The sequence below is a fragment of the Burkholderia cepacia ATCC 25416 genome (assembly GCF_001411495.1).
Lineage (GTDB): Bacteria > Pseudomonadota > Gammaproteobacteria > Burkholderiales > Burkholderiaceae > Burkholderia > Burkholderia cepacia.
This window is the reverse complement of sequence record NZ_CP012982.1, coordinates 1,707,205-1,822,547: the sequence shown is the minus strand read 5'-3', so window position 1 is coordinate 1,822,547 and position 115,343 is coordinate 1,707,205. Positions and strand designations below refer to the sequence as shown.

The following is a 115,343-nucleotide window of genomic DNA, read 5'->3' as shown; positions in this document are numbered from 1 at the left end:
TCGGCGACGAGGAACGATCCCGCAATCCCGCCGAAGCGGCCGACGCCGAGCATCCACGCGACACCCGTGCCGCGCCCCTCGGTCGGATAGAACGCGGCGGCGAGCGCCGGCATCGACGATTGCGCGGTGTTCATCAGCACGCCGGCCACGAACACGACCAGCACGAGCAGCCCGACGTTACCGGCCGCCTGCCCGATCGCATACACGCTGACGGCCGTCAGCGCGTAGCACACGGCGATCACGCGGTTCGCGTTGAAGCGGTCCATCAGCACGCCGCACAGCACGGCACCCACACCGCCGAGCGGGAACAGCGCGGAGATCAGCGTCGCGCTCTTCGGCGTCAGCCCAGCATCCTTCAGCAGGATCGGCATCCAGTTGATCGACGCGTAGAAGATCACGAGCCCCATGAAGTACGCGAGCCACAGCATCACCGAGCCGACGATGTACGAGCGCGACAGCACGACGCCGAGGCCCTTGCTGCCGGTCTGCGGCGCGGCTTCGGTCATCGCGAACGAACCGGCGTTCAGCGCTTCGCGCGAGATGCGCGCAAGCGTTGCGCGGATCTTGTCGACATGCTGGCCGCTCGCGACCATGAAGCGCACCGATTCCGGCATCTTCAGCAGCAACAGCACGCCGAGCAGCAGCGGCGTCACGCCGCCGAGGATCAGCACGCTGCGCCAGCCGAAATGCGGAATCATCCACGCGGCCAGGAAACCGCCGAACGCGGCGCCGAGCGGGAAGCCGCAGAACATCAGGTTGATCACGGTCGCGCGGCGCTTGTCCGGGCAGAACTCGCCCATCATCGTGACCGCGTTCGGCATCGCCGCGCCCAGCCCGACGCCGGTGATGAAACGCAGGATCGTCAGGTGCCCGATGGTCGTCGAGAATGCGGACATCAGGCATGCGACGCCGAACAGGAATACCGAGCCGAGCAGCAGCGAACGGCGGCCGAGCCGGTCGGACAGCGGGCCCGACACGAGCGCGCCGCACGCGAGGCCGAACAGCGCGGCGCTGAGTACCGGTGCGAGATCGGGCTTGGTGAGGTTCCATTCGCCGAGCAGCGACGGCGCGATGAAGCCGATCGCGGCCGTATCGAAGCCGTCGAGCAGCACGATCACGAAACACATGAGGAACACGAGCCATTGAAAGCCGCCGAACGGCTGCTCGTTGATGAAGGTCTGGACATCGACCACGGGTGCGCGATTCATCGCTAGTCTCCTGTGTCGATCCAAGCTGACGCCTCAGCGCCTACGTGGATCCCATGCGTCGTGGTCGACCGGCGTTGGCGCGTCAGCGCTTACTCCGGTCCCATGCAACGCTAATAATGTATGAGCAATACGGCATGGCAGCCGCGCCCTTCCTTTGTTCGTCCACCAATCATCCGGTGTGCCGTGCGCCGATGCTCTGCCGGCGCGTTCATCGATTCCGTCGTCGACGGCCCGCTTGCGACAGCGGGCCACGCGATCGGTTGCGGCCGCCCTCAACCGGCCGCGCCTGACCGACCGTCTTACGCGGCCGCGTCCTGTTCCTTGAAGATCTTGTCCGCGAGATGGAACGCGGAATTCGCGGCCGGCACGCCGCAATAGATCGCGGTCTGCAGCAGCACTTCCTTGATCTCGTCGCGGGTCACGCCGTTGTTGCGCGCGGCGCGCAGATGGAGCGCAAGCTCCTCGCCGCGATTGAGCGCCACCATCATCGCGATGGTCAGCAGGCTGCGCGTATGGCGCGGCAGGCCGTCGCGCGTCCAGATCTCGCCCCATGCATAACGCGTGATCAGGTTCTGGAATTCGTCGGTCACCTCGGTACGGTTCTCGATCGAACGATCGACGTGCGCGTCGCCGAGCACCGCGCGACGCACCGTCATCCCTGCTTCGTAACGTTCCTGGTCGTTCATCGCCGGTGCCTCACGCGGTCAGGAAATCGAGCAGCGCGCGGTTGAAGCCGTCGGTGCACTCGATGTTCGAAATATGCGCGGCGTCGAATTCGACGTGCTGCGCACCCGGAATCGCGGCGGCGAGCGCGCGGCCCTGGTCGGGCGGCGTCGACATATCCTTCGCGCCGGTCACGACGAGCACCGGCAGCGCGATGCCTTTCACCTCTTCGCGCAGGTCGGCGGCATTCAGCGCGTCGCAGTTCGCCGCATAACCGTCCTTGTCGGTATGGACGAAGGTGTCGCGGATCGCATCGAACAGGCGCGGCTCACGCTCGACGAATGCGTCGGTGAACCAGCGCGGCAGCACGGCGTCGGCGAGCGCGGCCATCCCTTCGGCGCGCGCCTTCTGCGCGCGCGGCGCCCACACTTCCGGCGAACCGATCTTTGCCGCGGTGTTCGACAGCACCGCGCGCACAATGCGCGACGGGAAGCGCGCGGCCAGCGCCGCGCCCGTCAGCCCGCCCATCGAGATTCCGCAGAAATGCGCGCGATCGATGCCGACGTGGTCGAGCAGGCCGATCACGTCGCCGGCGAGCTGCTCGATCGTGTACGAACCGGCCGGTGCATCGGAATGGCCGTGGCCGCGCGTGTCGTAGCGCAGGATGTTGAAGTGCTGCGTGAGCGGACGGATCTGCGGTGCCCACATCTGCAGGTCGGCGCCGAGCGAGTTCGAGAAGACGAGCCACGGCGCGTCGTCACGCGCGGCACGGTCGATCCGGTAATGCAGTTTCACGCCGTTGACAGTGGCGAAAGGCATCGAGGTTCTCCTGGTTATTGCGTGCCCGCGTGCAGCGCGAGCACGGCGTCGACGCAGGCCTGCGCCTCGCCGACGTAATGAGCGGGATCAAGCAGCCGCGCGAGCGCGTCGCGCGACAGGTGCGCCGACACGGTCGCATCGGCGGCGAGCACATCGAACAGCGTCGAGCCCGTGCGCACGGCTTCCTTCGACGCATGCTCGACGACGTGATGCGCGTCGAGCCGGCCGATCTTGTCGCCGAGCGCGAGCATCACCGCTTCGCCGAGAATCAGCCCGCGCGTCAGTTCGAGATTCGCGGCAAGGCGCTCGGTGTTCACGTCGAGGCCCGCGACGATCTGCGCGATCTGCGCAAGCGCGCCGCCGGTCAGGCGCGCGAGATCGGGCAGCGCTTCCCATTCGGCCTGCCAGCCGCCGAGCGCACGTTCATGTTCCTGGACCATGCCCGCGAACACCGTCGCGACGAGGTTCGGTGCGCGCACCGCGGCGGTGAGCACCGCCGCGCAACCGACCGGGTTGCGCTTGTGCGGCATCGTCGACGAGCCGCCCTTGCCGGCGGCGGCCGGTTCGCCAAGCTCGCCGACTTCGGTCTGCATCTGCAGCGACACGTCGCGCGCGATCTTGCCGAGCGTACCCGTCAGCATCCCGAAGCAGGACGCGGCTTCCGCGATGCGGTCGCGCTGCGTGTGCCACGGCACGGCCGGTGCGGCGAGCTTCAGGTCCGCCGCCAGCGCGGCCGTGACGCCGGCCGCGTGCTCGCGCAGGCTCGCGAGCGTGCCGGCCGCGCCGCCGAACTGCAGCACCAGCGCGCGTTCGCGCAATTCGGCGAAACGCGCGCGATGGCGCAGCAGCGCGTCGAGCCATTGCGCGAATTTCAGGCCGAGCGTGATCGGCAGCGCCTGCTGCAGCCACGTGCGGCCGATCATCGGCGTCGCGCGATGCGTGCGCGCGAGCGCCGCGAGCGACGCACACGCTTCGTCGAGCATCGGCTCGAGCACGTCGAGCGTGTCGCGTAGCTGCAGGACGGTCGCGGTATCGATGATGTCCTGGCTCGTCGCCCCCCAGTGCACGAACTTCGCGGCCTCGGGGTCGTCGGCCTTCACCTGCGCGGTGAGCTGCTTGACGAGCGGAATCGCGAGATTGCCGCCGAGCGCCGCGCCGTGCGCGAGCGCGTCGGCGTCGAGCCGGCTTGCGTCGCACGCGCGCTCGATCGGCGCGACCGCGGCGGCGGGAATCACCTGCTGCGCGGCGAGCGCACGCGCGAGCGCGGCCTCGACGTCGAGCATCCGCTGGATCGTCGCGCGGGGCGACCAGATCCGGTTGAGCGGCTCGGTGCCGCAGATGAGGGAGGTCAGGCGGGCGCTGTCTTCGAGCATGGCATCAGATTGGGGAAACGGCGTGCGCCTATTGTCCACCCAAGCGTGCCGGCATGCGCGCAAACGGACGCGCCGGCACGCCTGCGGTTCAGGCAGCCGCCTTTTGCGTCGCGTCGATCAGCGGCACGCCGGTCAGCTTCTGCAGTTCGTCGAACGACAGGTCGGTGAAGATCTCGCTCACGGCCAGCCCGTCGGCCGTCACGTCGAGCACGGCGAGATCCGTATAGATACGGCTCACGCATTGCACGCCGGTGACCGGATACGAGCACTGCGCGACGATCTTGCTTTCGCCCTGCTTCGTCAGGTGCTCCATCATCACGAACACCTGCTTCGCGCCGATCGCGAGGTCCATCGCGCCGCCGACCGCCGGAATCGCATCGGGCGCGCCCGTATGCCAGTTCGCGAGGTCGCCGTTCGCCGATACCTGGAACGCGCCGAGCACGCAGTAATCGAGGTGGCCGCCGCGCATCATCGCGAACGAATCCGAATGGTGGAAATATGCGCCGCCGGTGAGCAGCGTCACATGCTGCTTGCCGGCGTTGATCAGTTCGTCGTCTTCCTCGCCGGGCGCGGGCGCGGGGCCCATGCCGAGCAGGCCGTTCTCGCTGTGCAGGAAGATCTCCTTGCTCGGATCGAGGTGGTTCGCCACCAGCGTCGGCACGCCGATGCCGAGGTTCACGTACGCGCCTTCGGGGATGTCCTGGGCGACGCGCTTGGCCATTTCATCGCGGGTCAGTCGTTTCATCTGAATATCTCCCTCAAGCGGCTTGCGATGCAGCATGTTCGGCAGCCAGCTCGGCCGCATGCGCGGCCTGCGGCACCTCGACGACGCGCTGGACGAAAATGCCCGGCGTCACGATGTGTTCCGGGTTCAGCGCGCCGAGCGGCACGACTTCCGACACCTGCACGATCGCGACCTTCGCGGCGCTGGCCATGATCGGCCCGAAGTTGCGCGCGGTCTTGCGATACACGAGATTGCCCCAGCGATCGCCCTTGTACGCCTTCACGAGCGCGAAATCGGCGTGGATCGGCGTCTCGAACACATACGGCTTGCCGTCGATCACGCGCGTTTCCTTGCCTTCCGCGAGCTTGGTGCCGTAACCCGTCGGCGTGAAGAAGCCGCCGATGCCGGCGCCCGCCGCGCGGATACGCTCCGCGAGGTTGCCCTGCGGCACGAGCTCCAGCTCGATCTCGCCGGCGCGGTACAGCCCGTCGAACACCTGCGAATCGCTCTGGCGTGGGAACGAGCAGATGATCTTGCGCACCTGCTTCGCCTTCAGCAGCGCCGCGAGGCCCGTCTCGCCGTTGCCCGCGTTGTTGTTGACGATCGTCAGGTCGCGCGCGCCCTGTTCGATCAGCGCGTCGATCAGTTCGGACGGCATGCCGGCCGTGCCGAAGCCGCCGATCATGATTGTCGCGCCGTCGTGGATGTCGGCCACCGCCGACTGAAGCGATTCGAAAATCTTGTTGACCATGTCTCTTCCTGATACGAACCCGCGGCTCGATGCGCGGCCTGTCGAGGGGACACGCGCGTGCCGCGTGTCGCGCCGGGGCCGATCTCGATCCCGGTATTTGTTCGCTAATCGAACCTAGATTCGATTAGCGAACGATGGGCCGATCATAGAGTCGCGCACAGCGCGTTGTCAAGGCGGGTTCCCTCGGGGGGCGTCGCGTCGTCGAACGGCAGCCCGACGTAGTTTTCGGCGAGCGACTGCGCGGCGGCCCGCGAGCGCGTCACGTATTTCAGCTCGGCAAACTTCAGGCGATTGACGAACGGCGAATCCTCCGGCGACGAGTGCAGCATGTTCGTCATGAAGTACGAGAAGTGCTCGGCGCGCCACACGCGTTCGAGGCAGGTCGCCGAATACGCGTCGAGCAGCGTCGCGTCGCCGTTGCGGTAGCGCGCGCCGAGCGCGCGGGACAGCGCGCGGACGTCGGCCACCGCGAGGTTCATCCCCTTCGCGCCGGTCGGCGGCACGATGTGCGCGGCGTCGCCGGCGAGGAAGAGGCGCCCGTGCTGCATCGTCTCCGACACGAAGCTGCGCATCGGCGTCACGCTTTTCTGCGTGATCCGGCCCTCGGTCGGCGTCCAGCCCGTGTCGTTCGAGAAGCGCGTGTGCAGTTCGTCCCAGATCCGCGCATCGGACCATTCGGTGAGGTCCTCGTCGGGCTTGCACTGCAGGTACAGGCGCGTGACCGTCGGCGAGCGCATCGAGAAGAGGGCGAAACCGTTGTCGTGATGCGCGTAGACGAGTTCGTCGAGCGACGGCGCCGCGTCGGCGAGGATGCCGAGCCACGCGAACGGATACACGCGCTCGAACGTGTTCAGCCGCTCGGCCGGGATCGTCTGGCGCGCGATGCCGTGGAAGCCGTCGCAGCCGGCGATGTAGTCGCAGTCGATGCGGTCTTCGCGGCCGTCCGCGTGCTTGAACGTGACGAACGGGTGTTCGCCTTCGACGTCGTGCAGCGCGACGTCGCTGACTTCGAAATGCATCTGGTGGCCATGCTCGACGCCCGCCGCGATCAGGTCGCGCACGACTTCATGCTGGCTGTAGACGGTGATCGCGCGCCCGCCGGTCAATTCGGACAGGTCGATGCGATGGCGCTGGCCCGAGAACAGCAGCTCGATGCCGTGATGCTCGAGCCCCTCGCGGCGCATCCGGTCGCCGAGGCCGGCGTCGTTCAGCGTGTCGACCGTGCCCTGTTCCAGCACGCCGGCGCGGATGCGGTTCTCGCAGTATTCGCGCGAACGCGCTTCGACGAGGATGGAATCGACGCCTTGCAGGCGCAGCAGATGGGAAAGCAAAAGGCCGGACGGGCCGGCGCCGATGATGGCGACCTGGGTGCGCATTGTTCGTCTCCTGAACATTAATTCGAATCGTCGAACACATTTGAGCGCTTTCCCGACTATGCGGCAACGCGATTCAGGAGATATGTTGTATACGTTTTCAAGATACTGGCCTGGCGATGGAAGCGCTCGATCTGAACCTCATTCCCTACCTCGTCGCGCTCGACGACACGCGCAACGTGAGCCGTGCCGGCGACCTGCTCGGCGTCAGCCAGCCGCGCGTGAGCACGGCGCTCGGCCGGCTGCGCGAGTACTTCGGCGATCCGCTGTTCGTGCGCACGTCGCGCGGGATGGAACCGACGCCGCGCGCGCTCGCGCTGCTGCCGGCCGCCCGCGACGCGCTCGCGCAGATCGAGCGCGGCCTCGTCGCGCCGCACGACTTCGACCCGGCCGCGAGCACGCGTACGTTCTCGATCGCGCTGTCGGACGTGGGCGAGATCGTGTTCCTGCCGAAGCTGCTGCAGGCGTTCGCGATGCGCGCGCCGCACGCGAACCTGCGCTCGGTCTCGCTCGCGCACGACGAAGTCGGTCGCGGCCTCGAAGCCGGGTCGATCGATCTCGCGGTCGGCTACTTCCCCGATCTCGACGGCAACAACTTCTTCCAGCAGCGGCTGTTCACGCACCGGTTCGTCTGCCTGATGCGGCGCGGCCATCCGTTCGAACAGGCGCCGCCGTTCACGGTCGAACAGTTCCTCACCTGCGGGCACGCGGTGGTGCGTGCCGAAGGGCGCAGCCAGGAGGTGCTCGAGAAATATCTCGCGAAGCAGCGCATGCAGCGCCGCGCGGTGCTCGAGACGCCGCACTTCATGAGTCTGCCGTTCATCCTGAGCCGCACCGACCTGATCGCGACGGTGCCGCATGCGATCGGCTATGCGTATGCGGCCGAGCACGCGTTCATCGTGCCCGTCGAGCCGCCGCTCGCACTGCCGCGCTTCGACCTGAAGCAGCACTGGCATCGCAAGTACCACAACGATCCGCGCACGGCGTGGCTGCGCGGCGTCGTCGCGTCGCTGTTCAACGACGAGCAGGACGAATGGCCGAAGTGAGTGCCGGGCCGCGCACGCGACCTGCGAAAGCATGAAACAATGCCCGGATTCCGCGCCGCCTCGGCGGCGGCATTCGATGGAGCAGATAGATGGCTAAAAAGAAGTCCGCGCGGCCCGAGCCGGCCGCATCCCGTCCGAGCCGCGAAGAAGCGGAAGACGCCGTTCGCGTGCTGTTGCGCTGGGCGGGCGACGATCCCGCACGCGAAGGCCTGATCGACACGCCCGCGCGCGTCGTGCGCGCCTACGAGCAGTTCTTCGCCGGTTACGCGCTGGAGCCGCGCGACATCCTCGCGCGCACGTTCAGCGAAGTCGACGGCTACGACGAAATGATCGTGCTGAAGGACATCCGCTTCGAGAGCTACTGCGAGCACCACATGGTGCCGATTATCGGCCGCGCGCACGTCGCGTATCTGCCGAACCATCGCGTGGTCGGCATCTCGAAACTCGCGCGCCTCGTCGACGCGTTCGCGAAGCGCCTGCAGATCCAGGAAAAGATGACCGTGCAGATCGCCGACACGCTGTTCGACGTGCTGCAGCCGAAGGGCGTCGGCGTGATCCTCGAAGCCGCGCACCAGTGCATCTCGACGCGCGGCGTGCACAAGCCGGGCGTCGAGATGGTGACGTCGCGCATGCTCGGCACGTTCCGCACCGATCCGTCGACGCGGCGCGAATTCCTGTCGATCGTCGCGAATCCTTCTTCAGTCAACCTGACGAATACGTAATGGAGTCGACGAAGCAAACGGCGCACGCGCCCGTCGTGCTCGTGACCGGCGCCGCGCGCCGGGCTGGGCGCGCGTTCGCCGAGTATTTCGCCGCGCACGGCTATCGCACCGCGGTGCACTACGACCGTTCGGCCGATGCGGCGCAGGCCGCGGCCCGCGCGATCGCCGAGCGCGGGCACGATTCGGTTGCGTTGCAGGCCGACCTGTCGGATGCCGAACAGATCACCGCGCTGATCGACCAGGTGTATGCGCGCTTCGGGCAACTCGACGTGCTCGTCAACAACGCGTCGGTATTCTGGCAGGATCATTTCCCGAGCTTCGACCTCGCGGCGTTCGACCAGGCGTGGGCCGTCAACTGCCGCGCGCCGATCCTGCTCACGCGCGCGTTCTACGAACGGGCCCGCGCGGCCGGTACGCAGGGTGTCGTCGTGAACGTGGTCGACCAGAAGATCAAGGAAAACTTTCACCGCGACCATTTCAGCTATACGGTCGCGAAGGCCGCGCTCGGCAACCTTACGCAGATGCTCGCGCTGTCGTCCGCGCCGGTGCTGCGCGTGAACGCGGTGTTCCCCGGGCTGATGCTGCCGAGCGACGACCAGACGCAGGCCGACTTCGAACACGCGAGCCGCGCATCGACGCCGCTCGCGCGAATCGCGGGCCCCGACGACGTCGCGAGCGCGATCCTGATGCTGACGGGCAACGCGTACAACGGCGTGGATTTCGTCGTCGATGCGGGGCAGAACCTGATCCGCGTCGACCAGGACGTGCTGTACAAGCACCGCGCGCCCGACAGCAAGCACTGACCGACGCGCGCGGCGGCCGGCGCCCGCGCGCCGCGTTACGGCTTCTCGGTGCTCCCGCCCTCGCGAACCTTGCCCTGCGCGACGCTCGTGCCGGGCGGCACGCTGTGCGTGAGCCACACATTGCCGCCGATCACCGAACCGCGCCCGATCGTCACGCGGCCGAGAATCGTCGCGCCCGCGTAGATCACCACGTCGTCCTCGACGATCGGGTGCCGTGCGTTGCCCTTGACCAGCGCACCGTCGCCATCGGCCGGAAAGCTTTTCGCGCCGAGCGTGACGGCCTGGTACACGCGCACGCGCTCGCCGATGATCGCCGTCTCGCCGATCACGACACCCGTGCCGTGGTCGATGAAGAAGCTCGGGCCGATCTGCGCACCCGGGTGGATGTCGATGCCGGTGGCCGAGTGCGCTATTTCATTGATGAATCGCGCAAGCAACGGTACGCCAAGCTGATGCAGCGCGTGTGCGAGCCGGTGGTGCATCATCGCCAGCACGCCGGGGTAGCACAGCAGGATCTCGGTGATGTGCTGCGCGGCCGGATCGCCCGCATAGGCGGCCTGGATATCGCTGACGAGCAGCGCGCGAACCGCCGGCAACTGCCGGCCAAATTCGCGCGCGATCTCGAACGCGCGTTCGTCGAGCTCGGCGAACGGCGTATCGGCATGCTCGGGCAGGAACGGCAGCGCGCGGCGGATCTGTTCGGACAGGATGCGCAGCGTGCTTTCGAGCGTGTGGCCGACGTAGAAATCGACGCTTTCGTCGGTCAGATCCGGTGCGCCGTAGTGCGTCGGAAACATCGACGCGCGCAGGCCGGTCACAATCTTGCAGATCGCATCGCGTGACGGCAGTTCGCGGATGCCGCGCGGATGGCGCGTGCGATGGAGTTCCTCGCGCGACTCACGCAAGCCGGCGACGATTTCTTCCAGGCCCCACTGACGGGCGGGTGATGTCGACATATATCAATGCAGGCGGCCGCGCTCGGTCGCACGGCCGCTAATAAAGTGACGGGTTCCGCAAGATTACCGCGTTTTGTGCCCGGCGGCGGCACGCCGGGGATCGGCCGGACGGCCGAGGGCACCGAATCGCGGCGGCGTCAGATCGTGATGCTGCTGGCGTCGATCCATCGCACGGCCCAGTCGCGCGCGTGCGCGATCGCGTCGCCTTCGTCGTTGAACTGGAGCTCGATCGGGAAAAAGCGGTTCGCAACGAGCTCTCCGTCGCTCGATCGGGAGATCACGACGTAGGGCTTGAACGAACCGTCGCTGGCACGCGCGGGTGCACAGTTCAACAGATAACCGCGGTGCGTGAAGGCAGTAGTCGCTTGCATGAATCCGCCACCTCTAGTCCCTTGCTTTGTTGTTCACTGCCCGTCTTTAAGGGTGCTGCAGCGCCCCGGCGCGGGCAGAGGCGGCGCGACTCAATCCCCTGTCGCCGCTTCGCAGGAAAAGAATCATACTCTGTAGAAAACGCGTCTTCTAGCTGAAATAAATCACGACAAATCAGTGCGCGTCGCGCGACCGCGGCGATCGCCCGCGCGCCTTTTCCCGTCATGTCCGGAACGGGATTTGCTTCGATCCGGAACGCTTCGCCGCGAGGAGAGCCGCGATGGAATCATCCGGTCAAACCGAGCGCTTGCGCCCACGCAGCATCGAGCTCGACAACGACGACACGCACGACAGCACGGTCGACACCGACGGCAAGAACCGCGAGGCGTCGCGTCTCGCCGGCGGCGGGCCGATCTCGCCCGACCAGATCACGCGCAGCAACGCGTCGCTCGTCAATGCGATGCCGGAAGCCGGCGACGGCTTCGCCGGGTTCGACAGCCGCCCCGGTGGCAACCATCCGGCGTTCGCGCTGCGTGCCGGATATATGGTGATCGAGAAAGGCTTCGACGCACCGCCGGCGATGAGTGATGCGCCGTTCGGCCCCGTCCACCGGATGTACGGCAGCGCGTACTGGCCCGGCCACCAGCGGCGGCCGGAGCGCGTATTCGAGCTGACGGCCGTCCCGAGATAGCCGGCGCGGCGTTTGAATCGATCGTTCGATTGCCAACCGGTATCGGCCGACAGCCGATGGCCGAGGATCGGCGCACGCGACGGTGCGCCGACCATGGGCCGGCAACCGCGCGATGCAGGAACGAACGATTCCGCGCGACGGCGCCGGCGGTCTCATGCACGCCGTGAATCGCGCCGATGCAGATGCGTTGATCGAAGTCATGTCGAAACGGCGCGATTGCGATTGAATGGCGATGCGGGCGATGCATCCGCGTGACCGTCGCGCGGTGTCGCTTCGATCGGCGCGCGTGGCGATGCACATGCATGCGCATGTGCCGCGCGCGACAACGCTGCCCGCGCATGCGTTTCCACCGACGATGCGGACGACGGCGGCGGCCACGCCGCACGACACGTCCCGCACGTCACTGCATGCACCCTGTGCATGGCGTGCGCCGCAAAATCGGAGGCGGCACCGCCGCGCGGCACGACCGGCACCTCGCTGCAAAGTCCCGGCCATTGGTTTACCCTGCCTCGCAGCATCGCGCATCGCCCAGCCCGATCGGCCATCCGGCCGACTTCGTTTCAACCCGCCACTCGGAGACACTATGTACAAGCGTATTCTGGTTGCCGTCGACGGCAGCGACACGTCCCGCCATGCGTTCGATGCCGCGCTGGCGCTCGCGAAATCGCACGGCGCCGAGCTGCAACCGTTCTACGTCGTCGAGAACGCCGCGATCTACTACAACGTGCCCGGCTACGATCCGTCCGTGCTGCGCGACCAGCTCGTCGCGCAGGGCGACGCGCTCGCGAAGGATTTCGCGACGCTGATGCAGGCAGCGGGCGTGAAGGGCGAGACGCGGCTGAGTGAAGCGACGTCGCTCAACGACGTATCGTCGCTGATCCTGGACGGCGCGAAAGCGTTCGGCGCCGATCTGCTGGTGCTCGGCACGCACGGCCGCCGCGGGTTCCGCCGTCTCGTGCTCGGCAGCATCGCCGAGCAATGCGTGCGCCACGCGACGCTGCCCGTGCTGCTGATCCCGGCGGCCGCCAACGTCGACGAGCCGGCCGCGTGAACGGCGTTCGGCATACGCGGCCGGTCGCGACGTTTTGTCACCCGACAGCGGCAAGTTGCGGTGGGACAATGATTCCGTCGATTCAACGCCGGAGTAAACGATCATGCTGACGCCCGTCGCCACACGTCCCGCCGCCACGCCTCATGCCGGTAGCTGGGCGCCTCGCCAGGCCGCCCACTGCTCGACGTGCGCGATGCGGCACCTGTGCATGCCGCAGGGGCTGGCGCCCGAAGCGCTCAGTCGCCTCGAATCGGTCATCTGCGCGGCGCGTCCCGTCAAGCGCGGCGAAGCGTTGTTCCGCGAAGGCGACGTATTCGACAACCTGTACGCGGTGCGCTCGGGTTCGCTGAAAACCGTCGCGACGCGCCACGACGGCCGCGAGCAGGTCACCGGCCTGCATCTCGCCGGCGAAGCGCTCGGCCTCGACGGCATCTGCGACGACACGCATCCGCGCACCGCGGTCGCGCTGGAAGACAGCTCCGTCTGCGTGATTCCGTACAGCGCGCTCAAGGCATTGTGCTCGGAAGCCGGTTCGATGCAGTTGCGCATGCACAAGCTGATGAGCGAACAGATCGTGCGCGAAACGTCGCAAACGATGCTGCTCGGTTCGCTGAACGCCGAAGAGCGCGTCGCCGCGTTCCTGCTCGACGTATCGTCGCGTTACCTGAAGCGCGGCTACTCGCCGTCGGAATTCAACCTGCGGATGACGCGCGAAGACATCGGCAGCTACCTCGGCATGACGCTCGAAACGGTCAGCCGCACGCTGTCGAAATTCCAGAAGCGCGGTCTGATCGAAATGCAGGGCCGCCACGTCCAGATCGTCGATTTCGACGGCCTGCACCACGTCTGACGTGATCCCGCACGGCGCGCATCTCGCGCGCCGCGCCGCCTGCGTCACGCGACCGGTCAATCGAGGAACAGCGCGGCGCGCGCCTTCAGCGCCGCGCTGAAATCGTCGAGCCAGCCGATCGACAAACGCCAGCTCTGCCAGTAAAGGTCGATATCGATCGTTCGCCCGCGCGACATGTCGACCAGTTCACCCGCCGCCAGCTGGCGATCGACCATCCGGTCCGGACACATCCCCCATCCCAATCCCGTCTCGCATGCGCGCAGATAGCCCGCGACGTGCGGTATCCAGTGCTGCGGCGGATCGAGATCCGCGCGCGTCACGCGCCGGATGAAACGCGCCTGCAGCCCGTCCTTCGGATTGAACATCACACACGGCGCGCGACGCAGCGCATCGCGGGTAATGCCCGCGCCGAAGTAGCGTTCATAAAACGCCGGCGAGCATACCGCGCGATAGCGGATCCGCCCGAGCCGCTCCGATCGGCACCCCTGGATCGGTTCGGCCTGCGCGGTCACGGCGCCCTGCACACTGCCGTCGCGAATACGCGAAGCCGTGTAATCCTGATCGTCGATCACGAGATCGAGCAACGTTTCGCGCTCCGTGCAGAACGGCCCGACCGCGTCGATGAACCACGTCGCGACGCTGTCGTCGTTGACGGCCACGCGCAACATCGGCCATGCGCTCGCGATCTGGCCCGGGAGTGCCGGCATCCGCCCGCCCAGCTCGGCCTCGAGCAGCTGCACGCGCTCGGTGTGACGGCACAGCAGCGCACCCGACGTCGTCGCGACGCACGGCTGCCCGCGCTTGACGAGCACGCTGCCGACCCGCTCCTCCAGCAATTTCACGCGCTGCGACACGGCCGACGGCGTGACATTCAGCTCCTTGGCCGCACGCTCGAACGAACCGTGCCGGATCACCGCCGCGAGGGCATCGAGCAACGCGTAGTCGAGCATTAGATTTCCTTAATCTGCATTAGGTGATTTAGCTTCTCTTATTTTCATGCTGACCGCAGACTAGCGCTACCCGATTCATCCGTCTACTGCTTCTCCTGCTGTCATCCATCATGAACTGGCTCGCTTTTTCCCACGGCGCCGCGCTCTGCGGGTCGCTCATCGTCACCATCGGCGCGCAGAACGCATTCGTGCTGCGGCAAGGCATCATGCGCTCGCATGTCGGCAAGATCGTGCTGCTGTGCGCACTGTCCGACATGATCCTGATCGGCGCAGGCGTCGGCGGCGCATCGGCGCTCGTCGAACGCTATCCGACCTTCGTCCATGCGGTGCTGTATGTGGGCCTCGCCTATCTCGCGTGGTTCGGCATCAACGCGCTGCGCCGCGCGTTCAAGCCGGGCCATGAAACGCTCGACGTGCGCGGCGATGCGGTCGCCCCGCCGCCGCAGAGCGGGCTCGCGATCGTGCTGATGACGCTCGCGTTCACGTGGCTCAACCCGCACGTGTATCTCGACACGTTCCTGCTGATCGGCACGGCCGGCGCGCGTGAACCGGAAGGCGCGCGGCTCGCGTTCGCGATCGGCGCGATGTCGGTCAGCGTCATGTGGTTCCTCGGGCTCGGCTACGGGGCACGATTGCTCGCGCCGTGGTTCCGCAAGGCCGTTGCGTGGCGCGTGCTGGACGGCGCGATCGGCAGCATGGTGCTGTTTCTCGCGGCCGTGCAGTTGCGGTAGGGAGGGGAGCGTCGCGGCAGATGCGGTCTGCCGCGACGTGAGGCCAGCCGGTCGCGATCGGCGTCAGGCCGTCGATGTCGTGTCGGGCAGCGTGCCGCCGATGGGCTGGTTGCTGGCCAGCTGGGGTTCGTCGGCGGCCATCGGATCCTGCTGCTTGGGCGGATCGGCCTTGGCGAGTTGCGTGGCGGCCTGCTCGGCCTTGTCGCCCTCGTAGCGCCAGTACAGGAACTTCTTGCCGCGCTTGCCCATGAAGTACTGGCGGTTGACCGTCCAGCGGCTCAATTCCGCAGCGCCGACGTAGCCGTCTTCCATCTGCTTCTTGAAACCTGCAATCGAATCGTGCACATAGTGGTCGAAGAACTTGTCGAACGCCGCGCGCGTCGCTGGATCGAGGCTACCCAGCCAGTTGCCGGCAACCCGGACGGCCGCGTCGATGGCTTTTTCCTGTTCCGAAACAGAGACAGTCAGGTATCCGCCGTTTGCATGACGCAAGCGATCCGTATCTTCATTCCACTCGCGATCGGTAATGACCATATGATCGTCCACGCCACCGGGTGGCTTCAGACGGCCGTCCTTCAGGCGTCGGCTTCTGCTGGCGCGCCACTGATAATAGCGGTTCATGTGCCAAATGACCTGCGCCTCGAGCCTGTCGCTGTTCGGCGCCACGCCCGCACTTTTGCCGCCCCCCTGACCCATGTAGACATTCCATGCGGCCTCCAGCTCCTTGGAAATCTCGAACTGTTGCCCTGCGTCCGCAAGCAGTTCCTTTGGTGAACGAAACGGGACGCCGGCCTTCCATGCTTCGATATAGAGATTGTTCAGCGCAACGTTGGCCAACTCGTTGGTTCGACCTTCCTGGTAGTTGTGCTCGTAACCACCGCCCACGTCCGAGTGCATGCCAGGGTAGTACACCTCGCGGCAGTTCGCGGGAATCTTCTGGTCTTCCCGCACCGAGTCACCGGGGAATTTTTCCCGCACCTCCTGCGATGCCACATAGTGAACACATTGCCGCACGTAGCCCGGAATGCGAATATCGTTCGCCCATTCCGCGTGACCGCCTTTGTCGATGTAGTAGAGGTAACCGCCGGCGAGCGGTCCGAAAAAAATGGTAGCGATGGCCGGTCCCGCAGCCTCGACGCGGCTGCCGCCGAAGCCCGTTGACGAAACCGTATCAAGAATTCCAAGGAAATAAACGACCACTTCGGGGCGATGCCCCTTCATGTTCTTCTTGTTCCACCAAAGCCTCCCGCCGATATTCTCGGCGAGTTGCTCGGTCAGCATGCGAACGAAGGCACGCGCTTCCGTCGCGCCCCGCGAGAAACCGAATACGGCCAGGTTGATCTGGCTCACAGCAGGCATGTGGCCGGTGACATGCCTGTCGAGTTCGTTGAGCATCCATCGGATGCGCAACTCGCCTTTTCTCGCGGCAGCCATACCGAGTGCGTTGTCGAGACCTTTTCCGGTATCTCCTACTTTGTCGCACGGCGTGCCGACACCTTCGACATAGCGTGCAACGGTCCGGGGGAACGCGTTGTCTTCAGCATGCGCAAACCGCCAGAGCTTCGCGATATTGCTGTACTTGGTCAGCTTGACATCCTTCAAACCACGGCCGTCCAGGTCGAAGTTGTTGCCCGTTCCGTCGAAGAATGCCGTGAACCACACGGGCTTCGGGCACTCCTTGCATTGCTCGATCAGCAGCGGATCGAGAATTTCTCGCTGGGCACTGCGGATGGCGTCCTCGGCGGGGGTGAGATCCGAGATGCGTCTGACAATGGGGGGATTGCTCACGGCAGTTTCGCTCCTGTTTCGGCAATGTGCCCAGCGTCAGTTCCATTGGGCCGGCTTCTTGCGCCCATAGAACGGATTGGGAATTTCCTTCAGGCAGGCACGACCGGTCAGCTTGCGCTGCTCGTCGCGCATTGAAAGCGCCACCTTCGGGACTGGGCCATCGACGTGGAAGTCCATATCACCTTCCACACGGCCATCGGGGAAGAAGTGCAACACGATACCGCCGCTCTTGCCCTTCACGGGCGGGCGCGTGATCGTGATCTCGCCTTCACACCATGCCATCCCGGGTCGGGTTTCTCGATGCGTGTACTCGTCGTAATCGGGGGACGAGGCTTCCAATGCGCGCTTGTCGACCACGCGCTCCCACCACACTTTGAACTTGCGAGGCGTGGTCCATCGCAAATCCCATGCGAGGCTCGGTCTTTGCCCGCCGCCGCCTGTCCAGCGTGTCGCGCTCCGCGGCGTCGCGCTCTTCCCATCGGCGCTCGCCGCATCGTCGAGGCTGTTCTTGTCCGGCGGCAGGAGGTAAACGCCGTAGATATCGTAATCCGTATAGTTGAAAGACCCCGCCGTTATGACGTCGTAATTCGGGTCATTCCACTTGCTCGCGTCGCCGGGGGCCAGGCTTTCCTTTTCAGCATCGCCCGTGGTTTTGCTGCACGCAGCCGTGGAAAAGACCATCACGGACAGCAAGCTGATCCAGCAGCGGTTCATATTGAACTTCCTTCTCTTCCAGTCGATTTCATTCGAGTCGCGTCGCGCACGCGCCATCACGCGGCCGCTTCCTGCATTCGCCGCCAGTCTTCCGCCGGCACCAGCGCCAGTGCCTCCGGAAACGCCTGCCCCTGCGCCACCGCGTCGAACACGGCGGCCATCGCCGGATCCTCGTCGAAGCGCGCGCCGTACCGCAACGCCAGTTCGCAATAGATCAGCAGCGACGCCGCGCTGTCGGCGCCGTGCGCGCGGCAGCGCGCCAGTTGATCGCGCACGAAGCCGTAGTGCTGTGCGGCCGGCAACGACGCGAGCAGCGCGGGCTTTTCGGTACGCAGCCGCTCGAGCATCGTGTACGGATAGCAGGCGGCGAGCAGATCGTCTTCCTGAGCCTGGGTCAACTGCAGCGGAAATTCGGCGGCCTGCCTGACGTTGGCGGGCGCGGCGATGTCCGCCGTCCGGAGCTGCAGCGAGGTATCGCGGTGAATCCAGTGCCGCACGCCCTGCGCCAGATACGCGCGATGCGCGGCGGGCAGCATGTCGAGCCAGAACGGCAGCACGCGCGGATCGAAGAAGCGCATCAGCATCACGCTCTCCATCTGCTCGAGCTGGACGTCCACCATCGGCGCCAGATGCGCGGCCAGTCGCTCGAGCGACAGCGGCGACACGAGCACGCTCGCTGCCGGCCACGGAATGCTGCGCGGCTCGATCGCGTCCGCGGCATCGGCACCGTCGGCGTCGGGCTGCCATTCGAACAGCAGCGGCCCGACGATTCTCGCCTCGTCGTCGGCGGCGTCGTCGAGCAGCGAGGCCGCGACGAACGCGGGCCACGACGCCTTGTCATCGTCCGGCAAGGTATCGAGCAATGCGCCATCGATCAGGACGTAAGCGCGCAGCCCGTCCTGCGACGACAGCGCCGCCTGCAACGCGTCGGCCGCCTGCGCGGCAATCAGGTCATTCGTCATGCGCTGCCCTGCCTCACGCCTTGGCCGCGAACGGCGACGCCATCGATGCCGCGTTGACCATGCACGGCGCGCACGCCGTGCCCGGGAACGCGCGCGCGGGCACCGGCAGGCTGTCCGGCCCGATGAACGTATGCGACGCGGCATGCGCGGTGAATTCGCCCTTGGTCCCGTGGACGATGCCGCTGCCGTTCCAGCGCGTATAGCTGGTGCCGCCGTTGATCAGGACTTCTTCCTTCGCGGTGATGGTGATGCGGTTCGCATCGACCTTCACGTCCAGCTTGGCCAGCACGTTGATGCTGTCCTTCAGCGCCTGGATGTCGATGTCGGCGGCGGCGGCCACGAGCCGGATGCCTTTTTCGAACGCGGCGACGCGCACGGCCTCCTGCGCGCTGACCAGCATGCTCTTGCCCGCGCCGATGCTCGTATGGGCGCCGCTCGTCAACGCGACGTGCTGGTCGCTCGCGACATGGGTCGACCCCGTCGTCGTGGCCAGGATCCCGGCCGGGCTGGCGAGCGCGAGAAACGGCTGCGCGAACTCCGGAAACTCGCCTTGCTGAGGATTGCCGCCGGTGCCTCTCAGGCCGTCGTTCTGCGTGCGGAGCGCCTGATGGACGGCATCCTGGTCGCCGGACTCCTGCGCCTTCACGTCGTGCGCGGAACCCGACAACGATTCGTGCAGGTCGTGCGCCTTGTCGAGGCGCGCGACGGTTTCGTCGATGTCCGTCGCATGGGCGCGCGCGTCGTAGCGCGCTTCGCTGGTCACCAACAGGCCCTTGGCCGCCCGAACCGCACCGTGCGCGTCGGTCCGCAACTCGAACCCGCGCGCGCGCTGATCGGTGCGCCCCTGCGTATTGTCGATGCGGACGTTGTGTCCCAGGGTCAGTTCGCTGGCGTCGGTATCGCTGCGCAGCTTCAACTGGAGCTGCTGCGGCGTGTCGTCGAGCAGCACGTGGTTCGAGCGGCCGCCCGCCGCGTTACCGGCGTCGCCCGACAGCTCGCGGCTGCGCAGCCCCGTCAACACCTGCTGGTCGGGCAGCGCCCATGGCGGCATCCGTTCCGCGTTGTATGTGGTACCCGCCACGATCGGCCGGTCGGGATTGCCGTCGAGGCACATCACGACCACCTCGCTGCCCACGCGGGGATGCGCGATCATGCCCTTCTCGCCGCCGGCCCAGCCGGCAGCCACGCGAATCCGTGCGCTGGTCTGCGCTGCACGATCCCAGTGGTAGACGATGCAGACCCGACCGTATTCGTCGACGTCAACGCTGCCGGCGCCCTTCGCGCCCGCGACGGTCGCGGTTTGCGGCGCCAGCACGCGCACGGGTTCGCTGTTGAAGCCACGGCCCGGGCGCCAGGGCGTATGCCGATGGCCCGCGACGAAGCGGTTGCGATACTCGGGCTTGCCGTCCGCCTGCAGGTAGTTGTTCGCTGCTTCGTGACGGGCTTCGAGAATCAGGTACTCGTGATCCTGCGGGCTGCCCGACGCCGCGCTGAAGTGATCGGACAGCTGGAACCAGCGTCCGGGCAGGATGCCGTGATGGTTGCCGGCCGCGTCGAAACGCGTCGCGGCCGCCTCGATCTCCTCCATCCGCACGCGTGCGAGCGCATCGCCGGCGCGCGTCTGTTTCGCGAAACCGTAGTGCCCCACGTATTCGTGATGCTCGACCTGCGGCGCGACGCCCGGCGGATGCAGCGTCGGAATCTGCGCATTGGCCGCATGCGGCGCCTTGAAATCGAACGCGGTCGCGCTGTAACTGCCGGCGGACAGCAACCGCACCGCGGACCATTGCGAAATGGCGTCGGCGGCCATCGGACCGTCGTGCGTCTGGAAACGGATCACGGGCGAGCGACCGTCGACGGCCGGGCACTGCACCGTGCTGTCGTCGCCGACGATCAGCTTCAGGCCTTTCTCGTCGTGCTCCCACCAGTACAGGCACCCGACGGCTTCCAGATGGCGGACGATGTAGTTCCAGTCGCTTTCGCCGAGCCCACCGCCCTGGACGTTCATCGTGCGCGCGGGATCGTCGCCGCGCACGCGCCACTCCCACGACGGCGCGAGCCCCTGGTAATCGGCGAGCAGCGTGCCGATCTGCTGCTGAAGCGATTGGCCGAGGAACAGGCGGTTGTTCACGCGGGTCCGCAGGAAATGGCTCCACGGGCGCAGCACCGCGCGATATTCCGCAATCGAATCGTCGTTGCGGACCAGCGAAAACTCGGTGCAGTAACCGGTGAAATAACGCAGGCCGCCATCGGGGCGCACCATCGACACCGCGAGCAGCTTGCCCAGCATGTCGTCCAGCGTGACGCCGGCCTCGCCGGACAGCAGCGTCAGTTCGAACGTGAAGTCGATCCCGAGCCCCTCGTGCGCGACGAGCCGCTCGACAACCAGCCGCGCCGGACGATGCCGGCCGTACGAGTCGGTGACCGAAGGCGCGTCGTCGTGGGGGAAAGACAGCGTGAGCAAGCGCTTGTCTTGCAGGAAAAACGGAGGGCGAATAAATGCTGCAAGGTCAGCCATGACCGCCTCAGAATGATCTTTCGTTCGAATGGCAGCGGCGCGCTGCCTCCCTATTTTTGGGATGAAAGGATATCGTAGAGCGCGACCAGCGACAACGCTGACACGACCCGGTAATTTCTTCGCCTCTCGAAAGAAATCGGTAACAAATACAATATCTTGCGGCGTACCGGGCGACGCTCGAACGGATGGCGCATCCATGATGATGCCGCTTGATCCGGCATCCCGACACACGGCCTCCGAACACGTCGGTTTGCGTGCTGCAGGAGGAACCTCGTGCTGCGCTTCGCCGTCTCAACGCGACCGGCTTCATCTCCCGCAGTCCAATCCCCTAATCCCGCAGCACCCGGAGAGAAACATGGCACACCGCCCCCTCGGCACATCGAACATCCAGGTTTCGCCGCTCGCGTTCGGCGGCAACGTCTTCGGCTGGACCGTCGACGAGAACACGTCGTTTGCGCTGCTCGACGCGCTCGCCGACACCGGCATCAACTTCATCGACACGGCCGATGTCTACTCGGCCTGGGCCCCCGGCAACAGCGGCGGCGAGTCGGAAACGATCATCGGCAAGTGGCTCAAGCGTTCCGGCAAGCGCGAACAGGTCGTGATCTCGACCAAGGTCGGCCTGCTGGCCGCGCGCGCGGGGCTGACGAAAGACAACATCCTGAAAGCCGCCGACGATTCGCTGCGCCGCCTGCAGACCGACTACATCGACCTGTATTTCTCGCACAGCGATCTCGCCGACACGGCCCCGCTCGAGGAAACGCTCGGCGCGTATCAAACGCTGATCGAAGCGGGCAAGGTGCGCATCATCGGCGCATCGAACTACAGCGGCGCGCGGCTGCGCGAAGCCGCCGACATCAGCCAGCGCGACGGCCTGCCCGCGTACCAGGTCATCCAGCCCGAATACAACCTGCTCGATCGCGCCGACTACGAACGCGATCTCGAACCGGTCGTGCGCGACCTGAAGCTCGGTGTCGTCAATTACTACGCGCTCGCGAGCGGCTTCCTGTCGGGCAAGTACCGCAGCGAGGCCGACCTGAAGAAGAGCGTGCGCGGCGACCGCGTCGCCGGCTACCTGAATGAACGCGGGCTGCGCATCCTCGCGGCACTCGATGCGGTAGCCGCGAAACACGGCACGCAGCCGGCCGCGATCGCGCTCGCCTGGCAGATCGCGCGGCCGACGATCACCGCACCAATCGCGAGCGCGACATCGCTGGCGCAGCTGGAATCGCTCGGCGACGCGATCCGCGTCACACTCGATCAGGACGACATCCGCCGGATCGACGAGGCCAGCGCGGCCTGAAGTCGTCGGCAGCGGGCCAGTCGATCGGATCGCGCGGCCTGCGCGGTTCCGCGACCGGCGCGTGTCGCGTGCGCGCCCTTGTCACCGCCTGCGCGGAGGCAGGGCATTCGGGTGAGGCGGATGGATACAATGGCGGCGCACGGGCGGCCCGCCGCACGGCTCGACACGGCCGGACCGAAATCCGTGACGCCCGGACCCACACCACGCACAAAAAACGCCCATGCCCCGGAACACCCGTCGCGCCCGCTACGCCTGCCCGTTCGCCGCCATGCTCGCCGTGCCGCTCGCCTGCGCGCCGGCCGCGTCTTATGCAGGCTGGTACGAGGTCGTCAACTACACCGGCACGATCGGCACCGCGCCGGTCCACATATCGCTGCAGACCTACGACGCAATCAACCGCAACGACGCGGGCCGCTGGCGCGTCGACGGCAGCTACTACTACGACATGCATCGCAAGCCGATCCCGTTGCAGGGCCGCCGTGAGCCCGATGGCCGCATGACGCTGTGCGAAGCATCGCCGCCGGCATCGAACGCCGACTCGCCGGTCGTGCCCGCCGCATCGCCGTCGCGGCCGAAGCCCTGCCCGATCGCGCTGAACGTCGCCGGTCAAACGGCAACCGGCACCTGGGACGACGGCCGCAAGACATTACCCGTCACGCTGAATGAAGTCGGGCGACTGAACGACAACGATCAGGATCACGTCCGGCTCGACGGCACCGTCGACATTCCGATGTGGTATCGCACGAAGACGCACATGCTGGTCGGCGTCTATGCGCTGTCTGACAAGTGCGGCCTCGCGATGCAGTCGCTGCGGGCCGTGAACATCGCGACGGGCCGCATCGACCGCACGATCGCGCTCGACTGCGACGCCGGAATGGTGATGACGTCGATCTACGCGAACGTCGCCGACGCGCGGCGGGCCGGCTACGTCAGTGTCGAGTATCGCGGCGGCAAGATGGGCTACGAGCAGGACGTGTCGCTCGGGCTGCCGTCGTCTTCGAAGAAGTAACCCGGCACGACCTAACCCGAAATCGCACACGTGTCTTGACTCACGCGGCCGCTTCCCTTGACTCGGCCGGACATCGATCGCGCCTGCGCCCGCCATGCCCCGCTGCAAGGGCGTCACGGGCGTGTCCCGGGTCTTTCACGGATTGACCACGCGCTCCGACGTACCCGAGACTGCGCCGCTCAGGCGGTCATCGGGAGAACGTCATGCCGGACACCAGCACGGAGATCGCCACGATCTCGACGCGCGCCGTGCGCGGCCACGAACGCGTCGACTTCTGGGTCGACCATGTCGCGCGCACGCTCGTGCGGATCGAATGCAGCGGCAAGTCGTCGGAAGGCATCGACGCGACGCTGCGCAAGCGCGATCTCGGGCTGTTCGGCGCCTGCGACATCGTCGCGAACCGGCACGCGGTCGTGCGCACGCCGCACAACATCCATGCGGACCAGCGCGATGCCGTGTTCATCTGCCTGATGCACGCAGGGCAAGGCTATACGTTCCAGGACGTCGACTGCATGCAGCACGGGCCCGGCGACCTCGTGCTCTACGACACGTCGATGCCGTACGGTCACGGTTTTCCCGCCGACATGGCGATGACCGTGCTCGACGTGCCGCGCGACGTGTTCGAGGCGCGCGTCGGCCCGTGGCGCTACCGCAGCCTCGTCAAGATCGACCGTGACGACGGCGTCGCATCGTGGGCCGTGCGGCAGGTGTATGCGCTGCTCGCCGCGCCGCAGGAGCCGACGCCCGGTGCGCGCGAACGGCGCGCCGCCGCGATCCTCGATCTCGTGCAGTCGATGCTGCGGCTGCGCGACGGCGACGCGTCGCCGACCAAGTCGACCGTCCACACGCTGTCGCGCGCAAAAGCGTTCATCGACAGCCATCTCGCCGACGACGATCTCGACAGCCAGTCGGTGAGCCGCGCGATCAACCTGTCGCCGCGCCAGCTCGCGCGCGTCTTCGAGATCGAAGGAACGCCGCTCACGCGCTACATCCTTGCGCGGCGGCTCGAACGCTGCCGCGCCGACTTGCGCGACCGGTCGCTGAAGCACCTGACGGTCAGCGAAATCGCGTTCCGCTGGGGCTTCAACAACAGCGCGCACTTCAGCCGCAGCTATCGCGCGCGCTTCGGCGAGACGCCGAGCGAGTCGCGCGCGTCGGCACCGGCGCCGGCCGACGCGCGGTAGCCCGCCACCGTCCACCCGCCGCCCTGTCCCTGCGAGGCAAACACCACGTCCGTCCCGGTCAAACGGGGCCGCATGGCGGCCGCTAAGCTGGCTTCCTGCGCGGCGGCACTCGTTTCGCCGCCCGACAGCAAGGAGAAGAAGCGGGATGGAGACGTACGACCATATCGTCGTCGGCGGTGGCTCGGCCGGCTGCACGGTCGCGCACCGGCTGGTGAAGGCCGGCAGGCGCGTGCTGCTGCTCGAGGACGGCCCGAAGGACGACAGCCTGTTCATCCGGATACCGGCGACGTTCATCCGCGTACTCGGCACGTGCCGCACGGTCACGTTCGAGAGCGAGCCGCAAGCCGGTGCGGCGGGCCGCAAGACCTACGTGCCGCAGGGCCGCACGCTCGGGGGCGGCAGTTCGGTCAACGCGATGCTGTACGTGCGCGGCACGCGCGACGACTACGACGACTGGGCCGCGCTCGGCTGCACGGGCTGGAGCTGGGACGACGTGCTGCCCGTGTTCAGGCGCGCCGAATCGCACCTGCGCCTCTCCGAGCCGTTTCACGGCACCGACGGGCCGCTGAAGGTCGGCGACACGCGCTTCAGGCATCCGTTGAGCCTCGCCTTCGTGAAAGCCGCGCAGGAAACCGGCATCGCCTACAACGACGATTTCAACGGCGCCGCGCAACAGGGCGTCGGGTTCTACCACACGACGATCTTCGACGGCCGGCGCGGCAGTACCGCGGCCACCTATCTCGCCGACGCGCTGCGGCATCCGAACCTGCGCGTGCTGACCGGCTGCCGCGTGACGCGCATCCTGTTCGACGGCCGGCGTGCGACCGGCGTCGAATGGCGGACGGCAAGCGGCGCGACGGGTTCGGCCGCCGCGCGCGCCGACGTCGTGCTCGCAGCCGGTGCGCTGAGCACGCCGAAGCTGCTGATGCTGTCGGGCATCGGGCCCGGCGCGCACCTGCACACGCACGGCATCGACGTGCTGCACGACAGCCGCGACGTCGGCGCGAATTACCAGGATCATCTCGAAGTCTCGATCTACGGCCGCAGCCACGCGCCCGTGAGCCTGCTGGGCGAGGATCGCGGGCTGAAGGCATTGCGGCACGGGCTGCAGTGGATGCTGTGCCGCACGGGCCTGCTGACGTCGAACGTCGTCGAATCCGGCGCGTTCGTCGACACGACCGGCAGCGGCCGCGCCGACATCCAGTTCCACGTGCTGCCGACGCTCGTCGGCGACGTCGATCGCGAGCCGCTGCCCGGCCACGGCCTGTCGATCAACCCGTGCCTGCTCAGGCCGCGCTCGCGCGGCTCGGTGCAACTGCGCGGCAACGATCCGGCCGCGCCGATCCTGTTCGACAGCGGCGCGCTGTCCGACCCGGCCGATGTCGACGGTCTCGTGCGCGGCGTCGCGCTCGCGCGGCGGATCATCCGCGCGCCGTCGCTCGCGCGCATCGTGCGCGAAGCCGAGACGCTGGCCGATACGGCACTCGCCGACTACGTGCGGCGCCGCGCGAAAACCGTCTATCACCCGGCCGGCACCTGCCGCATGGGCAACGACGAACACGCGGTCGTGACGCCGCGCCTCTCGGTGCAGGGCGTCGACGGCCTGCGAATCTGCGATGCGTCGGTGATGCCGCGGATCGTGTCCGGCAACACGAACGCGCCGACGATCATGATCGCGGAGCGCTGCGCCGAATTCATGCTGGCGGAATGACGCGACGCGGCGCATCTGCGCCGTCGTTCGCTGCAACCAAAAAAACGGCGCGTGGGACACGCGCCGCCGCTCCATCCACATCGGCTGCCGGTATCAGCGGCCGGCCGCGTGCGCCGCGTCGCGCAACGCCATCGGCGACGCGCCGTAGCGCTCGCGAATCGCCCGGCTGAAGTGCGCCTGGCTCGAGAAACCCCAGCGAAACGCGATCTCGCCGATGCTCGTCTTGCGCAGCCGCGCATCGGTCAGCTCGCGATGCGCGTGCGCCAGCCGCTCCGACCAGATGTGCTGCGTGATCGACTCGCCTTCGGCCGCAAAGAGCCGGCTCAGGTGGCGCAGCGACAGCCCGACCGCGTCGGCAACCGCCTGCGGCCCGAGCTCCGGGTCGCCCAGGTGCGTCGCGACGTACTGCTTCGCGGTCAGCAGGTACGACAGCGACGCGCGCGACGCGCCCGCGCCGTTCACTTCGGCGTCGACGAGTTCCGCGATCAGCGTGCGCGTGTACTCGGCGAATCGCGCGGCATCGCGCTCGACCGGGTCCTTCATGAACCGCTCGACACTCGCGCGCAACGTCGCGCCGAGCATCGCGCCCGCGCCCGGCTTCGGCGCGATCCGCAGCGGCAGCGCCGCCAGTTCCGCATCGAGCCGGTCGTCGAGCGTCGTGACCGGGATATCGATCAGCAACTGCCGCATCGGTGTCAGGAATCCGAACAGATAAGGCACACGCGTGTCGTAGACGACGACATCGCCGGCTTCCGCGAGCAGGCACCGGTCGTGCTGGATGAAATACGCACGCCCGCTCAGGATCTGGCACGCGAACAACGACTCCTTCGGCAACTGGCGCACCAGCGCGGGGCTGCGTTCGATCACGTGATCCTGGCCGCTGATGTCGGCGATGCCGAGGCCCGGCAGCGCGATGTCGGTCTTCTCGACCTCGAGCCCGGCCGGCGACAGCGACGAGCAGCGCAGGCCGACCAGCGTCTCTGCATTGAATGCGTCCCAGTACGCCATCCGGTCGCGCACCGGCACGTCGGCCGTCGAGCCTCGCGTGCGTGAAAAAACGGTCGAATTCGTCACGTCGCCTCCTGCTGGCGCCCGTCGTGCGGAGCGCCATGCAATGCGAAATTGGGGGATGGATCGTTTAAACGTCGTGCGGTGCGATGTCCGGCCCGATCAAGCAATTCGTCCAGCCCAGTCAAGAGCGGCGCGCACCTGCTGGCTAAAGTCGAGCCCACGACATCCAAACACAAGGAGACGAACCGTGGTCGACCAAGCCGTAGCCGAATTCTGGCAAAACATCCCGCCGATTGCCAATCCGTTCAAGCCCGATGCGCTTCCGGAAGCCTACATCGCGAACGCGGCCACCGACGACGAGCGCTATTACGTTCCGTTCACCGAAACGGTTTCGTCGCGGCCGCTGTGGATCTCGCCGTCGCAGAACAAATGGTGCGACATCCTGATGGCGAAGGAAGCCGGGCTCGTGAACCGGCACTATCACCCGCACGAGGTGTTCGCTTACACGCTGTCGGGCAAGTGGGGTTACCTGGAGCACGAATGGACCGCGACGCGCGGCGATTTCGTCTACGAGACGCCGGGCGAGGGCCACACGCTCGTCGCATTCGATCACCCCGAGCCGATGCGCGCGTTCTTCATCGTCAAGGGGCCGCTGATCTGGCTCGACGACGAAGGCCAACCCGACGGCTACTTCGACGTGCACTCGTACATCGCGATGTGCAAGGCGCACTACGAGAAGGTCGGCCTCGGCGCGCAAACGATCGAGAAGCTGTTCCGCTGACGCGCGGCGAGGCTCACCATGACATCCCCTTCCTCCTCCAGGCCCGCCTGGACGTACGAGAACAGGCTGCTGCTGATCCTGTTCATGACGTTCGGCTTCGTGTTCTTCGACCGCCTCGCGCTGTCGTTCCTGTTCCCGTTCATGTCCGCCGAGCTGCACCTGACGAATGCGCAGCTCGGCATGGTGTCGTCCGCGCTCGCGCTCACGTGGGCGCTGTCGGGCGCCGCGACCGGCGCGTGGTCCGACGCGCGCGGCACGCGCAAGCCGCTGCTGATCGCCGCCGTGATCGGCTTTTCCGTGTGCTCGGCACTGTCGGGGCTCGTCGGCGGTTTCGCGAGCCTGATCGCGTTCCGCGCGCTGATGGGCATCGCCGAAGGCCCGGTGCTGCCGCTCTCGCAGTCGCTGATGGTCGAGAGTTCGACGCCGAGCCGCCGCGGGCTGAACATGGGCCTGCTGCAAGGCTCCGCCGCCGGCCTGCTCGGCGCGATGATCGGCCCGCCGGTCGTGATCGGCATCGCGACCGCGCACGGCTGGCGCCACGCGTTCTTCGTATCGTGCATTCCCGGCTTCCTGATCGCGTTCTGCATCTGGCGCTGGGTGCGCGAGGTGCCGCCCGGCGGCGCACGGCATGCGCAGGCCGACACCGTCGGCGCACCGGCCGCGGGCGGCGCGGCGATCAGCCGCTGGGCGCTGCTGAAGGAACGCAACATCCTGCTTTGCGTGCTGATCAGCTGCTTCTTCCTCACGTGGTTCATCGTGATCATCTCGTTCGCGCCGGTGTTCCTCGTCGACAGCCGCCACCTGTCCCCTGCCGACATGGGCGTCGTGATGACCTGCCTCGGCGCCGCGTGGGTGTTCTGGGGTTTCGCGGTGCCCGCGATCTCCGACCGGATCGGCCGCAAGCCGACGATGATCGTGTTCGCGCTGGTCGCCGCCGCGTGCCCCGTCGCGATGATTCACGCGAATTCGCTGTGGGCGCTCTGCGCGCTCGTGCTCGCGACCTACACGGGCCTCGGCTGTTTCACGCTGTTCATGGCGACGATCCCGGCGGAAACGGTGCCGCCGCGCGCGATCGCCAGCGCGCTCGGGCTGATCATGGGCGCCGGCGAGCTGATTGGCGGCTTCGTCGCGCCGACCGTCGCCGGCTTCGCCGCGGACAAGTACGGCCTGCAGTTCGCGATGTGGACGTCGGCCACCGGCGCGATCCTCGCGTGCGTGCTGTCGTTCGGCCTCGTCGAAACCGCGCCCGCCGTGCTGCGCAAGCGCGCGCTCGCCGGCACGGCCGCGAACCGTCTCGATACACAGAACCTCGGAGGACGCTGACATGCGTGCACTTCAATGGCATGGCCCGCGCGACGTCCGTCTCGTGGAAATCGATACGCCGCGCCCCGGGCCGGGCGAGGTGCGCATCGCGGTCGCGTATTGCGGCATCTGCGGCAGCGACCTGCACGAATACGCGGACGGCCCGCACGCGATTCCGGTCGACACGCCGCATCCGCTGTCGCGCCGTACCGCGCCGCTGACGCTCGGCCACGAATTCTGCGGCACCGTCGTCGAAGTCGGCGAAGGCGTGACGACGCTGAATCCGGGCGATTGTGTCGCCGTCGAGCCCGAATATCGCTGCCACCAGTGCGCGTACTGCCGCTCGGGGTCGTACAACCTGTGCGTGTCGATGGGCTTTGCCGGGCTGATGGGCGACGGCGGGATGGCCGACTTCGCGGTCGTGCCCGCCTACATGCTGCACCGGCTGCCCGACGGCGTGAGTCTCGAGCAGGCCGCCGTGATGGAACCCGCGGCCGTCGCGCTGCACGCGCTGCGCCGCGCCGAGCTCCGGCTCGGCGACACGTGCGCGGTATTCGGGCTCGGGCCGATCGGCCTGCTGCTGATCCAGCTCGCGAAGCTGCAGGGTGCGACGACCCTCGTCGCGGTCGACGTGTCGACCGAGCGCCTCGCGGCCGCCGCGCGCTTCGGCGCGACGCACACGTTCAATGCGCGCACGCTCGACGCGTCCGTGCTGCGCGACGCGATCCACGAGGCATCGGGCGGGCTCGGCGTCGACGCGAGCTTCGAGGCGGCCGGCTTGCCGGCCACGTTCGAAGCGGCGATGCAGGCGCTGCGCAAGGGCGGCCGCGTCGTGATGGTCGGCCTGATGCCGCAGGCGGGCTTCGACGCGTTCCGCGCGGTCAACGACGAGCTGACCTTCACGGCGAGCGTCGGCTACCGGCATGCGTACGAGGACCTGCTGCGCATCGTCGCATCGGGCGCGCTCGATCTCACGTCGATCGTCACGCGCACCGTGTCGCTGGAGGACGCCGTCGCCGACGGCTTCGACGCGCTGCTCGCCGATCGCACGCAGATCAAGATCCTGGTTTCCCCCGCGCAGCGGCATGCGCGCTCCACCCACGCCGTCGAGAGTGTCGAACATGAGTCGCCAGTGGTTATTTGAGGGAAGGACCGTCGCGGTAACCGGCGGTACATCGGGCATCGGCGCAAGCACGGCGTGGCGTTTCGCGGAAGCCGGCGCATCGGTCGTTGCGCTCGGGCTCGACGCTACCGGCCCGCACGCGCCGGTGCATCCGCGCGTCCGGTGCATGGAACTGGACGTGACAGACAGCGACGCACTGACGCGCACGATCGCCGCTTTGCCGCGGCTCGACGTGCTCGTCAACGGCGTCGGCATCAGCCGGCACGCCGACGAATACCGGATGGACCAGTTCGAACTCGTGCTGAACGTGAACCTGACGTCGGTGATGCGCGCCTCCGACGCCGCGTTGCCGGCGTTGTCCGTACAAGGCGGCAGTATCGTCAACGTCGCATCGATGTATACGTACTTCGGCAGCAAGGACCGCCCCGCGTACAGCGCGAGCAAGGGCGGCATCGCGCAGCTCACGCGCTCGCTCGCGCAGGCGTGGGCCGATCGCGGCATCCGCGTGAACGCGGTCGCGCCCGGCTGGATCGACACGCCGCTCAGCAGCGGCCTGATGGCCGACACGCAGGCGTCACGACGCATCCTCGAACGCACGCCGCTCGGGCGCTGGGGCACGGCCAACGAAGTCGCGGACGTGATCCTGTTCCTGTGCTCGCCCGCCGCGTCGTTCGTGACAGGTGCGGTCGTGCCGGTCGACGGCGGGTATTCGACGGTCTAGCGCGCGCTCGACAGGCATCGGCCACACACCGGTTCGCTCCGGTTGCCACCGAACCGGGAATCGCCCGGCTCGGGTTTTATTCATATCAATCAGTAGTCCAATTAAAAATATCCGGCCTGACCGGAAACATGTGAGGAGCACATTGGAGATGGCGAAAAAGACCCTTCTGGCGCTCGCGGCATGCGCCCTTCCCGCCGTGTCGTTCGCGCAGAGCAGCGTGACGATGTTCGGGCTGATGGATGCCGGCATCAGCTACGTCAGCAACGAAGGCGGCCACGGCAACGCGAAGTTCGACGACAACATCTTCTTTCCGAACCTGCTCGGTTTCGAAGGCAAGGAGGATCTCGGCGCGGGCACGCGCGCGATCTTCCGGCTCGTGAACCAGTATTCGCTCGGCAACGGCTCGATCATCGGCGGCGGCTTGTTCGCGCGGCAGGCCTACGTCGGGCTGGAGAACGATCATTACGGCAAGCTCACGCTCGGCAACCAGTACGAGTTCATGGTCGATGCGCTCGCCGCCGGCGGCAACGAGATCGCGCAGGATCTCGTCGGCCTGTACGGCTTTCGCAACGGGCCGTTCGACAAGCTCGCCTTGCCGAACAACCCCACCGGCGCGTTCGACTGGGATCGCGTCGCGGGCAGCAATCGCGTCGCGAATTCCGTCAAGTACACGAGCCCGTCGCTGTCGGGCCTGACCTTCGGCGCGCTGTACGGTTTCGGGAACGTCGCGGGGTCGGTCGGTGCGAACAACACGGTCAGCGTCGGCGCGAGCTACGACAACGGCCCGTTCGGCGCGGGCGCGGCCTATACGAACCAGAAATACGGCGCGTCGGCGGGGCTCCCGCCGACCAGCGTGCGCAACTGGGGCGCGGGCGTGCACTACACACTCGGCACGGTCACGGGGAAGGCGCTCGTGACGACCGTACGGAACTCGGCGAACGGCGCGGGCGCGTGGTCGGCGGAAGCCGGCGCGTCGTGGCATCCGTCGCCCGCGTGGGTGGTCGGCGCGAGCTACACCTACATGAAAGGCAACGACACGCTCGACAATGCGCACGCGCACCAGTTCCTGGCGGCCGTCCAGTACTGGCTGTCGAAGCGCACGATGGTGTACGTGGCGGGCGTGCATCAGCGCGCGAACCACGGCAGCAACGCGCAGATCAACGGCGTGATGGACGCGAACGGCGCATCGAGCGGCGCACTGCAGTCGATCGCGCGGGTCGGATTCAGTACGCGGTTCTGACACGCGCGGCGGCCGGCCGCGCAACCCGCGTGGCCGGCCCGAAGCTTTCGTTGCGGCACACGCTCGGCTGCAACGACTTCGGTACGACGACGGTCGGCTTCACGTAGAAACCGTCGCGCGCATCACGGCCGCGCCCCCGGCCTGTCGCCCGACCGGCCGGCAAGCGCATCGAACGTATCGAGGCGCACGCGCCGCAACCGACCATACGCCGCAGAACCGGATCCGGGCATACCGGCTGCAAGCAAATTTGAGCGGGCGCGCCGCAACCGGGCCGGCGGCCGCGCCTTGTCGCGCATCCCGTCAGTCGCCGTCCTTCTCGAGCACGTTCTGCGTGAGCGCGACCGACGGAATCGTCGGCTTGAGCGACGCGCGGTGCGCGCGGCCGCTCAGCCACTTCCAGCCGGCCACGAGCAACAGCGCGACGAGCGGGATCGACGCGATCGTCCACGTGCCGTTCGGATAGTCGAATGCCATCAGGACCAGCACGCCGAGCAGGAACAGCAGCGTCAGCCATGACGTCACGGGCGCGCCGGGCATCCTGAACGACACGTCGTCCACCTCGCCGCGCGCGACCGCCGCGCGGAACTTCATCTGGCACACGACGATGAATGCCCACGTGCTGATGATGCCGAGCGACGCGATGTTCAGCACGATCTCGAACACGCTCGACGGCACCAGGTAGTTGAGCAGCACGCCGACCACGTAGATCGCGACCGTCACGAGAATGCCCGCGTACGGCACGGATTGCCCGCTCATCCTGCCGAGGAACGCCGGGGCCGAGCCGCCCATTGCGAGCGAACGCAGCACGCGCCCGGTCGAATACAGTCCCGAGTTGAGACTCGACAGTGCCGCGGTCAAGACCACCAGGTTCATCACCGAACCGATGCCGGGCACGCCGAGCGCGCCGAAAAACGTGACGAACGGGCTCTGGCCCGCCTTGTACGCACTCCACGGCAGCAGGCAGACCAGCAGGACCACCGACGCGACGTAGAAGATCGCGATGCGCCAGATCACGTTGTTGATCGCGCGCGGCAACACCTTGCGCGCGTCCTTGCATTCGCCGGCGGCGGTGCCGACCAGTTCGACGCCCGCGAACGCGAACACCACGCCCTGCACCAGCACCAGCGCCGGCATCAGCCCGTGCGGGAAGAACCCGCCGTTGTCGGTGATCAGGTGCATGCCCGTGTCATGGCCGGCGACGTGCCCGCCGGTGCCGAGGATCACGCTGCCGATCACGAGAAACAGCACGATCGCGGCGACCTTGATCAACGCAAACCAGAATTCCATCTCGGCGAACCACTTCACGCCGATCAGGTTCATCGTCGCGACGATGCACAGTGCGGCGAGCGCGAAGATCCACTGCGGCACGCCCGAAAACGGCGCCCAGTAATGCATGTAGAGCGCGACCGCGGTGATGTCGACGATGCCGGTCATCGCCCAGTTCAGGAAATACATCCATCCGGCGACGAACGACGCTTTCTCGCCCAGGAATTCGCGCGCATACGACACGAAGCTGCCGCTGCTCGGGCGATGCATCACGAGCTCGCCGAGCGCGCGCAGGATCAGGAAGGAAAACACGCCGCACACCAGATAGACGATCGCGAGCGACGGCCCGGCGGCCTGCAGGCGCGCGCCCGCGCCGAGGAACAGGCCGGTACCGATGGCGCCGCCGATCGCGATCATCTGCACCTGTCGATTGCCGAGGGTCTTGTGATAGCCGGCCTCGTGGGATTCGAGCCAGTTCCGTTTGCTGGTGTCGCCGGTCGGCGCGGGTTCGGGAATCGATGCCATGACTGCATCCTCGTGTGCTTGCGTGATCTCGTTCGGACCGTACCGCGATCCGGGCCCGTCGGCGCCTGCGGCCGTGCGACGCGCCATCACGCCGCGCATCGAGGCCGCTGCGCGCCGGACATGGCGCGCGGCACCGTCAACCGCGAACGTATGCAGCCGTAATTCCGTTCACAAACGCTATGCAAATTTCGACTGTCCCGGCATCGAATCGCGCATGCGACATGGATGGAAAGCATTTTGAAATACGTCAGGATTTCGAAAGACGAAAGCGGGAGCACGAGATGAAACTACACCTCGACCGACGTCGCGCCCGGAACCCGGCTCCGCTGGCGGACGACCGGTCAAGTCACGGAAACAGCCGTGCCGGATTCAACTCGGCTTCGCTGCGTGGCCGGGCGCACCACCCAAGATCCACCGGCACCGGGTAAAGCCGTCGTGCACCAAAACGCGGCCAGAGATGACACAGCGCCCCTCCGCCTCGACATCGAACAACTGATTGATTTCGGTCAGCGCGCGCTGCACCGCGATTCGGCCATCCGGACGGGAGCCGAAGCCGATCGAAAAGCGCCCGTCCTGCGGATTTTCCGCCGGCGCGGCCACCGTCGGCACCTCGAGATCGGTGGTGATGTCGAGCGCCCGCAAACGCCCCCCGCACACCCGCGCGCGCGAAGTGCTCCGCGACGCCAGACGCGTGCGCACCGGCGCCGCGGCCGGCTTACGCCACCCGCGCGCGGCCGACGCGTGCCTGGTTGCCGCGCCGCAGGTCGGGCGGCATCGACGCATACGCCGCATCGCGAATCAACGCATGGCGGAACGAATAGACCACGCGATCGCGCCGATGTTGCGCGTACAGGATCCGTTCCTCGAGCAGCAACTGCAGGTGCGCGTCGAGCGTCGCGCGATCATGCGGCGAAGCCGCGACGAGCAGTTGCGCATCCACCTCGAGCCCGATCGTCGCGGCGAGCTGCGCGGTGTCGCGCGCGTCGTCGATCCGGTCGAACGCTCGACCGAGCATCCCGCCGAGACTGAGCGGAAGCGGACGGGGATCCGTCGTCAGCAGCCCGGCGAGCGTGCCGTCCGCGCCGCCCATCGTCAGCTCGCGCGCGACGGCCTCGATGAACAGCGGAATGCCCGCCGTGCGCCGGGCGAGCGGGTCGAGCCAGAGCGGATCGAGCTCGCCAGGGCCCAGGCATGCCGACATCAGGCGCTGCGCGTCGTCGCGCGGCAGGCGGCGCAACACCAGGCGTTCGGTCGCGCCGCGCCAGCGCGCGAGCTGGTCGGGGCGCGACGTGAGCACGATGCCGAGCGCCGCCGCGCGCGGCGAACGCCGCAGGTACGCAAGAAAATCCTCGGTCGAGCGGTCGATCCACTGGACATCGTCGACGACGAACAACACCGGCGCGCCATTGCCGAGCGACACGATCAGCTGCTCGAGGATGTCGAACAATGCGTGTCGTTCGCGCGCACTCGACCATGGGACCCTCGACCCTTCGCAAGGCACCCCCAGCCAGGTCGCGAGTGCGACACGGGCCGCCGCGTGATCGCATTCGAGCGGCGCGATCATGGTGTCGATCGCCGCGAGCGCGAGATCCGCCGGGTCGTCGGCGTCGATATGCCAATGCGCGGCGATGAATCGCAGGATCGGAAACAGTGCGTGATTCTCCCGCTCGGGCAGGCACCCGCAATACGCGCAGGCAGAACCCTCGCCCCGGACGGCCTCGCACAACTCGTGGACGAGGCGCGATTTGCCGAGCCCCGCGTCGCCGACGACCAGCCGCGGCACACCGTGCGGCGCAGGCTCGCCGCGCATCACGCGACGATGTCGTGCGAGCGTCTCCTGCCACGCGCGCAGGAGCACGTCGAGTTCGCGCGCGCGGCCGATCATCGGTGCCCACATGCCGGCGTCGAGCGAATCGAACGGCGTATCGGCGCGCCGCTCGCCGAGCAATTCGTGAACCGGCTGCGGCACGAGGCCCGCCCGCGCGAGCCGCAACGGGGTCGGCCGACAGTCCGCATGCCGTTCGAGCGCCAGCCGCGCATCGTCACTGATCAGAATCTGTCCGGGCCCGGCAAGCCGCAGCAGCCGCGCAGCCGCGGCAGGCGTCGATACGCCCGACATATGCGACGCATGGGCGAGAACCTGCCCGACGTGAATCGCGGCGGCCACTTCGACGCGCCAGCTTGCACCACCGGCTTCGCCGCCGGCCGCCGCAGGCACCGGCAGCCGTGCGCGCCCGGCCACCCGCACCATGTCGAGTGCCGCGCGCGCCGCGCGGCGCGCCGGCCAATCGATGTCGCCTTGCAGGCCGAAATGGAACAGCAGCGTGTCGCCGAGCCGTGCGTCGACCTGCGCGCCGTAACCGACGGCGATATCCGCGCACTTCGTCTGCCATTGCTCCTCGTAGCCGTCGAGCAAGGCGTCGTGATCGACCCCGGCGTGGCGTCGCCGGCCTTCTCCGGTGATCGTCACACAACAGCACAACGTGGTGATCTGACGGTACCCGCCCGCCGTTGCGATCGGCTCGCCGTACGGCGCGAACGGGCGCGGATGCGTCGGCCCGCTTGCGCGGCCGGCATCGAAACGGCCGACGAGCGCCGCGAAGTTGAGCGTGCGGAACGCTTCCGCGAGTTCGTCGGCCGACGCGGCGCGCTGCTCCGGATTCTTGCTCAGCGCGCGCCGCAATACCGCGCCGAGCGGATGCGATGCGATCGGCGGAGGGAACGCGACATTCGCCGGGCTGAGCTGCTGATAGAGAATGTCGGCCACGCTCGCACCGCGCATGACGACCTCGCCCGTCAGGCATTCGATCACGACCAGGCCCCACGCATACAGGTCGCTTCCTGGCGTCGGCGGCTCGTTGCGCAATTGCTCGGGCGCGCAATAGGACGCCGAGCCAAGCACCTCGGTCGCCAGCGTCAGGGTCTGGCGCCCGATGTCCTCCGCGCCGGGCAGCAACGCACCGATGCCGAAATCGAGGAGCTTCGCGTGCGGCCCGTCATCGGCCATCGCGATCACGATGTTCTGCGGCTTCAGGTCCCGATGCACGATGCCCCTGCGATGCGCGGCCGCGAGCGCGTCGAGCACCTCCGCCATCAGCCGGCCCGTGTCGACGGCCGACAGCGGCCCCTGTGCCGCGAGCCGGTCGCGCAAGGTCCGGCCCTGCACCAGCTCGAATACGGCGAACAGCCGGCCGTCGGGCGCTTCCCCCTTGTCCAGCAAGGCCACGATGTTCGGGTGCCGCAGCGCCTCGCACAGGCTCGTCTCGCGCTGGAAGCGCGCCCGCTGGCGCGCGCGCTCCGTCGCGGTCCGCGCGGCGTGATCCCGCATCAGCTTGATCGCGACGGCTTGTCCCGTTTCGCAGCAGGTCGCGCGAAACACCACGCCATTGCCGCCTTCGCCGAGCAACGAACCGAGCCGGTAACGCCGCTTGCCGGCCAGTTCCGCAAATGGCGCGAGGGGCGCGCGGGGCACGGCCGGCGCCGAGACCGGTTCTCTCGAGTTCATGAGCAATGGACTACCGGAGCAGGCGCCGGACGATGCACGCCGATACGCGGCTGAGCGGGCGGCACCGACTGGCATTCGAGATGCGCGCCGCGCATGACGCGGAACGGGAAATCGCCGAACCTGACGCTGCCGCGCCGGCGCTCGACGAGCTGGCTCGCGCCCAGCCCCGGCAGGGCCGCGAACTGGCTCCGGGCGCGGTGAATCTGCACGTTGACATGGGACGTATCGATGCCGAGCATGCGCGCCAGCCGGTCGAGTTCGATCCAGCCTTGCGTGGCGGCGTCGTAGCCGGCCTGCATGTCGGCCGAGCGCGCGCGGGCAAGCGTGACGAGACTGTAGTGATGCGCGCGCTCGCCGAGGTCGACCACGCCGCCGCGAACATGCAGCAGCATGCGCACATGCTCTTCGTCCCGGCTGACGAGGAATTCGAGCAGTTGTGCCGGCACGGCCGGATCGGCGGGGGCGGCGAGCCTCATCGTCGAACCATTGCGCGCGAGTGCCAGGCGCCACGTGGCGTCGCCGGTCGATACTTCGTCGCCGTCATGGAGCGCGCGCGGCGGCAACGTGTCGTCGCACAGCCATTCGCCGGCCGGCGACCGGACGATCGTGACCGGCTGCGCGGCGCGTGCGGCCAGGATCTGGCGCGGCGCGAGCACGATCGGATGCGCAGCGCCTCGTATCGGCCACAGCGTATCGGCCGGATCGTCGAGCGCATCGACGCGCCACGGCGCGATGCCGGCCCTGCCGAACCGGATCATGTCACCCGGCTGCAGTACCGCGTGATCGCCGTGGCGTAACGGCACGCCGGACAGCGACGTGCCGTTGCTGCTGTGATCGTGGAGTTCCCACAGCCCGCCCACCCAGCGGATATGGGCGTGAACACGGGACACCGACGCATCCCGGATGACCGTATCGCAACGCGCGGCATCCCGGCCGAACACGTGATACGCGCGGAGCAGGCACGCTTCCCCGGAAGAATCGTTCATGAGTATCGCCATGGCTGCCCCGTATCGAATCCGCCCGGGTCGCTCGAGTGACGCATCGACGCCCAGGCAAACGATTGCTTCAATGAACGCGAACGATGTCGCCCGTTCGCCGCCTCGTTATCCGTTTCTTCGTCAGCTTCCTTTCGGATCGTTGCTCATCCGGCACGTGGTGTTTCGACTGATTGAATGGCCGGCTGCATTGTTGTCTTGAAATCGAGCAACCTGATGAAAATCCTGCCAAATAAAATCATGCATCGCAATCGGAATACTCAACTCTCTCCTTGATATTGCAATGCTTTACATTTTCGGCCGATTTTTAGATCGCATATAAAGGGTCGTAAATTCGAATCACCTCTAGATCCCCGACTGGCTTGTCTGAAACGGACGCAGCCACATTGAATGACGAGGCGAACTTAAATACCTTTGCCAGCGCGGATGTTTTGTTTGATTAAAAGGAAATAAATTAAATAGTTTCGGCGATTTAAATAATTACCCTCGATGTTTTAGCGAATTGCATTAAAAGAGTTACTGCGGGATTAAGGTGTCGCATCCGATGTTTCGGGGGGTGTCGACGGGCAAGCGGGTACCGGCACGCCGCCGCGTCACGATCGATTGCCGGCAACGGCTGGACGCAGGCAAGGCGTCGACGATCCGATCGCCGTGCTCGCTCCGCCAGGAGGCCGATGGAACCCATCGGCAACAACCACCGCCGCAAGCGGCAGGCTCGCAAAGAAATGGGGCCGCTATGGCCCATGCAGCTCACGGCTTGATCATCTGGCCTGCGCGTAGCAACACCTTGCCGGGGAGAGGTCGCGCGGCAACTCCGATTCTTGCGAGGGAACGAGAATGCGCCGTCGTGAGGGCCGGGCCGTTTTATGAGCGCACGGCACTGCCTCACGCACGATCCAGGTTCCCGATCACCTTGAAGTCAAGCGCATACCGCGTTCCGTGAGGTTGGCGGGGCGGACCGCGCAATCATTCTCTGCCGTCCCTGATGCTCGAGATGCCCGGTGTTTGGCGGCGCAAAGCCGACAGACCACATGTCCGAAAATGGCGCACGTCGTGGGCGCGCGGGATATACGATGTCACCCATGCCTACCCCCATCGACACCCCCGACAGCGACGCCTGCTACCTGGCGCTGAAGGCGCACGACGCGCGCTTCGACGGCTCCTTTTTCGCGGCCGTCACCAGCACCGGCATCTACTGTCGTCCGGTGTGTCGCGTGAAGACACCGCGTCGCGAGAACCTCCGCTTCTACCGTCACGCGGCAGAGGCAGAAGCGGCCGGTTTCAGGCCCTGCTTGCGTTGCCGCCCCGAATTGGCCCCGCGCGCGGCATCCTGGAGCACGGAGGACGCTTCGCGCATCCTGGCCCTGCAAGCCGCAAGGTTGATGGATGAACCCGACGCATGGCGGCACATGACCTCCGCGCGCCCGACCTTCGGACAGTCGAGCGGCGGCTTGATGCCGCGCATTGCGCAGCGGCTGGGAGTGACCGACCGCCATCTGCGCCGCATTTTCGACGCACACTTTGGCGTGTCGCCGCTTCAGTACCTTCAAACACGCCGGCTGTTGGCGGCCAAGCAGTTGATTGCCGACACCCGATTGCCGATGAGCCAGGTCGCGGCGTCCAGCGGCTTTTCCAGCGTCCGACGCTTCAACGATGCCTTCTCGCGCCACTACGGCCTGAATCCCAGCGCCTTGCGCCGGGCCAGATCCGCGTCCGATGGACAAGGCGTGACCGTGCGACTCGGCTGGCGGCCTCCCTATGACGTACAGGCAATGGTGGGCTTTTTGCGCCTGCGCGCGTTGCCCGGCGTCGAGCAGGTCGCGGGCCTGGAATACACGCGAACGCTGCGGCTTGTGCAAGGGACGCAGGCGCGTAGCGGCTGGTTGCGCGCTCGCCTCGACGAAGATCGCGCGCAGGCCGTGCTGACGATCGGCGATTCATTGGCCGCCGCCCTGCCGGCGCTGATCAACCGTGTGCGCGCCGCGTTCGATCTGGACGCCGACCCGATCGCCATCCACGCGGCTCTGCACGCCGCGTTCCCGTCGGGCGAAGGCTTGCGCGTGCCGGGCACACTGGACGGCTTCGAGCTGGCGGTGCGCGCCGTGCTGGGCCAGCAGGTCACCGTGGCCGCTGCACGCACACTGGGCGCGCGCCTGGTTGCGGCCTTCGGCGATCCGATCGAAACCCCTGTCGCGGGTCTGGATCGTCTCTTTCCCACGCCTGCTGCCCTGGCGGCCGCCACCGGCGATGAGCTCGGCCGCCTGGGCATCACGCGGCAACGACAGACCGCGCTGCATGCGCTGGCGCACGCGGTGCTGGACGGGCGCATCGCTTTGCACCCCGGCGTAGACGTCGCTGCGACTTGCGCCGAATTGTGCGCGCTGCCCGGCATCGGCGACTGGACGGCGCAGTACATCGCCATGCGCGCGCTGCGTTGGCCCGACGCCTTTCCCGCCGGCGACGTCGCGTTGCAAAAGGCCCTGGGTGTGGGTAGCGCCCGTGCCGCAGCACAAGCCGCCGAGCAATGGCGGCCCTGGCGCGGCTATTCGGTGCTGCGTGCGTGGCATGCGATGAATCACGGTGCGTTGGCCTGACTACGACTCATATCGACACCTTTCCCGGCCGCGTGACTCGTCACCACCGGAAGCGATCAACTTGCACGATGAATTCAATCACACGGATCCCGAGCACGGTACCTGCACAGAGCGATTTGTTCGGAAGCAGCGACGCCGAATTCTCGATAGACGAGTCCTTTCGATCGGCAAGGCGTTTCGATCTCGACGCTCATTCCTGGATCGACATCGTGCCCGGATGGATTTCAGGGGCGTCGCAGCTCTATGAGCAGTTGCGCAACAGCGTTCCGTGGCTGGAGCACGATCGGCGCATGTTCAACCAGGTGTTTCGCGAGCCGCGCATGACGGCGGTCTACAAGCATGTCGCCGATGTGCCCGACGCGCGCCTGCTGCAGGCCGTCTGCGCGCTGTCGCGTCACTACGGCGTGGAATACGACGGCCTGTGGATGAACCTCTATCGCAACGGGCAAGACAGTACAGGCTGGCATCGCGACCACGGTTCGTGCCGGAAGCTCGACTGCATCGTCCCCGTCCTGACGCTCGGCACGATACGCCGGTTCCTGATCAAGCCGATCAAGGGCGGCCGCTCCATGACCTTCAAACCGTCTTCCGGAGACTTGGTGGTGATGGGAGGGCGCGCGCAGCAAGACTGGGTGCACTGCGTGCCCAAGGAACCGGAAATCGAGGGCACGCGGATCAGCGTCAACTTCATGAGCTCGGCGCAGGGCGTGAGGGATTAGCACGCGAAGCTGCCGAGATCTGGCGGTGTGACGTCTCTCGACACGAAGACAATCCGCATGGGTATTCATCCGGGCCGCGTGCGCGTGGATGCCGCCTGATCGCTGCGCATTGGCGTGGAGTCGACTCCGTCGTTCCGGGCAAGGCCTCGCACTACGGTTGATGAATCCCCGGCGCGTCAAGACAATGGCTGCGCACAATTCACGATCGGGGTTGCGCGGCACGGGTCAGACGGATCGCAACGGGCCGTGCCGATCTTTCGCTCCGGGACCGATGGGGAACTTCATCGTGTCTTGAAAGGGATTTTCTATCTTTGACTACCACGGCGCGAGGCACCCGACCAAAGCAATGCAAGCAATTGCCTCGAAGACAGAACCGGCTCGTCGGACGCACGCAATCCGGGCAAGCGATGCCACGCCACGCCGGGTTCGCGATGATGCTGTTGGTGATAGTTGATGTTGTACGGCCAAATAAAGAAGCGGCCCAGTAACCCGACACGCCACGAATAAGTCCAGTCATTCCAGCCGGCCGTGACACCCGGCCCGCCACTGTGCTCTGCAATGCTACGAATCTTCTGCACCAGCGCGCCAATTGTCACGAGAGGCACGAACCAAAGCGCCGCCAGCGTCAACAGTTCGCGTACCGTGCATGCATGCACGAGCGGCACGAGCAGGATGCCCCATGTCGATATCGCAGCGAGCAGCGGCAGTGACATGGACGCACCACGCCCGTTCGCGCGCCGGTATGCGCGCATGTTTTTCACCATGTTGACCACGAACAAGTCACCGAGCAGTTGCCGGACGAGCGGGAGTGTGTCGAGTGGCTCGAATTTCCATGGCTGCGCGTGGTACAGATAGTTCCGCTCAGGATCGTCCGCAGTCCCGACGTGTCGATGGTGTGCAAGATGCAGCGGGCGATAGAATTCGATGGGCACGAGTCCCGGTACGCCGATTGCCAGGTTGATCAGAAAATCGTTCGCGAAACGACGGCGGGTCAAATGATAGTGTGTCGCGTCGTGATACAGAATGAATAACGCGTGTTGCCGGGTCGCGACAATGACAGCGGCGAAGAGGTAACCGCCCCAATGCCCCACCGATAACGCAACTCGCAGCGTAACGACGATACATAGCCATTCAAGCAGCAATGCCGCAGCCGTACGCAGGTCAACGTCGAGACGAATGAGCGCGGTCGTCGCACCGCCGACGCCGACGCCGAGTGCGAGCCCCGCGAGCATGTCCGCGAGCAGATGCTGCCCGGTCGTCAAGACCGTGAGCGCCAGTATTGCGCTCCACGCAGCGTAATAGCGCGCTGCGCGGACACGTAGCGCAGCCAATACCACGGTTACCGCCACAGGCAACGCAACATGCCCGCATGGACTCGCGGCGAGTGGCGTGTCGATCCGATACAGCCATGCGATCCATCCCGACACAGCCGGCGACCGGCTCACGGCAGTCGGCCAGAACAGATGACTGACGATGCACAGGCCTGCGGCAAGCGCACCGGCGAAAAACGCGGGCAGCAGCCAATTGCGGCCTCGGCCGAACCAGACAATCGACGGCATCACGAGCGCGTAACTCAAATAAAGCGGCACACTGGCGGACACTCGCGGAATGACCGCATCGTACGGCCCCGGACGCAGCACCACCACGGGCGCCATCGGCGCGTGTGTGACCCAGAAGTAGAGTGCGCCCGACGCGACGACATAGATTGCGAGCCACCGCCACGCGTCGAATGCTGACGGTATATAGGAGAGGGAAACAGAAGGTATGGCGCGCATGTGAAAAAAGGAGCGGCTCAATCGCGTATCATGATAAATCGTTTCAGCTCGCATGAATGACGACGCTATGCCGCTTCGAGCCAGTTCCATGACACGTGCGCAGCTGCGCGACGTCGACGTTGCACACATGTACGCGCTCTATTCGGCCTGTTACCGGGATACGGAACAGGCACGCTTCGAACACGATCTCGACGACAAGACACATTGCGTCATCATGCGCGATGACACCGGCAAGCTGCGCGGCTTCTCCACGTTGAAACTGTATGAACAGCAGTGGTGCGACACCACACTGCGCATCCTGTTTTCCGGCGACACGATCGTGGATCCGGCCTGCTGGGGCAGCCAGCAACTCGCGTTTTGCTGGATTCGACTCGCCGGTGAGCTCAAACGCAACTCGCCTGACCTGGCACTATACTGGTTTCTGATCTGCAAAGGGCATCGCACGTACCGCTACTTGCGAGCGTTCGCGCATGATTTCACCCCGCGATTCGACCGACCGACCGAGCCCTCGATTCAGGCACTGCTCGATCATCTGGCTGTCGAGCGCTTCGGGCACGCATACGACGCCGCGTCCGGCGTGCTCAATTTTCCTGTACCGCAAGGCCGCCTCGCCCCGGCCCTCGCCGAAGTGCCTGACGCGCATCGGCGGCTGCCGGATGTCGCCTATTTTCTGGAGCGCAATCCAGAATACGCGCACGGAAACGAGCTCGTCTGCCTGTGTGAGCTGAAGCCGGAAAACCTGCGCCCGATGGCAAGACGAATCTTCGCCGGTGAATGAGCCAATGACGCGGATCCGGCCAGCCACAGCGTCCGACAACGAACGGCTTCTCGCGTTTCAAACACGTTACGCGATGCTCGGCGGGATGCCGCTTCGCTTCGATCGCTCACCGGATTACTTCGCACTGCATCGGTGCCATTCGAACGACTATCGAACCTGGCTCGCGGAGGACAGCGCCGGGCACGTCAAGGGAATGGCCAGCATGGTCGTTCGCGACGGCTACCTCGCCGGAGAGAAACAGCGCATCGCTTACCTCGGCGACTTGCGCATCGCACCCGATCGCGAACTGGCACGCACGTGGGTCGATTATGTCGTCGATCGCCTCGCTGATCTCGCCCGGCACGAAGATGTGCAGCATACGTACTGCTGCGTCATTCGCGACAACCGGATCGCAACGCAATCGCTATTCAGGACAGGCAAGCGGACCCGGCTCGGATTTCGACATTGGCGCGGCTACAGTAACGTATCGATCTATGCGCGACGTATTGCTGCGCGGCGCGCCGACTCCGTCAGGATCACGAACGCGTCGGCCACCGATGCCGACGCGCTCCGCGCATTCCTGGACCAGGAGTCGCGTTCCCAACCCTTCGGCTGCGTCTTTACAGCGGACGAATTCACGCGCCGCCTGAACGCCTGGCCCGACTTCGGAATCGAGCGCTTTCTGGTCGCACGCAACGCGCAGGGGCGTATCGTGGGCTGCGTTGCTCCGTGGGATGCGGGACGTATCAAGCGCATCGTCCTGGAACGTCTGCCGCGCTCACTCGGTGCGTTGCGTCACGGCGTCAACGCCGTCGCGCCGTTGCTCGGACGCCCTCCCATCGCAGCACCCGGCCAGCCGCTTCAGGACATCTACCTGACTCATCTGCATGTGAGCGGACGCGACCCGGACATCGCACAGGCGCTGCTCGATGCAGTCTGGCAACGAGAGCGGAGCCGCTATGCGTTGCTGCAGCTTTGCCTGTACGATCACGATCCGCTATGGTCCGCGTTGCGCGGCTATCGATACACCGCGCTGCCGATGGATCTGTATACGCTATCGACGCCCGGCGCGACCGCACTCGATCCGGGCGGCACCGAAGCGATCCCGGGATTCGAGATCTATCTCGTCTGACCGCTCGCGACCGCTGCCGCTCGCGTGTCGTTCAGGAGCGCAACGAGTGCAAGCCAGAAACGTCCCGCATCGAAACCGGCGCCGCCGAGTACAGGCTGGCCATGGTCGAGATGCGGCACGCATACTTGAGGCATGCCGCGAATCGTCTGGTGGTCCAGGTAGAACTGTCCGTCATGCGCACAACCGGGACGGTAGCGGTCGAGGCGCGAGTGATGTGCGTCGAACCGGGACGTGCGTTCTATCGACCAGCTCACGACATGCACACAGTGCAGGCCACCGGGCACCGCAGACAACAGATTCGCGATGCCGGCGTCGCGCTCGCTGCCGATATCGCGCGAGCCTGCATGGAGCCAGCGTGTGCGCAACAATCTCCCGGCGGCTCGACCCAACCATGCGGGATCGATGCGCGCCCCCCGTTGCCCGAGCAGGCCGTCGACGATCGCGCTCGGGCCGACGGGCGGCTGCACGAGTGCGATACCGTCGCAGCGAGCGCGAAGCCCTGAATCCGCATGCAGCGCCGCCAGTGCATCGAGCCCGCCCTTGCTATGGGTGAGGACAATAAAGCGGCGATCAGCAGGCAGGCGCGCATACAGGTAGCGCACGATATGCGCGCCCTGCTCGGCAACCGCGCGAGACGAGCGGACCGGCACACGCAGGATTGGGTAGCGCGCGGCATGCAACGCCCGCACGGCATGCCGGAAGCAGGCAGGTATCCACTCGGAATAGAGTCCCGCAATCAACACGACGACGGTGTCCGGGAATGCGCGGGCGCCATGCGCATGCCAACATTCGATGAAGTGCCCGGTCCAGTCGATTGCTGCGGGCGCCGGTTCGAACGGCGTCGATGGGTAGTGTTGCCGCCACTCGTCGAAGCCGGACGGCGACCATGCCGGACGCCGTGCGCTCATGCCGGTTCCGTTGTCACGCCGTCGGCAGCGAGTGCCGCACGGGCAGCAGCCAGGGTGGCCGGATTCCCGATTCGCGCAGGGTGAAAACGCGGCGAGAACCATACCAGCCACGCGGGCAGCACGCGGGTAACGATGCCCGGCGCGCCGAACAGCCACCAGCCAAGCTGTGCCCAGCTTCGCCAATTGCCGGCGCCGCGGTCGGCACGCGCGAGACGCACGATGAAATAGCCCAGATCGACGATGAAGCATGCCGTGACGCCGAGCATCGCCGCCGTCCGTATGAAATAGCGCTTGATCGCGCCGCCGCCGCAAGCGCGAAATACGTCGAACGCGACGGCCTTGTGTTCGGTTTCCTCGATCGCATGCCATCGCCAGATCGCGGCCATCGACGGGTCGACGCCGTCAAGAATGGCCGGATCGCGCAACAGCAGATCGGCCAGAATAGCCGTGTAGTGCTCGAGACATGCCGTGAAGGTCAATTGAAGCAGCGGCGACGCGACACGCCGGCATTGTTGCTGCCGTCTCCGCATGAGCGCCTCGAGTGCGTCGACCGGCATGCCCTGGCGAGCCAGGCGCCGGTTATACGCGCGATGCTCGCGGATGTGAGCGGCTTCCTGGTACAGGAAAGCATCCACTTGAGCGGCGAGTGTGCCATCGACCGGCAGCGCGTCGCGGTACTGCCTCACGCTATCGACAAAGAACTTCTCGCCGAGCGGAAACATGATCGAGAACGCGTCGAAAAAGCGCGTCACGAGGCGTTTGTCACGATACCAATAGCGCGGAATGTGGTCGGCAAAACAAAAACGCGGATTGCGCCGACGGATGTCTGCCGCGTCGTTGCAGCGCTCATGCATGGAATCGTCGGTTCGTTTGGCGGACATGGTCGCGATCGATCGTGGCGTAACGCGCAAGATCAGCGCAGGCGGGCGTATTGTTCGATGATGGCGATCGAAGGTATGCTCTGCGTCGCCGCCACCATCCATGTCCGAATTGTATGTTCGTTGCCAATGCAAGCGCCATAGATAAATGTTCGCGACGGTTCGATCGGCTGAATCTCTGCGTGCTCGCGCTGCAGAGCGTTGCATGGGCCGGCATCCTGACGTGGCTGTCGCACGGTACGAGCCCCTTGCGCTGGGCGTCGCTCGTACCGTTCTGCCTGATCATGCAAGGTGTGTTTTCGATGATGCACGAAACTTTCCACGGTTTCGGGCATCGGCGCGGGGCAGTCAACTACCTGATGATGTGGTGGGCATCGGCGATGTTCGGCGCGGCCGCAACGCTGATCCACGTGAATCATCTCGGTCACCACGTGCGGAATCGAACGCTCGCGGAGCGGGTGGACTTCGTCGAGCCGGACGCTTCGCTGTGGCGCAAGCGAATCGAATACTACGCGGCGATCGTCGGCGGCATCTGGTTCGCGAGTTTCGCGGGCAGCTTCGTCCTCGCCGTGCTTCCGAGTCGCGTCCCGTATGGCTGGGCGAAGTACGGACGCGACAACACGTATGCGGCTGCGTTCAAAGACTTCGACCAAGCTGAATTTCGGCGAATTCGATACGAAACCCTCGCAGGCGTGGCCGCGTGGATCGCACTGGGCGCATTGCTGGACTGGCGCGTGCTCGATATCGCGCTTGCCTATCTCGCATTCGCGTTTTCGTGGTCGTCGCTCCAATGGGTGTATCACATGCACACGCCGCTCGACGTTGTCGAGGGCACATACAACATGCGTGCCCCCACACTGATCCGCTGGGCATTCCTCAACTTCAACTACAACCTGACGCATCACCGGCATCCGAGCCTGCGCTGGCAGGAGCTTCATGCACGCTCCGACGCGGCGGAGACGCGACCGCTGTGGTACGGTTGGCTGCATGTGTTCGATGCGCCCCGGCGCTTGCCCAGCGATCTGACACAGCTCGAAAAAACCTATTTCTGACGAGAGGATGCACGTGCGTGCACAAGATGCGTGGGCCGCGTTTAGCGCTGCTGCAGAACCTTTCCGTCGCGCATGGCTCACCGCGCTCGATGCGCCGGGCGACGCGCAGGCAACCTTTCTGTCACGCCTGCTCGCCACGAATCGGAACACGGCGTTCGGCATGGCCAACGGGTTTGCCGATATCGCGGATCCGGCCCAATTTCGCGAACGCGTGCCGGCAACCTCCTACGCCGGCATGTCCCGATGGATCGATCGTGCCCTCGAGGAGTCCGCTCCGATCCTGACCGACCAGGCGCCACGCTTCTTCGAGCGCACGAGCGGCGGCAGCGAGCAGCAAAAGCTCATTCCCTATACGCCAGCCTTTCTCGAAGAATTGCAGTTCGCGCTGATCGTCTGGCTCTCCGATCTGCATCGCACCGTGCCCGGCGTCGCGGCCGGACGCGCGTACTGGTCGATGTCGCCTCCAATGCAAGCGCGCGAACGCGCTCCCAACGGCATCATGATCGGATCGGACAGCGATCTCGATTACCTGGCCGGCAGCCCGCTCGTCGATCTACTGCCGACACTCGTCGCCCCGTCACTGTCGGGTAATGATCGGGCGTGGCGCAACGAAACGTTACGCGCGATTATCTCCGCCGACGATCTGGCCTTCATCAGCATATGGAGCCCGACCTTCTTGACCAGTCTGCTTCGTCCGCTGTTCGACCACGCCGAACCGCAGCGCCGCGATACGCTCACCTTCCTGTTCGATTCGCTACCGTCGAGCCGTATGGCAGCGCTGCGACGCGCACTCGACGACGGCCACTGCGGCCGGCTGTGGCCGCAGCTCGCGGCAGTGAGTTGCTGGATGGACGGTCCAAGCAAAGGCTACGCCGCACATGCCCGCACCTTGTTTCCGCAGGCGGCATGGCTTCCGAAAGGCTTGTTTTCCACCGAGGCGGTGGTCAGCCTGCCGTTCGGCGATACGACCGGCTGTCCCCTCGCCGTCTGCAGCCACTTCCTGGAGTTTCTGCTCGACGACGGAACCGCGATTGGCGTGGAGGAACTGAAGCCGGGCGATACGGTCGAGGTCGTCGTGACGACCGGAGGCGGCCTGTACCGCTATCGGCTCGGCGATCGGGTCCGTGTGACCGGATATGCGGGACGAACGCCATGCGTGACCTTCGTCGGGCGGGCTGGCACGCAAAGCGATCTGGTCGGTGAAAAGCTGGACGAAGCCTATCTGGCTGCGTCGCTTTCCGACGTGCTGCAACCGGGTGACGAAGGTTGCGTGATTCCGTGCGCAGACGCGGATCCGCCCCACTACCTGCTGTTGCTTGCCAGCGGTACGCAGGACGTCGCCGCCTTGCGCGATGCGCTGGAACAGGCTCTCGTCCGCGCTTTTCACTACCGGCACGCACGCACGGTCGGCCAGCTTGGCCCGTTGCGCGCGGTTCGCGTGCCCGGGGGCGCCGCCCAGCTGGCGGATCTCGTCCAGCGAGCCCACGAGCGCGCAGGCATCCGGGCTGGCGATGTCAAACCCCGCGCACTGGTGGCCAAGCCCGCCGTGGCGAACGCACTCCGCGCCTTCATCGAGGACACGTGCTCATGTTGAACATATCGATCGCATCGACGCATCCCCCGTGCGACGAATCCGTGCCGGACGCCGATGGCGAAGCCTTCGGCGCGCTGGTCGAGCAATGGTACGTCGCGGGCACCGAAGCCGACGTCAAGCGCGACAAGCCGTTCGGCACGCGGGTACTCGGCCTCGGCATCGTGTTGTTCCGGGCGGCCGGCGGCGAGATCGTCGCGCTCGTCGATCAATGTGTGCATCGCGGAACCCGGTTGTCGGCCGGGAAGGTCATCGACGGCTGCCTCGTCTGTCCGTATCACGGCTGGCATTATGACCAGCACGGCAGCGTGACCCGAATCCCCAGCATCGACGGCGCGAGCGCCGCGCCGCCAGGTACGACCTACCCGTATCGCCAGCGCAGGTTACCGGTGCTGACTCGGCACGGCCTCGTCTGGGTCTATCGCGGGCGAGACGATCCAGCGCTGAAGCGGCCGTTCGACATGCCGCACTACGGCGAACGGCCGTGGCAGTCGTACTACATGGTCAATACGTTCGATGGCGACCTCGGTGCGCTGGTCGAGAACTTCATGGACGTCCCGCATACGGTGTTCGTGCACGACCGGATCTTCCGCTCATCCACTGGACGGCGACTACGGGCATCCGTCGAACTCAAGCAGCAGAGCGTCGAGGTCACGTATCACGATGACGGCGACAAGATCGGCATGCTGGACTGGCTGACCAATCCGTCCAGGGAACCGCTTCGACATACCGATCATTTTTATGCACCGAACGTCACGCGGTGCGACTATCACTGGGGCAGCCGCTCGAGTTTTCTGATCATCAGCCAGATCACGCCGCTCGACACGCGTCGATCGCGTGTCTATACGTACATCGCCTATCGCTTTGCCTTGCCGGCCGCGGTGCTGCGCGCGCTGAAACCGCTGCTGCACCTCTACACGCATTCCGTGATCCAGCAAGACGTGCGAATCATGCGTGCGCACCGGGAGGGACTCGACAACGCTGCAGGCTTCACCCCGTCGAGCGTGCGCGCCGATGTGGTCCACATTGCGATCGGCCGGTTGTTGGCCGCGGCGCAGCGTGGCGAGCCGTTGCCCGATGAGCAATGCGGCACGAAGCCGATGGAATTCGTGATCTGAGCGTCACGGGCACGATCGGACGAGGCCGGCCCGGCTTGACCGGCGCACCGCCCGCGCGCCCCGTATTTCCGTCAGCCGCCGGTCTGATCCTGGCTCGCGATCAGGCGTGCTCCGCATGCCAGCAAGTCGCCATCGCAGGCGGCAACTTGCCCGTCGAACCGGGCGTGGCCCGACACCGTCGCAATGAAGGTCAGGCCGTGAATCTCGCAAATCGCGGGATCGTGCAAGCGTGCAATCGCACGCCCGTTGATTCGCGAGTTCGGCGCCCCGGACACAACGCGTCCGCCGTGGCTGTGCACATCGCCTTCGATGATGTATCGCTTTTGACCCATGACGTGTCGATCCGGTCCGTCAGAAATCCCAGCTGAACGTCTGCGGATGCGCCTGCCGCGACGCGGCGTCCGGCGGCGTCAGCATGACGATCGTGGCATGCAGCGGATCCCGCAGGTTGATCAGTGCGCTCGTCTTCCCGTCGCCATAACCCATCATCAGCGCCAGCGCGGTCTGGACCCAGATCGAGCTCGTTCCGGTGTCGCCGCCGATACGGCGCTGCATGTCGAAGGCGTCTTTCGGATCGTCAATATCGACATGCTGCGGGTTGTCGTGCAGCGACTGCACCAGCAACGCGAGATTGGCGGTCGAGGCGCCAGTATCGTAGAACATGCGTCCCGGCTGCTCGCCGGGCGCAAGCGCACCCACAGCCTGCTGCCAGCCGGCGCGGATCTTTTCGATTCGCTCGCCCTTCTTCAACGGCGCCCCGTGCCCGTTGCTCAGATCGACTCGCACCGGCCGATGCAGATTGGCCAGAACCGGCCATTTGTCATACTCCTTCAACTGCCACGTGGTCCAGGGAATCGGCACCCACGGGTTCGGCTTGAAGCCGTCCGGCATCTTCAACGACGCAGTCTTCCAGAACTCGGGGAGCTTCGCCTGCCAATAATCCACCGGCATCTCCTTTTCACCCTTCTTCCAGTGGGCTTTCTGAAGCTGCCAGAAATAATTCCACAGCTTGATCACGTCATATTGGGTCTGGCTGTTGTCGATTGCCTCCGGTGCGTCCACCACATATGGACGAATCAGTCGGTCGACTCGGTCCTTTCTCGTCACCAGCAACGCAACGTAACTGTCAGGATTCTTTGGTACGAAGTTTCCATCTTTTGTGGACAAACCCAGGTAATCGGCGCCCGGAGTGCCCAAATAGGATCGCGTATTGATTCCATCCTCAACCAGCAATACCACTGCCGGCAAGTCCGGCTCGCGGTCAAAGATATCAAATACTCTAGAGACTACCTCGTCCCCGTGCGCAGTATGTATTTCATCGAGTCTCGTATAAAGGGTATTACCAATCCCCGCCCCGTTATCCGCACTACTGATGTGGGTTGCCATCCGGTCCGCATCCGGATCACTCTCGTTTCGCGGCGGCCCGGCCACTATCACGGGAATCGGCCAATAATCGACCCATCCGCGCAACGTATAGCCGAAGACGTTGTTCTCGCGCTTATGTCCCGCAAAGCTTCGATCGCTACTCGACCACGGATATTGTTTGGGATCCTGCAGGAGCAACGTTCCGCTGCCCCCTGCCTCGTCCAGCCGCATCAATAGCGCACGCTGGCGAAACCGGTCAACGGCGACGCCAAAACGGCGTATTTCCAACGTGAACCGCGCATCCCTGGACCCGTCCCCGGCAACGACAGCTTCGTTTGCGCTGGATGGACGAGCGGCCGCCGGCGTGTCTCGAGGCGGCGAGTCTCTACGCAACGAGGCGCCATAGGCGATACTGACGCCTGCCGCCAACAACAGCGGCGGCAAGATCAACAGCGACAAGCGTCGATACATTGCAATATTTCCTCCCAAGAACCCCTCCCTTCCAACAACAAATTCGACGACTGCAATCCACAAGAGAGTCAGGATTGCGAGTGAAAGCAGAAATATTCGTGCAGCCGGTGGTCGTGTGACGTTTGTCGTAATCATGGCGCGTCAATTTTTCAATGTACCGATCGTGCTTCTTTTACAACTTCACTATTTCGATCTTTCCTGGTTTCACTGACCACACCTTCAGGAAAATCCTTCGGCACGATATCGTCTTCCGGGAAAACTCCGCTTTCGTAATAGCTGCAATTGGCTTTTACTATGTCGGACGTTACGGAGTCGAGCTTTTTGCCGAGTTTTCTCTCGGCTTTTACTATATCGCTCTCCGGAAGTCTCCAATCAGCAATAGCCCGCAGGAGTTTTGCCCAGTCCGGATCGTCGAGCGCACGCGCTTGGCCTACCGACACATCGAATGCGGTCGCACAGCGGTGATTTCTACGACCGCTCATGACCGCCGAGTGATATGAACTTTCTCCCCGATGTTCATTCATCAGCCGAACCTTGGCTTCGTTGAGCGTCTCCTGACGATAAACGACGATGTGCCCGGGCGACGGCGGTACCGTCGACACGACCCGGCCGACCTTGCACTGATCGTCGGGATCCTTGCCCGCGTTCAACGACGCCTCCACCTCAGCGGAGGTCGGCAACGTCCCATCCTCGCTCGTTGGCCAGTCGATGATTTGTGCAGGCAACGGCTGCAACGCACCTTCGCCACTGTTCGTGCTCAGGGCAATTTCCGCTTCGAGCTGGTCAATGGCTTGTTTGCCGGGCGCATACTCGCCGGTATTTTTTTCCGAGAGCGGCGTTGCCTCCGTTCCAGGCAGCACATTGCCTTCCATTTCGGGATCGAACGGTGGCGTCAATGCTTCGCCATTGATATTGCGCTCGGTGCCGACGTCTATCTGCGTCGATTTCACCCATGTCGTGAAGCCGCCGGGCAAGCCATGGGATGTTTCGCCCTTTTCCCGCACCGTAAAGTTCCCGGGCGGCGTACCAACCTGAACCGGCTTGCCCTGCCGCAGACGCCGGGTAAAAACACGCTGCCGGAAAGCCGCCGACAGCAGATTAATTTTCTCGAGCTTGCTTCCCCGCTGCGCCGCACGCACATCGATTGAGTCGGGCAAGCCCGAGCACCCCATGCCATTGACGCCGCGCAGGCCGACGGTCGCATCCTCCGGGCTGAAGTACATATACACTTTGCCGCGATTGTCGCGCTCGGCGAACACGACGCATTCGTTGCCTTGCAACCCGCTCAGGCGCGTCGCCTGCGCGGGATCCCAGGTTGGGCCGACGATGCCAAAATTGTCCCGTCCTGGCTCGTATTTCAATTGTTCGAGCGGCGGCGTCGGATATTTGCCGTTCGCCACATGCCCGGCCAGATTTGCCAGGGTCTTTGCACGCGCGTAAGCCGTCTGCTGCTGGTCCCCGCGTTGCAGCAACCGATCCATGAACTCCTCGCTCAAGCTGTAGGGCGAGTCGATCAGGACCAGCGTGTCGGCAGGACGGTCGGCCGGGCCACATTGGTTTGGAATCAGCCCCTCGACGAGATAGGCCTGGGCGAGCAGCGATATCAGCGTGCCCTGACTGTGCGCAATGATGTTGACTGTCCCGTCCGGATCGACAAGGCGGATTTGCCGCACCAATGCCGCGAGCCGCCGAGCTGCCAGCACCATGTAATGCCGATTTTCCGCTTCGCGAAGCGGGTGCGTCGGGTCGCCCTGCATCCGGTCGAGAATTTTCGTCGTCATTCCCCCTTTGAAATTCGAGTCGAACATGTCGGGGATGTTATTGGTCGCATTGGCGAAGAATCCGCCGTTGCGCGCGCGGTGTTCATCAAGGCGGTTGCCGAACCGGTCGACGTACTGGCCGTTGACGGTCTCCTTATTGGGGTCTCGGGGCAAATCCTCCTTCCCGACGCGTAACCCCCAATAAAACGGAATCAACGGACTCTTTGTCTCTTCGCTTTCCTGCCGACGATAAATGACATCGTCCATGTTCTTCATCATGTCGGCAACGCTCACCTTGCTCGGGTCGTTCGCCATGCGGCCGTGCGAGTACTCGGCGCCCTTGAAATCGGAACGACCGAGGCGGTCGTTCAATCCTTCGCACAGTCCGCCTTCGACCGTACCGAAATCCGTTCCGAGGTCATTCACACCATGGATCAGGATCGTCGTGCACGGAAAGCGATTTTGCACGTCGGTATTGACGCACGCATCCTGCGGCCGGTTGCAATTGAGAATCGCCTTGCGTTCGCCAACAATCCGGGGCGACGAGGTTGTGGTATCGGACATGACCGCCTGCCTTAAACGTCGAAAACCTGAATATGAGCGATGTGCATCGCGTCGCTGGATGCCAGCTCCGTCAACCCGTGTGCATCCGACACCCCATTAATGACCTGGCCGTTGCGCAACGTGATCTTGTATGGACGGTTCGGTACGGGATGCGTACCGTCATCGCCGTCGGTACCGGGGTACCGCAAGCGGAACTTCTGATCGGCACCGCCGCGATTGAACGCCGGCGGCGCAACGTGGTCCGTGTTCGGGCCGACGAAATCATGTCCCGCCGTGTGAGCAGTGAACGCACCGTCTGAACCGACCTCGACGCCGCCACCGATTTTCACGTAGCTTCCGTCTTCCGCGACGAGCCGAATCGACTTGCCCGAGATCAACACCTCGTCGCCAACGGACATGATCTGTATTCCCTTCTGGGCAGTCGCCGCAAGCGTGTCCTGTTGCGCCTGCAAGACAACGGGACCTTCGCCGGCAATCGCGCGGACGCCTTCACCGCGCCCGAACAGGTGGATGCCTTGGCCAGCCGTCGTGATCACGCGCTGACCGCCAGCGAATTGCAGGTTCTGCCGCGCGATCTGATCGATGTTCTCGCCGGCGTAGGTCACGTAAGTCTTCGGGGTGATATTGAGCGCCCCCGCCTTTGCGCCAAATGCCATCAGCGCCTGAGAGTCGCCTGCGCCGGCGTTCGATGCACGATCGTCGCCTGAAGCGTGGCCACCCGGTGTCCATCCCTTGAAGGCGGTCACGACAGCTTGCTGTCCCGTCGCATCGGTCGCCGTGCCGCCGTGCTGTCCGGCGTAGTCTCCCAACGCCTTGAACAGCTCCGCGCATTCGCCGAGCAACTCGACGAGTTCATCGCGATCAAGCTGTCCGCCGCTCGCCTGTGTACGCGCGTATGTCGTCAGAAGCATCCCTTGCGCCGCACGCAGCGCGGCTGCCGCGTCCGTGCGCAATTCGGCGCCTTGGCCGCGGTCTGCGCCCTGTCCGTTATCGCGTGGTTGAGTCAGGTAGCCGAGATTCAACTGGCTATGCGCATGCTCCGATGCAAGCTGCGCGCTGATTTGCTGCGGCGTGTCGTCGAGACGAAGCTGGTTGTAGCGCTGCCCCTTGATTTCCTTCGTCTTGATACCGGAAAGAAAGCGATTGCCCGGCAGACTGCCCGTATGAGTGAAACTCGCCGGCATGTTCGCGCCGTTTGCCAGCACGCCGATGATGACCAGCCGGTCCGGATCCCCGCCGAGGCTCCCGAGCAGAACTTCGGTGCCCACCCGCGGCAAGAAAGTCTCCCCGAAATTCGGCCCAGCCAGACTGGATGCCACGCGAATCGGTGCGCTGTCGCTCTCGTTGCTGTTCGTTCCGGCACCCTGCGCATGCGCATGATCGCGAGAATCCTGACCGAGAATCTGCACGAACACGCAGCCATTCTCGTCGCAACTGACTTCCTCTCCATCGACCCCGACTACGCGTCCGGTAATCAGCGGCGTCGGCGGAAGATCAGTCTTGGGATCGTAAAGCGGCGTGAGCGGCGTGCCGCGCGGCACGCACGAGAATGTATTCTCGTAGCGCGTATCCTGCCCGGACGGATCGCCGTCGGTCATCGTTCGCGGCCGTTGAAGCGTATGGCTGGCCGCGAACAGCGCCTGCGCACGCTCGTTCAACCCCTTGGGCAGATTGTTCCAGACTTCGTGGTGCAGCGACGTGATCACGAATTGTTGCTTGTCGGACGGGAGCGTGCCCCACTCATCATCTCCGGCGATCGTGATCCATGAGCCGACTGCGAGGTCGCGAATTCCGCTCACGCCGTCGTATCGAACCGCCTGCGCTTCATGAGCCAGAATGCGATCCTCCGTCATCCGCTCGTGGTCCGCCCAGGAGTCCGCCATATGCGGGACGTCGATCACGATGTCCGTCAGCAATTTCGCGAGATCGTTGCCCGATTCGCCTTGATCGATCTTTGTCGATGCGCTCGACTGGTCCACACGGGCATATCGGTAGTCCCACGAAGGTCGCCCCGATTCCCCCGAAATCAGTTGCTGGCGCATCGTCAAAGCGGTGATGGTGTCGCGCTGCTCCGTTCCAGCGTCTCGCGGATGGACGCGCACCGTACCCGCGGCGGACTCGTTCAGTTTCTGAGGGTCGTCGCAGAACACCAGCGTATGCACGGGAGGATCGCCGTCTTTCGTCTCACCGCTCACCCGTCCGGCGCGCACAAACATCGTGATGCCGTCGCGACGCGCAATCCTGGAGATGAAACGGGCATCAGATTCATTGACCTGACGTACGAAAGATCGACTCGGGTAGCGGGACCTGTCGAGTTGAGACAGATCGAATTCGAAAGCCTGCGCGAGGGCCACGCTACGCTGTCGCCATTCGTTCAGGACAACTCCAAGCACATCGACAACGCTGACGTTACGGAAGATGCGAGAGTTGGTGCGCTTTTGCAGCAGGTTCACTGCGTCGGTCACGGTGAACTGGTAAACCGTCAGCTCTCCGTCGGTCCGGCCGATCTGCACGGCGCTGACGATTGCGTTGATGGCACGCAGTTGGCCGCGATCGGTGACGATACCGACTGAGACCGGCGCACCAATGAAAAGCTTCGGAGGCAGATCGCCCTGCTGCGAAATGCAGGTCAGATAGCCGCTGATGCCGGTCATCATGCTTTCATGGATGCTCGCGTGCTGCAACGCAACCTGTGATGCCAGCGCGTGCTGCGCCTTACCCCAATTCAGCACGACCGGCCGGCGATTCGCATCGATTCCCGATATGAAATTGCGGAACGACTCTCGGATATTCACGACGGTCTCTCAGTTTGATTCGTTATGACCCGCCGGATGTTGCTGTTCTAAATTGCTGGCGGCTGCGCGTGAGTTTACCAAAATGTGACACGGAAATAACAATCCCGGATATCGATTAGCAATTTTTCATGTTATTCGACTAAGGCCACTAAATTTCGCGGCTCCAGCTGGATCGACGAGGAGCACTCCGAACGCCGGCCATGTCCCGAGCCCCTCCACGCGAAGCATTTTTCGAAGGCCCTGCGCGCACGGACCACGCCGAGACTGTATGCATGTGGATCCAATCCGTCACGTCAGAGTTCGCTGCCGTATCACGGCCATCGGCTCGTCAACTGAACGCCACCAATCACCCAGACGCTCGATATTGGAAACTCTTGAGGTACTCCGAACATCTAGTTCGGTTGGATCTTGAACAACCGTCCCCGATTTGCGTAAGGCTGCGCGATACCTTGCATCTGCATGAGCTGTTCGGCACAACGGGCCTTTGGGGAGGGCTTGATCCCGTTCTGTCCGGTCAATCTGCTCTTGTTCCACGGCACCCGCCCGGCAGCGGAAGAATTAAGCGTTTCCATGTCAACCTCCTCTCCAAAGAAGGGAGATCGATTGTGCGCTGGCGAGCGGCCGCTGTTCGCCCCTAACCCGTCATCCAATCTTCAGCGGCGTCAATGACCGCTGACAAGCAACTTCCGCCATCTGCCACTTTGCTTCCACACGCCGACTTCGCCGAGCAGAATTCGGTTGAAGTCAGTACGGAATACGGGAGCCCGCACCCATCGCCGAGGTCGCGCTTTTTGTTCGGGGAAGCTGTCGTCGATGCCGTTTGTCTGGATGGTAGTACTCACGATTGCTCGCTGCGGCCCGAAGTAAGGTTTGCATTGATCCACGATGCAACGTCGGTGACCGGAATGGCGTGGCGTCGATTGACCGTCCCACTCTTGTCCCATGCGCCCCCTCACCCTTGTGCACAAGCCGCACGATACTTGCGCATCATATCGTTCGGGTCGCGCGGCAGCTCATCCAGCAAATACTGCTCGCTCCACACCGAACGGCTGAACGGCCGGCCGAGACCCGCTTGCAGCTTGTCGGCTACCTCCCCGTAAACCAGCCTTCGGTATTGAGCGACATCGATTCCGCTACGCGTACTTGTCGCCGACCGTACTCCGAATCGGATGGGTGTCGTAGACAATGATCATCCGTTCGATGAGCCCCGCGATGTCGAACTCGAACACGTCGACGCACTCGAAGCGCACCGCCGATCCGTCTTTCAGGCCCCAGTCGTAGATGAAGTAACCTGTCGCACGTCGAGCCCCACTCGCGCTGACGCAGATATCGATCGGTGTAATCTTGCTTTCTCCCGACGCGGCAGCGACCTTCGAAAAAAAGGCCTCAGGATGCATCCAGCCGAGAAATGGCGAGAAAATCTGCGCGTCCGGCGTAAATAGCGCGCAGATGGCACCGACATCGCCTCGCTCCAGTTCCCGAAGGTACGCGCGAACCTGTTCCGTATATAGTGATCCCGACGTTGAGTCCAAAATTATCCTCCGATCATTCGTTGACAACCCCGTTCATTCGCAAGAACAGGGCATCCGGTAGACGCACGATAGCGACGCACCGATGACCGAACAATCGAAAAATGTGCAATCCGGGTATGCAGCGCATGCATATCCGCTGGCTGACCTGACGCGGCCCCTCCCACCGTTGGCAGCGATTCAGTCATTCGTCGCCGCGGCGCAGCTCGGCAGCGTCAGCAAGGCGGCGGCTCATCTATGCCGTACGCAAGGCGCGGTGAGCCGCCAGATACAGCAGTTGGAAACGCATTATCGATGCGCGCTCTTTGTGCGCCACGTATCGGGTCTGACGTTGACAGCAGAAGGAAATGGACTGCTGACGGTCGCGGTCAACGTGCTTACGCAATTGGTTCAGCACGCAAACTTCCATGCGCGGACGACCTCGGTTCTCACCTTGAAGTTGCCGTCCACGTTCGCCATTCGATGGTTGCTCCCGCGACTGCCGGACATTCATTGCGCCATGAGCGGGACGGAGCTTCGTATTTCGACATCCGCGGACGATACGCCAGATTTCACTACGTCCGACGTCGATGCCATCATTGTGCGAGGCACGGGACAGTGGACCGGTATGGAAGCGGTACCGCTGTTTTCCGAGACGCTCACGCCGATGTGCGCGCCCGCATTGGCAACATCACTGCGATCCGTTGCCGACCTTGCGCATGTCGATTTGCTCCATCCCGGGCCCAGCCACGCGGAGTGGAGATGCTGGCTCGATCATGTTGGGGCGCTCCAGATCGATGCAGAACGTGGACTTGTATTCGATACCCTCGAATTGACGCTCGCGGCATCGATGGATGGACACGGAATTGCAATCGGCGACCCACGAATGGCACGAGACCGGCTCCGTGCCGGATCGCTGGTGACGCCGTTTGAGGACGTGGTTCAGGACGGCCTTTCCTACTTCCTCGTATATCCGTCCCAACGTGCGGCACAACCGAAAATTCGAGCCCTCGCCGACATCTTGCTGCGGCTTGCGCGAGAAGACTGATCGATAGGCGAGAGTCCGATACCCGGGCAGGGCCGACAGTCGGATGTTGCAGCCGAAGTACAGGCGAATGACAGGATCGGGTCATGATCGGCAAGCTACCCCACCTGCTCCTTTCCCGTCGCGCCAGTTTGGTCAACGCTTGTGGACAACCGAATCGAGCACGAAGCTGGTCGTCATGTTCTGCACACCGTCCATCGCACTGATCGTCGCCCAGATGTCGCTGACGCGCTCGTGTGTGGCGGCCTCTATCTGTACGAGCAAATCGACCTCGCCGCTGAGCACCGCGCAATCACGCACCTCGGCGATCCGCTCGAGTGCGGCAAGCACGTCCGCACCGCGCATCCGGTCCTTGCGGTAAACCAGCATCACGGCGCGCACCGGCACGACCTCATCGGGCAATGCGAGCCGCACCGTATAGCCTGCAATGATGTTCAGTGCTTCGAGCCGGTCGATCCGGTTCCGGACCGCTTGCCTGGACAAACCGATCCTGTCGGCCAGCACCGCGAGCGGAATCCGCGCATCGGCACACAACGCGTCGATTATCTTCTGGTCCAGGCCGTCGATCTTCATTCGCCGAGCCCGGTGTGCCGGGCACCGCGTGCATCGACCGCGTCGCGCAATGCCGCGATGTGGCCGGGGCCGATTCCGCAGCATCCGCCGACGATCCGCGCGCCCAGCGCAAGCCACTGCTCCGCCCATCTTGCATAGCCTGGCGGATCGATGTCGCCGCGCAAACCGTGGAGTTCCTCGTTCGCACGCGCATCGGCGCGCTGAGGCGGAAACGCGTTCGCATAGGCGCCGATCACGAGCGACGTTCCCGTTCGCGCAAGCCCGCGCTGCACCGTCTCGATCGCCGCACCCATCGCCTCCGGCTGGCTGCAATTGAACAGCAGCGCGGTCGCGCGCGCGGACACGGCGGCGTCGATCGCTTCGCCGAGCGTCTGCCCCGATCGCAATACCGGCGTGGCGTCTGCTTCGACGTCATCGCGCAGCGTGAACGAGACCCAGAGCGGCTTCGGATTCTCACCCAGCGCTCGCCGGACCGCGCCGATCTCGTCGGTCAGGCTCTGCGTCTCGGCCAGCCACAGGTCGACGTAGGGATCGAGCCCATCGACGAGCGTCGCCAAGATGGCATCGGCGCGCGCCGCGTCGAACAGATCGGGGCGGTAGGAACCGCCAGTCGGCGGAAGCGATCCTGCGACGCGCACGGGCCGCCCTGCGCGGTCCGCCGCTTGCCGCGCGAGTTGCCCGGCAAGGGCCGCGAGCGCGACTCCGTCGCGACGGAACCGCTCCTCGCCGATATGGAACGGCACGACCGCATAGCTGTTTGCGGTGATCACGTCAGCACCCGCCGCGACGAATGCGTCGTGCGCAAGGCCGACGTAATGCGGCGCTTCCATCAGCGCGAGTGCCGACCACTCCGGCTGCCTGAACGGCGCCCCCATCCGCGCCAGTTCGCGCCCCATGCCGCCGTCGAGTACTGTGATGTCATGCATAGTCCGTGCTCCGTCGTTGCAATCCGCGCATCTCGTGCCCGAATCGATTCAAAGGTCGGCGCGACGCACACGAGACGTCGATCGAGCGTGCGCACCGGTCCGTGTCAGATCTGCTCCAATGCTTGCGCGATATCGCTTTTCAGGTCGTCGATGTGCTCGATGCCGACCGAATAGCGGATGAAATTGAGCGGAATGTCGGCAGCGCGCATTTGCTCCGCCGACATCGTGCCCGCCCACATGGATGCCGTATGGATCGCGAGCGAATCGACGCCGCCGAGATTGCCTGCATTCAGCGGCAAGCGCAGCGCCTCGACAAAGCGCTGCGCTTCGCCGTAGCCTCCCCGCACGCCGAACGCCACCACACCGCCGAAGCCGCGCATTTGCCGGCATGCGAGTCCGTGCTGCGGATGGCTGCGCAGGCCCGGATAAAACACGCGTTCGATCTTCGCGTGCGCTTCGAGGAATTCGGCGAGCGCCTGAGCGTTCGCGTTGATCCGCTCGACGCGCATCGGCAGCGTGCGCAGCCCGCGCAGCAGCAGCCACGCGTCCATCGGGGACAGCACCGAGCCGAGCGTGATGTGCGTATGCCAGATCTGCTCTGCGAGCACGTGGCTCGTACAGATCACGCCGCCGGTCAGGTCGTGATGACCGCCCAGATACTTGGTCGCGCTGTGCACGACGATGTCGACACCGAGCCGGTGCGGCTGCTGATTGACCGGCGACGCGAACGTGTTGTCCGCGAGCGTCAGGATGCCGCGCGCCCTTGCGATTTCAGTCACCGCGGCGATGTCGGTCACGAGCAGCAGCGGATTGACCGGCGACTCGAGCACGATCAGCCGCGTATTCGGCCGGATCGCACGATCGAACGCGACCACGTCGGTCTGGTCGACGAACGTCACCTCGACACCGAACCGGCGCAGCATGTCGTCGAGCATTTTCGTGGTGCTCATGTAATGACGCGTCTGTCCGACGACGTGATCGCCGGCCTTCACGACACTGAGGATCGCGGTCGCGATCGCGCCCATTCCGGATGCGGTGACGAGCGCAGTCTCGGTGCCCTCGAGCTCCGCCATGACCGCCTTCACGCGCTCGTGAACGGGATTGCCGTAGCGGGTGTAGTTGCGCGGATGCTGCGGCACGCTCGACATCTCCGCGAATTCCTCGCTGCCGGCTGCCTTGAACACCGCCGAATAGTGGATCGCCGGCGCGACCGACTTCTCGTCGGTCACGTCGCGGTCCGCAGCCAGCGCCAGCGTTTCAAGCTTGTATCCCATGTCGTCCTCGGATCGTTGGTTGTGTCGCGTTCATTCGGCGCCTGTCAAGCACGCGCGCTGCCCAGATGGCGATTCAGCAGGCCTTCGATGCGTTTGAGCACGGTCGAAAGCACCGCCGTGATGCCGACGTACACGATGCCGGCCAGCATCAGCGCATCGGTCGTATAGGTTTCGATCGCGATGCGGCGTGCGACACCGGTCAGGTCGAGCACGGTGATCGTGCTGGCAAGCGCGGTCGACTTCAGCTGCAGCACGATCTCGTTGCCGAGCGTCGGCGCGACGATGCCGATCGCGCGCGGCACGATCACGAACCAGGTGAGCATGAAGCGGCTCAACCCGAACGCGAGCGCGGCTTCCTTCTCGCCGGCGGGGACGCCGGCGATCCCGCCCCGGATGTCTTCCGCCATGTACGCCGCGAGATTGAGCGTCAGCGCGCACAACGCACACGAGAACGATCCGCCGACCAGCAGCCACAGAGGCGACGCACGCACGATGGAGAACTGCGCGAGCCCGTAATACAGCACGAAAATCTGCACCAGCAGCGGCGTGCCGCGAAACACCGACATGAACAGGCGGCTCGGTGTCGACAGCCACCGGCACGCCGACGTGCGCGCGACCGCCAGCGGCACCGCGAGCGCGAACGCAAGCGTGCAGGACAGCACCAGCAGCTCGAGCGTGATCCATATGCCGCGCGCGACGTCCGGGCCGGACTGCACGATGAGGGAAAGAAAGTCGTTCATCACGTGGCCCCCGTCAGGTGCGTTTTGCGTAACCGCGGCCCGCGATGCGCTCGAGCCACGCGAACACGGGGTTGGATACGGCAAGAAAGCCGAAATAGACGATGCCGACCGTCATGTAGAAGACGAATGGCTGCTTGGTGAACTGCGCGGCGATGTTGGCCTTGCGCAGCATGTCCTCGAGCCCGACGATCGACACCAGCGACGTGTCCTTCAGCAAGTTCTGCCACATGTTGTTCAGGCTCGGCAGGCAGATGCGCCACGCCTGCGGCAGACGCACGTACCACAGTGTCTGCAGGCGTGTCATCCCGTACGCGCGCGCGGCCTCGATCTGTCCGGCCGGCACCGCGATGAACGCGCCGCGGAACATCTCCGACGAGTAGGCGCCGAACACCACGGCGAGCGCGATCACGCCGGCCGAGAACGGGCTGATGACGATGGCGCCATCGAATTGCGCGTTGAGCAGATGCGACAGCCCGAAGTAGCAGATCAACAGGATCAGGAACTCGGGAATGCCGCGCAGGAAATTGGTCAGCGCATAGGTCGCATGTCTGAGCCACCCCAGGCTCGACAGCTTTGCCGATGCGCCGGCGATGCCGAGCAACATGCCGACGCACAGCGCGGCGACCGCGAGCTCCAGCGTGACGAGCGCGCCAGCCGCGATCTGCGCGCCGTAGTTCACCAAGATGTCCATCGTAATATCGCTCCTTGTGAGCCCGATTCGCGCAGGCCGCCGTCCGGCGACCGCGCGGTCCCGATACGCGGTTATTGCGGCGCGATGCTGAACGGGAAATAGCGCTTGTTGGCTGCGGCGAACGTGCCATCCGCCTGCACCTGCACGATGCCCTTGTCGAACAGCGCCTTCAGCGGCGCGTCGCCCTTGCGTACCGCGATCGCCGTACCGTCGCCGAAGATCTCCGCATCGGCGATCGGCTTGCCGACGAAGTCGAAGCCTTCCTTCCTGCCGGCCTTCGTCAGCCAGTCGTACGCGACCGTGTTGTCGGCGAACACCGCATCGACGCGCCCTGCCTCGAGATCGAGCCAGGCCTCGTCGAGTGTCTGATAGACCTTCACGTTGATCCCCGACTTGCTCGCCGGCAGGCGGCGGCGCAGATAGGATTCGTGCGTCGAGGCCGTCTGAACGCCGATCGTCTTGCCACGCAGCGTGGCGGCGTTGTCCGTGATGCCCGAGCCCTGCTTCGCGACGAGCTGCACGGGCGCCGTCGTGAAAATGTGCGAGAAGTCCACCGATTGCTCACGCTCCGGCGTCTTCGACATCTGCGCGAGCACCGCATCGATCTGCTTCGCCTTGAGCGCCGGAATCAGCGCGTCGAAATCCATCGTCACCCACTGGCACTTGACCTTCATCGTGTCGCACATCTTCTTGCCGACGTCGATCTCCATGCCCTGCAGCTTGCCGGATGCATCCTTGTATTCGAACGGCGCGTAATCGGCGAGCGTGCCGATCCGCACGACCTGCTCGGCGTGCGCGACCGAGCCGAGCAATGCCGCGCCCACGCACAGCGACTGAAGCAGCTTCTTCATGGTTTCCTCTCCGGTTGACAACGAATCCGCATCAGATGATGCTGGACAGAAACTTCTGGAAACGCGGCGACTTCTGGCTCGCGAACACCTCATCGGGACTGCCGTCTTCCTCGATTCTTCCCTGATGGACGAACACGACCCGGTTCGCGACTTCGCGTGCAAACCCCATCTCGTGCGTGACGACGAGCATCGTGCGTCCCTCGTCGGCCAGCGAGCGCATCACTTTCAACACTTCACCGACGAGCTCGGGATCGAGCGCCGACGTCGGCTCGTCGAACAGCATCACGTCGGGGTCGGTCGCGAGTGCACGTGCAATCGCGACGCGCTGCTGCTGGCCGCCCGACAGCTGGTTCGGATAGTGTTCGCACTTGCCGGCGAGCCCGACCCGTTCGAGCATCGCGATCGCCTTGTCGCGGGCGTCGCGCTTCGGCACGCCGAGCACGCGCACCGGCACGAACATCACGTTCTGCAGCACGGTCATGTGCGCCCAGAGATTGAACTGCTGGAACACCATCGCGAGCTTGCGGCGCACGCGCATCACCTGCTGCGCATCGGCCGCGACGAGCGCGCCGTCGCGGCCCGCCGGCTTCAGCGCGAGCGTTTCGCCGTTCACGCAGATCCGGCCGCGGTCGGGCATTTCCAGCAGGTTGATGCATCTGAGGAACGTACTCTTGCCTGACCCGCTGCTGCCGAGGATCGACACGACCTCGTGATTCCTCGCGGTCAGCGAGATGCCCTTCAGCACCTCGACACCGCCGAACGACTTGTGAATATCCTCGACCACCAGCGCGTCCGCCGCCGGTTTGCATGCAGGAATTGCTGCTGGCATCCTCGACTCCTTCTTCGATACGTTGCTCACCACACCGCTCCGGTTCGCGCCGCGCCGGCCCGCCAGGCGCCGGCGCTTGCGCATCAGCTCGACAGCCGCCGGTTGCGCCTGAAGCAGACCACCTTCGGCTGCGTCATTTCCGTCATCGCAAACCGAACGCCTTCGCGGCCCAGCGACCCATGCTTGAATCCGCCGAACGGCATGCCGTCGAAGCGGTAGTCGGAAGAATCGTTGATCATCACGCCGCCCGCCTGCAGTTGCTCCGCCGCGTCGAGCGCCACCTCCAGCCGGCTGGTGAACACGCCTGCATGCAGGCAGCTCTCCGACGCGTTGGCCGCATCGAGCGCCTGCTGCAGGTCGGTGAATTTCTCGATCGTCACGACCGGCGCGAACACCTCGTCGGTCCATACGCGCGCGTCGTGCGGCACATCCGCGAGCACCGTCGGTTCATACAGCGCCCCGCGTCGGCGATGACCGCTCAGCACCGTCGCACCGCACGAGACCGCTTCGTCGACCCAGCGTTCGACGCGGATCGCCTGTTCCTCGCCGATCATCGGCCCCATGTCGGTCGCATCGTCCAGTGGGTCGCCGACGACCATCCTGCCGGTCAGCTCGACGAAATACCGGACGAACGGCTCGTATGCGGCCTCAGCGACGAAGATCCGCTGTGTGCCGATGCAGTTCTGTCCCGCCGCCCAGAACGCGCCCGACACGCAGGATTCGGCGGCATCCTTCAGGTCGCAGTCGGCCATGACGATCACCGGCGCATTTCCGCCCAGGTCCATCGCGATCTTCTTGAGTCCCGCATCGCGCGTGATGGCTTCGCCGGTCTGCGGGCCGCCGGTAAAGGTCACCATCCGGATCCGCCGGTCGCGTACCAGAGCCGACGCGATATCCGCGCCGCCATGCACGATCTGCAGCGCGTCGCGCGACGCCCCGGCTTCCCACAGAACCTCGACGAGGGCCTGCGCCGACAGCGGCGCGAGCAACGAGGGCTTCAGGATGACCGCATTGCCGGTCGCGAGCGCCGGCCCGAGCTTGTGTGCAACGAGGTTCAGCGGGTCGTTGAAGGGCGTGATCGCGAGAATCACGCCCAGCGGCTCCTGCGTGTAGTAGCCGCTGCGATCCTCGGAGCCGGGATACCCGTCGAACGGGATCGTCTCGCCGGCCAGTCGCTTCGCTTCCTCGCCCGACAGGCGCAGCGTGTTCACGCAGCGCGCGACTTCCTTGCGGGCCTGCCGCAGCGGCTTGCCCGCTTCGAGCGCGATCGTGCGTGCGAATGTCTCCGCTTGTGCTTCCACGCTCGCGGCCGCGCGAAACAGGATGTCGGCCCGCCGGCTGCGTGGCAGGGTTGCGGCCGCGCGCGCGCCGTCGAGCGCGCGCTCGACGAGGACCGGCGCCGCATCTGCAGGCGACAGGCGAACCTGGCCGACGATCGAGCCGTCATAGGGCGACCGAACATCGGCCACGCCGGCTCCCGTGCAGTCGGTCATCACCGCATCGCGCGCGCTCATGCCGCCACCTCGTGCGAGGTTGCGCCGATTCTGTCCGCGAGTTCGATCAGGTCGGAGAGAATCGCGAACGCCGTTTCCTCACGGCCGGCACCCGGCCCGCTGATCGTCACGCCGCCGAGTACGTCGGTGTCGAACGTGATCGCGTTCGTGACGCCGCTCGCGGCAAGCAGCGGATGGCCGGCCGGGAGCTTGCGCGGTTCGACGCTCGCGGTCACGGTGCCGTCCGGATGACGGACGGCAGAACCGATCAACCGCCACGACATGCGCTCCGCCGCCGCCGCGCGCACGTCGTGCTCGGTCAATTCCACGATGCCGCGGCACGTCACGTCGCCACGCTTGAGGCCGGCATTCCACAGCGCGTTCGCCAGAATGACGACTTTCAGCTGTACGTCCGAACCGTTGACGTCGGCCGCCGGATTCGCCTCCGCATAGCCGCGCTGCTGCGCATCCCGGATCGCCGCATCGAAGCTCGCGCCGGCCTCGACCTCACCGAGGACGTAATTCGACGTGCCGTTCAGGATGCCGGCGAAGCCGTTGATGTCGCAGCCGCGCAGCGAGGTCGCGAGCTGCCGCAGCACCGGCGTGCCGCTCATCACCGTGCCCTCGTACATCATACAGGCACCCGATTGCGCGGCGATCCGCGCCAGTGCCGGCTGCGCGAGCGCGATCGGCCCCTTGTTGGTCGTGATCACGTGCTTGCCGCATTCGAGCGCGGTACGGCAATGCGACAGCGCAGGCTCGCCGGTGTTCGGATCAGTGAAGGTCGCCTCGACGACGACATCCACGTGGTCCGATGCGATGGCCTTCAGCACCGCACCGAGGCCGACGTCCGGCGACACCAGCGTGCCCGGATCGCGGCGCAACGCTTCCGCATCGACGCCCCGCCGCGCGGTTTCGTCGAGGACGTCCAGCGCGATACCGCGAGGATTCGTCGCGATCCCGAGCCGCAGGTCGGCGACCATCGTCACCGATACGTCGAGTCCCGCCGCCCCCAGCATTGCACGCTTCTTTTTGAGCAGTTCGACCAGTCCCTGATTGACTCCGCCGAAACCGACCAGTGCCAGTTTGAGTTCCATCTCGATCATCTCCTGTTCATTGATCACGTGATACAGGTTAGTCGTGCGAATCGATTTTCAAATTAGTCGTTTCGCCCGAATCAGGTAGTCATCCGTTGCGGTTTGTCATGCGGAACGGGCGGATCGCCCGTTGCCGCGCGAAGCAATTGCGTCAGGTGGCCGGCGGTTCGTCGTCCTTGTCGACCGGCACGAACAGCCCGACCTTGACCGCGCTCAGCACGACATTCGTGTTGATCCGGCGGATCATCGGGTTGCTCTGCATGATCCGCGCGGACAGCCGGTCGTACGCCTCGACGTCGCGTGCGGTGATGATCGCGATCAGGTCGACGGAGCCGGTCACGTAGTAGATCTGCTGGATTTCGTCGTGCGCCTTCGACCACTCGCGGAACCTGGCGACCGTCTCGTAGTTTTCGCGTTCGATCTCGATTGCCGCAATGAACGTCATCGGCCTGCCGACCGCCGCGCGATCGACCACCGCGATTTCCGCTGAAATGATCTTTTCGGTGCGCATGCGTTTCAGCCGCTTCTGCACGGCCGAGGTGGACAGACCGATCCGTTCGGCAATGGCGTCCGCCGTCGCGGTGCAATCGCGCTGGACGATATTCAGGATCTTGCGGTCGAAGGAGTCGAGTGCGTCGGTCATGGCGTGGCCTGCCGGAGAACGGGTACTTGCGTCAAAGATAAAAAGGGCGGGCCGATCTGAGCCCGACCAGATGCCGGACACGGTCGAACGCGGTAACGAGCGTTTCGCGCCACTGCGCGGCTGGCCCGCGGATGCATACGGGTTCGAAATGGATCGTGTCCACACCTGCAGGAATACGGAACGGGCGCTCGATGCCATCGTCCGATTCGGTCACGAGTGCGGTGCCGTCGACTTCTGTCAGGCTCATCAGCAGATGGGCGGGCGCAGTGGCGCCAAGCAGGTTGCGCAGAGGCGACTCGTCCGCGGACAACTGCTCGAGCAGCGGCAGCTCGTACGCGCCGGGCCACCAGGTGTCGTGCTCGTCGAGCCACGGACCGACGCCCGGCATGCCGACCATCTCGAGGATCCGGTTCGCACCGAGATGCGCATAGGCTCGACACCGGCCCGCCTCGTCGGTCGAAGCGCGCGCCAGCCAGCCGCCGGCGCTCGGGACAGGGTCCGTCAACGCGACGTTCGCAGGCTTCAGTCGGCCGAGCATTTCAGCCGCGCTTGCAGCGGATCGGCGCCCTTCGCAGGATCTCTGGGCGTGATCCGTGACGATACGGCACACCCACTTGGGACCATCCTGCAAGGCGGCGGGGACGTCGCCGGACCGGACTTGAGCGGTTCGCCTGCGGGCGTGTTCAACGATGACGATTGGCGTGTCCGGCATACAACTCTCTCGTGCTTGCGGGGCCGCGTCGCAGCAATGCTGGCGCGCGTCGTGGATTGGCCGACGGTGTTGGGGCTGGAGAAATCATATCGCCTCGATGCGACTGAAAAAATCTCAACCGCGTCGAACATCGACGCAAAACGTCGAAAAGCACGGCTTTCTTGACGTTTTACATCCCACCAAACACCGGCCAGCCTGGCATCCGCCGCGAACGCCAAACCCGCAGGTCAATCCGATGCACCGAACAATCGAATCACGACACCACGCAGCCATCGATTGCCCGCCTCATGGTGATATCGCGCATGCCAATGCTGCCGTACCGCAAACCCGTCGACCGGGATCGGGCACGCATGAACCGCCAGATCGCTCGCCTGAGCCAGTGTCTGGCCGATATGACGAGGTAGCGTCGTAATCAGGTCGGTCGTCTGGACGATCGCCCCCAGGCCCAGAAAACCCGGCAGCTCCAGCACGACGTCGCGCTCGATGCGCGCCTGCCGCAGCGCCTGTTCGAGGAGTTGCGCGCCCGTTCCCGCCGTAATGGCGACATGTCCTTCGGAACGATACTGCTTCGCCCCGAGACGACCGCGAATCCTCGGGTGATGCCGGTTCGCCAGGCATACCCAGTCCTGGTCGTACAGCTTCTGCTGATAAATGCCGCCACCCAGCCACGGCACATAGCCGATCGCGAGGTCGGCTTCGCCGGATTCGAGCGCGCGCTCCGTATTGCCGTCGATCCGTGCGGCTTCCAGCCGGACGCCGGGCGCCTGCGCCCGGACATGGGCCAGCAGCCGCGGAAGCAGCGTGACGTGGCTCGCGTCGGTCATGCAGATGCGAAACCGTCGCTGGGCCGTCGCGGGATCGAACGCGATCTCCCACGCGGTGAAGCGCCGCAGGGATTCGAGAATTTCCCGGCATGGCCCGATCAGCGCGTCGGCTTGCGGTGTCGGTGCCATGCCGCCGGGCGTCCGGATGAAAAGCGGATCGTGCAGGTGTTCCCGCAAGTGCCCGAGCCAGATGCTGACCGTCGGCTGGCTCTGGCCCAGTTGCTCGGCTACGCGCGTGACGCTGCGCACGTCGTACAGGAGATCGAAAAGCTGAAGCAGCTTCAGGTCGGGCAGGTCGGCGGGCATCGCGGCGTTATTGTCCATGGCAATGACGCCATTGTATCCATTGCATTGGCGGCATGAGCGGCGACGCCTATCGTGATGCCATACGTCAGCTTTGCATGGGACCAGAGTAAGGCGCCAAAGCGCCAACTCTGGTCGACAAAGGAGAATCCATTGAAAATAGCAATTCTGGGCGCCGGCGCACTGGGCTGCGCGATCGGCGCCACCCTCACCCAAGGCGGCCATGAGACCTGGCTGATCGACCGCTCGCCCGCACACGTCGATGCGATGAGCCGCGACGGCCTGCGCGTCGACGACGCCGGCGGCACCCGCCACGTACGCGTCCACGCGACGACCCGGGCTGCCGATGTCGGCGTGGCCGACCTGGTGGTGGTGCTGGTCAAGTCGTTCCACACCGATGCGGCCATCCGCGGCGCCCAATCGCTGGTCGGGCCGGATACCGCCGTGCTGTCGCTGCAAAACGGCCTCGGACACGAGGACATCCTGATCGACGTCGTCGGCCGCGAGCGCGTCCTCGCGGGCAAGACCTACGTCGGCGGCGTGCTGCGCGGCGCGGGTCATATCGAATCCGGCGTGATCGGCAAATACACCTACATCGGCGAACTCGACGGCCGCATCACACCGCGTGTCGAGGCGATCGCCGCGGCGTTCAATGCCGCCGGCCTCGCCACGACGATCAGCGACAACATCGTCGGCACGATGTGGGACAAGCTGCTGGTGAACGTCGCGACGGGCGCGCTGACGGGCCTGACCGGCCTCACCTACGGGCAGCTTTACGACGAGCCGCTGCTGAAGGCGACGTCGCTCGCGGCCGTGGCCGAGGCGATCGCGGCGGCGCAGGCTGCGGGCGTGAAGCTGTCGATGACCGATCCCGAACAGGCATGGACGCTGGCCGCCGAGGGGCTGCCCGCGACCTTCAAGACGTCGATGCTGCAAAGCCTGGAGAAGGGCTCGATCACCGAGATCGACTTCATCAACGGTTCGGTCGTGCGCTGGGGCCAGCGCTACGGCGTGCCGACCCCGGTGAATGCAACGCTCGTCGCCTGCATCAAGGGGCTGGAACGCGCGATGGCCGACCGCCAACGGCAGGAGGCGGCCGCATGAATGCCACGAAAGCCTATCTCGAACACGTTGCGATCTGGGTGAAGGACATCCGCTGGCATATCCGTTTCTTCGAGGACGTGCTCGGCATGACCCTGCGCGAAGTGGACGGCACGCTCGACGCGCCGCGGCAGTACTGGACGCTCGGCGGCCTGCAGTTCATCCACGCGCCGGAATACGAAGGCCCGGAAGGCCGGCTCGCCCATCTCGGCGTGATGTGCGAAGACCTGGAGGCCGCGCTGGCCGCGGCCCAACGATTCGGCGTGACAGAGATGCCGCAGGGGCGCAACTGGCTTCGCCTGCCCGACGGGCTCGCCGTCGAACTGATCCAGGCCCGGCCGGCTTCCTGCGTCGCACAGGCGCTGGCAATCAACCCGCGCGCGGAGGCGTGACCATGACGATCGTCGAAAAATACTGGGACGACGCCCGCGAGGGTGACACGTGCACGAGCCCGAACTACATCGTGACCAAGGAGCGCATTCTCGCGTACGCCGACCTCACCGGCGACCATACGCCCGTCCACGTGGACGAGGAATACGCGAACGCGAGCCATTTCGGGTGCCTCGTCGCGCACGGGCTGTTCGGCCTGTCCATTGCCGACGGCCTGAAGACGCAGAGCGACTATCGCTTTCTGCCGGGCATGTCGCTCGGCTGGACCTGGGATTTCCTGCTGCCGATCAAGGTCGGCGACGTGCTGCACGTGAAGTTCCGCGTCGGCTCGATGCGGGCCAGCAAGAGCCGCCCGGACTGGGGCATCGTCGTGCTGCCGTCGGAGCTGATCAATCAGGACGGTCAGGTCGTTCAACGCGGCGAGCATCGCCTGATGGTGCCGCGCCGCCCGGAGGCACTGTAATGCAGGCTCGCCCACTCGAAGGCATTCGCGTCGTCGACTACAGCCACTTTCTTGCCGGGCCGTATGTCGGGCGCTGTCTCGCGGCGCTCGGCGCCGAGGTCATCAAGGTCGAACGGCCCGGGTCGGGTGACGCCGGAAGGCAGCACGCAACCGTGCTCGACGACCAGCAAAGCGGCTACTTCCTGCAGCTCAACATGGGCAAGCGCGGCGTGAGCGTCAACATGAAGGACGCGCGCGGCAAGGCGTTCATGCAGCGGTTGTGCGACTCCGCCGACGTGTTCATCGAGAACTATCGGCCGGGCGCGCTGGACAAGCTCGGGCTCGGTTATGCCGAACTGTCCGCGCGCAATCCGGGCCTCGTCTACTGCTCGATTTCGGCGTACGGGCATACCGGCCCCGACGCGCATCGCGCGGGCTTCGGGCTGATCGCGGAAGCCAAGAGCGGGATCATGCAAATGGTCGGCACGCCGGGCGAGCGGCCGCCGCTGCTGCGCATCTCGCTCGGCGACATGTACACCGGCATCCATGCGGTCGCGGCCATCAATGCCGCGCTGCTGGGGCGCGTGAAGAGCGGCCGCGGGCAACACGTCGACATGGCGCTGTACGACACGCTGGTATCGATGCACGAATATGCGGTGCAGTGCTACACGCTGCAGGGCGTGCTGCCCGAGCAGACCGGGCACGACATGCCGACCTCGACGCTCTACGGCGTGTTTCGCGCCGCGGACGGCGATCTCGTGATCGCCGCGCAAGTCGACGACGCGTGGAAGCGCTTCGCCGAGCTGATCGCGACGCACGGCGGCCCGGCGGGCTTCGGCGCCGACACGCGGTTTCACGACAGCACCGGGCGCAACGCGCACCGCGCGGAGATTCTGTCGGTGGTCGAGCCGTGGGTGGCCGCGCGTTCCGTCGCGTCGGTACTGGATCTGCTGGACGGCATCGACGTTCCGTGCGCGAAGGTGCAGCGCATCGACGAGGTATTGAACGATCCGCAGATCCAGGCCAGAGGCATGGTCGTCGAGCAACAGCATCCGCGCTACGGGACGCTGCGCCTGCCCAACCTGCCGTTCCGGTTTTCCGATTGCGACACGACGATTCGCGACGTCGCGCCCGATCTCGGGCAGCACAACGCGGAGATCGCGCGTTCCCTCGGGTTCGATTCGGCCGAAATCGACGCGATGCAGGCCGACGGCGTCCTCTACTCAAAAGCGAGCCAATGATGACCGACCAATACGCGGTGATCGGCAATCCGATCGGACACACGAAATCCCCGTTGATTCACGGCCTCTTCGCGCAGGAGACGCGGCAGGACCTCAGCTATACGGCGATCGAGGGGCCGATCGAACCGGCAGGCGCCTTCGCTGACGCGGTTCGCGCGTTTTTCGAGGGCGGCGGCAAGGGCATCAACGTCACCGCGCCGTTCAAGCTCGACGCGTTCGCGATGTCGGACGAACGCAGCGAGCGTGCGCAGCTCGCGGGCGCGGCCAACGCGCTCAAGTTCGACGGCGGCCGCATCCTGGCGGACAACTTCGACGGCATCGGGCTGGTGCGCGATATCGAAACGAACCTCAATCTGCCGATGGCCGGCAAGCGTGTCCTGGTGCTCGGTGCCGGCGGCGCGGCACGCGGCGCGCTGCTGCCGTTCCTCGAAGCCGGCCCGGCGGAACTCGTCATCGCGAATCGCGACGTCGACAAGGCGCGCGCACTGGCCGCGCAGGTTGCCGGACGCGGCCCGCTCGTTGCCAGCGGTTACGCGGACCTCGCGCGCATGGGGCGTTTCGACCTGGTCGTCAATGCCACGTCGGCGAGCCTGACCGGCGACCTGCCGCCGGTCCCGCCGAGCGTGTTCAGTCCGGCCGGCACGGCCTACGAACTGGCATACGGCAAGCGTCTGACGCCGTTTCTCCGGCTCGCGAAAAACGCAGGCGTACACGGAATCGCGGATGGCGTCGGCATGCTGGTCGAGCAGGCGGCCGAAGCGTTCGCGTGGTGGCGCGGCGTACGCCCCCAAACCAGCGCGGTGATCGATCGCCTGGCCGTGCCCTTTGATTGAACACGCAACGGAGATTCGCATGAAGAAGATCCTGATGCTGCACGGCATCAATCACAACATGTTCGGCAAGCGCGATCCGGCGCAGTACGGGACGATCACGCTCGCGCAGATCGATGCGCGGCTGCAAGGGCTGGCGACGGAACTGGGTGTGCAGGTGGAATCGTTCCAGACGAACCACGAAGGCGCGATGTGCGAGCGCATTCATCGCGCTTTCGAGGAACGCCAGGACGCGGTGCTGATCAACGCGGGCGCATGGACGCATTACAGCTACGGCATTCGCGATGCCCTTGCGATCCTCACGTGCCCGATCGTCGAACTGCACATGTCCAACATTCATGCACGCGAGCCGTTCCGGCATCACTCCGTCCTGGCCGAGATCGTCAGCGGGCAGATTTGCGGTTTCGGTGTCCAAAGTTATCTGCTGGCGCTGAGGGCCGCGGTTTCGGCGCTCGGCGACGAATAAGCCGATTCCCGCATCGGCTGCCGGTGCGGGACCGACGCGCATGCGCAGCCGTCGCCAGGGCGCGGCGTTGCGCACCGCGCGTGCTCGCCGCGCGCCGTATCGACGGGCCGCGGTCAGGTCGCACGACGGAGTCGACACATCGGGCAGTGACGACTCCCCGCATCACCCGCCTTGCCCGGCACGCATATCAATATCCGGAGACGACGATGACCACGACCTTGCGAGACGAGCCCAGGGGCAGGCACCAATCGAGAAAAGCCGCCATCAGCGGCTGGATCGGATCGGTGCTCGAATACTACGATTTCTTCATCTACGCCACGGCATCGGCTCTGATCTTCCCGCAGATATTCTTTCCGCATGGGAGCCCCACGACGGCCATCATCGCGTCGCTGGCCACTTACGGCGTCGGCTACGTGTCCCGCCCGATCGGCGCGTTCGTGCTGGGCCACCTCGGCGACACGCGCGGACGGAAAACCGTCCTGCTGTTCTGCATGTTCCTGATGGGCATCTCGACCGTCGGCGTCGGCCTCCTGCCGATCTATCAGCAGGCCGGGCTGATCGCGCCCGCCTTGCTGGTGACGCTTCGCCTGCTGCAGGGTTTCGCCGTGGCCGGCGAGATCACCGGCGCGAGCTCGATGATCCTGGAGCACGCGCCGTTCGGCCGGCGCGGCTACTTCGTCAGCTTCACGCTGCAGGGCGTGCAGGCCGGGCAAGTGCTGGCCGCCGCCGTGTTCCTGCCGCTCGCCTACTACATGCCGTCCGCGCAATTCGATAGCTGGGGCTGGCGCATTCCGTTCCTGCTGAGTGCGCTGGTCATCGTCGCGGGCCTGATCATTCGCCGCGAGGTCGACGAGTCGCCAGCCTTCGACGAAGCGGTACGCAACCGGTCGCAAGCCGGCTCGCCGGTGGCCGACGCTTTCAGGCACCACTTTCCCGACATGCTGCGCGTGGCCTGCATGTCGATGATGAACGTGATTCCGGTCGTCGCCACGATCTTCGGCGCGGCCTATGCGGTTCAGCCTGCATATGGAATCGGATTCCAGAAGGATGTCTATCTCTGGATCACGGTGATGGGCAATATCGTTGCGATGATCGTGATTCCGTTCGTCGGCAACCTGTCCGATCGCATCGGCCGCCGGCCGCCGATCATCGTCGGCTCGCTGGCCGCCGGGCTGCTCGCGTTCGCGTACCTGTATGCGATCAGCATCCGGAACGTGCCGCTCGCATTCGTGATGTCGATGCTGATGTGGGGCGTGGTGTACCAGGGCTACAACGCGGTATTCCCCGCCTTCTACCCGGAACTCTTCCCGACCCGCACGCGCGTCTCGGCGATGGCCATCGCGCAGAACCTCGGTACCGCGGCCACGGCGATGCTGCCCGCGCTGTTCACCGCGGTCGCGCCGCCCGGCGCCCATCACGTCTGGCTGATCGTTGGTGCGATCGCGTTCGGCATCACCGTGATCGCGTCGCTCGCGGCCTGGAGCGCACGCGAGACCAGTCGTGTCCATTTGAACGATCTGGGCCGAGCGAACGCGCAACCGGTCGGCAAGGCAGAATACGACCTGCTGCGCGCCGAGGCGCTGTCGCACGATCGCGTCGTGCGCGAACCCGTGCCCGGATCCGTCGGCAGCTAGCCGGCGTTCGGCGGGGCGTCGGGTTCGGCGCCCCTTCCGCCCGGCCATGTCAGCTCGCCGCGGCCGCCCTCGCCGGACGAGCAACCTTGCGTAACCGCAGCCCTTACTCGAAGCTCGATGCCCGATACCGTGTCGAAAACCGCCATGCCGGACTCCACGCGACCCGCTCGCCTGAACTTCGCGCTCATGTTGCCGCTTCTGCTGGCGGCCCAGCCGGTGGCGACCGACAGTTACCTGCCGGCGCTGCCCGAAATCGCCGCCACGCTGGGCTCCGCCAGTGTCAGCCTCACGGTTTTCGCGCTGATATTCGGTGTCGGGCAATTGCCGATGGGCAGCCTTTCCGACCGGTTCGGCCGCCGCCCCGTCCTGCTGACCGGCCTTGCGCTCTATGCGCTGTCCGCACTGGCCGCTGCGCTGGCCTCGACCGCGGCGATGCTGGTGGCCGCTCGCGCGATGCAGGGGCTGGCCATGGCCGCGATACTGGTATGCGCCCGTGCGACAGTGCGCGACCGGTATTCGGCGGGCGACGGCCCGTACGTGATGGCGCGCGGTTTCATGGGGATGGGGATGATGGCGTTCCTCGCCCCGATCCTCGGTGCGTATGTCGCACAGCAAGCCGGATGGCGATGGGTGCTCGCCGGGATGAGCGTGTATGCGCTCGGGTTGCTCGTCATGTGCTGGTACGGCTTCGAGGAAAGCTTCGCGCGAAGCGCGCCGAGCCGGGACTCGAACCGGGAGGTGCGCGAGATACTCGGCAATGCCCCGTTCAGGGTATGGACGCTGCTGGCCGCGTCGACGTACACCGGCATGTTCTGCTTTCTGCTGTTGTCTCCGGCTATCTACATCGGGCAGCTCGGCATCTCGCCCCAGCGTTATGGCTGGATACCGGCTGGCGGTACGCTCGTCTATGTCCTGAGCACGTTCGGCTGCCGCGTGCTGCTGCGCCGTCAAAGCATGTTGCGAACGGTGCGGCAAGGCGCAACGCTGAGCCTCTGCGGCGCGGTGATCCAGGCATTGGGGTGCGCGCTGCTTCCCGGCAGCATCTGGCCGCTGCTCGTCGGGCATGGCGTGTATTGCCTCGGCCACGGAATCCATCAGCCGTGCGGGCAGGCAGGGGCAGTCAGCGGCCTGCCTCACCTTGCAGGCCGCGCCGTATCCTGGTCCGGCTTCATCATGATGTTCTTCGCGTTCAGCGTGGGACAGACGGCAGCGGGATTCGCCGATCCGCGTTACCAGTCGGGCGCGTGGCCGATGGTTGTGCCGATGCTCGTCGTCGGCGTGACGCTGGTGACGATTGCGTATGCGTGGCTGCCAAAAGTCATCCACGCGACCTTGGTCGCCAGGTAATCTCCTCGATTTCCACGATCTGTCGCAGCGCAAGGATCACACGCGTCAAAGAGACCGGGCTCTCACCGGCCCGTTACGTGCCGGCTGCGCGGGTCGGGCGTGCGAAGGCACGGCTGGAGCGGGCCGACTGGCCGCTCGAACGGATAGCCGAACGATCGGGATCCACAAGCGTGGACGCGTTACAGCGTGCGTTTGCAAATGCGTCGGCGCATCGCCGCGGGACTATCGTGCGCGGTTCGGGCAACCACGGCGGGCAAACCCGAAGACATCGGTTTCAGGCAACGCAACGCGCATGGCGCCGGCAGAATCATGCACAATGCACCGCATCTGAGTGGCGGAGATTTGCCTGTGGGGATCAACTTCGATTTAACCGACTTGCAGGCATTTCGCGCCGTAGTGGAAACGGGGAGCTTCCGAAAGGCCGCCGACGCAGTCAACATCTCCCAGCCGGCCTTGAGCCGTCGTATCGACAAGCTCGAGGAAGCGCTCGGCGTACGGCTGTTCGAGCGCACCACGCGCAGCGTCTCGCTCACCACGGTCGGTCGCGTGTTCGCGCAGAGTGCCGAACAACTGCTCGACGATCTCGATGCCGCCCTGCTCGGCATCCGCGACGTTTCATCGAGCCGCCTCGGCCATGTGACGATCGCATGCGTGCCGTCGGTCGCCTACTACTTTCTTCCCGCCATCGTCGCGCGCTATCATCAGCGCTTTCCGCGCATCAGGGTGAAGCTGCTCGATGCAAGCGCCAACGAGGTGCTCGGGGCCGTCATCAGCGGCGAGGCGGATTTCGGCGTGAGCTTCATCGGCAGCCAGGAGGCTGAGATCGAGTTCAAGGTGTTGCTCCAGGAACGGTTCGTTGCCGCCTGTCGCCGCGACCACCCGCTCGCACGCAAGAAGCGCGTGACCTGGAACGAGCTTTACGAGCACGACTATGTGTCGGTCGACAAGACTTCCGGCAACCGTCTGCTGCTCGACCAGGCGCTGACCGCCGTCGCGCCGCGCGCGCCGAGCGTCTGCGAGACACGCCACGTGACGACCCTGCTCGGATTGATCGAAGCGGGGCTCGGCGTCGCCGCGGTCCCCTCGATGGCGATGCCTGGGCATGACCACCCGATTCTCACGAGCGTGCCGCTGGTCGAACCGGTCGTCAAACGACGCGTGGGAATCGTGAAGCGGCGCGGACGACCGCTCACGCCGGCCGCCGAGGCGTTTCATCGGATGGTCATCGAGGCGAAGCGTGGCGGGACCGCAAGCAGTGGCGCATCGGCGTAACGACGACAGAGAGACACGAAGGAAGACCGGACAGTGAGGTTGGCCAGGCCGCTTGGATCGCTTTACGTGCAGGTTCTGCTCGCGATGATGCTCGGCATGGGCATCGGTCACGCATGGCCCGCGGCGGGCGCGATGCTCAAGCCCCTCAGCGATGCGTTCGTCGGCCTGGTCAAGATGACCATCGCCCCGATCGTCTTTTGCACGATCGTCTCGGGCATCACGTCGCTGGCGAACGGGAAGGCGATCGGCCGCACGATCGTGCGGGCACTGGCGCTCTTCTATCTATTGACCGCCGCTGCGCTCGCGATCGGACTCGTCACCGCATATGTGCTGCAGCCCGGCGCCGGCATGCACGTCGACGTCAGCCACCTGGATGCAGGCATCCTCGCTCCGTATGCGAAGCATGCGGAGCCGCGGGGCCTTGTGGAGTTCGGGCTGAGCGTGATTCCGGACACGATGCTCGGCGCGTTCGCCAAAGGCGAAGTGTTGCCGGTGCTGCTGCTGTCGCTGTTGTTCGGCTTCTCGCTGAATGCGCACCCGCGGGCCGGCCGGCCCGTTCTTGCGCTGATCGACGGTGTCGCCCAGGTCGTCTTTCGCGTGCTCGCGATGATCATGCGGCTCGCGCCGCTCGGCGCATTCGGCGCGATGGCGTTCACGGTGGGCCGTTTCGGCATCGGTTCGGTCGGCTCGCTCGCGAAGCTGATGGCGTCCTTCTACGTGGCCTGCGTGCTGTTCGTCGCGCTGGTGCTCGCACCGCTCGCGCGACTGCACGGTTTCGCGCTGTGGCGGCTCTTGCGCTACATGCGCGAAGAATTGCTCATCGTCCTCGCGACGTCGTCCACGGAGCCCGTTCTGCCGCGTCTGATCGTCAAGCTGGAAGCACTCGGCTGCGACAAGGGCATCGTGGGGCTCGTGCTGCCGGCGGGCTATTCCTTCAATCTGGACGGTACCGCGATCTATCTGACGCTCGCGGCATTGTTCATCGCCCAGGCGTGCGACGTGCCGCTCTCCGCGTCGCAGATCGCGGTGATGCTCGCCATCATGCTGCTCACGTCAAAGGGGGCGGCCGGTGTTTCCGGCAGCGGGCTGGTGGCGCTGGTCGCCACACTCGCCGTCATGCCCGACCTGCCCGTCGCCGGCGTCGCACTGCTGGTCGGCATCGATCGCTTCATGTCGGAGGCGCGCGCCCTGACAAGCGTGATCAGCAATGCCTGCGCGGTGATCTTCGTTTCGCTGTGGGAAGGTGCGTGCGATCGCATGCGGCTTGCGCAGAGGCTCGCCATGGCCGGCCCGGCATCCCCGAACGGGGCCGATGAAGGCAGTACCGCAGGGGATGCCGGCGGCAACGGGAAGACTTTGTGACACAAGCCTTCCCGCGGGTCGGACTCAATGCGCGGGGACGGCATCCAGTCCGGTTGTTTTCACGTCAGCCTGCACGCCGGGCGACGCCAGATAATCGAGCAGCGCCTTCGCTTCCTTCGGATGCTGCGCGCCGACGGGGATGCCGGCAGCGAAGCGCGTGACGGACTGCAGCGATTCGGGAATCTTGCCGACGAAGGTCGCACCGTGGACGGGCAGCAGCTCGCTGACCTGCTGGAAGCCGATTTCGTAGTCGCCGTTCGCGACGACAGAAGCCACCGGAATCCGCGGGATCATCTTCGCCTTGGACTTCACCTGCTCCTCGATGCCGAGTTTCTTGAACAACTCGCGTTCGATATACACGCCGCTCGCGCTGTCCGAGTAGGCGATCGACTTCGCGTGCAGCAGCACCTGCTTGAGACCTTCGGTGGTGCTGATGTCGGGTTTTGCCGCGCCGTCGCGCACGACCATGCCGATGCGCGAATCGGCCAGCTCGACGCGGGATCCCGGGATGACCTTGCCTTGCTTGATCAGTTCGTCCAGCGCGTAACCGACCATGATGACGGCGTCGGCGGGCTCGCCGCGCGCGAGCCGGTTCGGAATCGCTTCGGGCGACTTGCCCATCGACGGGCCGAGCGCGGTGTCGAGCGTATTGCCGGTCGTGGACGCGAACCGCGGGCCGAGCAGTTTATAGGCGGCCGTGAAGCCACCCGAGCTCATCACGTGGAGCTCGGCCGCCTGCACGTTGGCCGCAAACGCCGCGCTGGCGACGAGCGCGGTCGCGCAAAATTTCAGGAGCTGATTTCTCATGGTCGTGGTCATGCGAATTCGTGTGTGGGGGTGAAGTTTCGGATGGGCTATCAATGCGCCGGCGTGAGCGTCGCCGTGCGGTGACGGTAGAGCGCGAACGTCGCAAGCAGCGCGCACACCGCGGCGAAGCTCATCCAGTAGCCGGGTGCGGCCTTGTCGCCCGTCATGTGAATGAGCCCGGTCGAGATGGCCGGCGTGAAGCCGCCGAACACGGCCGTCGCGAGGCTGTAGGCGAGCGAGAAGCCCGCGACACGCACCTGCACCGGCATCACTTCGGTGAGCGCGACGACCATCGCACCGTTATAGATCCCGTACATGAACGAGAGCCAGAGCAGGACGAGCAGCATGTTGGCGAACGACGGCGCGTGAGCAAGGAACGACAGCGCCGGATAGGCGGTCAGGACGGTGAGCATCGTCATGCCGACCAGCAGCGGCCGACGGCCGAACCGATCGGACAGCGCGCCGCCGATCGGCAGCCACACGAAGTTCGACACGCCGACGCAGAGCGTCACGAGCAGGCTGTCGGCGGTGCTCAGATGCAGCACCGTCTTGCCGAAGGTCGGTGCGTAGACGGTGATCAGATAGAAGCTCGTGGTGGTCATCGCGACCAGCATCATGCCGGCGACCACGACGCCCCAGTTCTGAACCAGCGTGCCGAACACTTCCTTCATGCCAGGGCGATGCTTGCGCGCCTTGAATTCCTGGGTTTCCTCCAGGTTGCGGCGCAGCATGAAGATGAACGGCACGATCATGCAGCCGACGAAGAACGGCACGCGCCATCCCCAGGTGGCGATCTGCGATGCGCTCAGCCACTGATTGAGCGCAAAGCCGAGGCCCGCCGCGATGACGATCGCAACCTGCTGGCTGGCCGATTGCCAGCTGGTGAAGAAGCCCTTGCGGCCGGGCGTTGCCAGCTCGGCGAGATAGACCGATACACCGCCCAGCTCGGCGCCTGCGGAGAAGCCCTGCAGCAGCCGCCCGATCAGTACGAGCACGGGCGCCAGCAGCCCGATCGACGCGTAGCCCGGCACGAACGCAATCAGGATGGTGCCGCTCGCCATGATGGACAGCGTGACGATCAGGCCCTTGCGGCGGCCTACCTCGTCGATGTACGCGCCCAGCACGATTGCGCCCAGCGGCCGCATCAGGAAGCCGGCGCCGAACACGGCGAAGGTCATCATCAACGAAGCGAACTCGCTTTGCGCAGGGAAGAAGACATTGGCGATCTGCGTGGCGTAGAAGCCGAACAGGAAGAAGTCGAACTGCTCGAGAAAATTGCCGGCCGTGACGCGAAAAATCGCGGCGGCCTTCGAACGTTCGGCCGGAAGGCTGGACGAGGGGTGCATCGAGGTGTCTCCTGAAAATCCGGAAATATGCGGGGCGGGTCGATTGTGGTTTTCCGGAATGTTCGCTCGACGTCGATCAAACGATAAGTGCGATTTTTGGAAGAATTGATGCAAGGAGGTTATCAATCGTCACGGCCTCGCCAGTTTCGATCAGCGCCTGCACGGCGTGCGACGTCGGTGGGCATCACGAGATGTCGAGCTGATCAAGCGAAACACTCGGCGAGGGCCGAGGACGCGCTGCTCGCCAGGATCGCCCACGATCGCCGGCGCAGCATGCTGCCTGACGAGGTGTCCGAGAAGGACCCGATGGAGTTCGACGGAGAAACCCGGGCAACCATCAAGCAGGCGATCGTCCGCCTGGCGGATCTGCTTTTTGGCGACGCCGGTTACCGTGCGACAGGCGCCAGCGGACCAGTTCGTCCGCGCCGGGACCTTCCTGGATCTCCAAATCCGCCGCGTTGGTCTGCTCCCCCGTCTCCTGATCGATAAAGCTCCACCTCACCTCGGCTCCCGTCTTTCGATTCACGAACTTCATCGGAGGCGCCGAAGCTCCGGAAACTTCCAGACTGTCCCCAATCTGGGCGAGTACCGGCATCACCGGGGCGATCTGCCAGCCCTTGTGAGTCAGGAGATATTCAAATCGCTCCGGATTCACCTGATAGCGCCTACGCTCAACGAGGCCGTTGGCCTCCAGATGCTTGAGCCGGTCGCTGAGCGTCGCGTTGGTTATGCCGGACGACTGGCGAAACTCGTCGTACCGGCTGAGCCCGCAGACAAGGTCGCGAAGTATCAGCAAGCCCCATCGGTCACCGATCGCCGCCATGACGCCGGCAATCGGGCACACCATTCCGTCAAAACCCTTCGAGCGCATGAGCCGTTTCCCAGATTAGCCCCGGCGATCGTCGCCGAGGGTGAGTCTCATTATAAGAGTCGCGCAAACGTCGACAGGACGTTTCCACCCAAGAGCCCGTCGCCTTCCCGGTTCAAGTGCCGAAAAGTTCTTGTCTTGTGGGACACTCACTCTTATTATAAGAGTGAGTGTCCCACTTGTTGACCGGCATCGTCGGTGGGCGTCCGTAGCATCGAATTCAAGGAAACCATCATGCCTTCCCATGCCACTTCCAGAATCTTCGTCATCGGTGGTACAGGCGCGCAGGGCCTGCCTGTCATCAGCGCGCTCGTCGCGGACGGCAAGTATTCCGTTCGCGCGTTGAGCCGAGACCCCGATTCCCGGCGCGCCAAGGCGCTGCTCGCACTCGGCAACGTGTCGATCCTGAAAGGCACGTTTGCCGACGAAGCCGTTCTGCGGGCAGGCTTTCGCGGCTGCGACGGTGCGTACATCAATCTGGACGGGTTCAACACCGGCGAGAAAACGGAGATCTACTGGGCGATGCGTTGCTACGAAATCGCGCTGGAAGAAGGCATCAAGTTCTTCGTGTATGGCAACCTCGACTACGCGCTCAAACAGGCCGGCTACGATTCGCGCTTTCGTGCTGGCCACTACGACGGCAAAGGCCGCGTAGGCGAATGGATCCTGTTCCAGAACCAGACGAGCCGGGAGCGCATGGGCGCGGCCGTGTTCACCACCGGGCCATACATGGAGATGGCCATTTCGGCGATGACGCCGATGATGCCCTTCGTCGAGGACGGAGTCGTCACCTGGCGCGTGCCGCTCGGCAACGGTGCGGTGCCGCATGTCGCACTGGAGGATTGCGGCTACTACGCGCGCTGGCTGTTCGATCACCCGGAGCGCGCGAACGGCATGGATCTCCAGGTCGCCATTGAGCATGTCGCGTACGGGAAGCTGGCCGAGGCGTTCGAACGGGTAACGGGGCATCCTGCGCGCTACATCGACACGGATCTGGACACTTACTGGAACGGCCCGCTCAAGATGGCGGCGAACTCGCCCGCCGGATACAACGCGGACCCGAATGACAAGAGCACGATGAGTTTCCGCGACAACTTCACAGGATTCTGGAACATCTGGAAGCACGACGTCATCCGCCGCGACTACGCGCTACTCGACGAAATCCATCCGAACCGCATCCGGACCGTCGAGCAATGGCTTCGACGAGAAGACGAGCGTGGCCAGCAGCAAGGCAAAGGAAGTCTCTGGGAGCGGGTGCAGCCGGAAACCCTGTTCAAGTCGGTGCCGCTTCTGAAGCTGTCCGAAGACGGCAGAAAAGGCGCGCTTTAATCTACGGCATCACGTCCAGTAGATACCGGGAATTCGATCAATGTTTAGTTAACCTAATGGGCTTCGGAAATGAATCAGATCGTCGAGATCCGGAAGAACGGCGGGACGGGCTTGCTGGGTGTGCTGATCGTCTGGGGATTAGCCGTTGCCGCGGCGGCCGAAGCGGGGGTTTATCGAGCGGTCTACCCGCTGGGGCTCGCCTGCCTCATTGCCCTCGGTATCGTGGCGCCAGTTGTCGTTTATTCGATGTCCCGGAGCTTTCGCACATACATCGCGACCATCGGGCTAAGAACGCTGACTGCGTTTCATATCTGGCGAATTGCGGCCGCGCTGGTCTTCTTCTGGTACGGGGCGCACGATCTCCTGCCGGAAGCATTCGTCAGGAACGCCGGCTGGGGCGACCTCATCGCGGGGTTGATGGCGTTCGGCGTCACCATGCTGCCGAAAACGCGCAACCGGTATCTGATCTTTCATCTGTTCGGGTTCGCAGATTTCGTCGTGGCGGTCGGTACGGGATTGACCTACTTCCTGCTCAATGATCCCCGCATGTCCGGCATCCAGACGCTGCCGATGGCATTGATCCCGTTCTACGGCGTCGGAATTTCAGGAGCGAGCCACATCATGGCGTTCGACCTGCTGCGCCGCCGCCCGAGCCTTTCGAACGTGCGGTGAGGCTTGCCGAAGCAACGGCGCTAGTGCCCCCTGTACGAAACCGCTTCTTCAATCGGACAAGGAAATCATCGTGAACTTTCGTCGTACCCGTGCCGCAGCCAGCGTGCTGTTCGGCTTGCTGCTGTGCGGCCCCACGTTTCAGGACACCGCGTCGGCGCAGCCCGGTATCCCGTCGGCCGCCTCCGCCGGCGAAGCGACGGCGCCGTGGGACCAGCGCGCGAATCCGACGGCCGTTGAGGCCGATGCCTGGTTCGACAACTACCGGTTCCGGGATGGCGAGACGCTGCCCCGGCTGCGGATCCACTACGCAACGCTCGGCACGCCGCATCGCAATGCCCATGGCGCCGTTGACAACGCCGTCCTGGTCCTGCACTGGACCGGCGCGGACAGTCGAACGCTGCTGAGTCCGACTTACACAAAAGCCCTGTTCGACCGGGGACGTCCGCTCGACGCGAATCGCTACTACCTGATTTTTCCCGACAACGTGGGCCACGGCCAGTCGAGCAAACCGAGTGACGGGTTAAGGGCGAAATTTCCAAACTACGATTACGGCGACATCGTCGATCTCCAGCACAAGCTGGTGACCGAAACCTTGGGCATCGAGCATCTTCACGCGATTCTCGGCATGTCGATGGGCGGCATGAACGCCTGGCAATGGGCGGAAACATATCCCGACATGATGGACGGCGTCATGCCCGTGGTCTCGCTACCGATTACGGTCTCGGGCCGCAATCTGCTGTGGCGGCGCATGGTGATCGACGCGATCCGCTCCGATCCCGACTGGAAGAGCGGGGAGTACACGCAAACGCCCCGCGGCTGGGTCCAAGGCTTCGGGGTGTTGCGAATGATGATCGACAGTGCGACCGCGCTACAGCAGGAAATTCCGGACGGCGCGGCGGCAAGCAAGTTTCTCGCGACCGTGCGCTTCCAGGCGGAGCATGTCGACGCGAACGACATTCTTTATTCGCTCAAGTCATCGTTTGACTACGATCCCGAGCCAGGGCTTTCCAGGATTCGGGCCAAGCTGTTTGCCCTGAATTTCTCCGACGACGAATTCAACCCTGACACCCTGCGCGTTCTCGAGCGACTTGTGCCGACGCTTCAGCATGGCCGGTATCTGGTGCAGCAGGGCACACCGTCGTCGCCGGGCCATTTCACGATGACTCGTCCCGATCTTTGGGCGCGGCATGTGGGCGAATTCATGCAATGGCTGGGCGATGCTCCCTCGCAAGCGAGTCTTGGCGATATCTGGCCGATTCCGGTTTCAGCCGGCTCATGATGTGTTCTACGAGGGATGGGTCCGCGGCGACCGCTTCTGAATCTCGATGACGCAATTGAGCGGTCTATTGAAGGATCGGCCAGTGGCAGCCACTGGCCGAGACTGTATAGAAACGCGTTCGATCACCTGGGCTGGATCAATCCGTTCCGATGAGAGGCGACGATGGGGCGTTTTGTCGACGGCGAGGACCGCAAGCAAGTAACGTTGCGTCCCGAATGTCTTGATGACTTCATCGCCGAGGACAGATCACTCCCGCTACACCGCTTGCATGAATTGAGCAGATCTCCCGACTGGGCCAGCGAGCGCTGGATCAGTTCGTTGGCCTGGGTATCGAGGGACGGCACCTTTTCGGGCACAGCAACGACCGAACCCATAAGCCCGACGATCAGGTCGGGCGGTTCGATCGCATATCCGCTGGGCGCGAGGACCCGGTTCACGTGGCGCCAGGGCGGCAGCCCCATATCCGGATGCAGTCGATCGATACCGCATATGCCGTCATGCAGGCACTCGGCAAAGAGTGCGGCGTTATCGGCGAACCGTCACTGAAATTCAAGAGCGTTGAATTTTCGCTACCCAGAAAACACCACAAGTTTCGAGCCGCGCCACACCTGCAGCGCTCGATGCGCAACGCTCGTACAGTGCCCGCCCAGTTGGTGACCCATTTGTTACATCGCTGGAACACAATCTTCGCCCCTCCTACTCGGCGGTTGCTCCAACAAGCGTGTGTAGGTTGGCAAAAAAGGTGGCCTCTGCGGTCCATGCAAATCAAGGACTTGGCCATCTTTTCTGCGAATTTCGCTGCTGAAAAGCGGCAGAAAAGGTGATCTTTCCCTATAAAATTTGCAGAAAAATTGGCCCTTGATCGCAGATCGCTCTAGATGTTTTTTAAAATCAGTGACTTACGCGCACGACGGAACCCAAGAAAGGGCGGCGCTCATGGGATCCGACATCACCTGCAATTCGGCACCGCCCAGCGATTTCATGCAATTCATGGCGTCTATGCGAGATCCAGACAGCCCCGATCCGATCATCTCGGCCAGGCGTTTCGCGGCCGCTCTGCATATCGATATGCAGACGCTGGCGCGGCTCGCCAATGTACATCGCAACACAATTGGCCGCCTGTCAGGATCGGAGAGTGCGCAGAAGTTCCTTCGGGACGCACTTCGGATCATCCGTGCTGCAACCGACGTCTCCGGTGACGTGCCGAGCTCTCTCTTCTGGTATCGCAATGAGCCCTTGCCACCCTTTGACTACAAGACTGCCGAACAGCTAATTTCGGAGGGACGTACAGACGACTTGCTCCGCTATATCACGTCGCTTGAGACAGGCGCCGCAGGATAAGGCAGTGGGCACCTGTTGTGAGTCCGTAAAATTGCGGCTACCCTTATGCTTCAGCCGGTCTAGGGCCGGCGACAAGAAACAGGGTGCGGGGCATACTGGCTTGGACGTTGTTCCGCAGTAAGTTTCCTGCCCCAACTCTTCAAACGCCCGCCCGCAGAGCGGGCGTTTTCCTTTTCGTTCTCGTTGACAGTAGAGCCGCTCGAGACTGTGCGCTTCGGACACACTCGAACATCATGAACAAGAGTAGTCACGCACTCCTAGGTGGATTAGTCGGCGCCTGAATTGCGCAACTCCCAGCGATGATTGACAAAGCCGCATCGCCGGGAGCTGTTTCGTTCGTATAGATCCTGGCGGTTTGAATCGAAGATCGTAGACGATGACGCTGCATGCGGCGCATGCCTGCAATGGGCAACGCGTACCCCTGCCGATCCGGCGCACGCCCTGGCCTATCGGACGGCCTTACTCACGCGCCCATCCATTCTGATAAAGCTGTCCGGCCAGCACGCCGAGGCGCGACGCGAGTACGTAGTTCTCGCCGTCCTCGATCAGCGCCGAACGCACGTCGCGGAACAGCTTCTCGATCGGGAATTCGCGCGTGGTGCCGTTGCCGCCGAACAGCTGGAACGCCTCGTGCGTGATCTTCATCGCTTCCTCGGTCACGCTGACCTTCGCCTGCGCGGTCGCATAGGGATGACTCTGCGGCGACATCCGCGAGAACGCGAGGCTGCGGCGCGCGATCGCGCGCGCCATCTCGAGCCGACGCAGCATCTCGCCGATGCGCAGGTGCGTCATCTGGTGATCAATCAGCAGCGCGCCGCCCTGCTTGCGCTCGTGGCAATACGCGAGCGCCAGTTCGAACGCGGCCCGCGCCGCGCCGACGAACACCTGGCACATGTGCGTGCCCGCATACGACCACGTCGACGCAAGGTTGCCGAGATAGTCGTCCTTCAGCGCGACTGCGAAGCGCTTCGGTACCTTCACGTTGTCGAAATAGATCTCGCCCTGCGGCAGCGAGCGCTGGCCGATCTTGTCGAGCGGCTTGCCGCGCGACACGCCGGGCAGATCGAGCGGCAGGATCATCGCGATGCCGTTCGTGAACGCGCTGCGTTCGCCTTCGCCGTAGAAGCCGTCGCCGTAGTCGGCCGCCATGTACGCGAGCGCGACCTGCGCGACGGAGCCGTTCGAGATCCACGCCGAGCTTTGCCCGTTGATCACGATCTCGTCGGCGCCGACCTTCGCCGTTACGTTGCCGACCGGCTGCCGGCCGTTCCCGGCGAGCTCCTGCCGATACAGGATCGCCGCGTCCGACCCGCGGTCAGGCTGCGTGTTCATCCAGCAGCCGACCTTGCCCGCGCACATCTCGACCAGTTCGGCGTTGCCGACCGTGTGCGCCATCATCAGCGGCATCGTGGCCGCGCCGATCGACACGGCGAGGCCCGAATCGCCCCAGCCGAGCTCCTCGCCGATCAGCGACTCGATGCGCACGGCCGTCTCCGGCGGAAACTGCGCGATCAGTTGCGGATCGAGCCCGAGCTTCGCGCTCTCGACGATCGCGGCCCAGTACGGCGAGCCCGGCGCGATCACGTCCTCCGCCGTCATCCGGTCGAGCTCGCGGCCGATCGGCCGCAGCACGTCGCGCGCAAAACGATGAACCGTGTGCTGGATTGCGCTTTCCTCTTCGCTCAGCGGCGTCTCGAAGCCGGTCAAGCCGACCACGGGCAGCGCTGCGGACTTGTTCAGACGAATCATCTCCGTTCTCCTCCTGGACTCGAATCATGTCGGCCCGGCAGCGGACGCGCCCGGCCATCCCATATCTAGTAATACATACCAAACATAGGTCATAATGACAAACACTGGAAGCAAAAAAAAGACAGGGTATTCCCCTGTCTCCGTTCGCATGGCCGCGGCGGCGGATCGCGCCGTTATTTGCCCGCGGGCGCCGTCAGTGTGCCGTAGGCGATCGCGCGCGACGTCGCGATGAAATACGCATCGAGCGCCTGCGTCTGCCGGCCGGTGCCGTACTGCATCGCGAGGCCATCGGCCAGTGCGATCAGCATCGTCGCCGCATGCCGGCTGTCGGCCGCGCTGAACGCCGGAGTGACCGCGCGCAGCAGTTGCGCGAGGTCGCGCGTCAGCGTCGCGTACCACTCGTCATAGAGTTTGAAACACTCGGGATCGGTGGCCGCAAACGACAGCAAATGCCGGAATAGTGCGTTGTACTTGGCATCCTTCGCATCGGAGACCGAGCGCTGCATGATCTCCTCGAACACGTCGCGCGGCGACGCTTCGCTGCTGATCGCGCGCTTCATGTCGTCGAGATACGCCTGGATGACCGGCTCGATGACGGCCCGCAACACGGCGATGCGCGTCGGGAAGTAGTACTGCAGATTGCTGACGCTGATCCCTGCCGCCGCCGCAACCGCGCGCTGCGAGAACTCCAGCGGCCCGCCTTCCAGCAACAGCTTGCGTGCGACGCGAATGATCGTGTTGCGCGTGCGCAGGCCCTGCGCCCGCAAGCCGTCGGTGTTGCCGGCTGCGGCGGTGGGAGTCGAAGTGCGCCGCTTTCTCGTACTGCGCGGCTCGTTGGACACTGTCATCGTGTTCGTCGTGAAGAGGGCGTTTCGGCTTCGTCGAATGGATGCTCCGTGCCTTACGGAGCGCCAACGACTATACCCGATGCGCGCTGCATTTTCCATCGAGCCGCCCTGCGTCAGGCGGCCCGGCCGGATCCACGTGTGCGTGTCGCGACGATCGCATGCCGCTACACCGGCCGCACCTTGCGGTTCACGCGTTCGTCGAGCAGGTTCGCGACGCCGAGCATCGCGGTCATCGCACACCACCGCAGCGGCTCGGGCGGCACCGACGGCGTCTTGTGCGTCAACGTGTCGAGCAGCGGCGATCGCCCATCGTGAATGCGCTCGGCCAGCACGCGCCCGATCAGCGATTGCGTGCCGACGCCATGCCCCGAACACCCGGCCGTGTAGAACACGTTGCCGTGCGCGCCGGCCACACCGACCACCGGCAACGCATCGCCCGCGAACGAGATGTAGCCGCTCCAGCATGCGCGCACCGGCACGTTGCCGAGTTGCGGAAAGCGCGTGTGCAGCGCCTTCAGCAGCGCGCGATACGCGTCGTCGTCCGGCACGTTCGGCGTCTGCGAGCCATACACGTAATGCAGCCGCTTGGTCGTCAGCAACAACGTGTTGCGCGCGGTCAGGCGATGGCTCTCCATCGTCAGGTGCGGCGTGACGATGCCCTCGCGATTCGGCCAGCCGAGCGCCGCGAGCTGCGCGTCGGACAGCGGCTCGGTTTCGAGCGCCGACACGCGCAGCGGCATCACCTTGTCGCCGAGCAGGCCGAGCTGCGGCGTGTACGCATTGGTCGCGAGCACCAGCACCGGTGCACTCGCGCTGCCGCGTGCGGTGCGCACGCGCACCGTCTCGCCCGCGTCGAAATCGAGCAGCGCGGTGTTCTCGTACAGCTTCACGCCCGCCGCGAGCGCCGCGCGCCGCAAGCCCGTCACGTACTTGCCGGGATCGAGCGTGCCGCCGCCCGGCACGTATGCGCCGAACAGGAAGGCCGGCGGAATGCCGCGTTCGCGCATCGCCGCGCCATCGAGAAACTGCGCGGGCGAGCCGAGTTCGATGCCGGTGGCCATGCTTTCGCGCAGGCGCTTCTCCTGCGACGGATGCACGCCCGCGCGAATGATGCCCGACGCACGGTAGTCGCAGTCGATCGCGTATTCGACGAGCTTGCGTTCGACGTATGTGACGCCCTCGTCGTAGAAACCGACGATCCGCTTGGCCTGTTCGTGGCCGACCCGCTTGAGAAACAGCTCGTATTCGAGTCCCTGGCCGCCGGCGAGATAGCCGGCGTTGCGCCCGCTCGCGCCGAAGCCCGCGAATTCGCGTTCGAGCACGACGACGCTCGCGCCGCGCGCCGCGAGTTCCAGCGCGGTGGACAGACCGGCGAAGCCTGCGCCGACGACGATCACGTCCGCCTGCATGTCGCCTTCAAGCTCAGGTTGCGCGCGCTCGGGCGCGTCGATCCAGCCGCCGACGGGACGATACTTCCGCAACGCGGCGTCGGCGCGCATTTCCTCGCCCCAGCGCGCGAGCGGCCCGGCCGCGTCGGCGCCCGCCGCCTGCATCGACGCCGCCGCGCCGACCCCGCCCGACGCCTGTCGCGTCGTCTGCCCTGCCTGCGCTCCCTGCCCGAGCGCGATTGCGCCGTGTGCGTCGCCCATGTCCGCCTCCGTCAGTCCCTGCTGAGAATGTGAATCGCCAACGCGGCCTCTTCGACGCCCTGCAAGCCGCCGCCGTTTTCCTGGATCGCATGACGCGCGCCGTCCACCTGCCGCGCACCCGCTTCGCCGCGCAACTGCGTGACCAGCTCGTACAACTGCCCGATGCCGGTCGCGCCGAGCGGATGGCCCTTCGATTCGAGGCCGCCCGACGTGTTGATCGGGATGCGCCCGCCGAGCGTGAACTCGCCGCGCTCGGCGGCCGGACCGCCTTCGCCGAGCGGCACGAAGCCGAGGTTCTCGGCCTGGATGATTTCGCCCATCGCCGACGCGTCGTGCACTTCGGCCACGTCCATGTCCTCCGGCCCCACGCCGGCCTGCTCGTAGGCCTGCAACGCGGCGAGCCGGCCGATGTGCTTGTGCGGCTCGTCGATGCGACGCCGCGTGAAGCTGCGGATCACGCTCGCGGCGATCCGGATGCAGCGGCTGCGATCGGCGCCGATGCGCTCCAGCCCTTCCTCCGTGCACAGGATCGCGGCCGCCGCGCCGTCCGACAGCGGCGCGCACATCGGCAGCGTGATCGGGTACGTGATCGGCGCGGCCGCCAGCACCTCGTCGATCGTGAACGGCTGGCGGAACTGCGAATACGGGTTGTGCACCGAATGCCCGTGGTTCTTCGCCGACACGGCCGCGATCTGCCGCTGCGTCGTGCCGTACGTGTGCATGTGGTGCCGGCACATCGCCGCGTAGATCTTCATGAAGCGGCTGTACGGGCGCTCGGACTCCGAGCCGGGCGGCAGCTCGATCCCTTCGCCGAGCCGCGCGAGCGTCGCGAAATTCTCGTCGACGCGCGATACGTCCCAGCCGGCCTCGAACAGCGCGAACGATTTCGCCTTGTCCGCGACGTTCATCTTTTCCGCGCCGAGCGCGAGCGCGACGTCGCACGCGCCCGACTGCAGTTCGCGCACGGCGAGGTGCACGGCCGTACTGCCGGATGCGCACGCGTTCTCGACGTTGAACACCGGAATGCCTTCGAGGCCGATCTTGCTGAACACGACCTGGCCGGGGATCGACAGTTGCCCCTGCAGCGGGCCGTTCGTGATGCCCGCATAGAACGCGGCGCGGATCGCGTCGGCGTGGCAACCTGCGTCCCGCAATGCGCGTTGCAGCGCCTCTCTCGCCAGATCGTCGAGGCTGCGGTCGAGATGCCGGCCGAACACGGTCATCGCGATACCGGCGATGTAGATGTTGCTCATCGTATGGAATCCATATGAAGCAGGTTCAGATCCTGCGTTGCTGACCCTGCCAGTACTGTTCGCGCAGGTCCTTCTTCAGCACCTTGCCGGCCGTGCTGCGCGGCAGCGCCGCGACGAAGTCCACGCTCTTGGGCGCCTTCACCGAGCCGAGCTTCTCCTTGCACAGCGCGACGAGCTCTTCCGCGCTCACCTGCTGCCCGGCATTGAGTTCGACCACGGCCTTCACGGCCTCGCCCCATTTGTCGTCGGGCACGCCGATCACCGCGCAATCCTGCACGGCCGGATGCGCCCAGATCACCTGCTCGATCTCGCTCGGATAGACGTTGAAGCCGCCGCTGATGATCATGTCCTTCTTGCGGTCGGTGATGTGCAGATAGCCGTCGCGATCGAGATGGCCGATGTCGCCGGTGTGCAGCCAGCCGTCGACGATCGTCTCGGCCGTCTTGTCCGGCGCGCGGTAGTAGCCCTTCATCACGAGGTCGCCGCGTACGCAGATCTCGCCGGTCTCGCCCTGCTTCAGCAGCTCGCCGCACTCGCCGACGATCTCGACGCGCACCAGCGGGTTCGGGCGGCCGACCGACGCGAGCCGTGTGTCGGACGCGAGCTTGCCGTCGACAAAGTGCTCGGCCGGCGTCAGGTACGAGATCGACGCGGGCGCCTCGGTCTGCCCATAGCCGCCCGTCATCACCGGGCCGAACACGTCGATCGCGCGCTTGAGTTTCTCGACCGACATCGGCGCGGCGCCGTACAGGAAATAGCGCAGCGACGAGAAGTCGACCTGCTCGATGCCGGGGATGTCGAGCAGCCGGTAGATCACGGTCGGCGGCAGGAAGAACTCGGTCACGCGGTGCTTGACGATCGCACCGAGCAGCAGCGCCGGGTCCGGCTTCGGCAGCACGACCACCGTGCCGCCGCGCGCGGTGCACGGCAGCGACATCATGCCGGCCGTGTGCGTCATCGGTGCCGCGGCGAGATTCACGGGGCGCGCATCGTCGTACGTCATCGCGATCATGAATTGCGCGAAGTACGTTTGCAGCGAACGATGCGTGTTCATCACGCCCTTCGGCGCGCCCGTCGTGCCGCCCGTGGCCGACAGCGCGACGACGTCGTCCATCGCGTAATCGACGGCCGGCGGCGTCGCCGGCTGGTGCTCGCTCCACGAAGCCAGCGACGGTGCCCACGGCAGGTCGGCGTCGAGGCACACCCACAGCCGGATCTTCGGCAGGCTCGGCCGCAGCGCATCGATCGCGGCCGCGAATGCCTGATGGAAGAACAGCACTTCGCAGTCGAACGCATCGAGCACGTACTGGTTCTCGGCCACCGCGTTGCGGCCGTTCACCGGGATGTACGCGAGCCCGGCGCGCCACATCCCGAGCGCGCAGCTCCAGCCGATCACGTCGTTGTCGGCCCACACCGCCGCCTTCGCCTCCTTCGCGAAGCCGGCGGCGAGCAAGCCGTTGGCGATGCGGCACGACAACTCGCCGATCTCCTGGAACGTGTAGTTGCGATCGTCCTGGATGTACGCGATGCCGTCGGGATTGAGCCGCCAGCCGCGGTCGTAGAAATCGATAATGGCCATGTCACAAGTTCCGTTGGGTCTGGTCCGGTGCGGCGGCGGCCGTCACAGTTGCGTGACCGTCGCGCGCGCGAGCCCGCGCTGTTCGAGGAAGCCGAGCAGGTAGCGATGGCCGAATGCCTTCGAGCCGGACGCGAAGCCGGTGCGCGCGGTATCGCCGTCGAGCAGCTTGAGCACGCCGGCCGCGTGAATCGCGCCCGTCGAGATGTACGGCGTGACGCCGTGCACGGTCGCGCGCACCGCCGCGAGCTGGCCGCGGCCGATCGCGACATCGACGCTGCGCTGGATCGTCGTGCGCTCGCGCGGCGGCATCGTCGGCGTGGTCGACGCGACGACCTGCTTCAGCACTTCGTCCTGTTGCTCGCGCGGCAGGTGCTTGTATTCGGCTTCCCACTTCTGTCCGAACTGGTGCACCAGCTTCATCACGTTGTTGTCGTAGAAGCCCACGCACGAGATGCAGCTGCGCACGCGCGCATCGTGCTCGAAATAGACGGGCAGCGACGTGCCGCCCCACGGCAGGCAGAACACCGGCTGCATCAGCTCCGGCGTCGCGACGGTGAACGACGCGTCCGCGGCGTGCGGCACGAGCGCCTTCTCCCACAGGTAGCAGGACTCGTGGCGCGCGCCGTCGAAGATCGTCGCGGTCGAGCCGATGCTCACGCCGGCCGCGCCGCGCGGGCCGCGCGTCAGCGTGGCCGTCTCCAGCGCATCGATGCCCGGCGTTTCGAGCGCGAGCTCGGCGGCGATCTCGGCGAACGTGTACATGTACGCGTTCGACGACGACACCAGCAGGCCGGCCTGGCGATACTGCTCACCGAATTCGTCGCGCACCGCACGGATATACGACTGTTCGCCGGTCGTATCGAGGTGGTGACAGCCGGCCTTCAGCGCGGCCTCGACGCCGACGAGCCCGAAGCTCGAGAACGGCCCGACCGTGTTGCACACCACCTTCGCCCCGCGGAAAGCCTTCACGAGCGCATCGACGTCGTGCTCCGCCTCGATGATTTCGTATTGCGCGGATTCGAGCCGCACGACGCGCTGCGCCATCATTTCCTTCGCGCGGCCCGCATTGCGCGCGACCGCCGTGAACGGGATGTTCTGGTCGATCAGCCAGTCCATGATCAACATGCCGGTGTAACCGCTTGCGCCATAAACGACGACGGGGTGCTTAGCCATGGTTGTCTCCTGAAACGTGAATTGTCGAGAACCGGTTCGGTTCGAGGTCGGGTACTGCTGCTTCGTATCCGGCGTGCCCTTTTGTAGAACACATTACCTATCTTAGGTCACTATGACAAAGTAAACGGCAAAGAAAAAGGCAGGGTATTCCCGGCCCTGACGCGTTTCGCGCATCACTTCGCCGCTCCGTCCGGCGACAGGCCGGCCAGATAGTGCGCAACCGCACGCGTGTCGTCGCCCGACAACGTCGCGGCCAGCGCGTTCATCGCGCCGGTCGGATCGTGCCGCTCGCCCGAGCGGAACGCCGCCAGTTGCGTTTCCAGGTAAAGCTGCCCTTGGCCGGCGAGGCGCGGCGCCGGATCCTTGCCGGTCAGCGCCGCGCCGTGACACGCGCGGCAGCTTCGCGCCTCCACGAGCGCCATGCCCCGCTTGTCGAGCGCCACGTCGGCCGGCACGGCCTCGTTGCGCGCCGGCGCCTGCCGCGCGAAATAGGTCGCCAGCGCGGCGATCTTCGCGTCGTCGAGTTCGCGCGAAAGCGGCCCCATATACGCGTTGCGGCGCTGGTCCGTGGCGAACGCGCGCAGTTGCGCGGCGATATACGTGGCCGGCTGGCCGGACAGCGACGGATACCACGCGTTCTGCGACTGCCCGTGCACGCCGTGGCAGAAGAAACACGTCTCCTGCGGCCGCGGCCACGCGCCGCCGTTGACCTTGTCGGCTTCGCCGATCGCGGCCATCGACTTCTGGTAACGCATGCCGTCGACGAGGTCGGGTCCGTACAGCGTGCCGGCTGCCGCCACGCCCGCGATCACGAGCGCCGCGCCGATCATCCAGGTTCGTTTCATTCAGGCCTCCCGTCCGCGGCCGGCCAGTTTGCCGAGCGCCTGCAACGCCGCGCGGTGTCCGGAGCGCACCGCGCCGTCCATCGCGCCGGCCCACAGGTCGGCCGTCTCGGTGCCCGACCAGATCAGCCGGCCGGCTTCCGGGCGCAGGAACTTGCCCCATTTTGTCCAGAACCCGGGCGGCAACGGGTGGATGCACTGCAGCGTCCACGGATCGACGCGGCCCCAGTCGTAGTCGTGGAACTGCGTCGGATGCAGCGCCTTGTCGCCGAGCGCGCGCGCAAAAATGGCCGACAGCGTCCGCTCGGCGGCCTTCGGCTCGGCCGGCAGCGCGCCCGGCGCGACGAACGCGGCGAGCACGCCGACCGAGCCGTCCGGCGGCGAGTTGTCGTACGCCATGAACACCGGGCCGCCGACCTCGAAGATCTGTCCGTTGTAGCCGTCGTCGCGCCAGAACGGCCGGTCGTACACGTGCACCGTCTTGCGCATCGGCGCATTCGCCGGCCAGTTCCGCTGCAACTGCGCGCGGCCGTCCGGCAGCGGCGGATCGAACACGATCTGCTGGCACAGCGCCGGATTGAGCGCGACGATCACCCGCCGCGCGCGCAGCACGCCGCGATCGGTCTGCACGTCGACCACGTCGCGATCCCAGCCCGAGATCTTGCGCACCGGGCAGGACAGTTGCACCTTCGACGCGCCGAGTTCGCTCGCCATCCGGATGCTCAGCACCTGCGAGCCGCCGACGAAGCGCGTTTCCTGTGCGCCGCCCTTGGTCGATTCGAGCTTCGCGTAGTCGCAATCGGCGCTGTTGATCATCGACAGGTAGTGCAGCAGCCCGAGCTGGGCCGGTGCGCCGCCGAGCGACAGCTTCGCCGCGAGGCCGAGAAAGTAGCCGTCTTCATAAGTCACGCCCTGCTTGCGCAGCCAGTCGCCGTAGGTCAGCTTGTCGAGTTCCGCCGCGTGCTGCGCGGTCCACGGCTCGCGCGACGGCACGCCGCGGGCGAGTGCGCCGAGCTTCGCGCCGAGCGCGTCGTCGCCGCCCGATCCGCCGTGGAAATCCTGGGCGACGCGCGCGTCGCCGGCCAGCACGACGGTCTTGCCCGCGTAATAGGTCGGGAACGTATCGACGCCGAGTTCGCGGGCGAGGTCGGCGATCGCCGTCTGCCCCGGGCCGATCCACTGGCCGCCGGCTTCGGACACCACGCCGTGCCCGAGATCGTGGTTGTAGGTCCGCCCACCGACGCGATCGCGCGCCTCGACCACGACGAACGATTCGCATCCGGCGCGCTGCAGGTCGCGCGCGGCGGTCAGCCCCGCGAGCCCGGCGCCGATGATGACGACGTCGAACACGCCGCGATCGGCGGCTGCCGGCGCCGCGCCTTCGGCGAACGACACCTCGCCGGCGGCGAGCGACGCGGCGCTCGCGGCCGCGACGCGCAATATCCGCCGTCGGGCCTGCATGTCCGGCTTGTCCTTGCTTTTCATCTTGCGTACTCCATCCTTCCTTTTTTCGGATTCAACTCACGGCGCGGCCAGCACGCCGTCCTGCGAAAACAGCACCGGCTTGCCGCGCGCGTCGATCAGCGCGGCGGTGAGCGTCGCGCGATCCGCGCGCTGCGCGACGTCGAACGGGCCGCCCGCGACGCGCTGCGTGAACGTCAGTCCGTCGAGCCCAACGCCGACCAGCCCGCCGCCGGTCGCGACGAGATCGGTGATCGAGCTGTGCGCGCCGGTATTCAGCGCGGTCCATGTCGCACCGCCGTCGTGGCTCTCGAACAGGCTGCCGAGCAACCCGCCGACCACGATCCGGCCGTCCGGCATCGCGACGCCCGACCACAACGTGCCCTTGCCGCCCGTTGGCAGATAGACCCAGTTCGCGCCACCGTCGGCCGACTTGAGCACCATCCCCTGTTCGGACACGACGTAGAGCGCCTGTGCGGCATCGGCAAACGCGTGATAGAGATTGCGGTCGGCCTTGCCGCCGCCCGGCGGCTTCGGCAGCGTCGTGCGCGCCCACGTCTTGCCGCCGTCGTGCGTCTGCAGCATCAGTGACCACAGGCCGACGGCAATCCCGTCCCGCGCGTTCGTGAACAGCACCGAGAACAGCGGCTGGTCGACCGACGTATCGAGCCGCTGCGTGACCCACGTGTCGCCGCCGTCGTAGGTCGCGAGAATCGCGCCCCACTGGCCGACGGCCCAGCCGTGCTTCGCATCCGCGAACGACACGGCCGACAGCGCCGCCGCAACCGGCACGCGTCGCGCCTGCCGCCAGGTCTTGCCGTCGTCGTCGGACAGCAGCACGATGCCGTGCTCACCGACCGCGACGATCCGCGATCCGGCGCGCGCCGCATCCATCAGCATCCGGTGCGTCGGCGCGGCCCACGCATGCGCGGGCTTCGTGGCCCAGGCCGCCACCGTTCCGTCCTGAGGTTGCGCGAAGGCCGCCGCGGCGGCGCACAGCGCGGTACAGGCAATGAGCGTCTTGATCATGGATGAACCTCCGTAGGGGTGTGCGCGGGCATCAGTGGCTGAACAGCACCGACCAGCCGGCATGCGCGACGCCGAGCGCGATGACGGGCGGCTTGTCGGCAACCTGCGCGGCCGCCGCCTGACGTCCGGCGTCGCCGTCGTTCGACGACGGGGCCACGGCCGGTTCGCCGCCCGTGGCGTGGCGCACGCTGACGCGTTGCGCGTTGGTTGCGAACGCGCGGGCCGGCGCGGGCTGTTGCGCAACCGTTTCATGGAAGCGTGCGAAGCCTGTCGCCACGAGGCAAAGTGCGCCGCACACAGCAAAGGTCTTGACCATGACTGGATCTCCGTCTGGATGTGCGTCAACTTCAGTGGCTGAACAGGCCCGGCGCGCGGGCCGGCTTGCGGCGCGGGAACCAGCGTTCGAGCAGCGACGCGAGCGCGGGCAGCGCGGTCATCGCCATCACCAGGTTCACGATGAACATGAACGCGAGCAGCTTGCCCATGTCGGCCTGGAACTTGAGCGCCGAGAAGCTCCACGTCGCGACGCCGATCGCCAGCGTGATCGCGGTGAAGATCGTGGCCACGCCCACTTCGAGCATCGCGTGCTGCACGGCCTTCACGATGTCCTGCCCGCCCGCGAGATGCACCTGCAGCCGGTTGTAGATGTAGAACGCGTAATCGACGCCGATGCCGACTGCCAGCACCATCACCGGCAACGTCGCGACGGTCAGCCCGATCTGCAGCTCCTTCATGAACCAGTAGCCGATGAACGTCGCGACCGACAGCGGCACGCAACAGGCGAGCATCGCGCGCCAGTCGCGATAGGCCAGGAACACGAGGACCAGAATCGCCGCATACACGTAGAGCATCATCGGCAGCTCGCTCTTCTCGACTTCGTCGTTCGTCGCGGCGAGCACGCCCGCGTTACCTGCGGCGAGCCGCACCGTGATGCCCGGGAACGGATGCGACGCGCGGTACTGCTTCACGTCGTCGAGGATGCGGTTGATCGTCGTCGCCTTGTGATCGGTCAAGAACAGGTGCACGGCCGTCATCCCGCAGTCGCGGCTCATGAAGCCCTTCAAGCGCGACACGTCGACCGACACCCCGCCGTAGTTCTCGGCGGCGATCGGCACGACGTTCATCTTCGGGAAGTCCTCGTTGTAGCCCTGGTTGTACGCGCGCAGCATCGCCGAGTACGACTGCACCGATACGACGCCAGGCTCGGTCTTCATCGCGGCCGAGAAGTCGTCCTCATACAGGCCGACCGCCGGGTTGTCGCACGCCTTGCCGGTCGATTCGATCGCCACCGTCAGCCAGTCGAGGCCCATGTCGTAGTTGCCGGCGATCGACGTCGCGTCGCGGTTGAAGCGCGCGTCCGCGCGCAGCTCCGGCGCACCCGGCTGCAGCGTGCCGATCACGCGATCGCGGCTTTGCCACGCGGCGAGCGCGAAGATCGCCACCGTCAGCGCGACGGTGACGCCCGAGTACTTCGGCTCCGCCACGCGTGCGAGCACGCGCAGCGGCTTCGCACGCTGCTGCGCGCGCTTCAGCGAGTTGTCCGCATAGGTTTTCGTGAAGTTGAAGCACGATGCCGCGACGGGCAGCAGGATCAGGTTCGTGACGATCTTGTAGGCCACGCCGAGCGACGCGGTGATCGCCAGCTCGCGCACCATCGGAATCGGAATCAGCAACAGCGTGATGAACGACACGAACGCGGTGATCAGCGCGAGCACGCCGGGGATCAGCAGGCCGCTGAAGCTGTGGCGCGCCGCATCGAACGAACTCTGCCCGTGCGCGATCTCGCGGACGATGAAGTTCACCTGCTGCACGCCATGCGACACGCCGATCGCGAACACGAGGAACGGCACGAGCACCGCGAGCGGATCGAGGCCGAAGCCGAGCAGCTTCAGGGTGCCGAACTGCCATACGAGCGACGTCAGCGAGCACGCGACCAGCAGCACCGTGAAGCGCACCGAATGGCAATACCAGTACACCGCGAGCGTCGTCAGCAGCAGCGCGACCGCGCAGAAGCCGAGCACGGCCGTCGCGCCGTCGGCGATATCGCCGATCTGTTTCGCGAAGCCGATGATCTGGACGTCGTAGCCGGCATCCTCGAACGGCTTGCGGATCTTCTCCTCGAGCAGGTGATTGAATGCCACGTAGTCGAGCACCTTGCCGGCGCTGTCGCGCTCGTTCAGCTCGGCCGTGATCATCGCGCTGTCCTCGCCGTGAGACACGAGCGTGCCGACGTAGCCGCCGAGCGTCGTCGCGCGGCGCACGCGCGCGACGATGTCGGGCGTCAACTGGTCGGGCGTGACCGTGCCGGGAATGATCGGCTCGGCGCGAAACCCTTCGTCGGTCACTTCGTTGACGAACGCGTTCGGCGTCCACAACGAGCGCACGCCGATCCGGTCGACGTTCGGCAGGTACGTGACGGCCTGCGTGACGTCGTACAGCCGCGTCAGCCCCTGCTTCGACCAGATCGACCCGTGCCTCGCACGCACGACCACCGTGATCCGGTTCGCGCCGAGCAGGTCGTTCCGGTATTGCTGGAACGTGCGGATGTACTCGTGCCCGATCGGCATCTGCTTTTCGAAGCCGGCATCCATGCGCAGTTGCACGGCGAACACGGCCATCGCGACGGTGAACAACGCGATCGCCGCGAGTACGATCGCGCGGTGACCGAAGAAAAGCCTTTCCAGGCGACTGACCAGACGATTGAGCACGACGTTACCCCTTCATGTATTGCGGCGGCCCACCTGCCACCTGCCACCCGCCGCCGTCAGAAATTCCGCGTGACGAACAAGCCGACGAAATTGCGGTCCGCATAAGGCTGGCCCACCGTGTTGTGACCGCCCCAGAACGAAGTGAAGTTGATGCCGGCCTGCCAGTTCGGCGGGTTCTGGTTGAACAGCACGTAGACGTTCAGCGACTTCGCACCCTGCATGTAATTCGCGGTGAAGGTCGGTGTGTAGCCGTACAGGCCGGTGCTGAACGTCAGGCCCGGCGTGACCTGCCAGCCGGGAATCAGCGTGCCGTCATAGGTCCAGTTGAAGTCGATCGTCGCGCCCACCGAGCTCGACGTACCCTGGCCCATCCCGATCGGATAGCCGGCAGCCGACCCGTTGTTCAGCCACGGCAGGTAGCCGGTCTGCGGCACCTGCGTGACGGTCTGGCCGCCGACCGTGCGCGTGACGCCGCTCGGGCTCAGCCCCGGGTAGTAGATCCACGTCAGTTCCCACGTCAGCGCGGCCGAATCGGCGCCGAGCAGTTTCAGGAACGGATACTCGCTGCGCGTGAGCGCGAGCAGCCCGTTGATGTCGTACTGGAACTTCTTCTTGTCGACCCATTGCGGGCAGTCCACGCCGGCCACGCCGTTCGTGTTCAGGTCGAGCGGGCCGCCCGCGCCGTAGCAGCTCGACAGCGCGACCGCATCGCGCGGCCGGTACGACAGTTCGGTGCCGATCGCCCACGGGCCGACGCCGAAGTTCGCGCTGACGCCGAACAACTGGCGCCGGCCGAGATACGACCATTGCTCGGTGCCGTTCGCGAGCGACGCGAGCACCGGCGACTTGTCGGTGTAGTTCAGGTAGTAGAACGCGAAGTTCGCGTCGAACGAGCGCGGCGAATAGTTGAACTTCACGCCGAACTGCGGCCGGTATTTCGCCGGCAGGTTCGTCGTGCTCGGCAGGCCGATGTCGTTGAACGGCGGCCCGGCGTAGGTGCCGTTCACGAGCCCGTTCTTGATCGCATTGAGCGTGTCCTGGTTGCCCGCCGCACCCGATCCGCCGATCGCGTTCGCGATCGTGCCGGCGCTCGGGCCAGTCACGTTCAGGTTGTTCGTGTTGATCGTGAACGGCTCCGCGCCGCGGCCGAAACCGTTCGTCACCGACCAGTACGAGCCGACCGGCGGATAGCGGTTGCCGTTCCACTGGAACTGGTAGTACGCCTCGGTGCTGAACCCGTGCGACAGGTCGGCTGCCAGGCTCACCATCGGCGCGGGCAGCAGCGCCTGCTTGAGCTGCGAGCCGGGAATCAGCAGCTTTTGTGTGTCGATGGAGTTCGTCGCGTTGATGCCGCTCTGCGCGAACATGCTCTCGCCCCAGTTGATCACCTGGTTGCCGAGCCGCACGTGCGCGTTGCGCCCGCCGATCGTGAAATCCTTCTGCGCCCACAGGTCGAGCAGCTGCGCGTTGTAGACGACCTGCGCGGCGGCCGTGCTCGACAACGGCGTGCGGTTCGTGTTCTTGGCCATGAAGTCGTACATGCCGGTACCGCGCACCATGAACTTCAACCCCTCGCTCGGCATCTTCAGCAGCAGCTCGCTGGTCGCGCTGATGTAGGTGCTGAACGGTTGGCCCCTGCGATAGTTCAGGTCGCCGTTGTCCGCATAGCCCCACTGGTTGGTGTTCGCGCCCGCGCCGCAGCCGAAGGCGTTCGGGTCGCCGGTGAGCGAGCAGCTCGGGTTTTTGGTGCGAATACCGGCGCCGGCCGTGAGGTTCGACACCCACGAGCCCTGCAGGGCCCCGCCGTTCAACGTGAAGTCATACGCGTACGCGCTCGACGTCGCGGCGCCCGCCATCGCGACCGATACCGTAGCATTCCTTAACAATCTTGCCGGTTCCATGATCCACCTCCGCCCCTGTTCGATGCCGGCGCACGATCGTTGCGCGCGCCGGTCCTTGTATCCGTCAGCCGGTCACCGTCAACGTTCGCTGACCGAGCGCAGCGATTCCGCCGTGTAGAAATCCTGCTTGAAGCGCGGATCGTCGGCCTGACCGAACCAGCGAATGTCCTTGCCCTGACCGATCGACGACGCATCGAACACATAGCGGCCATTGATCATGTCGTACTGCGCGAGCGGTTCGTTGTCGCAGGTGCCACCAAGCTCCCATACCGGAATCGGGTAGCTTTCCCGCACCTTCCACAACTTGCCCTGCGCGTCGTAGTCCTCGCCGACGAGCGCGAGCCAGCTGTCTTCGTCGAGATAGAACACCTTCTTCGACGCGACGTGCCGCGCGCTCGGCTTCAGCGTCGCTTCGACGACCCACACGCGATGCGTCTCGTAGCGACGGTTCGCCGCGGCGAGGCCGTCGGGCGTCGCGACGTCGTGCAGCTTGCTCTTGAACCGGTACATGCCGAACGCGTTGTACGGGACGAGCATTTCCTTCTTGCCGACCAGCTTCCAGTTGAACCGGTCGAGCGAGCCGTTGATCATGTTGGCCTCGTCGATCAGGTACTGGTTCTCGAAGCCGATCAACGGCGCGTCATGCGTATAGGCCGGCATGCGTCGCACGCGGCGCTGTCCCGGGAAGTAGTAGTAGGTTTCCGAATCCTTGTTGAAGTACTGCCGCTGGACGAAGGCCTGCCCGGCCAGCGCGGCCGGCGAGTTCATCTGGAAATAAACGGCGGCGCTCAACTGGTCGACCTCCTGCGGCGAGGTCTTGCCGAGCTTGGCCGACGGGAAATAGAACGTCTGCGGGCCGACCGCGTCGATCCATTCGCTGCTGCCGGGGCGCGGCGAAATGCTCGTGGCGACCTGCGCCCATTCGACGCCTTCGCCGCGATAACGCATCTCGTAGTTCAGGATCGCTTCGATGCCGTTCTTCGGTTGCGGGAACGGCACGCCCGGCAACGCGGCCGCGGCGAGGTTCTCGCCGCTCGCATCCAGCTTCGCGGCCGTGAGGTTCGCCTTCGAGTTCTGCTCGGCGGCATCCGGCAACTGGCATTCGCGGTGGGACGGGTAGACGTCCATCCGGTAGCCCTTCTTCTGCTTGATCAGCGCGACCTGGCCGGGCGACAGCTTGTCCGCATACTTGTCGACGTTCGCCGCGTCGATCGAATAGAGCGGCTTCTCGTTGCGATGCTTCCAGAAATCGCCGCGTACCTTGCCCCACTCCCAGCCGGCGTCGGGCGACTGCTTGCCCGCATAAGCCGGCACCGCGCCGTCCTTGCTCGCCGAACGGTCGGCGCCGGCCGGTGTCAGGTCGTCCGCCGCGACGGCGGTGCCGATCGCGACACATGCAGCGGCCGCGATCGCGGACGTGGTCCAGAAACGATGCTTCTTCATCATGGTTCTCCTTCCTGCTCCGCCTTCGCTCGCCCATCCCGGACGAAACGCATTTGTTTCGATCGTCGTCGTCAATCGACGATGACGTCGCGCCCTGATCGAGGCCGGCCGGGGTCCCGGCCGGCCACGTGCCAATCGACTGCTATCCCGTTACTTTTTTATCAGGACTGCGATTCATATGGAACGCAAATCCCGCGAAAAACCCTCGTGCCTTCCGTCAGCCCTTGCCGGAGCCGGCCACCGCCACCGCGCGAATCTCGACGCACAGCCCCGGCAGCGCCAGTTGCGTGACGCCGACCGCTGTCCACGACGGGTAACGGTCGGGGAAATACACGTCCTTGACCGCCGCGAAGCCTTCGGTCTCGCATTGCAGATCCGTGTGGAAAGTCGTGAGCTCCACGACATCGGTGAGGCTCGCGCCGGCTTCCTCGAGGATCGCCTTCAGGCACTCGAACGCGATCCGCGCCTGGGCCTGCACGCCGTCGGCCGGCTGCATCTGCGCGTCGAGGCCGACCTGGCCCGACACCCAGATCGTGTCGCCGACGCGCGTCGCCGGCGAGAAGTGGTACGCGTCGTACCACGGCTGGAACGCAGCCGGCACGATCGATTGCCGCTTCGGAGTTGCTGTCATGACGAATTCTCCCGGTTCAGACGAGTTGGCGGAAACACGGCGCGCGGAACGGATCGCCGGCCTTCAGCCCGGCGAGTTCCTCGACAAACAGCACGCCGGCCGGCGTGAATCCCGAGCGGCTTTCGTCGGGCAGCGGGCTGAACACCGCGTCGTCGCCGAAAAAGCGCAGCACGAGCGTATGGCGATCGGGGAAATCGGCGTCGACCGCGCCGCCGCCGTGCAGCACGCCTGGATGGAGCAGCAGCACGTCGCCCGGCTTCGTTTCCCACGACAGGATGTCGTACGCATCCGGCGCCGCGCGGCGCTCGGCCTCGATGTTCGGCAGGCGCGGCCACACGTCGCCGCCGTGCAGCGGGTCGGTCGGATCCTCGGCGTTCTGGAACGTCGTGCCGTCATGCCGCACGCCGTGATGCGAGCCGCGCACGATCTCCAGCGCATTACGCTTGGGCACGTGCTCGAAGCTGATCCACGCGTTGCCGAAGTGCATGCCCTGCCACGGCAGGTACGACGTGTCCTGGTGCCACGGCGAGCGTGCGCTCTTGCCGCCGCCCTTCATGAACAGCTCCTCGGCGAAGTACCACACGTGCTTCGAACCCCACAGGTCGGCGAACAGCTGCCCGAACGGCAGCGTGCCGACCAGCGCGTCGAGCCGCTCCTTCGCATACGGGTTCGCGTTGTCGTTGTGCGACTTGTATTCGGTGCCGTCGAGCAGCGTCGTCGCCATCGGGCCCGGATTCTCCATTCCCCAGTCGAACACCGCGCGGCATTGCGCGAGTTGTTCGTCGTTGAGCACCCCTTCGATGAGCACGGCTCCGTCCTCGAAGAACGCCTTTCGCTTCATTGCATCCATCGTCTATCTCCCGATTCGTTCAGCCTCAACCGGCGGTTCGTCTTCACTGCCGGCACATCAGTAGAACATGATGACTATGTTAGGTCATCATGACAAAAATAATTAAAAGAAAAAGACGGGGTATTCCCTGTTTCGTCTGCATGATCGAACGTTTGTGGCCGGCCGCCGCCGGCCCGTCATGACAATCGGCTTTCGGCCTTCATACAGGCGCACGACAACGCGCGGCCACCGCGTCTTCGCGCCGTCATCCGCGCACGCGGTCGAACACCGTGTGCGCGATGAAGCCGACCAGTACCGCGTCGGCCAGCGCATCGGCCGCGCCGTGCGACTGCATGCCATCGCACAACGCGGTCAGGCCGAGCGCCAGCACCGGCGTGGGCAACGGCAAAGACACGCCGGCCCGCGCGGCATACGCGTCGATGCACGCGGCCGCGAGTGCCTGGCGGTCTCGTAGCAACGCGCCGAAGCGCGCACGGAACCGCGGATCGCGCGCCGCCTGGAACTGCGCGTCGAGCCACATCAGGTGCACTGCAGGCTGGGTCGCGCCCCTTCGCCAATACGCGAGCATCGCGCGCTGCGCATCGTCGACCGGATCGTGCGAACCGACGATCCGCTGCAATGCCGCGGCAGCCTCGTCCCGATCCCGGCGCAGCAGCTCGAACAGCACGTCGGCCTTGTCGCGGAAGTTCGAGTAGAATGCGCCGCGCGTATGCCCGGCCGCCGCTGCAATATCCTCCACGCTCGCGGCCGCATAGCCTTTCTCCGCGAGGATCGCGCGCGCGGCGCCGAGCAGGCGTTCGCGCGTCGCATCGCGCCGCTCGGCGCGGGTCAGGCGAATGCGGTCCATCCGCGCACTCCACGATCACGGCAACCGGAGCGATCCTTCGTTACCTCCTCAGTACAGCTACTCATTTAGGATACGACAACACACCGGCATCGGCCCGACCGCGCCCCTTCTCCCGCTCCAGTGCGCAATAGGCGTAATAGAGCGCGACGGTCAGGTACGACCACGTCAGCAACGCCAGTACGTAGAAATTGAACACGACGTTGGTTTCCTCGCCGGGGATCTTGTAGAAGTCGTAGATGCACGCGATCGCCTGCGCAGCGACGAGCGCGATCGTCGTCGTCAGCGCATGGAACGCGTGCCCGGCACGCGCGAGTCGCCACACGAAACCGGCGAGATAGATCGACATCAGCGTCCACATCGCCACGTAGAAGTACGGCAGCGCGTGCTGCAACACGCCGGCCACGAGCGCGATCGTCCCGAGCGTCGCGAGCACGAACAGCGTCACGTCCTGCCGCATCGACGGCCGGTAGCCGTGCGTGACGGCCATCAGGCCGGCGACCGCGATCACCGGCATCCCGAATCCCCGCGAGAACGCGTCGAGAAAATGCGAGATGAAGTACGACACCGGCGATTCGGTCGCGAAGAAGATCACCGCGTTGGATGCGGAGATCGTCACGATCCACCACTCGAGGCCGATCAGGAAGTTGCGCTTGCGCACGAACTTGAAGCCGTAGACGCCGGTCGTCGCCGCAAGCGTCGCGCTGGAAAGACAAAGGGCAAGTGATCTGTAATCCATGGTTCGAACTCCCGAAGTCGATTGCTGCCGTTGATTCACTGCCCAGCGGGGCCGAGGCTCGCGAGATAGGACGCCACCGCCGCCCGATCGTCCGCCGACATCGCCTGCGCGACGCGCTGCATCGTGCCGGTCGCCTCGCTGCGCGAGCCCTTCGCGAACGCGTCGAGCTGCGCGAGCAGATAGTCGTATCCCTGCCCGGCCAGCCGTGGGAATTGCGCCTGCCCCATCAGCTGTGCGCCGTGGCAGGCCGCGCACGCACCGCCCGTCACCAGTTGCTCGCCTTTCGTGCGCAGTCGTGCATCCGGCTTGAAATAGCGGTTGTCCAGCGGCGCCTGCTTCGCGTAATAGCCGGCCAGACGCGTGATCTCGGCTTCGCTCATCGTCATCGCGAGCGGGCCCATCGTCGGGTTCGTGCGCTGCCCGCCCGCAAATGCGCGAAGCTGTGCGGCCACGTATTGCGCCGGCTGGCCGGCAAGGCTCGGATACGCCTGGCTGAGCGACGTGCCCTTCACGCCGTGGCAGCCCATGCACGCGTCTGTCACGCGCGGCCACGGGCCGCCGTCGGCGTCATCGGCTTGCGCGGCCGTATCGATATGGCGCTGCAGGCGATAGAAGCCGAGCAACGTCGGGCCGTAGAGGGCCAGCAACGCACCGATCGCCACCACCGCCGTGAGCAATAAAAGCCGTTTCTTCATCTTCGTGATCCTAAGCATGACGCAGCGCATTCAGCGCCTGAAGCGCGCTTTGGTGACCGGAGCGCACGGCGCCGTCCATGTAGCCGGCCCAGATGTTCGCGGTCTCGGTGCCCGACCAGATCAGGTTGCCGCACGGCGCACGCAGCGCTTCGCCGTGCGCGCTCCAGAAGCCGGGCGGGATCGCCGATACGCACGTGAGCGTCCACGGGTCGGCGAGCCCCCAGTCGCGATCGTGGTACGACACCGGCGCACGCGCTTCGTCGCCCCACGCCTGCGCATAGAGATCCATGTGCATCTGCTTCGCGGCCTGCGGATCCGACGGCACCAACGCATTCCGGACGAACGCGTTGATCACGCCGATCTCGCCGCCCGGCGGTGAATTGTCGTAAGCCCAGAACACCGGCCCGTCGGTCTGGAAGATGTGGCCGTTCAAGCCCTTGTCGCGCCAGAACGGGCGGCGGTAGACCATCGCGGTCTTGCGCGCCGGCGAATGGGCCGGCCACGCACGCTGCAACGCGTGGCGCTTTTCAGGCAGCGGCGGATCGAACTGCACCTGATGACACAGCGCCGGGTGAAGCGCCATCACGACCTTTTTCGCGCGCACCGTGCCGCGATCGGTTTCCAGCGTCACGACATCGCGATCCCAGCCGACGATCCGCCGCACCGGCGACGACAGCCGCACCTTGTCGCCCAGTTGCTGCGCCATCCGGATGCTGAGGATCTGCGAGCCGCCGACGAAGCGGGTTTCCTGCGCGCTGTGCTTGATCGAATCGAGCTGCGCGTAATCGCAATCGGCGGAGTTGATCATCGACAGGAAGTGCAGCAGCCCCATCTTCGCCGGCGCGACGCCGCCCGACAGCGAGATCGACGCGTTCCAGCCCATCCGGTCTTCCGCCTTGATGCCCTGCGTCGCGAGCCAGTCGCCGACCGACAGTCGGTCGAGTTCGCCGACCTTGGGCGACGTCCACGGCGCGCCCGACGGCACGTCGCGCGACAACCTGCTCAGTTTCGCCGCGACGGCCTCGTCGGTGCCGAAGGTGCCCTCCAGGTCGATCTCGGCGCGCCCGTCGCCGCCGAGAATCACGGTCTTGCCCGCGTAGTAGCTCGGGAACGTGCCGACTTCCAGCTCGCGAGCAAGATCGGCGACCGCCGTCTGGCCCGGGCCGATCCACTGGCCGCCCACTTCGGTCACGTGGCCGCCGCCCACGTCGTAGTTCAGCGTGCGGCCGCCCACGCGGTCGCGCGCCTCGAGCACGACGAAGGATTCGCAGCCGGCGTAGCGCAGGTCGCGCGCGGCCGTCAGGCCCGCCAGCCCGGCGCCGACGATCGCGACATCGAGCACGCCGCTGTCGTTCCCGGCGGCAGGCGCCGCATCGGCCTTCGCCCGCGCGGCGCCGAGTGCGAGACCGCCCGCCGCGACCGATGCACCGGCAACCTTGAGCCACTGCCTGCGCTGCAGGTCGGCCGCCCCGCTGGTGGATGACTTCCTGGACATAATCTGTGAATGACGCCTGCATTGGGGCGCGAACTCCGGCTGCCCTGGCGGCAGGCGGCCATCGTTCGCGCGGAGTCTGAAGACAGGATGCGATCCCGATCCGCTTCACCTGCCACCGGGCCGCCTGCCCTTGACGGGGGCGCTAATCCGGTTCGCATTCCTGCCTGTACACGCGCCGTACTGCCCCATACCGATAAGGATTTTCTGGCGCCCTGAGTTAGTACATGTTGCAAAAGTTAGGTCATGATACATAAAACATGATCGAAAAAAAAAGGCAGGGTATTCCCCTGTCATACAGTACCTTGCTGCGCATTTGAAAGGCTATGGAAAGAAAAAATATTGCCGCTTCGACGCACAAGATGCCAATTCATGCGTGGGGCGCAACCGGGATTCGCGAATAGGTCATGCTGATGACTTCGGTGAGCCCCTCCAGGCCATCGACCACGGTAATCAGGATGTCCTGGCAGCCGCGCGTCTTGAGACCGCCGTCGCAAGGAACCCGCCAACACCGGCCCGTCACACGCCGCGCTTCTCGAAATCCACGGCCTGCATGTTGGGGCTGACAAAGATGACGCTGACGGGCGTGAGTGAAACTGCCTTTACGATGACGTCGATATCGTCCGGTTTGGTGGCGCCAGCGCGGGAAGCGCGTTGGCGCCTGCCTGCGAATATGCCTTCAGCCGTGTCAGCGAGCCCTCAAGCTTGATTCTTTCCAGCGCCTCTCGAGAAAACAGCCATCCAGTGAACCCTGGCTTACCCTTGAGCACAGCCTCCGGCTTCATCTCGCCACGGAGAATCATCCGAAAGAGATGCTCGATCATCTCGTTACGCCAAGCACACGATCGAAGTACCCGTGCCAACACTACTTGCTCGGCACCCTCATAGTCGATGACCGGCAAATCCTCGGCAAGCTTGAGTAGCTTTTCGATACTGGATCTCAATACCTGCACTTGTTCTCCTTTGCGAAACTGTACGGTATCCCCTTGAGCCTCCGGAAAAAGGAGCGGGAGCAACACGATCTGCCGTCGAATCGATATCCCAAGGTTCCGAAGCGCCTTGAGGCCAGCCTGCTCATGCAAGATCTGCCGAATCCTCGGTAGGTCTTCGCGCCGAACAGCCAGCAACATTCGTTTGCTTCGAGATGGTCGATATTTGACCACGATCAGCCCCTTCCCAGCTAACTCCTTGAGCTTCTCTTCTTTCATATTGAGTTCCCGAGCTGCGCTTGACGCCCACATCCAGGGCAATCGAGATGCGACGGTGTCCATCAGGGCGTTTTTCCGATCAAGCGAAGGCCACGGCCAATGATCGACGAGGTACTGCAAAACAACGTCCCTTAGGAACCCGAATTCTCCTTTATGTTGGTTCGAGCGAATGTAGGTATAGATGCCTCGGAAAGTGGATCCGACACACCCATCCTCGTCGCCTCGTTCCTTGTGCATCTTACTTAGATATGTCCGAAACCCAGATGGCCACACCGACAATGCATCGGCCGATGGATCAAGGGCCGCGATGGCGTTGCTCATTGCTCCGATGTGGCCTGCCTCGCGACGGCAACCGGCTTTTTCGGCATCGGTTGGGTTCCCGAAGTGCACAAGAAGAGAAATCATGTCATTCAACGAAAGCCCATCGAATACAGAAGATTCTCCGCAAAAATTTGGAAGCCTACTAGCTATTATTGAGGATAGCTAAGTGAACTTCGTTGGTGCTGACGACGTTTGCATGTCTGCAAACCGTTCTCCACAGTCGCAGCAAAGCAGCGATTTTCTTGTCCAAAGTATGGGGCGGTTGCACGCGCCACACCGATCGATCAGCCAGCATCGATGCTTGGTGCACGCTAGATAGGGACGCAATTCCCACTCGGCTGCCCAGCGCGTCTGTTCGCGCAAGCAAAGCGGGCAGCACCGTGCAGTCTTGTTCAGCCACGCCCTGGGCGCAGAGCGACGCAAACTGATCAGACTATTCAAGTATCGTCTCGATTCGACCGGGGGCGCGATACGATCCCAAGACAACGCCTTCTCAAGAGCCGTCTCGTCGAGGACTACACCAAGCTGATACAGGCGATCTAGCGAGATACCATTGCTGACGGCGATGCGCTTCATATAGGCCGAACTCGCCTCTCCGACCTGGATGACTGGGTGCATAAACATCCTTGGAGGAGAGGCGATTGCAACCGCTACCGACGATTCAGCGGAGTTTCTTGCCATTTCCATTCACGTCGCGAGCGAGATACCAGAAGGGCTCACCAGTACCCACGAGATCACGCAACTCCGCATCGGGGTGAAATGGATTGAGCCTACCTACCCCACCAGCCCAGACCTCCTCGGCAAAAGCTTGTTCGAATTCCGTAAGACCGAGCCGACTCTTACCACGCTCAATGGCACACAAAACCGCCCCGTCGATGATCTTGGCAACGTAGTCGATTACACCGGCGGAAGCCAAGTACATTCTCATCGCGAAATCCGGAGAATAAAGTTCGGGGCACGGCAAGGGTAATCGGCTCTGCATGTACTTCAGTACGCCAGCAAATTCCCGACGATCGTCCGGCAGCGCCCAATCAAACCGACGCAGCTCATGATGCGCTGAGAATCGCCGGGTCAGCTGAGGGTTACACGCGATGGGCTTCGACAGGTGACGTCTTTGACCGCACCACCCGGTGCCGCCGCCGTCGGGAACGATGCGCGTCGGGGGTCTGATCAGACCGACCAGACAAAAACACTGGGAGTTTCAATGAAAACTATTTAATTTCCACATCAATAGTTTTGATCAAATACTGCAAAAAAGGCCACCTTTTTTGCCAACCTACAGCGTGATCACCTTTTCGCCAGTCCCCGCCATCCATCCCCCAATAAATCCCCTTGACGGCCTATCTTTCGATATATATCTTTAGATATGTTTTCCGATATATAGGACCCGATCATGCGACACAACCCTTCCCGCGGCCATGCCCGAAGCGACGGTCATGGTGCGCATGCCCGCCCTGACTGGTTCACCGGTCTCT

At 65.2% G+C, this 115,343-nt stretch carries 102 protein-coding genes and 5 pseudogenes (2 of these 107 only partly in view); 40 read left to right on the top strand and 67 right to left on the bottom strand.

Annotation, left to right across the window (positions count from 1 at the left end):
* The 7 genes from APZ15_RS25460 to pobA form a co-directional block, all read right to left on the bottom strand.
* Positions 1–1,208, bottom strand: the 5' portion of a protein-coding gene (locus APZ15_RS25460; RefSeq protein WP_027790094.1) for an MFS transporter. 151 nt of this gene lie to the left of the window's left edge; only the first 1,208 of its 1,359 coding nucleotides appear in the window; its start codon is at positions 1,206–1,208; the stop codon falls past the left edge of the window.
* A 299-nt stretch (positions 1,209–1,507) separates the two neighbouring features.
* Positions 1,508–1,894: a 4-carboxymuconolactone decarboxylase gene (pcaC, locus tag APZ15_RS25455; RefSeq protein WP_021157590.1), complete on the bottom strand. Its 387-nt coding sequence runs from the start codon at positions 1,892–1,894 to the stop codon at positions 1,508–1,510.
* Positions 1,895–1,904: 10 nt separating this feature from the next.
* The gene (pcaD, locus tag APZ15_RS25450) at positions 1,905–2,690 is read right to left on the bottom strand and encodes a 3-oxoadipate enol-lactonase (protein ID WP_027790095.1); all 786 of its coding nucleotides are present in this window, start codon (positions 2,688–2,690) and stop codon (positions 1,905–1,907) included.
* Between the two features lie 14 nt (positions 2,691–2,704).
* A complete protein-coding gene (locus APZ15_RS25445) occupies positions 2,705–4,063 on the bottom strand; it encodes a 3-carboxy-cis,cis-muconate cycloisomerase (RefSeq protein WP_027790096.1) in 1,359 nt (452 codons plus the stop codon).
* Positions 4,064–4,151: 88 nt separating this feature from the next.
* A complete protein-coding gene (locus APZ15_RS25440) occupies positions 4,152–4,808 on the bottom strand; it encodes a CoA transferase subunit B (RefSeq protein ID WP_006482308.1) in 657 nt (218 codons plus the stop codon).
* Positions 4,809–4,821: 13 nt separating this feature from the next.
* Entirely contained in the window at positions 4,822–5,538 is a 717-nt protein-coding gene (locus APZ15_RS25435) for a 3-oxoacid CoA-transferase subunit A (RefSeq protein WP_021157587.1), read from the bottom strand.
* 143 nt (positions 5,539–5,681) lie between these two features.
* A complete protein-coding gene (pobA, locus tag APZ15_RS25430; protein WP_027790097.1) occupies positions 5,682–6,914 on the bottom strand; it encodes a 4-hydroxybenzoate 3-monooxygenase in 1,233 nt (410 codons plus the stop codon).
* Positions 6,915–7,030: 116 nt separating this feature from the next.
* Between pobA and APZ15_RS25425 the strand changes: the two genes are divergently transcribed.
* The 3 genes from APZ15_RS25425 (at position 7,031) to APZ15_RS25415 (ending at position 9,482) form a co-directional block, all read left to right on the top strand.
* A complete protein-coding gene (locus APZ15_RS25425) occupies positions 7,031–7,957 on the top strand; it encodes a LysR family transcriptional regulator (protein ID WP_027790098.1) in 927 nt (308 codons plus the stop codon).
* Positions 7,958–8,046: 89 nt separating this feature from the next.
* Complete coding sequence (folE, locus tag APZ15_RS25420; RefSeq protein ID WP_021157584.1) at positions 8,047–8,679, top strand: GTP cyclohydrolase I FolE; 633 nt, start codon at positions 8,047–8,049, stop codon at positions 8,677–8,679.
* A complete protein-coding gene (locus tag APZ15_RS25415) occupies positions 8,679–9,482 on the top strand; it encodes an SDR family oxidoreductase (protein WP_027790099.1) in 804 nt (267 codons plus the stop codon). The genes folE and APZ15_RS25415 overlap by 1 nt, the downstream gene beginning before the upstream one ends.
* A 35-nt stretch (positions 9,483–9,517) precedes the next feature.
* Here the strand turns inward: APZ15_RS25415 and epsC are convergent, their stop codons facing one another.
* The gene (epsC, locus tag APZ15_RS25410) at positions 9,518–10,438 is read right to left on the bottom strand and encodes a serine O-acetyltransferase EpsC (protein WP_021157582.1); all 921 of its coding nucleotides are present in this window, start codon (positions 10,436–10,438) and stop codon (positions 9,518–9,520) included.
* 137 nt (positions 10,439–10,575) lie between these two features.
* Entirely contained in the window at positions 10,576–10,809 is a 234-nt protein-coding gene (locus APZ15_RS25405) for a hypothetical protein (RefSeq protein ID WP_011356723.1), read from the bottom strand.
* A gap of 278 nt (positions 10,810–11,087) precedes the next feature.
* Between APZ15_RS25405 and APZ15_RS25400 the strand changes: the two genes are divergently transcribed.
* The 3 genes from APZ15_RS25400 to fnr all read left to right on the top strand — a co-directional run bounded on the left by APZ15_RS25400 (position 11,088) and on the right by fnr (position 13,399).
* Positions 11,088–11,498, top strand: coding sequence for a DUF3005 domain-containing protein (locus tag APZ15_RS25400; RefSeq protein ID WP_027790100.1), 411 nt, complete (start codon positions 11,088–11,090; stop codon positions 11,496–11,498).
* 583 nt (positions 11,499–12,081) lie between these two features.
* Positions 12,082–12,549 carry a universal stress protein gene (locus tag APZ15_RS25395; RefSeq protein ID WP_027790101.1) on the top strand — a complete coding sequence of 156 codons (468 nt, stop codon included), beginning with the start codon at positions 12,082–12,084 and terminating at the stop codon, positions 12,547–12,549.
* Positions 12,550–12,652: 103 nt separating this feature from the next.
* Positions 12,653–13,399: a fumarate/nitrate reduction transcriptional regulator Fnr gene (fnr, locus tag APZ15_RS25390; RefSeq protein WP_027790102.1), complete on the top strand. Its 747-nt coding sequence runs from the start codon at positions 12,653–12,655 to the stop codon at positions 13,397–13,399.
* 56 nt (positions 13,400–13,455) lie between these two features.
* Here the strand turns inward: fnr and APZ15_RS25385 are convergent, their stop codons facing one another.
* Entirely contained in the window at positions 13,456–14,349 is an 894-nt protein-coding gene (locus APZ15_RS25385; protein WP_027790103.1) for a LysR family transcriptional regulator ArgP, read from the bottom strand.
* A 110-nt stretch (positions 14,350–14,459) separates the two neighbouring features.
* Here APZ15_RS25385 and APZ15_RS25380 point away from each other — a divergent pair, with 110 nt between their 5' ends.
* Positions 14,460–15,080, top strand: coding sequence for a LysE/ArgO family amino acid transporter (locus APZ15_RS25380; protein ID WP_027790104.1), 621 nt, complete (start codon positions 14,460–14,462; stop codon positions 15,078–15,080).
* Positions 15,081–15,143: 63 nt separating this feature from the next.
* Here the strand turns inward: APZ15_RS25380 and APZ15_RS25375 are convergent, their stop codons facing one another.
* The 4 genes from APZ15_RS25375 to APZ15_RS25360 are packed head-to-tail and all read right to left on the bottom strand — an operon-like array spanning position 15,144 to position 21,062.
* Positions 15,144–16,868, bottom strand: coding sequence for a T6SS phospholipase effector Tle1-like catalytic domain-containing protein (locus tag APZ15_RS25375; protein ID WP_027790105.1), 1,725 nt, complete (start codon positions 16,866–16,868; stop codon positions 15,144–15,146).
* 36 nt (positions 16,869–16,904) lie between these two features.
* The gene (locus APZ15_RS25370) at positions 16,905–17,582 is read right to left on the bottom strand and encodes a DUF3304 domain-containing protein (RefSeq protein WP_027790106.1); all 678 of its coding nucleotides are present in this window, start codon (positions 17,580–17,582) and stop codon (positions 16,905–16,907) included.
* Positions 17,583–17,638: 56 nt separating this feature from the next.
* Positions 17,639–18,544, bottom strand: coding sequence for a DUF4123 domain-containing protein (locus tag APZ15_RS25365; protein ID WP_027790107.1), 906 nt, complete (start codon positions 18,542–18,544; stop codon positions 17,639–17,641).
* Positions 18,545–18,557: 13 nt separating this feature from the next.
* Positions 18,558–21,062 carry a type VI secretion system Vgr family protein gene (locus tag APZ15_RS25360; RefSeq protein WP_027790108.1) on the bottom strand — a complete coding sequence of 835 codons (2,505 nt, stop codon included), beginning with the start codon at positions 21,060–21,062 and terminating at the stop codon, positions 18,558–18,560.
* A gap of 355 nt (positions 21,063–21,417) precedes the next feature.
* Here APZ15_RS25360 and APZ15_RS25355 point away from each other — a divergent pair, with 355 nt between their 5' ends.
* The 4 genes from APZ15_RS25355 (at position 21,418) to APZ15_RS25340 (ending at position 26,269) form a co-directional block, all read left to right on the top strand.
* Positions 21,418–22,365 carry an aldo/keto reductase gene (locus tag APZ15_RS25355; protein WP_027790109.1) on the top strand — a complete coding sequence of 316 codons (948 nt, stop codon included), beginning with the start codon at positions 21,418–21,420 and terminating at the stop codon, positions 22,363–22,365.
* A 220-nt stretch (positions 22,366–22,585) separates the two neighbouring features.
* Positions 22,586–23,374, top strand: coding sequence for a hypothetical protein (locus tag APZ15_RS25350; protein ID WP_034195991.1), 789 nt, complete (start codon positions 22,586–22,588; stop codon positions 23,372–23,374).
* A gap of 203 nt (positions 23,375–23,577) precedes the next feature.
* Positions 23,578–24,558, top strand: coding sequence for a helix-turn-helix domain-containing protein (locus APZ15_RS25345; RefSeq protein ID WP_027790110.1), 981 nt, complete (start codon positions 23,578–23,580; stop codon positions 24,556–24,558).
* A gap of 145 nt (positions 24,559–24,703) precedes the next feature.
* Positions 24,704–26,269, top strand: a complete 1,566-nt coding sequence (locus tag APZ15_RS25340) for a GMC family oxidoreductase (protein WP_027790111.1) — start codon at positions 24,704–24,706, stop codon at positions 26,267–26,269.
* A gap of 93 nt (positions 26,270–26,362) precedes the next feature.
* On the opposite strand, the gene APZ15_RS25335 is transcribed toward APZ15_RS25340, so the two are convergent.
* Positions 26,363–27,343 (bottom strand): helix-turn-helix domain-containing protein, encoded by a 981-nt coding sequence (locus APZ15_RS25335; protein WP_027790112.1) that lies wholly within the window; start codon positions 27,341–27,343, stop codon positions 26,363–26,365.
* Positions 27,344–27,527: 184 nt separating this feature from the next.
* Here APZ15_RS25335 and APZ15_RS25330 point away from each other — a divergent pair, with 184 nt between their 5' ends.
* The 5 genes from APZ15_RS25330 to APZ15_RS25310 all read left to right on the top strand — a co-directional run bounded on the left by APZ15_RS25330 (position 27,528) and on the right by APZ15_RS25310 (position 32,447).
* Positions 27,528–28,061, top strand: a complete 534-nt coding sequence (locus APZ15_RS25330; protein WP_027790113.1) for a 2,4'-dihydroxyacetophenone dioxygenase family protein — start codon at positions 27,528–27,530, stop codon at positions 28,059–28,061.
* A gap of 18 nt (positions 28,062–28,079) precedes the next feature.
* Complete coding sequence (locus APZ15_RS25325; protein WP_027790114.1) at positions 28,080–29,384, top strand: MFS transporter; 1,305 nt, start codon at positions 28,080–28,082, stop codon at positions 29,382–29,384.
* A 1-nt stretch (position 29,385) separates the two neighbouring features.
* Positions 29,386–30,507, top strand: a complete 1,122-nt coding sequence (locus APZ15_RS25320; RefSeq protein WP_027790115.1) for a 2,3-butanediol dehydrogenase — start codon at positions 29,386–29,388, stop codon at positions 30,505–30,507.
* Positions 30,485–31,207 carry an SDR family NAD(P)-dependent oxidoreductase gene (locus APZ15_RS25315; RefSeq protein WP_027790116.1) on the top strand — a complete coding sequence of 241 codons (723 nt, stop codon included), beginning with the start codon at positions 30,485–30,487 and terminating at the stop codon, positions 31,205–31,207. The genes APZ15_RS25320 and APZ15_RS25315 overlap by 23 nt, the downstream gene beginning before the upstream one ends.
* 148 nt (positions 31,208–31,355) lie before the next feature.
* Positions 31,356–32,447: a porin gene (locus APZ15_RS25310; RefSeq protein WP_027790117.1), complete on the top strand. Its 1,092-nt coding sequence runs from the start codon at positions 31,356–31,358 to the stop codon at positions 32,445–32,447.
* Positions 32,448–32,747: 300 nt separating this feature from the next.
* Here the strand turns inward: APZ15_RS25310 and ansP are convergent, their stop codons facing one another.
* The 4 genes and pseudogenes from ansP to APZ15_RS25290 all read right to left on the bottom strand — a co-directional run bounded on the left by ansP (position 32,748) and on the right by APZ15_RS25290 (position 38,741).
* Positions 32,748–34,238 (bottom strand): L-asparagine permease, encoded by a 1,491-nt coding sequence (gene ansP, locus APZ15_RS25300; RefSeq protein ID WP_027790119.1) that lies wholly within the window; start codon positions 34,236–34,238, stop codon positions 32,748–32,750.
* A 346-nt stretch (positions 34,239–34,584) separates the two neighbouring features.
* Positions 34,585–34,889 (bottom strand): annotated as a pseudogene (locus APZ15_RS39800) (YcaO-like family protein); the annotation flags it as partial.
* Positions 34,825–37,743, bottom strand: a pseudogene (locus APZ15_RS25295) (TOMM system kinase/cyclase fusion protein); the annotation flags it as partial. The pseudogenes APZ15_RS39800 and APZ15_RS25295, both read right to left, overlap by 65 nt.
* Positions 37,740–38,741 (bottom strand): FHA domain-containing protein, encoded by a 1,002-nt coding sequence (locus APZ15_RS25290; protein ID WP_027790120.1) that lies wholly within the window; start codon positions 38,739–38,741, stop codon positions 37,740–37,742. The gene APZ15_RS25290 and the pseudogene APZ15_RS25295, both read right to left, overlap by 4 nt.
* A 1,079-nt stretch (positions 38,742–39,820) precedes the next feature.
* Between APZ15_RS25290 and APZ15_RS25285 the strand changes: the two genes are divergently transcribed.
* Both APZ15_RS25285 and APZ15_RS25280 read left to right on the top strand, forming a co-directional pair.
* Positions 39,821–41,332 (top strand): DNA-3-methyladenine glycosylase 2 family protein, encoded by a 1,512-nt coding sequence (locus APZ15_RS25285; protein WP_027790121.1) that lies wholly within the window; start codon positions 39,821–39,823, stop codon positions 41,330–41,332.
* 68 nt (positions 41,333–41,400) lie between these two features.
* On the top strand, positions 41,401–42,051 hold the full coding sequence (locus APZ15_RS25280) for an alpha-ketoglutarate-dependent dioxygenase AlkB (protein WP_080982168.1): 651 nt from the start codon (positions 41,401–41,403) through the stop codon (positions 42,049–42,051).
* Positions 42,052–42,356: 305 nt separating this feature from the next.
* On the opposite strand, the gene APZ15_RS25275 is transcribed toward APZ15_RS25280, so the two are convergent.
* Complete coding sequence (locus APZ15_RS25275; RefSeq protein WP_226153287.1) at positions 42,357–43,847, bottom strand: fatty acid desaturase family protein; 1,491 nt, start codon at positions 43,845–43,847, stop codon at positions 42,357–42,359.
* A 67-nt stretch (positions 43,848–43,914) separates the two neighbouring features.
* Between APZ15_RS25275 and APZ15_RS25270 the strand changes: the two genes are divergently transcribed.
* Both APZ15_RS25270 and APZ15_RS25265 read left to right on the top strand, forming a co-directional pair.
* Positions 43,915–44,604, top strand: a complete 690-nt coding sequence (locus APZ15_RS25270) for a hypothetical protein (protein ID WP_170183060.1) — start codon at positions 43,915–43,917, stop codon at positions 44,602–44,604.
* A 4-nt stretch (positions 44,605–44,608) separates the two neighbouring features.
* A complete protein-coding gene (locus APZ15_RS25265; RefSeq protein WP_027790124.1) occupies positions 44,609–45,715 on the top strand; it encodes a hypothetical protein in 1,107 nt (368 codons plus the stop codon).
* Here APZ15_RS25265 and APZ15_RS25260 read toward each other — a convergent pair.
* On the bottom strand, positions 45,703–46,623 hold the full coding sequence (locus APZ15_RS25260; RefSeq protein ID WP_027790125.1) for a lipase family protein: 921 nt from the start codon (positions 46,621–46,623) through the stop codon (positions 45,703–45,705). The genes APZ15_RS25265 and APZ15_RS25260 overlap by 13 nt on opposite strands.
* Complete coding sequence (locus tag APZ15_RS25255; RefSeq protein WP_226153286.1) at positions 46,620–47,606, bottom strand: metal-dependent hydrolase; 987 nt, start codon at positions 47,604–47,606, stop codon at positions 46,620–46,622. Before APZ15_RS25255 ends, APZ15_RS25260 begins: the two co-directional genes overlap by 4 nt.
* Here APZ15_RS25255 and APZ15_RS25250 point away from each other — a divergent pair.
* Genes APZ15_RS25250 through APZ15_RS25240 form a run of 3 tightly spaced genes read left to right on the top strand, consistent with a single transcriptional unit; the run spans position 47,555 to position 51,262 of the window.
* Positions 47,555–48,553: a fatty acid desaturase family protein gene (locus APZ15_RS25250; protein ID WP_226128286.1), complete on the top strand. Its 999-nt coding sequence runs from the start codon at positions 47,555–47,557 to the stop codon at positions 48,551–48,553. The genes APZ15_RS25255 and APZ15_RS25250 overlap by 52 nt on opposite strands.
* 13 nt (positions 48,554–48,566) lie before the next feature.
* Entirely contained in the window at positions 48,567–50,147 is a 1,581-nt protein-coding gene (locus APZ15_RS25245; RefSeq protein ID WP_080982173.1) for a GH3 family acyl-acid amido synthetase, read from the top strand.
* Positions 50,141–51,262: an aromatic ring-hydroxylating oxygenase subunit alpha gene (locus tag APZ15_RS25240; protein ID WP_080982169.1), complete on the top strand. Its 1,122-nt coding sequence runs from the start codon at positions 50,141–50,143 to the stop codon at positions 51,260–51,262. Before APZ15_RS25245 ends, APZ15_RS25240 begins: the two co-directional genes overlap by 7 nt.
* Before the next feature lie 71 nt (positions 51,263–51,333).
* Here APZ15_RS25240 and APZ15_RS25235 read toward each other — a convergent pair whose 3' ends face one another.
* The 7 genes and pseudogenes from APZ15_RS25235 to APZ15_RS25215 all read right to left on the bottom strand — a co-directional run bounded on the left by APZ15_RS25235 (position 51,334) and on the right by APZ15_RS25215 (position 59,749).
* On the bottom strand, positions 51,334–51,594 hold the full coding sequence (locus APZ15_RS25235; protein ID WP_027790130.1) for a PAAR domain-containing protein: 261 nt from the start codon (positions 51,592–51,594) through the stop codon (positions 51,334–51,336).
* A 19-nt stretch (positions 51,595–51,613) separates the two neighbouring features.
* Entirely contained in the window at positions 51,614–53,098 is a 1,485-nt protein-coding gene (locus tag APZ15_RS25230; RefSeq protein WP_034195993.1) for a type VI lipase adapter Tla3 domain-containing protein, read from the bottom strand.
* A 149-nt stretch (positions 53,099–53,247) separates the two neighbouring features.
* Positions 53,248–55,422 (bottom strand): T6SS effector phospholipase Tle3 domain-containing protein, encoded by a 2,175-nt coding sequence (locus APZ15_RS25225; protein WP_027790132.1) that lies wholly within the window; start codon positions 55,420–55,422, stop codon positions 53,248–53,250.
* A gap of 11 nt (positions 55,423–55,433) precedes the next feature.
* Complete coding sequence (locus APZ15_RS25220) at positions 55,434–58,217, bottom strand: type VI secretion system Vgr family protein (RefSeq protein WP_027790133.1); 2,784 nt, start codon at positions 58,215–58,217, stop codon at positions 55,434–55,436.
* 392 nt (positions 58,218–58,609) lie between these two features.
* Positions 58,610–58,789 (bottom strand): hypothetical protein, encoded by a 180-nt coding sequence (locus tag APZ15_RS41830; protein ID WP_152825506.1) that lies wholly within the window; start codon positions 58,787–58,789, stop codon positions 58,610–58,612.
* Between the two features lie 266 nt (positions 58,790–59,055).
* Positions 59,056–59,322 (bottom strand): annotated as a pseudogene (locus APZ15_RS42260) (aromatic alcohol reductase); the annotation flags it as partial.
* Positions 59,323–59,350: 28 nt separating this feature from the next.
* On the bottom strand, positions 59,351–59,749 hold the full coding sequence (locus APZ15_RS25215) for a nuclear transport factor 2 family protein (protein WP_027790134.1): 399 nt from the start codon (positions 59,747–59,749) through the stop codon (positions 59,351–59,353).
* An 82-nt stretch (positions 59,750–59,831) separates the two neighbouring features.
* Here APZ15_RS25215 and APZ15_RS25210 point away from each other — a divergent pair, with 82 nt between their 5' ends.
* Positions 59,832–60,773: a LysR substrate-binding domain-containing protein gene (locus APZ15_RS25210; RefSeq protein WP_027790135.1), complete on the top strand. Its 942-nt coding sequence runs from the start codon at positions 59,832–59,834 to the stop codon at positions 60,771–60,773.
* Between the two features lie 132 nt (positions 60,774–60,905).
* Here the strand turns inward: APZ15_RS25210 and APZ15_RS25205 are convergent, their stop codons facing one another.
* From APZ15_RS25205 to APZ15_RS25150, 12 genes are all read right to left on the bottom strand, one after another.
* Positions 60,906–61,343, bottom strand: coding sequence for an Lrp/AsnC family transcriptional regulator (locus APZ15_RS25205; RefSeq protein ID WP_027790136.1), 438 nt, complete (start codon positions 61,341–61,343; stop codon positions 60,906–60,908).
* Complete coding sequence (locus APZ15_RS25200) at positions 61,340–62,269, bottom strand: homocysteine S-methyltransferase family protein (protein WP_027790137.1); 930 nt, start codon at positions 62,267–62,269, stop codon at positions 61,340–61,342. Before APZ15_RS25200 ends, APZ15_RS25205 begins: the two co-directional genes overlap by 4 nt.
* A gap of 104 nt (positions 62,270–62,373) precedes the next feature.
* Positions 62,374–63,543, bottom strand: a complete 1,170-nt coding sequence (locus tag APZ15_RS25195) for a trans-sulfuration enzyme family protein (protein ID WP_027790138.1) — start codon at positions 63,541–63,543, stop codon at positions 62,374–62,376.
* Positions 63,544–63,587: 44 nt separating this feature from the next.
* Positions 63,588–64,283: an ABC transporter permease gene (locus APZ15_RS25190; RefSeq protein WP_027790139.1), complete on the bottom strand. Its 696-nt coding sequence runs from the start codon at positions 64,281–64,283 to the stop codon at positions 63,588–63,590.
* A 13-nt stretch (positions 64,284–64,296) separates the two neighbouring features.
* A complete protein-coding gene (locus APZ15_RS25185) occupies positions 64,297–64,974 on the bottom strand; it encodes an ABC transporter permease (RefSeq protein ID WP_027790140.1) in 678 nt (225 codons plus the stop codon).
* Positions 64,975–65,045: 71 nt separating this feature from the next.
* Positions 65,046–65,825, bottom strand: coding sequence for a transporter substrate-binding domain-containing protein (locus tag APZ15_RS25180; RefSeq protein ID WP_027790141.1), 780 nt, complete (start codon positions 65,823–65,825; stop codon positions 65,046–65,048).
* 31 nt (positions 65,826–65,856) lie between these two features.
* A complete protein-coding gene (locus tag APZ15_RS25175; protein ID WP_034196105.1) occupies positions 65,857–66,654 on the bottom strand; it encodes an ABC transporter ATP-binding protein in 798 nt (265 codons plus the stop codon).
* 83 nt (positions 66,655–66,737) lie between these two features.
* Complete coding sequence (locus APZ15_RS25170) at positions 66,738–68,168, bottom strand: aldehyde dehydrogenase family protein (protein WP_027790143.1); 1,431 nt, start codon at positions 68,166–68,168, stop codon at positions 66,738–66,740.
* Positions 68,165–69,244, bottom strand: coding sequence for a homoserine dehydrogenase (locus APZ15_RS25165; RefSeq protein WP_027790144.1), 1,080 nt, complete (start codon positions 69,242–69,244; stop codon positions 68,165–68,167). Before APZ15_RS25165 ends, APZ15_RS25170 begins: the two co-directional genes overlap by 4 nt.
* Before the next feature lie 151 nt (positions 69,245–69,395).
* A complete protein-coding gene (locus tag APZ15_RS25160; RefSeq protein ID WP_027790145.1) occupies positions 69,396–69,887 on the bottom strand; it encodes an Lrp/AsnC family transcriptional regulator in 492 nt (163 codons plus the stop codon).
* A 31-nt stretch (positions 69,888–69,918) separates the two neighbouring features.
* Positions 69,919–70,599 carry a hypothetical protein gene (locus tag APZ15_RS25155; RefSeq protein WP_027790146.1) on the bottom strand — a complete coding sequence of 227 codons (681 nt, stop codon included), beginning with the start codon at positions 70,597–70,599 and terminating at the stop codon, positions 69,919–69,921.
* Positions 70,600–70,826: 227 nt separating this feature from the next.
* Positions 70,827–71,747, bottom strand: a complete 921-nt coding sequence (locus tag APZ15_RS25150) for a LysR family transcriptional regulator (RefSeq protein ID WP_027790147.1) — start codon at positions 71,745–71,747, stop codon at positions 70,827–70,829.
* 132 nt (positions 71,748–71,879) lie between these two features.
* Between APZ15_RS25150 and APZ15_RS25145 the strand changes: the two genes are divergently transcribed.
* From APZ15_RS25145 to dctA, 11 genes and pseudogenes are all read left to right on the top strand, one after another.
* Entirely contained in the window at positions 71,880–72,830 is a 951-nt protein-coding gene (locus APZ15_RS25145; protein ID WP_027790148.1) for a ketopantoate reductase family protein, read from the top strand.
* Complete coding sequence (locus tag APZ15_RS25140) at positions 72,827–73,219, top strand: VOC family protein (protein WP_027790149.1); 393 nt, start codon at positions 72,827–72,829, stop codon at positions 73,217–73,219. The genes APZ15_RS25145 and APZ15_RS25140 overlap by 4 nt, the downstream gene beginning before the upstream one ends.
* A gap of 2 nt (positions 73,220–73,221) precedes the next feature.
* On the top strand, positions 73,222–73,680 hold the full coding sequence (locus APZ15_RS25135) for a MaoC family dehydratase (RefSeq protein WP_021157528.1): 459 nt from the start codon (positions 73,222–73,224) through the stop codon (positions 73,678–73,680).
* The gene (locus tag APZ15_RS25130; RefSeq protein ID WP_021157527.1) at positions 73,680–74,900 is read left to right on the top strand and encodes a CaiB/BaiF CoA transferase family protein; all 1,221 of its coding nucleotides are present in this window, start codon (positions 73,680–73,682) and stop codon (positions 74,898–74,900) included. The genes APZ15_RS25135 and APZ15_RS25130 overlap by 1 nt, the downstream gene beginning before the upstream one ends.
* A complete protein-coding gene (gene aroE / locus APZ15_RS25125) occupies positions 74,900–75,733 on the top strand; it encodes a shikimate dehydrogenase (protein ID WP_027790150.1) in 834 nt (277 codons plus the stop codon). The genes APZ15_RS25130 and aroE overlap by 1 nt, the downstream gene beginning before the upstream one ends.
* A 19-nt stretch (positions 75,734–75,752) precedes the next feature.
* Positions 75,753–76,196, top strand: coding sequence for a type II 3-dehydroquinate dehydratase (gene aroQ, locus APZ15_RS25120; protein WP_027790151.1), 444 nt, complete (start codon positions 75,753–75,755; stop codon positions 76,194–76,196).
* A gap of 206 nt (positions 76,197–76,402) precedes the next feature.
* The gene (locus APZ15_RS25115; protein ID WP_027790152.1) at positions 76,403–77,830 is read left to right on the top strand and encodes an MFS transporter; all 1,428 of its coding nucleotides are present in this window, start codon (positions 76,403–76,405) and stop codon (positions 77,828–77,830) included.
* Positions 77,831–77,974: 144 nt separating this feature from the next.
* Positions 77,975–79,177: an MFS transporter gene (locus APZ15_RS25110; protein ID WP_027790153.1), complete on the top strand. Its 1,203-nt coding sequence runs from the start codon at positions 77,975–77,977 to the stop codon at positions 79,175–79,177.
* 44 nt (positions 79,178–79,221) lie between these two features.
* Positions 79,222–79,508 (top strand): annotated as a pseudogene (locus APZ15_RS42255) (helix-turn-helix domain-containing protein); the annotation flags it as partial.
* A gap of 17 nt (positions 79,509–79,525) precedes the next feature.
* Complete coding sequence (locus tag APZ15_RS25105) at positions 79,526–80,449, top strand: LysR family transcriptional regulator (RefSeq protein ID WP_027790154.1); 924 nt, start codon at positions 79,526–79,528, stop codon at positions 80,447–80,449.
* Positions 80,450–80,482: 33 nt separating this feature from the next.
* Positions 80,483–81,811: a C4-dicarboxylate transporter DctA gene (gene dctA / locus APZ15_RS25100; protein WP_027790155.1), complete on the top strand. Its 1,329-nt coding sequence runs from the start codon at positions 80,483–80,485 to the stop codon at positions 81,809–81,811.
* A gap of 24 nt (positions 81,812–81,835) precedes the next feature.
* Here the strand turns inward: dctA and APZ15_RS25095 are convergent, their stop codons facing one another.
* The 3 genes from APZ15_RS25095 to APZ15_RS25085 all read right to left on the bottom strand — a co-directional run bounded on the left by APZ15_RS25095 (position 81,836) and on the right by APZ15_RS25085 (position 84,835).
* On the bottom strand, positions 81,836–82,618 hold the full coding sequence (locus tag APZ15_RS25095) for a substrate-binding domain-containing protein (RefSeq protein ID WP_027790156.1): 783 nt from the start codon (positions 82,616–82,618) through the stop codon (positions 81,836–81,838).
* A gap of 50 nt (positions 82,619–82,668) precedes the next feature.
* Positions 82,669–83,964, bottom strand: coding sequence for an MFS transporter (gene tcuC / locus APZ15_RS25090; RefSeq protein WP_027790157.1), 1,296 nt, complete (start codon positions 83,962–83,964; stop codon positions 82,669–82,671).
* Between the two features lie 337 nt (positions 83,965–84,301).
* The gene (locus APZ15_RS25085; RefSeq protein WP_049098464.1) at positions 84,302–84,835 is read right to left on the bottom strand and encodes a winged helix-turn-helix transcriptional regulator; all 534 of its coding nucleotides are present in this window, start codon (positions 84,833–84,835) and stop codon (positions 84,302–84,304) included.
* Positions 84,836–85,066: 231 nt separating this feature from the next.
* Between APZ15_RS25085 and APZ15_RS25080 the strand changes: the two genes are divergently transcribed.
* The 4 genes from APZ15_RS25080 to APZ15_RS25065 all read left to right on the top strand — a co-directional run bounded on the left by APZ15_RS25080 (position 85,067) and on the right by APZ15_RS25065 (position 89,453).
* A complete protein-coding gene (locus APZ15_RS25080) occupies positions 85,067–86,161 on the top strand; it encodes an NmrA family NAD(P)-binding protein (RefSeq protein WP_027790158.1) in 1,095 nt (364 codons plus the stop codon).
* A gap of 69 nt (positions 86,162–86,230) precedes the next feature.
* Positions 86,231–86,833: a hypothetical protein gene (locus tag APZ15_RS25075; RefSeq protein ID WP_049098466.1), complete on the top strand. Its 603-nt coding sequence runs from the start codon at positions 86,231–86,233 to the stop codon at positions 86,831–86,833.
* 70 nt (positions 86,834–86,903) lie between these two features.
* Positions 86,904–88,112, top strand: coding sequence for an alpha/beta fold hydrolase (locus APZ15_RS25070; protein WP_226128303.1), 1,209 nt, complete (start codon positions 86,904–86,906; stop codon positions 88,110–88,112).
* A gap of 936 nt (positions 88,113–89,048) precedes the next feature.
* Positions 89,049–89,453: a hypothetical protein gene (locus APZ15_RS25065; protein WP_027790160.1), complete on the top strand. Its 405-nt coding sequence runs from the start codon at positions 89,049–89,051 to the stop codon at positions 89,451–89,453.
* A 459-nt stretch (positions 89,454–89,912) separates the two neighbouring features.
* Here the strand turns inward: APZ15_RS25065 and APZ15_RS25060 are convergent, their stop codons facing one another.
* From APZ15_RS25060 to APZ15_RS41140, 23 genes and pseudogenes are all read right to left on the bottom strand, one after another.
* Positions 89,913–91,202 carry an acyl-CoA dehydrogenase family protein gene (locus tag APZ15_RS25060; RefSeq protein WP_027790161.1) on the bottom strand — a complete coding sequence of 430 codons (1,290 nt, stop codon included), beginning with the start codon at positions 91,200–91,202 and terminating at the stop codon, positions 89,913–89,915.
* 173 nt (positions 91,203–91,375) lie between these two features.
* Positions 91,376–92,050, bottom strand: coding sequence for a TetR/AcrR family transcriptional regulator (locus APZ15_RS25055; RefSeq protein WP_226153285.1), 675 nt, complete (start codon positions 92,048–92,050; stop codon positions 91,376–91,378).
* A 164-nt stretch (positions 92,051–92,214) separates the two neighbouring features.
* Complete coding sequence (locus tag APZ15_RS25050; RefSeq protein WP_027790163.1) at positions 92,215–93,699, bottom strand: NAD(P)/FAD-dependent oxidoreductase; 1,485 nt, start codon at positions 93,697–93,699, stop codon at positions 92,215–92,217.
* A gap of 11 nt (positions 93,700–93,710) precedes the next feature.
* Positions 93,711–94,952, bottom strand: coding sequence for a thiolase family protein (locus tag APZ15_RS25045; protein WP_027790164.1), 1,242 nt, complete (start codon positions 94,950–94,952; stop codon positions 93,711–93,713).
* Positions 94,953–94,977: 25 nt separating this feature from the next.
* The gene (locus tag APZ15_RS25040) at positions 94,978–96,531 is read right to left on the bottom strand and encodes an AMP-binding protein (RefSeq protein ID WP_027790165.1); all 1,554 of its coding nucleotides are present in this window, start codon (positions 96,529–96,531) and stop codon (positions 94,978–94,980) included.
* Between the two features lie 42 nt (positions 96,532–96,573).
* Positions 96,574–97,704: a saccharopine dehydrogenase family protein gene (locus tag APZ15_RS25035; protein WP_027790166.1), complete on the bottom strand. Its 1,131-nt coding sequence runs from the start codon at positions 97,702–97,704 to the stop codon at positions 96,574–96,576.
* A gap of 173 nt (positions 97,705–97,877) precedes the next feature.
* Complete coding sequence (locus APZ15_RS25030) at positions 97,878–98,549, bottom strand: c-type cytochrome (RefSeq protein WP_027790167.1); 672 nt, start codon at positions 98,547–98,549, stop codon at positions 97,878–97,880.
* Positions 98,550–100,031: a flavin monoamine oxidase family protein gene (locus APZ15_RS25025; protein WP_027790168.1), complete on the bottom strand. Its 1,482-nt coding sequence runs from the start codon at positions 100,029–100,031 to the stop codon at positions 98,550–98,552.
* A gap of 36 nt (positions 100,032–100,067) precedes the next feature.
* Positions 100,068–101,036, bottom strand: coding sequence for a WD40/YVTN/BNR-like repeat-containing protein (locus APZ15_RS25020; RefSeq protein WP_027790169.1), 969 nt, complete (start codon positions 101,034–101,036; stop codon positions 100,068–100,070).
* Between the two features lie 31 nt (positions 101,037–101,067).
* Positions 101,068–101,352: a hypothetical protein gene (locus APZ15_RS25015; RefSeq protein WP_027790170.1), complete on the bottom strand. Its 285-nt coding sequence runs from the start codon at positions 101,350–101,352 to the stop codon at positions 101,068–101,070.
* Between the two features lie 31 nt (positions 101,353–101,383).
* Positions 101,384–103,744 carry an efflux RND transporter permease subunit gene (locus APZ15_RS25010; RefSeq protein ID WP_027790171.1) on the bottom strand — a complete coding sequence of 787 codons (2,361 nt, stop codon included), beginning with the start codon at positions 103,742–103,744 and terminating at the stop codon, positions 101,384–101,386.
* Positions 103,745–103,800: 56 nt separating this feature from the next.
* Positions 103,801–105,645: a DUF1302 domain-containing protein gene (locus tag APZ15_RS25005; RefSeq protein ID WP_027790172.1), complete on the bottom strand. Its 1,845-nt coding sequence runs from the start codon at positions 105,643–105,645 to the stop codon at positions 103,801–103,803.
* 78 nt (positions 105,646–105,723) lie between these two features.
* A complete protein-coding gene (locus tag APZ15_RS25000) occupies positions 105,724–107,091 on the bottom strand; it encodes a DUF1329 domain-containing protein (RefSeq protein WP_027790173.1) in 1,368 nt (455 codons plus the stop codon).
* A gap of 214 nt (positions 107,092–107,305) precedes the next feature.
* A complete protein-coding gene (locus APZ15_RS24995) occupies positions 107,306–107,719 on the bottom strand; it encodes a RidA family protein (protein WP_027790174.1) in 414 nt (137 codons plus the stop codon).
* 16 nt (positions 107,720–107,735) lie between these two features.
* A complete protein-coding gene (locus APZ15_RS24990; protein WP_027790175.1) occupies positions 107,736–108,569 on the bottom strand; it encodes a phytanoyl-CoA dioxygenase family protein in 834 nt (277 codons plus the stop codon).
* A gap of 244 nt (positions 108,570–108,813) precedes the next feature.
* A complete protein-coding gene (locus APZ15_RS24985; RefSeq protein WP_027790176.1) occupies positions 108,814–109,416 on the bottom strand; it encodes a TetR/AcrR family transcriptional regulator in 603 nt (200 codons plus the stop codon).
* A 61-nt stretch (positions 109,417–109,477) separates the two neighbouring features.
* Positions 109,478–110,152: a hypothetical protein gene (locus APZ15_RS24980; RefSeq protein WP_027790177.1), complete on the bottom strand. Its 675-nt coding sequence runs from the start codon at positions 110,150–110,152 to the stop codon at positions 109,478–109,480.
* A 35-nt stretch (positions 110,153–110,187) separates the two neighbouring features.
* Positions 110,188–110,847 carry a c-type cytochrome gene (locus tag APZ15_RS24975; protein WP_027790178.1) on the bottom strand — a complete coding sequence of 220 codons (660 nt, stop codon included), beginning with the start codon at positions 110,845–110,847 and terminating at the stop codon, positions 110,188–110,190.
* Positions 110,848–110,857: 10 nt separating this feature from the next.
* Positions 110,858–112,342, bottom strand: a complete 1,485-nt coding sequence (locus tag APZ15_RS24970; protein ID WP_027790179.1) for a flavin monoamine oxidase family protein — start codon at positions 112,340–112,342, stop codon at positions 110,858–110,860.
* Between the two features lie 382 nt (positions 112,343–112,724).
* A pseudogene (locus tag APZ15_RS42730) lies at positions 112,725–112,823 on the bottom strand (transposase); the annotation flags it as partial.
* Between the two features lie 118 nt (positions 112,824–112,941).
* Complete coding sequence (locus tag APZ15_RS41145; RefSeq protein ID WP_138143400.1) at positions 112,942–113,961, bottom strand: hypothetical protein; 1,020 nt, start codon at positions 113,959–113,961, stop codon at positions 112,942–112,944.
* A gap of 69 nt (positions 113,962–114,030) precedes the next feature.
* A complete protein-coding gene (locus APZ15_RS42725; RefSeq protein ID WP_162269109.1) occupies positions 114,031–114,486 on the bottom strand; it encodes a TniQ family protein in 456 nt (151 codons plus the stop codon).
* A gap of 43 nt (positions 114,487–114,529) precedes the next feature.
* Complete coding sequence (locus APZ15_RS41140; RefSeq protein ID WP_027790181.1) at positions 114,530–114,796, bottom strand: hypothetical protein; 267 nt, start codon at positions 114,794–114,796, stop codon at positions 114,530–114,532.
* Positions 114,797–115,261: 465 nt separating this feature from the next.
* Between APZ15_RS41140 and APZ15_RS24955 the strand changes: the two genes are divergently transcribed.
* Positions 115,262–115,343, top strand: partial view of a PadR family transcriptional regulator gene (locus APZ15_RS24955; protein ID WP_027790182.1) — the 5' portion only. Its footprint extends 632 nt past the window's final position; the window shows 82 of its 714 coding nt (coding positions 1–82); the start codon lies at positions 115,262–115,264; its stop codon lies off the right edge, out of view.

Bases quoted from the DNA above. Each gene is read 5' to 3' on its own strand.
- pcaC (WP_021157590.1), bottom strand. From the start codon at position 1,894: ATGAACGACCAGGAACGTTACGAAGCAGGGATGACGGTGCGTCGCGCG.
- pcaD (WP_027790095.1), bottom strand. From the start codon at position 2,690: ATGCCTTTCGCCACTGTCAACGGCGTGAAACTGCATTACCGGATCGAC.
- APZ15_RS25445 (WP_027790096.1), bottom strand. From the start codon at position 4,063: ATGCTCGAAGACAGCGCCCGCCTGACCTCCCTCATCTGCGGCACCGAG.
- APZ15_RS25440 (WP_006482308.1), bottom strand. From the start codon at position 4,808: ATGAAACGACTGACCCGCGATGAAATGGCCAAGCGCGTCGCCCAGGAC.
- APZ15_RS25435 (WP_021157587.1), bottom strand. From the start codon at position 5,538: ATGGTCAACAAGATTTTCGAATCGCTTCAGTCGGCGGTGGCCGACATC.
- pobA (WP_027790097.1), bottom strand. From the start codon at position 6,914: ATGCGCACCCAGGTCGCCATCATCGGCGCCGGCCCGTCCGGCCTTTTG.
- APZ15_RS25425 (WP_027790098.1), top strand. From the start codon at position 7,031: ATGGAAGCGCTCGATCTGAACCTCATTCCCTACCTCGTCGCGCTCGAC.
- folE (WP_021157584.1), top strand. From the start codon at position 8,047: ATGGCTAAAAAGAAGTCCGCGCGGCCCGAGCCGGCCGCATCCCGTCCG.
- APZ15_RS25415 (WP_027790099.1), top strand. From the start codon at position 8,679: ATGGAGTCGACGAAGCAAACGGCGCACGCGCCCGTCGTGCTCGTGACC.
- epsC (WP_021157582.1), bottom strand. From the start codon at position 10,438: ATGTCGACATCACCCGCCCGTCAGTGGGGCCTGGAAGAAATCGTCGCC.
- APZ15_RS25405 (WP_011356723.1), bottom strand. From the start codon at position 10,809: ATGCAAGCGACTACTGCCTTCACGCACCGCGGTTATCTGTTGAACTGT.
- APZ15_RS25400 (WP_027790100.1), top strand. From the start codon at position 11,088: ATGGAATCATCCGGTCAAACCGAGCGCTTGCGCCCACGCAGCATCGAG.
- APZ15_RS25395 (WP_027790101.1), top strand. From the start codon at position 12,082: ATGTACAAGCGTATTCTGGTTGCCGTCGACGGCAGCGACACGTCCCGC.
- fnr (WP_027790102.1), top strand. From the start codon at position 12,653: ATGCTGACGCCCGTCGCCACACGTCCCGCCGCCACGCCTCATGCCGGT.
- APZ15_RS25385 (WP_027790103.1), bottom strand. From the start codon at position 14,349: ATGCTCGACTACGCGTTGCTCGATGCCCTCGCGGCGGTGATCCGGCAC.
- APZ15_RS25380 (WP_027790104.1), top strand. From the start codon at position 14,460: ATGAACTGGCTCGCTTTTTCCCACGGCGCCGCGCTCTGCGGGTCGCTC.
- APZ15_RS25370 (WP_027790106.1), bottom strand. From the start codon at position 17,582: ATGAACCGCTGCTGGATCAGCTTGCTGTCCGTGATGGTCTTTTCCACG.
- APZ15_RS25365 (WP_027790107.1), bottom strand. From the start codon at position 18,544: ATGACGAATGACCTGATTGCCGCGCAGGCGGCCGACGCGTTGCAGGCG.
- APZ15_RS25360 (WP_027790108.1), bottom strand. From the start codon at position 21,062: ATGGCTGACCTTGCAGCATTTATTCGCCCTCCGTTTTTCCTGCAAGAC.
- APZ15_RS25355 (WP_027790109.1), top strand. From the start codon at position 21,418: ATGGCACACCGCCCCCTCGGCACATCGAACATCCAGGTTTCGCCGCTC.
- APZ15_RS25350 (WP_034195991.1), top strand. From the start codon at position 22,586: ATGCCCCGGAACACCCGTCGCGCCCGCTACGCCTGCCCGTTCGCCGCC.
- APZ15_RS25345 (WP_027790110.1), top strand. From the start codon at position 23,578: ATGCCGGACACCAGCACGGAGATCGCCACGATCTCGACGCGCGCCGTG.
- APZ15_RS25340 (WP_027790111.1), top strand. From the start codon at position 24,704: ATGGAGACGTACGACCATATCGTCGTCGGCGGTGGCTCGGCCGGCTGC.
- APZ15_RS25325 (WP_027790114.1), top strand. From the start codon at position 28,080: ATGACATCCCCTTCCTCCTCCAGGCCCGCCTGGACGTACGAGAACAGG.
- APZ15_RS25320 (WP_027790115.1), top strand. From the start codon at position 29,386: ATGCGTGCACTTCAATGGCATGGCCCGCGCGACGTCCGTCTCGTGGAA.
- APZ15_RS25315 (WP_027790116.1), top strand. From the start codon at position 30,485: ATGAGTCGCCAGTGGTTATTTGAGGGAAGGACCGTCGCGGTAACCGGC.
- APZ15_RS25310 (WP_027790117.1), top strand. From the start codon at position 31,356: ATGGCGAAAAAGACCCTTCTGGCGCTCGCGGCATGCGCCCTTCCCGCC.
- ansP (WP_027790119.1), bottom strand. From the start codon at position 34,238: ATGGCATCGATTCCCGAACCCGCGCCGACCGGCGACACCAGCAAACGG.
- APZ15_RS25290 (WP_027790120.1), bottom strand. From the start codon at position 38,741: ATGGCGATACTCATGAACGATTCTTCCGGGGAAGCGTGCCTGCTCCGC.
- APZ15_RS25285 (WP_027790121.1), top strand. From the start codon at position 39,821: ATGCCTACCCCCATCGACACCCCCGACAGCGACGCCTGCTACCTGGCG.
- APZ15_RS25280 (WP_080982168.1), top strand. From the start codon at position 41,401: ATGAATTCAATCACACGGATCCCGAGCACGGTACCTGCACAGAGCGAT.
- APZ15_RS25270 (WP_170183060.1), top strand. From the start codon at position 43,915: ATGACACGTGCGCAGCTGCGCGACGTCGACGTTGCACACATGTACGCG.
- APZ15_RS25265 (WP_027790124.1), top strand. From the start codon at position 44,609: ATGACGCGGATCCGGCCAGCCACAGCGTCCGACAACGAACGGCTTCTC.
- APZ15_RS25260 (WP_027790125.1), bottom strand. From the start codon at position 46,623: ATGAGCGCACGGCGTCCGGCATGGTCGCCGTCCGGCTTCGACGAGTGG.
- APZ15_RS25255 (WP_226153286.1), bottom strand. From the start codon at position 47,606: ATGGATGGTGGCGGCGACGCAGAGCATACCTTCGATCGCCATCATCGA.
- APZ15_RS25240 (WP_080982169.1), top strand. From the start codon at position 50,141: ATGTTGAACATATCGATCGCATCGACGCATCCCCCGTGCGACGAATCC.
- APZ15_RS25235 (WP_027790130.1), bottom strand. From the start codon at position 51,594: ATGGGTCAAAAGCGATACATCATCGAAGGCGATGTGCACAGCCACGGC.
- APZ15_RS25230 (WP_034195993.1), bottom strand. From the start codon at position 53,098: ATGTATCGACGCTTGTCGCTGTTGATCTTGCCGCCGCTGTTGTTGGCG.
- APZ15_RS25225 (WP_027790132.1), bottom strand. From the start codon at position 55,422: ATGTCCGATACCACAACCTCGTCGCCCCGGATTGTTGGCGAACGCAAG.
- APZ15_RS41830 (WP_152825506.1), bottom strand. From the start codon at position 58,789: ATGGAAACGCTTAATTCTTCCGCTGCCGGGCGGGTGCCGTGGAACAAG.
- APZ15_RS25210 (WP_027790135.1), top strand. From the start codon at position 59,832: ATGACCGAACAATCGAAAAATGTGCAATCCGGGTATGCAGCGCATGCA.
- APZ15_RS25205 (WP_027790136.1), bottom strand. From the start codon at position 61,343: ATGAAGATCGACGGCCTGGACCAGAAGATAATCGACGCGTTGTGTGCC.
- APZ15_RS25200 (WP_027790137.1), bottom strand. From the start codon at position 62,269: ATGCATGACATCACAGTACTCGACGGCGGCATGGGGCGCGAACTGGCG.
- APZ15_RS25195 (WP_027790138.1), bottom strand. From the start codon at position 63,543: ATGGGATACAAGCTTGAAACGCTGGCGCTGGCTGCGGACCGCGACGTG.
- APZ15_RS25190 (WP_027790139.1), bottom strand. From the start codon at position 64,283: ATGAACGACTTTCTTTCCCTCATCGTGCAGTCCGGCCCGGACGTCGCG.
- APZ15_RS25185 (WP_027790140.1), bottom strand. From the start codon at position 64,974: ATGGACATCTTGGTGAACTACGGCGCGCAGATCGCGGCTGGCGCGCTC.
- APZ15_RS25180 (WP_027790141.1), bottom strand. From the start codon at position 65,825: ATGAAGAAGCTGCTTCAGTCGCTGTGCGTGGGCGCGGCATTGCTCGGC.
- APZ15_RS25175 (WP_034196105.1), bottom strand. From the start codon at position 66,654: ATGCCAGCAGCAATTCCTGCATGCAAACCGGCGGCGGACGCGCTGGTG.
- APZ15_RS25170 (WP_027790143.1), bottom strand. From the start codon at position 68,168: ATGAGCGCGCGCGATGCGGTGATGACCGACTGCACGGGAGCCGGCGTG.
- APZ15_RS25165 (WP_027790144.1), bottom strand. From the start codon at position 69,244: ATGGAACTCAAACTGGCACTGGTCGGTTTCGGCGGAGTCAATCAGGGA.
- APZ15_RS25160 (WP_027790145.1), bottom strand. From the start codon at position 69,887: ATGACCGACGCACTCGACTCCTTCGACCGCAAGATCCTGAATATCGTC.
- APZ15_RS25155 (WP_027790146.1), bottom strand. From the start codon at position 70,599: ATGCCGGACACGCCAATCGTCATCGTTGAACACGCCCGCAGGCGAACC.
- APZ15_RS25150 (WP_027790147.1), bottom strand. From the start codon at position 71,747: ATGGACAATAACGCCGCGATGCCCGCCGACCTGCCCGACCTGAAGCTG.
- APZ15_RS25140 (WP_027790149.1), top strand. From the start codon at position 72,827: ATGAATGCCACGAAAGCCTATCTCGAACACGTTGCGATCTGGGTGAAG.
- APZ15_RS25135 (WP_021157528.1), top strand. From the start codon at position 73,222: ATGACGATCGTCGAAAAATACTGGGACGACGCCCGCGAGGGTGACACG.
- APZ15_RS25130 (WP_021157527.1), top strand. From the start codon at position 73,680: ATGCAGGCTCGCCCACTCGAAGGCATTCGCGTCGTCGACTACAGCCAC.
- aroE (WP_027790150.1), top strand. From the start codon at position 74,900: ATGACCGACCAATACGCGGTGATCGGCAATCCGATCGGACACACGAAA.
- aroQ (WP_027790151.1), top strand. From the start codon at position 75,753: ATGAAGAAGATCCTGATGCTGCACGGCATCAATCACAACATGTTCGGC.
- APZ15_RS25115 (WP_027790152.1), top strand. From the start codon at position 76,403: ATGACCACGACCTTGCGAGACGAGCCCAGGGGCAGGCACCAATCGAGA.
- APZ15_RS25110 (WP_027790153.1), top strand. From the start codon at position 77,975: ATGCCGGACTCCACGCGACCCGCTCGCCTGAACTTCGCGCTCATGTTG.
- APZ15_RS25095 (WP_027790156.1), bottom strand. From the start codon at position 82,618: ATGAGAAATCAGCTCCTGAAATTTTGCGCGACCGCGCTCGTCGCCAGC.
- tcuC (WP_027790157.1), bottom strand. From the start codon at position 83,964: ATGCACCCCTCGTCCAGCCTTCCGGCCGAACGTTCGAAGGCCGCCGCG.
- APZ15_RS25085 (WP_049098464.1), bottom strand. From the start codon at position 84,835: ATGCGCTCGAAGGGTTTTGACGGAATGGTGTGCCCGATTGCCGGCGTC.
- APZ15_RS25080 (WP_027790158.1), top strand. From the start codon at position 85,067: ATGCCTTCCCATGCCACTTCCAGAATCTTCGTCATCGGTGGTACAGGC.
- APZ15_RS25075 (WP_049098466.1), top strand. From the start codon at position 86,231: ATGAATCAGATCGTCGAGATCCGGAAGAACGGCGGGACGGGCTTGCTG.
- APZ15_RS25065 (WP_027790160.1), top strand. From the start codon at position 89,049: ATGGGATCCGACATCACCTGCAATTCGGCACCGCCCAGCGATTTCATG.
- APZ15_RS25060 (WP_027790161.1), bottom strand. From the start codon at position 91,202: ATGATTCGTCTGAACAAGTCCGCAGCGCTGCCCGTGGTCGGCTTGACC.
- APZ15_RS25055 (WP_226153285.1), bottom strand. From the start codon at position 92,050: ATGACAGTGTCCAACGAGCCGCGCAGTACGAGAAAGCGGCGCACTTCG.
- APZ15_RS25050 (WP_027790163.1), bottom strand. From the start codon at position 93,699: ATGGGCGACGCACACGGCGCAATCGCGCTCGGGCAGGGAGCGCAGGCA.
- APZ15_RS25045 (WP_027790164.1), bottom strand. From the start codon at position 94,952: ATGAGCAACATCTACATCGCCGGTATCGCGATGACCGTGTTCGGCCGG.
- APZ15_RS25040 (WP_027790165.1), bottom strand. From the start codon at position 96,531: ATGGCCATTATCGATTTCTACGACCGCGGCTGGCGGCTCAATCCCGAC.
- APZ15_RS25035 (WP_027790166.1), bottom strand. From the start codon at position 97,704: ATGGCTAAGCACCCCGTCGTCGTTTATGGCGCAAGCGGTTACACCGGC.
- APZ15_RS25030 (WP_027790167.1), bottom strand. From the start codon at position 98,549: ATGAAACGAACCTGGATGATCGGCGCGGCGCTCGTGATCGCGGGCGTG.
- APZ15_RS25025 (WP_027790168.1), bottom strand. From the start codon at position 100,031: ATGAAAAGCAAGGACAAGCCGGACATGCAGGCCCGACGGCGGATATTG.
- APZ15_RS25020 (WP_027790169.1), bottom strand. From the start codon at position 101,036: ATGATCAAGACGCTCATTGCCTGTACCGCGCTGTGCGCCGCCGCGGCG.
- APZ15_RS25015 (WP_027790170.1), bottom strand. From the start codon at position 101,352: ATGGTCAAGACCTTTGCTGTGTGCGGCGCACTTTGCCTCGTGGCGACA.
- APZ15_RS25005 (WP_027790172.1), bottom strand. From the start codon at position 105,645: ATGGAACCGGCAAGATTGTTAAGGAATGCTACGGTATCGGTCGCGATG.
- APZ15_RS25000 (WP_027790173.1), bottom strand. From the start codon at position 107,091: ATGATGAAGAAGCATCGTTTCTGGACCACGTCCGCGATCGCGGCCGCT.
- APZ15_RS24995 (WP_027790174.1), bottom strand. From the start codon at position 107,719: ATGACAGCAACTCCGAAGCGGCAATCGATCGTGCCGGCTGCGTTCCAG.
- APZ15_RS24990 (WP_027790175.1), bottom strand. From the start codon at position 108,569: ATGGATGCAATGAAGCGAAAGGCGTTCTTCGAGGACGGAGCCGTGCTC.
- APZ15_RS24985 (WP_027790176.1), bottom strand. From the start codon at position 109,416: ATGGACCGCATTCGCCTGACCCGCGCCGAGCGGCGCGATGCGACGCGC.
- APZ15_RS24980 (WP_027790177.1), bottom strand. From the start codon at position 110,152: ATGGATTACAGATCACTTGCCCTTTGTCTTTCCAGCGCGACGCTTGCG.
- APZ15_RS24975 (WP_027790178.1), bottom strand. From the start codon at position 110,847: ATGAAGAAACGGCTTTTATTGCTCACGGCGGTGGTGGCGATCGGTGCG.
- APZ15_RS24970 (WP_027790179.1), bottom strand. From the start codon at position 112,342: ATGTCCAGGAAGTCATCCACCAGCGGGGCGGCCGACCTGCAGCGCAGG.
- APZ15_RS42725 (WP_162269109.1), bottom strand. From the start codon at position 114,486: ATGCACCCAGTCATCCAGGTCGGAGAGGCGAGTTCGGCCTATATGAAG.
- APZ15_RS41140 (WP_027790181.1), bottom strand. From the start codon at position 114,796: ATGAGAATGTACTTGGCTTCCGCCGGTGTAATCGACTACGTTGCCAAG.